Genomic DNA, 91,394 nt, shown 5'->3' with positions numbered 1-91,394 from the left:
GACCATTTTGAGCGATAAGCTCCTACTTGCTTAGTAGCTAAGTAGTAACGTTTTTTCATAATATTAATTTATAAAAATTCGGGGTGGGTTGTCTTTCGCCTCGATTTTATTTTTGGTAAGTGAAGAGTATGGGGACAAACATTCCGAAACGTATCTTCTTTGATGAACATAAACATGGGGATCGCTTTGTAGACAAGCACAATGAGAAGCTGCGGGACGAAAATGGTAAGACAATTCCGTTATTAAGCGATGTGGCCTCGGTTGGAGGTAGGAAAGTTAGCGAATGCTTGGCTGTAAGCGATGTGGCCTCGGTTGGAGGCAGGAAAGTCAGGGTAAATATTGCGAACCTCTTGCCATTGCATGGCACATACACCTCGCTAAAGGTATTTCTTATTAACTCAACTTTCGCAGCTTGAAATCGACAAATACGCCTTGATGTAGTTAGGCAAACCGGCAATCCATTGCTGGAGTTGACGCTGAATCAAACTGGAGACTTTCTTTCCTACCTTTGTGGCGATTTCATTGATCAAATCGACAAGTTGCACGATGCGGAAGCACCGGCTTGAATGGCGCGAATTTTGCAAGTTCTATTTGTAATCCATGGTTTCACAAGTCACATCAAGTTTTTAAGCCGAATTTCGTTCTGCGAAAGTTGAGTTACTAAGTTTTCTACTGCTTTCTCACGAAGGGTTATGTCACACTATAGTAGTGAGATTGTATTTCAACTTTTTCCCGCGAAAGGAGATGTTTTAAGTGACTGCTTATATGGTATTGGTGGATTTAACTTAACCAATTACCGGGCATAGTAAATACCAATCTTAGAGTACAGCTTGGAATGATAGCGACCGGGAATATTACCAATGTTTTATGCTATGCCATAAACAGTAACCTTTCGTGAATACTGCTGTCAGCGGGATACGATGAAGGTCGCATCCCTTTTTATTAGCCGACTTTTGGCTTTTCGCCGTGAACAGCAGCTTCTTAGGAGGCTGCTTGTTCGCGGTATTTTTATACCTAAAAACAACTTAATTCTGTTGGAGAGGATGGGTTCATTGATTGATTTGAAACAATACGGCTATATTGAGACCGAAATGCCGCCGATAGGCATAATACCGGAAGAATTGCACCTCAATACCTTGCAAAAAATCTATGAGATGAGAAATTAGGGTCAGAATCTTCTCAAAGTCAAATTGCACGAATGAAACACCCGTGATATGATTAGAATAAGAATAAGGAGCCGGACGGCCATCCGACTCCCTGCACAACATTTTGGGTGGGAAACCTCCAAATGTCAGAGAAAATAATCCGCACCTTGGCGCTAACCTGGGCGGATTATTTTCGTTTATGCAGATAAGTGAGTAAAGCCAGTAAGAACATACCGAGCATGATCACTTCTGTCAACGAAAATTTCATAAGCATCACCCCCACTCTGGAGGCGATACTTTCCTGCCCAAGTCTGTTGTACACTAGTATTATATCAAAATATGTAATTTCTTGCACAGAAGGTTTGCGAATGCGATGTGCCATTGCTGTACAAGCTAGAGAGTAGTTTCTAAATCTAAATCCGCTCATAATGATCCAGTAGACTCTCTACTCGATCCCGAATCAATCGCTTTAACGATTCAGGCTTCACGGACACCACATTCTGACCATATCTCATCATATAGTCGGCTAGAAATTCCTCCTCGCCTGGATTGTAGAACCCCTTAATAAAGGTCCCGTCGCCACTTTCCATTTTCATCGAAGGATAATGTTCTTTATAAAAAATATCCTTTGCTTCTTCTAAAATCTCGACTTCAAATTCAATGCTATGGTTCGAACGGTAAAACTCCAATGAGCGACTAATAAGCTCGTCTATGGAATAGCGTTGTTCGCGCTCTTCTTCTATGAAGGTTATTCTGTCGCATCTGAACACTCTATGTTGGTTCGTATGCAACTCTATTCCAGCAGCATACCATTGACCAAACCTGGCGGAAATTTTGAAAAACTGCACATGGTAGCTCGTTTCCTGATTACTTTTTGCGTAACGAATGCAACAGCTGCTCTCATTAACAATGCTTTTAAGAATGCTGTCTAAAAAACGACTCACATACTGATGCTGAACCATTTCAAATTGCAGCACTTTTTTCATGCTATGTATTCGCTTGATTTGTTCCGGAGAAAGACAGTTTTCAAACTTCTCGTTCAGCCCATTGACACTTAAATGAAAGGGCGTAGATTGATAAGCGTCTAACGTCAACATGGCGAAATACAAGGCATACACTTCATCGATCGTAAAAATAATGGGCGACAACAATCTGTTTTTTAATATGCCGTATCGTCCATGTCTGCCATGTTCCGCATATATGGGCATGCCCAATTGCTCTAATGAAGCGATATCGCGCAAGGCCGTACTTTTTGAGATAGCGTATTTATCCATTAAGTCGCTTAAATTAAAGAATTCACGGCCGTTCATATATCTAATCATGTCATTTAAACGTTCGGATTTCTTCACGGTTGATCTCCTTATAAGGTGTCATAGTTTGATACCTTTATATTTTAGAATAAACGCAAGGCAGTCATCAAACGACCTGACATCACATTATATCTTGATACAAAAAGGAGATGCATACGATGCATGCAACACTAGAGGTAGCGATTTTCTTATCCATGAACGGAAAAGCCAAGGAAGCTGTAGATTTTTACAAAAAGCACTTTAAAGCGGAGGAACTATTGCTTGTCACCTATGAGGACATGGCAAAACGCGACAGCTCGCTGCAGCTTACGGATGAAAACAAGCATGATGTCTCGCATTCCGTCCTATTGATCGGAAAAACAAAAGTCATGCTGGCTGAAGATCCAATGGACCCCAAACAAAAATATGCAGTGGGAAACAACACTTCATTGTGTGTGCAAAGTGCGGACCTGGATGAGATTGAGGGCTTCTACAACAGCTTGACTACAGATGACAGGGTGAAAGTAATTGTCCCATTGGCCGGCAATGTGTTCAGCAAAGCATACGGCATTGTCGAAGACCCGTTCGGCGTTCAAATCCAACTGATGTATGATGACCGACTAAATTAGGATGGAATTACCGGACAGGACATAGTACCCATACGGATTGTTGAACAGGAAAGAGCCGTTGTAGAGGGAAGGCTGCAACGACTCTTTCCTATGAACATGATCGGAGATGGCCTTGCTGCAGAAAGTTACCTGCTCTAATCTTGTTTCCCGAGCAACGCGGTGGTGATCTGCTGCTGAAGCTTCTTGCCGCTTGGGTCCGACTCTGTCTTGAGCCGAGTGAATTGCTCAGCCCACGGCGACGTTCTCATCCTTACCGGAGGCTCATCCATCTCCATGCAGGACAGAATGACGCGCGCCACCTCCTCCGACGTCTGGTAGATTCCTTCCGATGCGCGGCTCTGAGTTCCCTGAATATATTGGTTCAATAATGGAGCATACTCGTCATCCTTCATCCCGCCGCTGCCCTGGAATTGCTGCAGTACATTGTTGGTGAATTCCGAGACGATCCCGCCGGGCTCGATCGCGGTGAACTTGATCTGAAAATGCGGTTGTACATAGCTTGCAAGCGATTCCGTATATCCTTCCACACCGAATTTGGCCGCGCAGTAAAATTCATTAAACGGCTGGCCCACCAGTCCTCCGACCGACGTAATATTGATGACGCGCCCGCTACGGCGTTGCCTCATGCTCGGCAATACGGCCTTGGTGCATCGCATGACACCCATCAGATTGACGTCGAGCTGCCATTGTATTTCTTCCTCCGTCGCTTGCTCCGTCGTACGAATGAAGCCTACACCGGCATTGTTCACAAGGATGTCGATATGCCCTTGCTCGTCGAGGATCTCCTGCACACAGCGGTTCACGCTCTCGCTGCTTGTAACGTCCAACTGCTTGACTGTGACATCAACTTGCTTTTGGTGCGCCGCTTCGAGCAAACGCTCTTTTTTCGTTACATCTCTCATAGTAGAATAGACCTTATAACCTTTGGATGCCAGCAGTAGCGATGTCTCCAATCCGACTCCGGTAGACGCTCCTGTAATAAGGACGACGTTATACATTGGCAGCAGCTCCCTTCACGATTAACGAGTATAGAGTGTTCACTCTGGATATAATATACAATATGGGGAAATGAAAGTCAAAACTATTCGTTTTCAGCCGAATTTCACAAGATAGATTTGTATCATTCTTTAAAATATAGAGTGTATACTCTTATTATGCCGCATATGACAGAAGGAGATCATGATGAATAAGAAGCAAGCTATCCTCCAGACAGCGTTGGAAGCCTTTGTAGAATACGGATTTCACGGAACGCCCATTACGAAGCTAATTGCCTCAGCCGGTGTGTCCAACGGAACCTTCTTTCATTACTTCAAAACGAAGGAGGAGCTTATTGCCTCCATTTATGTCGCCACGAAAGAAGAGCTTTATGAATTTATTGTACCGGACACGGCGGAAATCGTCTCCGTGAAGAAGGGCATACGTGAGCTGTGGTACAAGTGGATTCAGTGGGGGAGCGAGCACGAGCAGAAGTTTAAATTTCTCGAGCTGTTCGCGAGCTCTCCGTTCATCCATCGGTTGCACAAGGAAGAGATGAAGCGGCAGTTCGCCTTTATCGAGCAGTTGCTGAACCGGGGGATCCAGGAGGAGGTCATTGTCCCTATGAAGCTCACCTTGCTGAGTGAGCACATCTACGGCAGCATCAGAGGAATGATTATGTATCAGCAGAAGTACGGAAAGCTCTCCGAGGACGAGATGCAACACATGTTCCACTTGTTATGGAGAAGTATCGTGCAATTCTGATAAGTGGCAGGAAGGCATTACCAGACAGGATTGCGATAAGACGATCACTCCCGTACTGGGCTCTTACTAAAGTATTCATCGTCATTGTTAAGCGTTTTCAACATGGCGCTAACCTTCCTCTCGCTCTATGCCTCTACTATAAGACTATTGTCCAAGTTGGTCGGCGGGTTATGATGCATTGCTCCTATTCCATACCATTTAGCAGGATAGCAACCTGTCGGAATGGAAAGTCTGTGTGCTAAGATGAGCTTTATTCATAGCGCGATTGGAAGGAGTTACGGCACATGAAAGAGATACAATTGCAAGGCGCAGCCTGGCAGGTGAAAGGATTCTGGCCATGGGTTCCAATCAAATCCGTAAGCATGGAGCTCGGGCAGGAGCTGCTGGGCATATGCGAATGGCTGCCTGCTACCGTACCGGGCGGCGTACACTTCGATCTATATGAGGCAGGTCTCATTCCGAACCCGTATTACGAGCTGAACAGCCTGCAATGCGAATGGGTGGAGAATCGCTGGTGGATGTATCGTACGACAATCGACCCGATAGACGAACTGGGAGAGAAGTTCGAGCTGGTGTTCAAAGGCCTGGATTATGAGGCTATTATCTATGTCAATGGGGTAAGGCTTGGCGAGCATAAAGGGATGTTTACCGAGGCGGTAGTTGATATCACGGATATGATCGCACAGCGGCAGCCAATCGAAATAGCCGTTCTGCTGCTGCATGCTCCGGATGAAATGGGGCAAATCGGCAAAACATCGGAAACCTTCACACAAAAGAGCAGGTTTAATTATAAATGGGATTTCTCCACTCGCTTAGTGAATATCGGCATATGGGATGGCGAACAGCCACTCTATAGGGTCACAATTGAACTTTACTCGCTCTCAGGAAATCTGCTATGCACGCAATCCTTCCAGACGGGCATCCGCAAGCTGGAATATGAGCAGAACGAAGGCAGTCCTAGCGATGCGCTGCCTTATACGATACGAATCAATGGTCAACGCATCTATATTCGCGGAGCGAATCTGGCGCCGCTTGATCACTTGTACGGCAATGTGAAGGACGGTCAGTATGACTGGATGATCTATATGATGAAGCAAGCGAATATGAATCTTGTGCGCATATGGGGCGGCGGACTAATTGAGAAACATCGGTTGTATGAGCAGTGCGATCGGCATGGCATCTTAATCTGGCAGGAATTTATGCAATCCAGCTCAGGGGTGGATAATATTCCTTCGAAGAAGCCGCTATTCCTCGAGCTGCTGCGCCAGTCGGCAATTGCCGCATTGCGAACTCGCCGCAATTATACTTCGCTGACCGTATGGAGCGGCGGCAATGAGCTGATGAGCGAGCCGAATAAGCCATCCGGCTTCGAAGATGCCAATCTGGCGATGCTGCGGCAACTGGTGGAGCAATATGATCCGCAGCGGCTCTGCTTGCCTACTTCCGCTTCGGGACCTGTTCAATATATTACAGATGTGAAGGGCCTGGGACATGATGTGCACGGGCATTGGAAGTATATGGACAACCCGGAGCATTATCGGTTCTATGGCGAGAACGATAATTTGTTCCATAGCGAATTCGGGGTGGATGGCTTGAGCAGCGTCAAGAGCTTGCGCAAGTTTCTAAGCCCGGAGCAGCTAGTACCCGCATCGATGAAGGATAATCGCGTATGGCGGCATCATGGCGAGTGGTGGGACACCTGGGAACGCGATCGGAAGCTGTTCGGCGAGCTGGCGGATATTGAGCAGTTCTCTGCGGCAAGCCAATGGGTGCAGGCGGAAGGAATACGATTTATCCTTGAAGCCAACCGGCGGAGAAAATTCCGAAATAGCGGCAGCATTATTTGGCAGATGAGCGAGCCTTGGCCTAATGTGTCATGTACGAATCTGCTGGATTACTACGGGGAAACGAAAATGAGCTATTACTGGACGAAGCAGCCTTTCTCCCCCGTTCATGTATCGCTGGACTATCGCAGTCTGGGCGTAACGAAGGGCGAAGCTTTCGCACACCGTCTCTACTTGCATAGTCATCAATCCGGCGTTGACGTACACATTACGGTTGAAATTGCAGATACGGCTGGTCGTATCTATGATGTCCTGCACTATGAAGCGATTACGGCGCATGAGCAGGCGCAATATGTTGGCGAGATTCCCACACTTGTTCCCGACATGGAGGAAGGGCTCGTCCTGGTCAACATCACTTATCGCTCGAAGTACGGCACGCAATACTTTTACAGCAAATATGGTGTAGTGGATCAAGCGGATTATTGGTATATCGAGCATGGGGGAGAGCGGCCTATTGATGTCCTCATAGATCGCTCTCTAGGCGGGCAATCGGTCCGCATGTTCAATCAGAGCACGAAGCCTATCGATACAGGTTTTGATGCTGGTTTATTTCAGCATGTCTCCGTGCTCCAAGCGGGTGAGCTAAGCCGCTCATTTTACTTTAATGGCCATGTCTATGTGCTGGAATGCCTGGAGCGTGACTCCGGCGGCTACATGCCCTTCAATGAAGTGAAGGCGGTTCTTCAATTGCAATACGCGAAGGAGCAATACGAAGAGCATGTTCAGCAGCAGTTGGAACGAGCAAGCATTGAGGTGGAGCACGAGCTGGCCGAGCGTATTCACTACGAGTGAGCGTTAAGGAGGTGATTCATAAGGATAGAAATGTAAGCGGCTACTTAATAGTGGGAAATGCTGGATATCGCAACTAACAGGAGGGTAAAGATTAATGAAGTGTCAACATGAACGCAACAAGTAGTTACTTCTTCTCAATTCTCGCTCTTACGGTTGCCATCGAGCTTATTGCGTTTCAAACTCTACTTTTTTTGCTGTAACGGGCGCCACTGAGCTTATTTCGAGCTGAATTCACCATAATCACACTTTTCGTGTCACATTAGCGCCATGGCGACCGTTAGCCTGCAAATTCGCCCTTTTGAGCCAATTAAGCTCTGTGGCAACCGCTACATCCGCTCCGGCACCACACATGCCCTATATCGGTGCTCCAGTGTAGGTTGCTGCACCATTCTAGCTCACATGCCCCTTTTCAGCGCTCCAGTCCAGGTTTCCCTACACTAGTCCGGTTCGCACAGAAGTCGATCCTCGCACAGAAGGGGCGGAGCGGTTTCCGCGCTCTATAGTAAAGGTATTGTCGAGGGGAGAAGCGGAAATATAGCTGCTCCTAACGAAGCGCTGACCAGGGCAGAAGCAGCACAGACGATTGTGAAATTACTTGCCGTAATGAAATAGCGAAATTAATTGAAGAGTGGTAGGATGTATTGGCTAGTCAAGACAATAGGTAAATTGCATGAATGAAACACCCGTGATATGATTAGGATAGAAATAAGGAGCCGGACGGCCATCCGACTCCCTGCACAACACATTGGGTGGGAAACCCCCAGTCAGAAACCAGAAAATAACTCGCAGGCCGTTAACCTGGGCGGGTTATTTTCGTTTTTTTAGATATGTGAGCAGAGCCAGCAAAAACATGCCGAGCATGATCACTTCCGTCAACGAAAATTGCATGAGCATCACCTCCACTCTGAAGGCGATACTTCCCCACCCAAGTCTGTTGTTCACAGGTATTATATCAAAATATGTCATTTTTTGTACAGAAGAATAGTCGGAAATAACGCGAAGATGGGACATGTTCCTAACCGTCTTTCATCATTCTTTCATTGCTCCATGGTAATGTGGAATGTATGGTATTCCACTTTACCATGGAGAGGAACGGAACAATGGTCATTCAGATTCTGTTATGGACGGTATTGAGTGCGGTCTTTCTGATTGTTGCGGGAGGCTTGGGATTATCGTTCTACGTTTCATGGAAACTAACCAGGGGTACGCGGCGGAAACCGCTTGACGAATCACCGGAAGATTACGGGCTTTCATTTGAGAAGGTTGAATTTCCGAGCACGGATGGAATCCTTCTGAGGGGCTGGTTTCTTCCATCGCAGCGGGACGATGCGACCGCAACCGTCATTTTTGCCCACGGATACAGGGGGAACCGTCTGGAGCAAAAGCTGCCGGCGTTGCAACTGGCCAACGATTTGACAGATGCGGGCTTCAACGTCCTTATGTTCGATTTCCGCAATTGCGGTGAATCAGGCGGCAAGGTCACTTCAATTGGGCTATATGAAACAGAGGATCTTCTGGGAGCAATCCAATGGGTTAAAAGTCATCACCCTGCTTCGCCGATTGCGCTTCACGGCTTCTCTATGGGGGCTTCTACGTCGTTGATTGCGGCTTCCCGTTCTCCGGAAGTAGCCGGTATCGTTGCGGATAGCCCGTTCGAGTCGCTGACTCCTTATTTGGCGGATAATTTTTCGGTTTGGACCAAGCTGCCCAACTTTCCGTTTACGCCGCTCATTCTGGGCTTTATTCGCCTCCATGTCGGCAATCCGGATCACGTGAATCCCCGGGCTGAGCTGGATCGAATCTATCCCAGGCCGGTATTGTTTATCCACGGCGATGCGGATCGCGCTATTCCTTATTGGAACAGTAGGAACATGTATGAGACTCATCGCGACGTTTTTAGATTTTGGCGAGTTGCGAACGCAGGCCATGTTGGGTCCTATCGGCGGCACAAGGAAGCTTATGTGAAGCGGATCATTCAATTTTTCGAAGAGTTGGTCGTCCAAGAGAAGGGGCTTGATCAGGTTATATTGCCGAATAGGGAAGCGCAGGGTATATCCAAATGAGAACCGTCTCCGTATAGCCAGGATGTCTAGTGCTGTTCCGCTCTGGAAGGTCTCGGGACAAACAGCCGATTCAATGCGATGCGCGCACACCAAAGCGAGAAAAGAACAAACAGCAGTGACCAGATGAACGCCGGGACTGCGGTCGCTTGACTCAAGCTGGCCGCGTCGCCCGCTTCTGTAGGGGTAACGACAGACAAGTACAGCAGGATGAACGGTGTGACCAGCGCTTCTACCAGACACAAGAATGCGATCAGCAAATAATAACCCTTCTGCACCCAACCGGGCAGCAGCAGCACAATCCCCGTTAGCAGCACGAAGCCTGCACTCCAGAGCATGCCGTAATCATTGCGGATAAACAACGCCAGCGCGGCCGCGGCTGTGACGGCAATGATCGCAAGCCCCGACTTGACGCTACCGCGCGCATACAGCGCGAACAGCCAAACGGCAAACAGAGAAGCCCCCGCATAACCCGCCGCTGCGATTGGAATGACTCTCCATCCCGTTTCGAACACCGTATACGTCACACCGCTCTGATCGGGGTACAGGTGAATCTGCATGACACTTCCTCTCAGAACCAGTGCGGCCACGGCATGGGACAGTTCGTGCACTAGCGTATTGACGTTGCGGAAGAAAGAAGAGAAAGGGATAAATCGGGTCAGAATCAGCACCGCCGCCAGCATTAATCCCGTCCGCAGCCATCCGAACAATATAGACACATCCTTTCCGCATGCTCATTCACCGGTAAGCTCACCGGCTATCAGCATACCTTCCATTTTGCCCAGCATTTTCTGATGAGTCTAACGCTATACTTGAAGCGGTGCGTTGTCAATAAACCGCCGCATGAAAACGGGCGCCGTCAGGATAAATTCCTGAGACGCCCGTTAACTGCCTCCATCTTAATTGATGAATTTCACTGCTCTTAACATGCGTTCCAGCATCACTGCAGCTTCCGCACGAGTGATGGCATCCTGCGGATTCAACGACTGTGTGTCGTCTCCTTTGATGATACCCGATTGAACGGCGGCAGCCATATCATCCGCCGCCCAGTCCGATATCGCCACAGCATCCGTAAATTCTGACAGATCGATTTGATCCCTATCGGCGAATGTCATGCCGGCATAGCGCATCGCGTTGACGAGGAGAACAACGGTTTCCTCTCGGCTGATCTCCACGGCTGGACGGAAGCTTCCATTCTCATACCCGTGGACAAGCCCTTCCCTGGCAGCGGTATTCACAGCTCCTGCATACCAAGCATAGCTTCTGACATCGGTAAATACCTTTGAGCTATCCGACACAGGTTCCAGACCTAACGATCTGACCAGCATAGCCACCAACTCTGCACGGGTAACGAGGTCGTTCGGGGCAAAATGCGTCTCATCGATGCCTTTCACGATCAGCTTCGAGCCCAGTCGATTGACTGCTTCCTCGAACCATGTGTCTCTAACATCTGCAAAGTTCTTGTCATTAGACAACACGGCATAAATGCCGCCGGATCGGCTGCTCCAATGCACAGCATCCGACTGAATCAAAGCGGGCACAGGCGAGAACGCGTTTGCTTCGGGATGATAACGTGCAACCAGTCCGTTATCCGGTTGTACCTCGGTCCCGATCTTCTGCGTAACCGAGATATATTGTTCATAGGTCGCTAACATCTGCTCATGACCGTCAATTATCGTGGCAAGCCCGATCTTTAATGGCTCTCCAAGAAGCTGGCCGCCGATTGCTTCCACCTCTGCTTCCAATTCCTCTAAAGTGCCGCCGGATACAGTGGAAAGCCGCAATATTACCGCATTAAGCGATTCCTCCTGCAGACTTGACAAGACTGCTGAGGGCAGCTCGTAATCCGCAAGGCCAGTGCGCAGGATGAGCCGGCCATCGGGATTCGCCTCCGTCCATGCCAGAAGCGTTTTCACAGGCAGTTTCATTTCCCATTCCTGCGGATTGTCTGAAAGTGCCAGCAGATTGCCATCGATCACAATTTCGTCCGCTTCCAATTGTTCCGGTGTCAGCCGATACGTTCTTGTCATCGCTGCATCGGCTGTCAGGGTGATGAGGAAGCCGGGTTCCCTGTCTTCATCCTGGTCATCGTCATCGCCGTCATTATAGTCGTCGTTGCCGTTATCTCTTGTTACGATGTTGGTTATCGTAATTTCCGTGACAGCTTCATTGCCTGCCGCGTCCTTCGCGTAGACGCTATAGGTTCCATTCACGGTAACGTCGAATTGATTCGCGCCTAATATGTCGCTGCTGTCGGCGCCGCCTTGGAATTCAGCTGCGCTGTGGCTTCCGCGCATCCAGCTAAGCTCTGTCAGCGTATTGCCCGCCGACTGCCCGTACACACTTGCCGTCACTGTGACGCTGACTGCATTTTGTGTAGAGGTGCTGTTATCAGGTGCGCTGCTTAGAGCAAGATCAGGGGCTGCCGAGACGATGTGCACTCCGCCCGTATCCGGCAGTTCATAGGCTAGATCGGCGGCACCGCCGGATGTCCGCATAATGCTTGCACCGTCTGGAAGGCCAATTGGCGACAGAATGGCAATGCCGTCTACATCCACAAGATCTTGCGGAATGTCATACAGAAAGCTCAGCTCGGTTAATTCCGTTCCGCGATCACCTGAATAAGCAGCATAGACGACTTGGGTTACCGTACTGCCTCCGATTTCAAACGAAATCTCCGGTGTCCCGCTTACAGTTACTCCGTATCCATAAGTCACTTTAAAGGCTAAAGTCTGTCCTAAGCCGTATAGACCATCAGATGGCGCTGTTATGGCAATGCCGGTTACAACAGCTTTGAAAGCCGCAATGGCGTCATTCAATGCACTCGTTGCGCTATCCAGCTCGGTCTGCGATTGGTTCAGGCGATCGTCATACACGGCCTGCGCTGCATCAATCGCAGCTTGCAGCGTACTGCGTGCGCTTGCTGGCGCATCGCCGACGCCCGAGCCTTCCGGGTGATCCGTCAGCGCCTGATTCGCGTCCGAGATTGCTGCGGCCAAAGCCATTGCATCGCCTGCGCCGATTACGGCTCCCGCGAACGCCGTCACTGCTGCATTCAGCGTGCTGACCGCTGCATCCAGCTCACTCTGCGTTTGGTTCGCGCGATCATCGTACACGGCCTGCGCCGCGTCAATCGCAGCTTGCAGCGCACTGCGTGCGCTTGCCGGCGCTTCGCCGACGCCCGAACCTTCCGGGTGATCCGTCAGAGCTTGCTCGGCGTTGGAGATTGCTGTGGCCAAAGCCGTTGCGTTCCCCGATCCGATCACCGCAGCTTCAAAAGCCATTATCGCTGTTTCCAGCGTACTTGTCGCTGTGTCCAACTCACTCTGCGTCTGGTTTGCCCGATCGTCGTACACGGCCTGCGCTGCATCAATCGCAGCTTGCAGCGTACTGCGTGCGCTTGCTGGCGCATCGCCGACGCCCGAGCCTTCCGGGTGATCCGTCAACGCTTGCTCCGCGTCGGAGATTTCTCCGGCCAACGCCATTGCATTGCCCGCGCCGATCACGGCTCCCGCGAACGTTGACACCGCTGAGTTCAGCGTACTTGTCGCTGTGTCCAACTCACTCTGCGTTTGGTTTGTCCGGTCGTCGTACACGGCCTGCGCTGCATCAATTGCAGCTTGCAGCGTACTGCGTACGCTTGCTGGCGCTTCACCAACGCCCGAGCCTTCGGGATGATCCGTCAGCGCCTGATTCGCATCCGAGATTGCTGCGGCCAAAGCCATTACATCGCCCGCGCCAATCACGGCTCCCGCGAACGTTGTCACCGCGGCATTCAGCGTGCTGACCGCCGCATCCAGCTCACTCTGCGTTTGGTTTGTCCGGTCGTCGTACACGGCCTGCGCTGCATCAATCGCAGCTTGCAGCGTACTGCGTGCGCTTGCTGGCGCTTCACCAACGCCCGAGCCTTCGGGATGATCCGTCAGCGCCTGATTCGCATTCGAGATTGCTGCGGCCAAAGCCATTGCATCGCCCGCGCCGATTACGGCTCCTGCGAATACCGTCACCGCCGCATTTAGCGTGCTGACCGCCGCATCCAGTTGCGCTTGCGTGCGGTTCGCGCGATCATCGTACACGGCCTGCGCCGCGTCAATCGCAGCTTGCAGCGTACTGCGTGCGCTTGCTGGCGCATCGCCGACGCCCGAGCCTTCCGGGTGATCCGTCAGCGCCTGATTCGCGTCCGAGATTGCTCCGGCCAACGCCGTTGCATTGCCAACGCCGATCACCGCTCCCGTGAACGTTGACACCGCAGCATTCAGCGTGCTGACCGCCGTATCCAGCTCACTCTGCGTCTGGTTTGCCCGATCGTCGTACACGGCCTGCGCTGCATCAATCGCAGCTTGCAGCGTACTGCGTGCGCTTGCTGGCGCTTCACCAACGCCCGAGCCTTCGGGATGATCCGTCAGCGCCTGATTCGCATTGGTGATTGCTGTAGCTAATGCTGTTGCATTGCCCGCGCTGTTTACGGCTCCCGCGAACGCCGTCACTGCTGCATTCAGCGTGCTGACCGCTGCATCCAGCTCACTCTGCGTTTGGTTTGTCCGGTCGTCGTACACAGTTTGTGCCGCGTCAATTGCAGCTTGGAGCGTACTGCGTGCGCCTGCCGGCGCTTCACCAACGCCTGAGCCTTGCGGATGATCCGTCAGCTCCTGCGCCGCATCCGAGATCGCACCGGCCAGCGCCGTTGCATCGCCTGCAACCAATACATTATCGATGACAATCGTTTTGATCGTCACATTTCCAGCTGCGTCTCTGGCATATACCGTATACGTGCCATTATTAGCGGCATCAAACGCTCTAGGCCCTGTAATATCCGTTCCAGCGGCTGCAAAAGCCGCGGCACTATGATTCCCAGCCAGCCATTTCAATCGATCCAGAGAGTTGCCGCTTCCATTGATGTCCACAGCAACGCTCACGGTTACCGGATTGAAGGAATCTACCGTCGAAGAAGGTGTCAAGGTCAAATTCGGGGCACTTGGCATATTGACCTGATGAGACAAGGCCGCCGAAGTCTTCGCCGAATAAAAATCATCACCCGCATATTCCGCCTTCAGTGAATGGCTGCCCACAGATAATGAAGAAGTCGTCCATGTAGCCGTCCCTCCCGAGAGCGAACTGCTCCCGAGCGTCGTACTCCCGTCCTTAAATACAATCGTCCCCGTTGGACTATCCCCGTCTCCGCTCACTGTAGCAGTCAAAGTGACCGATTGGAGATAGGACGACGATGAAGCCGGTGTCACCGTCAAGCTGACGGAGGCAGCGGACTTCTGAAGCTGCGGAACAAGCTTTCCTCCTCCCCATGTCCAAATCCGCCCCTCGGTATCAATGCCACAAGAGAGGCCATCGCCAGCAGCAACTGAAGTGAACCGTACCGGATTACCGCCTGCATCCGTCACCACCACCTGGATAGGCACATTGGAACTTACAGTCGATCCATTGCCGAGCTTGCCGCCGTTATTGTTCCCCCAAGCCCATAGATCTCCATGTTCATCCAGAGCCAGGACGTGGGTATCGCCGGCGGATATGTCTGCGATGGCGACCGGAGCGCCGCCGTCTGTGATGGGCAGGAGCTCCGGCTCATAACGAATCGCATTCGTTGCGCCCCCGTCACCCAGTTGCCCAGCCTCGTAATTGCCCCATATCCATACCTGTCCATCCTCGTCCAGCGCAGTATTCATGAACCAGATACCGGATGAAACGGACTGAAATAATACATCCGTCCCCCCGCTGTCGGTCGGTGTATACTTTCGCGGATCAAGATTACTATTGTTACTAATCCCCCATACATAACCCGAAGTATCAATGCCTAATAAGTGATCAAATTTCCCGTCAATCCGCTGGAAAGACTCCGCGTCGATTCCATATCGGGTAGCCGGAATCGGTACCTCCGACCCTTCTGACAGAACTCTGGTAAAATTCCCAAAGACCCATAACTTCCCGTTCTCGTCCAAAGCATACGATGAAAATCTCAGCGCCGCAATTTGCTCGAACACCACCTCGCTCCCGCCATCCGTCGCCGAGATCTTCGTCCATGAATGAACTGCTCCCACTGCAGAACCGTTGCCCAATTGCAGGTTGTTGTCGTTCCCCGTCGTCCACAATCGGCCGTCCGTATCTAATGCCAACCCATGCTCCGTGCCCGCTTTCACGTCTTGGAATGTTACGGGCGACCCGTTATCCATTACCTCGACTCGTTTCGCGTCATCGACAGTAATGGTCGTTCCGTCACCGTAAGCTCCGAATGAATTATTGCCCCAGGCCCAAATTTGGCCGTTGCTGTCCAGGGCATATCCAAAATTTAAATTCTGCGAAACCGATACGAATGTCTGAGCCGCGGCATGTACCTTTACAGGCATAAGCAGTGGCTGAAGTAAAATGATGAATGTCAACGCCAGCATCCCTAATTTCTTCAAGTAAACTCATATCCTCCTTTAATGTCACTCTTTTATCTGCTCATTCTAGCAACCGCTACTGAAAGAATAATGAAAGAATTGCATCTGAGATGAACGTTTTTGCTATTTTTCTGCTATCATAACAGGGTAGAGGGAAATTTCGCGAAAAATTGACATTTTTCACATAGAGGAGAATACGATGAATTTGACATTGACGAATATTACGATGCTCATATCCGTATTCTTGATGAGCGCGTTTCTGTGCTATTCTTTTTTTCACCGGAACAATCGGGGCGTACGCTATTTCGCCTGGGTAATGGTCTGCCGGGTCGTATACGCCGGTTGCGTCATTCTGGAGAGCAACGCCGAGACGGCAGCCGCCAAGCTGATGCTGCGGAATATCGGGCAAACCTCGCTGTTGCTTCTCATTCCATTCGTGGTCATGTTTGTGCTGGATCTGTTGCATAAGGACGCCTACTTGCGCCGGCTTCCGAGACTTCTGCTGCTGTCCCTGTTCGCAGCCTGGTCGGCGCTCGTCTGGACGGACCCCATTCACCATCTGATCTATACGGATATCTTCATGAGCGACGGGTATTTGCAGACGAATAAATCCGTTTACGCCATATCTTTTAATATTTTCTGCTATATCATTCTTGCGGCCTGCGTCTATTCGTTAATCACCTACATACGGAATATACGGCCGGAGATTCGCAGGCCTGCCATGTGGATGCTGATTTTTGGCTGCTCCACCGCAGCTGTAGAAATTCTCAAGTTGATATTTCCCTACAAGATGGAATGGCTGCTGCCCTTGTCTGTTTATACCGGATTTCTGGGAATGGCGATGCTGTGGATTACCATTCAATTCAGGCTGTTCTCCATCGTGCCGTTGGCAAGGAACATCGTCATGGAGACGATGCAGGAGGGCATTCTCGTCGCCAGTCAAGGGGGCGCCGTCATCGACAGCAACAAATATGCGGATATCTTGTTCGAGGGGGCTGGCATAGGCCCGATCGAAGGCCGGAATATCCAGGACTTGTTGACCCGGTGGCCGGAGTGGCAGCGCATGTGCCAGCGGATGGAGCAGGGCATGCTGGAGATCCAGATCCCTATTCAAGAGGGGACACGGGTATATACAGTCAAGGTGTATCCCATCTATTCCAGAAAACCTGTCAAACACGGTTCCGTGTCGGTATTGATCGATATCACGGAAAAGCAGCAGCGGCTGGAGCAAATCGTCGAGCTGAACAAGCTGAAGGATCAATTGTTCACCGTCGTCTCCCATGATATTCGCGATCCGCTCGCCGTTCAGGTGAATTTGATAGAGGAACTGGAAGAAGCGAAAGCGCAGATGGATACGGATACGCATGAGATTGTCGATGCATTAAGCGAGCAAACCCGGAATACGTATGTCATGATTGAAAATTTGCTGGATTGGTTTCGCAGTCAGAAGGAGGGGTTCGTTCTTCATCCTCAGTGGTGGGGACTGTCCGCCATTGCGGATGAAGCCTTCCGGATGCTGCAGATTAAGAGCGGAACGAAACGGGTGAAGGTCGATTTCGACATACATGCCGACATCAAGATATATGCGGACAGGGAAGCCGTTATGGTGATTCTCCGAAATCTGTTGTCTAATGCGATCAAATTCTCCAGAGAGGGAGGCAGCGTCCTGATGAGTGCAGAAGTTGAAGACGGAATAGTCACGGTATCCATCAAAGACAATGGTGTCGGCATGCCGCCTGAACGGGTCAAGTCGCTGTTCGATCCCATGCAATTCGCCTCCGCGACAGGAACGGCGGGCGAACGGGGGACCGGACTGGGCTTGCATGTCTGCCAGCAATTTGTACGGATGAGCGGCGGTCGCATATGGGCGGAAAGCGCTCCGCAGCAGGGAAGCATCTTCCGTGTCTCGCTGCGGGGTTCCGGCATTGGAGGTGAAGGCGCATGAGAGTTGTCATCATTGATGATGATCAAGCGATGCTGACGGTTATGAAGCGGCGTCTGGCACGCATGGAAGGAATAGAAGTAGCGGCAAGCATGCGACAAGTGCCGGATGCGCTGGACTATTTCCGCAACCATACGGCGGATCTTGCATTTATCGATATCGAGATAGCGGGCGACAACGGCTTGCAGCTGGCGCGGGAATTGAGAGAGCGCCATCAGGAGCTGGATATTGTGTTCGTAACATCCCATAGGGAATACGCTCTTGATGCCTTCGAAGCCTATCCGCTCGATTACATGGTGAAGCCGATTTCCGCTCCGCGGTTGTCGGAGACCGTGGAGCGGGCCAGGAGAAAGCGTCAAGGGCAGCCGGCAGCCGACGGCGATGCGAATGAACTTAAGCAATCGGTCATACAGGGGCTGGGCGGTTTGACGGTAAGCGGCCCGCTGGACAATGAAGTGAAATGGATATCCAGTAAAAGCAAGGAGCTGTTTGCGTTCCTGCTCCTGAATCGAGGGAAAAACGTTTCCCGGAGTCTCATTATTGAACAAGTTTTTCCCGATATGCCGTTGAACAATTCAAAAACCTATCTTCATACGGCGGTTTACCAGCTTCGCAAAGCACTCTCTTCACAAGGACTTCGTGAGATGGTCGTATCGAATCATGATCAGTACCGTCTGGAATTAGCTTCTGTGGAAGTTGATTTTATTGATTTCGAGCATAAAGTAGCGGCTCTTGGAGATATTCATGAATCCAGCTTGGAGGACGCATTAACCTTGGAGCAGCAGTATGCGGGCGAGCTGTTCGGGGAGCTGTCGTACTTATGGGCCATGCCGGAGCAAGAGCGATTGGGATATCTGTATGACAATTTCGCCAAGCGGTTAATCCGCACGCTCATGGACGGGCAGCAGGTCGGAGCTGCACTGCCCGTAGCAAGGAAGCTGGTCCGGCGTCAAGAGCTGGATGAAGAGGCTAATCTCCTGCTCATGCAGACGTTAGGCGGAATGAAGGATTGGAAGGCGTTGCAAGACCATTATGAACGCTTCCGGGAGCTGCTGAAGCGCGAGCTTGGCATCAAGCCTTCCTTCGAGCTTGCCGGACTGTTCAAATCATAGCTAACGATTTCCTTTCCATAATTTCAGCAGTCTGCGGAAAAGTGTTTTTTCCACGACGTCAAAAGGTCTCATCATCTCATAATCTTCATGCTCTAATATATGACAGTGCCACACGAACCTACCGCTGTAGGGAGCGAATTTGGCGATAACACGAGCATATTTGCCGTGATAGACATTGACGATATCTTTCCAGCCTCTCTCATTTGGAGGAGGGGGATAGCGATGCCCAATTAATCGGACCTCCTTCGTTTCTTCATAATGCTTAACGTCAAAGTCTTGATAGTCCAAAATTTGAAATTTAACCAGATGAATATGAATCGGATGACCGCCTGATGTAGGGTTGAAGAGATCCCAAATTTCGATATCTCCCAAAGCTGGTTTTTCACTGACGGGATCATTCCACAATTTGTAGTCCAGCAGTCTCATCTTTCGGCCGTAACGGTCGTCTCGCACAATGAGAGCCAGCATTCTGTTCCTTGCAGCCTGTTCTGCTTTATAAAACGCGATATGATTTAATCTGTTCGGGATTGTACTCGTATCAACGCCTCGCAATGGAGAGTGGACTCTGAACTGCATCACGTACCGTGATTGCTTCTTATTGACTTCCGGATCATCCGGAAATTCATGATAATTATCTTTGGCATCGTTGTACAGCACGATTTTTTGATTACGATATACAGAAAAATCAATGATGATCTCAGCGCGTTCAGCCGGAGCGAGCACAATGGTCCGCATCGGTACGGGATGATTAAGCAGTCCTGCGTCAGTTGCAATTTGATTCATCCGTTCATAGGAGCCAAGCCGCAATTTATAATATCTGGCGTTGGAACCATTAATGAACCGCAGCCTGTACTTCCGAGGCTCTACTTCCAAGTACGGCCACACCTTGCCGTTGACGAGAATGGTGTCTCCCATGAATTTTGAAATGATTGACGGATTCATATGTTCAGGATTATCAATGGGGTCAGCGGGAGCAGAGGGATAATAAAGGGAGCCGTCTTGTTGAAAACAGCGGTCCTGAATCATTAAAGGAATATCGTATCGTTCCTTGGGCAAGTTGAGGGAGCGTTCGTTGCGGTCATGGATCATGTAGTATCCGGCTAGTCCTGCATATATATTCAATCTGGTAATGCCGATCGCGTGATCATGATACCAGAGCGTGCATGCTTCATGCGGGTTATCGTATTCGTACACCTGCTGTGTAAAAGCCGGGCCGACTTCTTTGAATCCGTTCGTAAACCAAGCATCCGGATAGCCGTCGCTATCCGCTTTTGTCACGCCTCCATGCAAATGAACGACCGTACGAACTTCAGGTGTGTCTCCTACTGCGCCATGAACGGTTTTATCGATAGGCAAAAAGTGTTTGTCGGGCAGCTCATTTCTCCATTTGACTCTTATTCGCTCCCCTTTCGAAACCTCGATTACAGGTCCAGGGTATATGCCTTCGTACCCCCATACCTTTGTGTCCGGCATCGAACTGTGCAGAGATTGGTAAAATTGCGACATCGTTGCTTCATAATAGCGGACTCCGCCTTTGGAAGAAACGGGTTTCAAAACGGGTGGAACGGGCAGTTTATCAATAAACCTGGGCAGCTCCATAAGATCCCACACTTTCTTGAGTAATGGATGAGGGCTTGCGAAACATCTCTGTTAGAAGTATACGAGCGGGATTGACGTAAACATGCGAATTAAATGGCAAGCGAGAGAATTAGTAAAGAGGCAGACAGTAGAAAGTGGTTCACTAGGCCGAACGCAACTTCCGAAGAATAGGAGGCTGCGCCTGGTACCAGTGTGATGCCGGAGCGGATGTAACGGGTGCCACAGAGCTTAATCGGTTCAAAATGGACGAATATGCAGGCTAACGGTTGCGATGGCGCTTATGGAGCTCGGAATGTGCGATATCGGGTGTCACTGGCTGAAATAGGCTTCGTGGCAACCGTTACAGCAAAAATGTGGGATTTGGAACGCAATAAGCTCGATGGCAACCGTTAAGAGCTAGGCCGATCGCAACGTCCGAAGAACGAACGGCGCCTCCTGTCACCCTCAGGGAGATGTGTTCTTTTGAACTTGCCCATTGTGCATTATTGCTCATTGTGCAATAATATCGAGGGGCAGTTACGGAAGAAAATACTGCATTATCTGTTGCATAGGAGGGACACGCGGCCGGGATATGATGAATAAACACAGCTTGCGCCATATGAAAAAGGAAGCGACCGCCAGTGCGCTTGCCGAAGCGGCATTTGCACTTGCTCAGGAGAAGGGGATGGAGGGCTTCGTCGTCGAAGAGGTTGTACAGCGAGCCGGTTTCTCCCGGAGAACGTTCGCCAATTATTACTCCTGCAAAGAGGAAGCAGTGGCGGCAGCGGCGATAAACTTTAAAGGGGCGGATGAAGTTAGCGCATGGATTGATGCGTTAGATGAAGAGATGTCCCTGCTGGATAGTCTGTACCAATTGATGAAATTGCAGCTCACGACGGAGCATTTTCGCAAGCTGCAGCAGCTCGTATCGTTGTCGAAGCAATACAAGTCCCTTGAGCCGTATGTCCTTAGCGCGTTCCATGGCCTGCAGAAGACTGCCGTGGAAATGCTGGACAGGTTGTCTCGCGGACGGTATCCCGAAGGATACACGCATCTGCTGACAGGTGCCGTATACGGAGCCATTATGCCCTTGCTTGATGGCTGCCTGAACGTGCGTTTTCCGGATCAATCGCCTGATGATAACGGGGAAGCTGTTGCGTTCGATGACTACTTGGATACGATGTTCAACTGTCTGCGCAGCGGACTCTAGCCTCGTGCGTCTTATCACTATAATTTGCAAAGGAGCATCATGATTCTATGTCCACTTTCCTGTACAAATTAGGCAAATTATCTTATTCCAAGCCTTGGACTTTCATTATCAGTTGGGTTGCCATTCTGGGAATTGTACTCGCCCTTATCGGAGTCAATGGCCTGCATGTTACTTCCGATATGAAAATCGAGGGCACGGAGTCGCAAAAGGTGCTGGACAAGCTGGCAGAAGAGCTGCCGGAAGCGTCCGGCGGACAAGTCAGCATCTTGTTCAAGGCGCCTCAAGGAGAGCGCTTGGACACGGAGGAGCGCATAGGCTCCATTATCGAGGCAGTGAATAAAGTATACGGCCTTGAATATGTGATCAATCCGTTCGAGTTGGCTGCCAGCGCCGGTATGTCGGCGGACGGCGCAGCTCAAGGGAACAACACTGGTCAAGGAAGCGAAGCGGCTCAAGCAGTTCCTGGCGAATTGCCGCCCTTCGGACCGCTAATGGTGAATGGCATGCCGGTTCCAGGCGTGATGTTGGCAACTGACGGCAGCGTCGCCCTGTTCCAATTCCAGTTCACCGTTCAGCAGATGTCGCTTCCGGAATCCGTTCCCGATTCAGTCATTGAAGCTGCAACAGCTGTAGAGAAGACTGGAATAATGGCCTTGCCAAGCGATTCGCTGATGAGCAAGCCCGCCATTGGCTCTACTGAAGCTATTGGCATTGCCGTCGCTGCCATCGTACTCTTCATGACGCTCGGTTCAGTTGTGGCGGCAGGGCTGCCGCTATTGACCGCGCTTATGGGAGTTGGCATAAGTGTAGGAGGAGCCTTCGCTTTCTCGAACATGTTCCATATGACCGACCTTACGCCTGTCCTTGCGCTTATGGTAGGCCTGGCGGTCGGCATTGATTATTCGCTGTTTATCGTCAACCGCCAGCGTAGGATGATTCTGGAGCAAGGGCTTAGCGCGAAGGAGGCCGCCAGCCGAGCAGTTGCCACCGCTGGAAGCGCAGTGTTTTTTGCCGGCTTGACCGTCATTATTGCTCTGTGCGGCATGCTGGTCATCGGGATAGGCTTCTTGTCTGCGATGGCGCTTGTTGCTGCTTTGGCCGTTCTCGTCAATGTATTGGTTGCTCTGACTCTCTTGCCGGCTCTGCTCGCCCTGGTAGGCGAGCGGATCTGTTCGGAGAAAGCTCGGATGAAGAGCAGCAACGCTGCGAATCGGTCTCGCAGTGGGACTGCACACCGCTGGGTGACCTCCGTCGTAAGGGGGCGCTGGCTTATCGTCCTTGGCGTCATTGTACTCCTGGGAGCAGCGGCGCTTCCGACAGCCAAGATGGAGATGGGGATTCCTTCCGGGGCAACGGCGAACCTGGACACCCCGGCAAGGCAAAGCTACGATGCGATTTCGGATGGGTTCGGAGAGGGATTCAATGGCCCGCTGCTGCTGGTTGTCGAACCGCAACAATCTTCGAACCCTCTGATGCCCGAGACGCTGGGCTTACTGGTGCAGGAGCTTCAGCAGCATGACAACGTATCGATCGCAACCCCGATGGGCTTTAACGAAACCGGCGATATGGCGATTATTAGTCTGATTCCGAACACAGGCCCGACTGACGTTGAGACGAAGAACCTGGTGCAGGAGCTTCGCGCCGTTGACTCCGGTATGGCGCAGAGACATTATGTCACTATTGGCGTTACCGGATTTACAGCGATCAACATCGATATGTCGTCGAGGCTGGCGGAGGTGTTCCCGCTCTATGTGGGCATTATCGTCGTTCTTTCGCTTATTATATTGCTGCTCGTCTTCCGCTCGATTATCGTTCCGATCAAAGCGACAGCAGGTTTCCTGCTCAGCGTTCTGGCTACATTCGGCGTTACGACAGCCGTATTTCAATGGGGATGGCTGCACACTCTCTTCGGATTTGACACCGGTGGTCCCCTGCTGAGCTTTATGCCGATTATGGTAACTGGCATTCTCTATGGGCTGGCCATGGATTATCAGGTTTTCCTTGTCAGCTCCATGCGCGAGTCCTACGTGCATGGGCACCACGGTACGGATAGCGTCATTCACGGGTACGATCAGTCGAGTCGTGTCGTTGTAGCAGCGGCGGTCATTATGGTATCCGTGTTTGCCGGCTTTATCTTCGCACATGACATTATGATCAAGCAGATCGGCTTTGCGCTGGCTGTGGGCATTCTTATCGACGCCTTCATCATTCGTATGGCGCTCGTTCCTGCCGTCATGTCTGTCTTCGGCGATAAAGCCTGGTGGCTGCCGAAGTGGCTGAACCGCCTGCTGCCGAATCTGGATGTCGAAGGCGACAAGCTGATCGCTGAATTGAAAGCCCGAGAGAAGCGAAGTTAGTTTTTACCAATCTCGATCCAGGAATTACAGACGCGAATTGGCGTTATTCTTGGGAACTTGGAGTTTAAGAGTCGTGCGGCGATTTTAGCTGCATGGCTCTTTTTGTTAGAACTTTTTTACTATTTTGTATTGTCACATAATGTATCTGCATGTATAATCTTGGGGGTAACTAGATTTATAGAACCATGCGAGATAGTTTCTAAGAACTAACCAGGTAACTTTAATAAAAGGCAAACCCGAACGAAAGTCGGGGACGCAAAGCCACGGGTCTTCCGTCATGACTAGTCATGGCCTGACAGCCGGGTTGCTTAATGCTAACGTGGTTTTTTTGTGTTCTCAAAAATAAAAAATACTAGTTTTTGGAAGGGGTAAACGGGTTATGGGAGTATGGAACAAGGCATTAAAAGGTATTGTGATCACAAGCATGCTGGGAGGATTGATGTTTTCAAACGGACAGGGGGCTTCTGCAGAGAACGCCTATACATACAAGGACGAGGTATCCTCGTTCAGCATTAACGGCAGCCCGGTGCGAATGAGTGGTGAGCACGTCGTCTGGCGGGGAAAAGGAGCAGACGGTTCCGGTCCGGCCGGGCAAATTCATTATGGCAATGTGAAAAGCGGCCTCATGGTAGCTGTTACCGATCACGGCAGGCCGGCCGACACGCCCGCAATCGGGATGAACGCACAGGGGGAAGCGATCGTCGTATGGGTGGACCGGAGGAACTACCAAGAAGGTGCAGCCGATATGAACTGGGATATTTACAGCTACAACGTAACGACGAATACCGAGTCGAAAATAAACGATACGGTCGGTCAGCACAAGACGCCGTCAATCGACGGGAACTATATCGTCTGGCAGACGAACCCGAGTTACGAAATGCATCTTTACGATATGGAGAGCGGGTTATTAACCGAACTGGGGAATGGCAGAAATCCGGTCATTGGAAACGGGCGCATCGTCTATAAAGGGGCGGAGGACGGAGATCTGTATGAATATGAGATCGCGGGCGGAAGCCATCAGAAAATTTTGGAACTCCCCTTTTCCCAATATGTAGAGCGCTTTGTTTTTAACGGCGAACAGATTCTGTGGAAGCAGAAAGATCTGGACGGCAATAGCAAGTATACGTTCATGGATCTGGGTGAAAGCAACTCGCAGCCTGTCGATCTGACCGAGCCGGCCAAGCCGGAGACTGAATATAAACATATGAGCATTTCGAACGGGACGGCCGTCTGGCTGGAGAAATCCGGCGGTGAAGTGATCATGAAAGGCGCTGATCTGAATAGCGGGGATGTCTTCAGCCTTGGCGCGACAAGACCTCGGGATTTTGTAGGATTCAACGGTAATGAGTTGACGCTTGTTCAGGACGGGAATCTAAATATCCGAACGATTATTCAGACGGAAGGCGGCTCAAGCCAACCAGCGGGCAATTCATCGAATGCGGATTCCGATCGGCAATCGGAAAGCGTCGTGATCGGACCGGACGGCGGCAAGGCAGCGGTCGGAGAATCGGCATGGCTGTCATTCGAACAAGGAACCTTCGAGGCGAAAACACGTGTAGTGCTGGAGAGCCACTCGGATAACGATCTTCGAACGAAAGGCAAGCAGGCGAAAGGGATGACCTGGGCCGGAATCGCTTGGAAGTGGTCGGCGGAAGCGGAGCTCATGAAGCCTGCGATGTTCACAATCGCACTGGCACCCCCTTTAGAGACCGCCGATCTGGCTAACCGAACTGGTGTGTATAGGTATGATGAAGCTGAGGACAGATGGATCTATGCAGGCGGAACTGTTGATGCGGCATGGCGAACCGTCGGCGTTCCGGTGAAGCATCCTGGGATGTATGCTCTCTTCACCTATGAGCCATCGTTCACGGATATGAACGGCCATTGGGCGAGGCAGGAAGTGGAAGTATTAGCTGCCAGATGGATTGTGAACGGCATGGCAACCGGCAACTTCGAGCCGAAGCAGTCCGTGACGCGCGCCCAGTTCGCCAAGATGCTGGTCGAGGCGGCGGGGCTTACAGAAGAGGTAAGAGATGCTGGAACATTCAAGGATGTGCCGGCAGGACACTGGGCTGCTCCATGGGTCGAACAAGCGGCTGCGGCGGGGTGGATCAAAGGCTACGAAGGCGGCTTGTTCAAGCCGAATGCGGAAGTCACGCGAGAAGAAATGATGGTCATGCTGGCGAATGCCGCAGGGCTGAAGAGGAATGAATCCGGCAACGTGATTGCCGATTATGCCGATTCCGGCCAAGTGAGCTCTTGGGCCAGGCCTTCGGTCGAGGCGGTGATCCTAAGCGGGATCGTACAAGGAGGCGGCGGCCGGATTCATCCAGGAGATACAAGTACGCGTGCGGAAGCCGCCGCGGTCATCTATAGATGGTTGGCGATGAAGGGAGAGGTATTCAATGGATAAAGCTGTTAACCGCAGCCGCATATCAAGATGGGGACAAATCGGGAAGTTGCTGCTTGCATGTCTCGTGCTCTTTACGGGGCTTCCGCTGCTGCCGGACACCTTTCTTCCGAAGGCGCATGCGGAAACAACGCTGCACATCGATCCGGTCAAGTTCAGTTCGGTGTACGGCGGACAGACAACGATTAACTTCAGCTTCGACGATCCAGACCCCGATTCCGATACGCAAGATTACCATGATACGGAGATTACGCTGGAGAGAAGCGGTTCGACTGTTGACATGCTGAGCAGTGGATCGTACAAGACGGAAGAGGCGCATTCCATTGTCTGGGACGGCAAGGTGAATGGCGTGCCGACTGAGGAGGGCAGTTATACGATCCGGGTTACACCTACGCGCTTTGCGGAATACGGGGAATCAGGCGACGTTAACGTCGTGAATCCGGCTCCGCCGGCGCCAATCATTGAGATTGCTCCGGATAAGGAGCCTCATATGAGCCGGGAACATACGATCAGGGGGATTGCGGAGATCGGTACGACGGTGGAGCTGCAGATGAAGAACATCCGCAGAGTCGGCGGCAATACGACCTACGATGACGGCATAGTCAAAACGCTGAATGAAGACCCTATTGAAGTGAAAGCAAGGGAATCGAAATGGGCGCTCGCGATACCTGTAGATGCTTCGTATTTCACAGATTTTGAAGATTTGACCGACCAATCGCCTGAACAGTATGTTGGAGAGTGGGGATTTACGGTATCTCTTCCTGCCCATGAAATCTCCGAAATCCAGGCGTTCGCCACACGGGAATTTGACGAGAAGCAATCAGTTGGCTCCAAAAAATTGAGTGTTCTGCGTTATGAAGCGCCCGACTGGAATGTCAACTGGGCGGTTGTGGCGAGCTATTATTACAAAGTCATTGAGAAGCAAGCGATCGCAGATAGCATTGCTAAAATTGCCGAGTTTAACAATATCCCTGTCGAGGATTGCAATGATCAAGTGTGCTATGGCCCAATTGAAGCAGGGGTCAATCTGCTCATTCCGGAGCCTCAGCAAGCCGGGGAGATTACTGTAGGCGACAGCAAACTTATTCACGAAGAATTCGCAAATATAAATAATTATCCACTTGCAGAAGCGTTCGACCCGGTCAATCTGGCAACGGGCGACTTCGTATTCCGGCATACGAACTTGAGCGCACAGGCGGTTATACCGCTTGATCTGACACTGACCTATCATAGCCGAAGCCGCAATGACGGTGATTTCGGCGCCGGCTGGTCCCATTCGTATGAGCGGAAGCTTGAATTCCGTGAAGACGGCGTCATCTATGCGGCATCACCGGAAGGAGCGAGCCACCGCTTCGAACCGGCCTTGGGCGGTCAATATACCGGACAAGACGGGATATACGATACGCTCACGAGAAATGCCGACGGCACCTATACGCAGCAAACGCCACAACGGTGGTCCTATGTCTACCGGAGAGACGGCAAGCTATACCGAATCGTTGATCCGAACGGCAACACCGTTCAGCTGTCATATCTGGGCAGCTTGCTGACCGAGGTAAGCACGAACGGGGCCAGCCTGACGTTACACTACGGGGACGGAGGCAAAGTCTCGCGCGTCACCGACCATACCGGACGGTATGCAGCCTACGAATATGACGCCGTCAATCATGATTTGACAGCGATGATTTTGCCTGACGGGGCAAGAATCGGATATGCATACGACGACAAACATCGGTTGACGGAAATCTTCAATCCGAACGAAACGATGTCGCTGATGAATGAATACGACGATCTGGGTCGCGTAGTGAGTCAGCGGGATTTTGCCGGCGTATGGGGCAGCATCGCCTATTACCCCGAAGAGATGCGAACCGTTACGACCGATGCGCTAGGCAGGGAGACTGTCTACGGCTATGACGAGCGTTACCGGAAGACAGCGATGGCATATCCGGATGGCACAACGGAACGTTTCCTCTACGACAAGCACGACAACCTGATCGAGATGACCGACCGCCGGGGCAACATATGGCATTATATGTACGACGGCAGCGGCAACCTGATCCGCGCCAAGGACCCGGAAGGACATCAGACGGAAATCCGGTACAACGCCTTGAACTTGCCGGAGGAGATCGTCGATCCGCTTGGCAACACCACGACGCTTGCTTATGACAATCGGGGCAATCTGACCTCGGTGACCGATGCGCTCGGTGGTATATCCCATATCGAGGTAGACGACCGAGGCATCCCGAGTGCCGTTACCAACGCCAGCGGGGAAACGGCACAGATCGAAAATGACGAATACGGCTTTGCAAAGATCATGACGGATCCGCTGGGAGGCCGTCAGGAGCTGATCCGCGATCCGCTTCATCGGGTGAAATGGATCGTGGATGCGCTGGATGGCCGGACGGGGCTGGAATATGATCCGCGTGACCGCGTAACCGCGCGTATCGACGAGCTTGGCCATACCGAGCGATACGAGTATGACAAAGACAGCAACCTGACCGCATACATTGATGCGGAAGGGGGGCGTACCCTCTATACGTATGACAGCTTTGCCAGAGTGACGGCCGTTACCGATGCCATGGGGAATAAGACCCGATTCCAGTACGATGATGTCGGCAATCTGACGAAGCGGATCGACCCGAATGGAGCCGAGACGGTGTATGCCTACAATACGGGGGACCGTCTGGAGACCGTGATCGATCCGGAAGGGAACGTAAGCCGGTATGCCTACGACGGGAACGGCAATCTGATCCGGTATACCGACCCGAATGGCGGCGAAACCAAGGTGGAGTACGATAAGCGGAATCTGCCGGTCAAGGTGACCGACGCGGCGGGCGGCGAGACGCGGCTAAGCTATGATGCGGCCGGCCGGCTGACGCAGGAGACCGATCCGCTCGGCCGATCTGTCAGGTATGCTTACGACGCGCTCGGCAGATTAATGGAACAGACAGATGCATTGGAGCAGAAGACTACTTATGCGTATGATGCCGCAGGACGTCTGATCCGGACGACGAACCCGGGCGGTGCGGAGTGGCAGCTGGAATACGACCCGCGCGGCTTGCTCGTCAAGGTGACGGACCCGCTCGGACAAGTGTCCGAGATGATGCGGGATGAGCTTGGACGAGTGATTGAATCGATGGATGAAGCCGGGAAGGCAACGACGTACCGCTACGATGCGGCGGGTCGGGTAACCGCTCTGATCAATCCGCTTGGCGCGATGACGGAAATGGATTATGACGCGCGCGGCTTGCTGACCGTCCTGACAGACGCGAAGGGACAGGCGACCGAATACGGCTACGATTCGCTCGGACGGCTGCGGCGCGTGACCAATGCGCTTGAGGCCGTAACCGAATACGGTTATGACACGATGGGCAATATTTCGTCGAAGACCGATGCGCTCGGACGGCAGACATCCTATCAATACAACTTGCGAGGTGAACTCATTCGCACGACAGGTCCGGAGCAGCGTATAACGGAACTGCTCCATGACCGTCTCGGCAATGTGACGGGCGTGACGCTTCCGGATGGCGGAACGACCAGCTACAGTTACGATGTATTGAGCCGGTTAACGGACATCTTGTACCCGGACGGCAAGCAGGTCGGATACGAATACGACACGGTGGGCCGTCGAACGAAGATGACCGATGAGCTTGGCACAACGACGTATGCCTACGATGCGTTGAACCGGCTGACGGAAGTAACCGATCCTAACCAGCAGACGATTCGTTATGAATGGACGCCAACCGGGCAGCGGAGCAAGGTGATTTATCCGGATGCAACCACTGTCAGCTACCAGTACGACCTGCTGGACCGGATGACGGCGGTAACGGATGCCGAGGGAAGAGTGACCACCTATTCCTATGATCCGAGAGGTCTGCTTACCTCGAAAAACTTGCCGACAATGGGGCAAAGCGGCTATACGTATGATGATGCGGGACAGCTGCTTGAGCTGACGCATCGGAATCAATTCGGGAAAATTATGGAGCAAATGATTTACGCGTACGATCCGGTCGGCAACCGCATCCGCAGCGAACGTCTGTCAGACGGGAACGACGAAGATGATCAAGACGGAAGCGAGAGCGAGGAACGAATCGTAACGGATTATGCGTATGATGCGCTGAACCAACTGGTTCATGTTCAGACGCAGAACGCGGAGTCCGCAGAGCTTCCGGTATCGACGCAATATCTGTATGATGCGGTAGGGAACCGCATGTCGAAGACGAGCGTGTGGGGCGAAGTAAGCGATACCGAGACATACACCTACGATGCGGCGGACCGTCTGCTGCAATGGACGAACGGCAGCGAGAGCAAGGATTACTTATACGATCCGCGCGGCAATCTGCTGCAGGTCATGGAGAAGATGCTTCAGCTCCCGGAGACGGACTCCACGGTTGCTTCATCCGTATATGGCGCTACGGTGACTGGCAACGTCTATGAGTCGGGCGCTCCGAACGGAGGAGATTCTCTCTATGATCCGCTCGCAGTTCTAAGCGAGCCAGAGTGGTCGGAGCCGGAAGTCATTGAGCAATATACATGGAACGGGGCGAACCGGCTGATCGAGCAGATCAACCGCAAAGGGGACATGACGCGTTACGCATACGACGGCGACGGCAATCGGATGAAGATGACGATCGATTACGCCGCGGGTCCGAAAGGGAACAACGGTAATGGTAATGGTAACGGTAATGGAAACGGAAATGGTAATGGTAATGGTAATGGTAATGGCAACGGTAATGGTAATGGCAACGGTAACGGTAACGGTAACGGTAACGGCAACGGCAACGGCAATGGCAATGGGAACGGCAACGGTAATGGTAATGGGAACGGCAACGGTAATGGTAATGGCAATGGCAACGGTAACGGTAATGGCCCAGCCAACTGCCATGTGGTGCCGCCGGGCTTCATACCTCCGGGTCTGGCGAAGAAATGCGGTCAAGTGGATGAGGAATATCCGGACATGCATCCGGGCGGACCGCGCGACGGCTGGGAGAAGCAGCACAAGAAGAAGCATTGGGAGCTGAACTTCACTAATGACGTAAGCCTGGCGCTGCCGGAGCCTATTCAAGTAACGGAAGCAGATCCGACGAAGTGGAAAGAAACGTATGTGTACGGTGCAGGCGGCGAACGACTGAGCATGACCTACCTGCCAGCGTATGATAGCAATAACGGCTGGGAGCCGACACCTGGCGCGGGCGGCGCAGAAGCGGGCGTGCAGCCGAAGACGCTTTGGTATATGCAGGATGCCCTTGGCAGCGTCATCGGCCTTGCGGAGAAGGACGGACGCGTCTCGGCCCGTTATCATTACGATGAATTCGGTGTGATGATGGACAGCAAGAAGACGGATCTGAACTGGCCGGGCCCAGACAATCTGTTCGGCTATACCGGATTAGGGTATGATTATTCCAGTGGCCTTACGTATGCAAGAGCTCGGTATTACCAGCCGGAAATCGGGCGGTTTATTAGTGAGGATACGTATAAGGGAGATATTTGGAATCCGCAGAGTCAGAATCTTTATGGGTATGTGCATAATAATCCCATTAGATATATTGATCCAAGTGGATTCAGCTATGAAGAATTGACTCAGGATTTAAGGGATGCGATAGAGAAAGCACGATTATTAGGCAATGGTACTAATGAGTATTGGAATTATAGAAGCCATATAGGAACTATGTTTAAGAATGGTGAGATTATAGAAGGGGATAAAAATAATAATCAATTTAAATATTTGTTCGATATGGCGACTTATAATAGCCAGTACAGTAATGATAGTGGTGATGCAATTTGGGCACAGGAACAACTTGTAGGGCACTACGAAGAATTTCTTAACAGGCCGATTGAATTTTTTGGTATGTTTGGTATTAAGAGAGGGAGCTTTGCCAAAGGAAATAAGAAAAAAAAGGACTACTTCTCTGATGAGGGGACGAGTAAACTTGCAAACAGCGGCTCGATAAATGCAAAAGAAGTAAGGTTTTCTCAGGATAGCATTTCTAGTAAGTTTAGCGATGGGAAAACTGTGGACGATACTATTAATGGGTTAAAGAATGGTAGTATAAAACCCGGTGACCTTCCCGAAATAAGAATTTTCGAGAAAGATGGAAAACTGTATGCTTTGGATAATCGTCGTTTGTATGCTGCACAAGAAGCAGGGGTTGAGGTTAGGTATAGAATGGCTACCCCTGAGGAAATTTCTAAAGAGTCATGGAAATTCACTACTAAGAATGATGGCACATCAATTAGAGTTAGGTAAGGAGAAATGAACATGTTGGAAATAGTTTTTGGTGATGTGGAGATTAATGTAACTCCATTGGAAGATATAAAAATGAATACAACAGATATCTCAATCGAATTTGATGATTCAGATGAAGTGAGGTGGAGGGCTAGCTTTTGTCCATATCAAGCATTCAAGGTTACAACAATTGACTGTATTGAGACAGAGTCGTTTATGACTAATGGTAAAAGACCATTTCATATACTTAAAGTGACTCATTCAGACTGGCTTAACGAATTGAAATTAACATTAGCGAATAAAGACGCATCAGCGAATTTCCTTGATAAGGCGCACCATTATGTATTTCCTTTTCAAGACATTATCATTGAAGTTGTAGGTTGGGAATTGAATTTAGAAAAGCTATAACTTTCGATAACCTTGATTGGCTTCATGCCTTTCAAGGTTTCTTTTTTTTAGCAGGGGCTACCCAGTGTCGAAAGAACCCATCATTCAACCAATAACACATCTAACGCATGTGGAAGTAGATTCGACGAAGTGGAAAGAAACGTATGTGTACGGTGCAGGCGGCGAACGACTGAGCATGACCTACCTGCCGGCGTACGATAGCAACAACGGTTGGGAGCCGACCCCTGGCGCGGGCGGCGCGGAAGTGGGCGTACAGCCGAAGACGCTTTGGTACATGCAGGATGCCCTCGGCAGCGTCATCGGCCTCGTGGAGAAGGACGGACGCGTCTCGGCCCGTTATCATTACTATGAATTCGGTGTGATGCAAGGCAGCAAGAAGATGGATTTGAACTGGCCGGGCCCGGATAACCCGTTCGGCTACACCGGATTAGGGTATGATTATTCCAGCGGCCTCACGTATGCAAGAGCTCGGTATTACCAGCCGGAAATCGGGCGGTTTATTAGTGAGGATACGTATAAGGGGGATATGTGGAATCCTCAGACGTTGAATTTGTATTCGTATGTCTTAAATAATCCATTGATATATGTTGACCCAACAGGACACTGGAATGAGAAACTGGGATTTAACTATGTTATAAACGAGTACAAAAACATGTGGGCTATAGCACCGACTAGAGCGGAAAGAGATTACTGGGCAAAGCAGGCGGAGGATTTAAGGGATCAGATTAGAGAATCACAATATTTCAAAAGTGGGTATTACACAGAAGCAGACATAATGCAATCCACTGATGCTATGATACCAATGGATGAAATCATGAAACGAGCACATGAGATGTTTCCTGCTCTTAGTGCGATTCAAGGATTTACAGAAAGTGCTGCTCTATACATTGAGAATCATCCCGGAGAAGGAATCGCAGTTTCAGCAGGTATGGGTATATTTAAGTATGGAAAACTAAGCAAACTTGAAGATGGTTTGAATTTTACAGCGACGACGGCGGCTAGAATGGAGAATGTAGGAAGATTTGTACCTGTTCAAACATTAATCTCCGCAATAAAATATGGAGATGGGATGGCTGACCCTCAGGGAACTAAAGCAATAATGTACTACACAGTCATGTATAAAAATAATCAAGCGTATAACCTAGAGGTTCTGTATGATAAGGCTTCAAATACCGTATTGCACTTTATGTATACTTGAGACCCTCTTGGCAACCTTCCGGCGATACCAAAGAAATGAGGTGAGAAGAATGTCCGAACGAAGCCCGAAGGAGCGGCTTTATTGGCTTATGGAACTGATGATTGGACAAGAAATAGAAACATCAAATTTTTGTGATGAGTTCCATCAAACTTATGAGCATGACCTTAACGAGGGGTTAAGTGATATTGAGAAGACTCTATTTAAGGGAATATCTCATAAAGGTTCTAGATTCTCAGAATTCCATGAAGACCATTTGCATTATCCCGGCGTTTATGTTACCGATTTGGAAATTCGCTCATTGGTACTTGATTCTTGGACTAAGTTGAAAGGACGATAGGTTCGATTAGCCATGTGGAGCAAAATATCCTCCATATGGCTTTTCTTATGGTAATGGTAATGGTAATGGTAATGGTAATGGCCCAGCCAACTGTCATGTGGTGCCGCCGGGCTTCATACCGCCGGGTCTGGCGAAGAAATGCGGTCAAGTGGATGAGGAATATCCGGACATGCATCCGGGCGGACCGCGCGACGGCTGGGAGAAGCAGCACAAGAAGAAGCATTGGGAGCTGAACTTCACCAATGACGTAAGCCTGGCGCTGCCGGAGCCTATTCAAGTAACGGAAGCAGATCCGACGAAGTGGAAAGAAACGTATGTGTACGGTGCAGGCGGCGAACGACTGAGCATGACCTACCTGCCAGCGTATGATAGCAATAACGGCTGGGAGCCGACACCTGGCGCGGGCGGCGCGGAACCGGGCGTACAGCCGAAGACGCTTTGGTATATGCAGGATGCCCTTGGCAGCGTCATCGGCCTTGCGGAGAAGGACGGACGCGTCTCGGCCCGTTATCACTACGATGAATTCGGTGTGATGCAAGGCAGCAAGAAGACGGATCTGAACTGGCCGGGCCCGGACAACCTGTTCGGCTACACCGGATTAGGGTATGATTATTCCAGCGGACTCACGTATGCGCTCGGTATTACCAGCCGGAAATCGGGCGGTTTATGACATTCACTTATTATACGTGTACTGGATATGCATACAAAACAGTTGAAGTTAATACTGGATTAATGATGTTTGGTATAAGTGATACAGCTCAAACAATCACAAATATGTACTTTACATCCCAAAACACAATAACAGCTGATTAGATTAAGGTTGTGATGGAAATTAAAAAAAGATTAAAATACTATCTTCCATTTTATATTGTTGGGTATATCATTTCAATTTATAGTACTGGCTTTGCTGAATGGTATTATTTAATCCCAGTAAAGTTGTTGTCTTTTTGTATAATGATAATATGTGGAAATGGGGTGTACTACATGGCTGAGGAAAGGGTACCAATGCTAAGAGCGTTTTTCAGATCACTAAAATACATTTTCATTTCTTTTATTTTAGTATTCGTATTCGCACTTATACAGGCAATTATAAAACAATATGGAGTAGACTTATCCCCTTTTATTGGAATGTAACAATAAAAACCGCATGTGAGTATTGAACAACTCCATGTGGTTTTCCTTTCCCTAGCCCCGCCCAGTAGGAAGGGGATGGGATATTCCTGGACAAGTGGAACAAGAATCTCAAGGAGATATGGTTGGGAGACTAAAATAATCAAAAAAACAGGAAAGTTTCTTCATGAATTTCAAAGTCGAAGAAAATAACCTAAGTTAATATATCCGCTATATAAGTTGAACTAAAGTATTAGAAAACTATGGTAAGGAAATAACGACCTACATGTCGAATAAGTAAGGAAACTTATTCGGACAGGTTGGGATACAGATGGAACAGCACAATTCGTTAGAAGAAGTTACACGCGCCATGAAGCATGAAAAAGAACGCCGCATGTATGAACGTTATCAAACCGTGTACTTACATCTCAAAGGAAAGCCTGTCACGGAGATCGCCGAGACTCTGAATCGCAGCAAGGAAACGGTAAATAGTTACATTCGGTCCTATCAAACCGGTGGCCTCGAGGCGTTACAAATGAAGTATTCCTCCGGAGCTCCCACTCGGTTAACGAAAGAACAACAGGAGCAATTGAAGCAGACCATCGTTCTTTCCGTTCCGGATGATGTAGGCTTCACAGCTCGATTCAACTGGACACTCGAGATCATTGCTGCGTATATTGAACGAGAATTCGGTCATCGCTACTCCTTGCGAGGCGTTTCGAAAATGATGCACCGTCAAGGACTGAGCTATACCAAACCAACGTATACCCTAGAGGCAGCCGATCCTGAAAAGCAACGTCAGTTTACAGAGACGACTTTTCCCGAATTAAAAAAAGATTGCTGAACGACGAAATCGCGCATTTGCTTTTCGAAGATGAATCCATGATACGAGACTACCAGGCAATTCAGAAGACTTGGTTTCTTCGTGGCAAGCAACACATCATTCAAACGACGGGCAAACATCGCGGCGTGAAGTTACTCGCCACAGTCGACTATGCGACCGGTCAGATCGTATGGCAGGAAGACGAGCAATATACAGCCGAGACCTTTTTGAATTTTCTTCAAAAGGTGATACTCGCGTATCCAGCTGGCAAAATCGTCATCGTGCTGGATAATGCCCGGATTCATCATGCCAAGCTGCTCCAACCGTTCCTGGACGAACTGAACGGTCGACTCGAGTTGGTGTTTCTGCCCCCTTACAGCCCGCAGATGAATATTGTTGAAGGGCTCTGGAAATGGCTAAAATCCAATGTAATCAATAATGTGTTCTATCACACCGTTGCCGACATCCGAAAAAACGTCGGGTTGTTCATCCTGGATTCCCGTCAAAACATAACGAGATGAACAACAATAATGCGTAAAATCCGCAATATTACTGGGTTTTACGCCATTTTTTTCTTCCCTCTTATATCGTTATGTGTTATAATTTACATAACGAGGTGAGGCGTAAATGGCGACGATTGTGTACCAAAAGGACAACCGCTCCGGAATTACCTATGCATATGAATCCGTATCATACTGGGACAAAGAAAAGAAGCAGTCTCGTGCTAAACGGACGCTCATCGGCCGGGTGGACAAGGAGACTGGCGCGATTCTTCCAACAGACGGCAGAGGTCGTAAAAAACAAGAAGTTCCAACTGCCCCGAAAAGTGGTCCGGTGCCGTCTATTCAAACTTCCAGGAGCTTCTATGGCGCTACTTATCTCTTGGATGCCATCGGTGAGAAGCTCGGAATTGCCGAAGACTTGAAACAGTGCTTTCCCGGCATGGACCGACAGATTCGATCCATCGTGTATTATCTTATCCTAGAGGACAGCAATCCGCTTTACCGGTTTGAGAAATGGAGCAGCCTACATAAGCATCCTTACGGCCAAAACATCACGTCCCAACGCAGTAGTGAAATCTTTGCTTCCATTACGGAAGAAGCCAAGAGCCAGTTCTTCCGTCTGCAAGGAAAACGGCGGGCGGACAAGGAGTTCTGGGCCTACGACATCACCTCCATTCCTAGTTACTCTGAATGCTTACGCCAAGTGCAATACGGCAGAAATAAAGAAGGCGATCCGATAGCGCAATTAAACTTGGCGATGGTATTCGGCCAATCCACCAACCTTCCGTTCTATTACCGCAAACTGGATGGCAACATCCCAGACTCTAAGACCATTAAGAACCTGTTGGCGGAGTTGAACGTGTTGGGCTTTTCGAAAGTGAAGCTGGTCATGGACCGAGGGTTTTACAGTGAAGACAACATCAATGCCCTCTTTAAAGATCATTTGAAATTTCTGATCTCAGCGAAGATGTCCTTGTCTTTGATCCGCAAAGAATTGGATGTCCTCTACGACCGATTTCGAAGCTTCGAACACTTTAACGAGAAATACGAGCTATACTGTCATACTGTCCAAACGGAGTGGCAGTATACCGAGCATCGTCCTTATAAAGGAGACACCAAATCCGAATCTAGGCGCATCTACCTGCACTATTATTACAACATTGACAAAGCCGCCGAAGACGAAAAAGCCTTCGATCGTAAATTAATGGCCATGCGTCGCGAATTAGAGTCAGGCCGCAGGGTGCCGGAACACGAATCCTTCTACAAAAAATACTTCCAGATCAAGACCACGCCCAAACGAGGAACGCGTGTCATTGTCAATGAAGAAGCGGTTTCAAAAGCCAAACGCTATTATGGCTACTTTGTCTTGATGACCAATGAGACAATGGATGCCATCACCGCACTGGAACTCTATCGGAATCAGGATGTGGTTGAAAAGGCATTCGGCAACTTAAAAGAACGATTAAATATGCGTCGCACCTTGGTTTCTTCGGAGCAAAGCCTGAACGGCAAATTGTTTATTGAATTTGTCGCACTCATTTATCTTTCTTACATCAAAAAACAGATGCAGGAGAAGGATTTATTCAAAACTTATACCATGCAAAGTGCTCTTGATAAACTCGATGTCATCGAATGTTTTGAAACCTCTGATCAACAATTGCGTGTTGGCGAGCTTCTTGAGAAACAAAAGGAAATCTATATCAGCCTAAGAGTGGACCCGCCTTCCTCGTTATGAGTCACCGGGAATACAGGGTTCATGGACAAAATTATGAAAAGTCCAAGTTCCATTATCGATCGGCTTTGTGTCAGGATGTAATCATCGATTTCTTTAGTTCAAATTATATAGATGGGAGGAAATAATATTAAATTTAATTATTTAAACCTTTCTACTGTTATTTCAATTATCGCTTACTTTGCTTTTTGCTCCGCTTTCCCTATACTAGTTCTTTTTTTTGTGGAGATAACATTGGTCTCTAGGATAATATTGATAATAATATTATTAATTCTTTTTTTGTTTCCTTTATTTATAATATTCAATAAACGCATCCTAATAAATGAGGAGGGTGTAATATTTCATTCTTTTTTTGAAAAAAGGGCAATGGAGTGGAGAGAAATAGAGGCTATATACATCGTAGATTATACTCCCTTTGCGGTTACTTCTAAACCTGCAACCTTTATTTGTTTCTCTACAACAAAACATTCGAATGGCACAAGGATATCTGCTTTATCAAAAGATTGTATATATATCAGGTACCGTAAAAAAGTGGAAAATTACTTACGACTATATTGGGATAAAGAAATTACGATATAAAATGTTACTTGCTCAAGTGAAAGCTTTGGGATATTCATCGGGTCCAACAGATGAATATCAGGTAAAACAAGCAAATTGAAAATCGTCATGCCTTTCGCTACAATTAATTCCAAACATCGTATGATTCCAACCGAAGGGGTGATTACTTGCGTAAAGATACCAAAACCATCGGCGAAGTGGCCAAGCTGCTAGGTACAACCGTTAAAACTGTCCGTTATTATGACGTCATCGCTCTATTGAAACCATCAAGCCACAGCGAAGGCGGACACCGGTTATATACGCCTGAAGATATTTCCCGTCTGCGGCTGATCACAACGCTGCGCTATCTGGACTTCGGCATTGACGAGATCCGCCAAGTAATGGACGGAGAGATTCCCTTCACTACAGCACTCAACTGGCAGATTGAAGCACTGGAGACCCAGGTCGGTACTCTGACCAATATGATTTCAATTTTGCGCCAAGCCAAAGAGCATGATTCAACAGGTACTTCTCTGCATTACTTGAATGAGCTGGTCGACTCTTTGTCCATGAATGCCGATAAGCGAAATCGGTTTATATTTGGCAAAATTGAAGAAATACAGGCGCTCAGTCAATTGCCGACGGAATGGCAGGATACCTTTTTATATTTGTTCAATAAATATATTATCAATGAAGTCAAAGTGACAGCTGGGCAATCCGTAGCTTGGAACGAACTGCAAGCGCTTATGAACGATCCGCAGTACCTGGAGGATCTTGTCCATTACGAACTGCCCTTTTTCAATATGGTCATGCATCCCCGCATTCCCGCTGCGTCTTGGATCAGAACGCTGGAGAAAATTCGCTTCCGGGTGGAAGCGGCCCTGCAACAAAAGTTATCAGCAGACAGCGCTGTTGTACAGACTATCGTTGAAGATTTTGTGATGATGTATGCGAGTCCGGAGCAATTCCGTGATAAAGCCGCCTTTTTCCGCGAATATGATCAATTTATGCTTCATGCTCCTACCGAACGAATGGAACGCTTCAATAAACTATGCTTGCTACTCAATCCCAAATGGGACGTCGTTGTAAGAGGCAACGCCTTGCTGATGCAAGGATTGCAGTGGAGGCTCAGGCAAGAGGATTCTCACTCCGCTCCTTGTTGAAGCGTATACTCCGGATGGTCTCCAAGGTTGCGGTCCAAATACTGCAAGGGCTCCCCTTTCAGATAATGATCGAAAAAATCAAGCGTGTACTCGTTAATCAGCTCATGCGTTCTGCGCACGTCCGCCCCTTCCATCCATTCAAACAAGGGGGTGAGCAGATACAGGTCCGAGAAACTCATATGTTTGCTGTTCTTAAATGTCATCCAATAATTCGCGCCGGCGGTTACCGGATCATACCGGGCAAACAGCTCATCATAGTAAGCTGCAATCTCTTCCCTGTCCGTCCCAAGTTCGGCAATCTCCGCATCGCCGGTGTGGTCAACCCCCTTTAATGTATCATCAGCACTCATGAGCAGAAAAGGCTTCTTCAAACCGTCCGCAGGAATCCGCTTTTCACCGTAAAGCACACCATCCATATTCAATCCCGCTTGTATTCTGGAATCGTCCAGCAGCATTTGCACCGTCGTGGCTCCCCCAAAAGAATGACCGAACATGCCCACATGTTCAAGATCGATCCGGCCGGTAAACAGACCGCCAGGGTCATTAGCAGACAAGGTCTCGATTTGGTCAAGCACAAACTTCGCATCTTCTACCCAGACTCGATTGCGCCCGTCCATAAAAGAATACTTCATTTGGTCATAACCCGTCTTACCTTCCGAATCAAACTTCACGACATGCTGGTCCGGAAAGACGGAAGCCACGCTGCTATAGGCATGTTCAATTCCGACGACAATATAGCCATGGCTTGCCAATTGCTCGATTTGAAACGTGTTCTGATTTTTGTAGCCCATAAATCCATGCGAGAACAAAAGCACAGGATATTTAGCTTCTGTATCCGCTAGCCCGGCATTCGCAATAGCATGAGTGTTGACCAGTTTCAACCCTGAGAATAAAAACTCCGGCAGCTGCAATAACTCATGCAGTCCTTCTATATACGGAGCAGGGTCAGACAAGTATGGGGCCGCTTTCCCCGTAGCTTCCGAACTTGCCGGATACCAGATTTGAACCATTAATTCGCGGGAATCACCGGACGCTTCTGTAAACTTTTCTTCCCGTGCAGCATCGGTCCAATGGTAGGTTACTGTTCCTATTGTGTAGGGGCCAGTGGGTTCCGCAAAAGAAAATACAGGGAACAGGAGCGGCAGAACAATGGCCACGGAAGCATAAACCGCCGCAACTCCCCTAAGAAGTACTGTCTTCCAACGCCGCCGCGGCGGCTTGCTTGATGGCTTTGCTGCGGATCGGAAGAAACTTTTTGCTCCTCCCGCAATTGCCCATAGTGTGATCAGATATACCGGAATCATTGGCCACCGTAGTCCTTCCACGAAAGCATGAACGACCAGCAATACAGCACCAATGCCACCGCCTATTAGCCACCCGCGCTGTGATTTGGGACGCACAAGAGTTAACCACCCTATCAACCATACATGAAATAAGACAAGCCCGATTTCAATCCATCTCATAATCTGTCATCCTCCTTGGTTTTCTCTTCCGGCTGCTGCCTGATTCCAAGCATATAACCTCCTTTTAGGGGAGATTCAACACCTGTCGTCCTTATCATAAGTCTGATAATACTCCAATTAATGTAAAATATATGAATAAGATATAGGACTAACCTATCTAGACTAGACGTACTATACGGATTACAATATATGTAATGGGCTTGTCAATCCATACTACGATTGGAGTACACGACCCGGGAAGGTGTGCATATTCATGGGCATCGAGAAGCGTCTGCAAGACTATGCAGCCCATTCATTTCTATCACTAGATCCATTTTTTGGATTATCTATTCTATTGGCTGAAATGGTTGATCATGAGCATCAACAGAATGTAGTAATTGGCTTCCTGAGCCCTGCCAATATTTATATTAGTAGAAACGGTCAAAGCGCACGATTAACCAGCAGTCCGGAACATAATGAGGCATACCGCTCTCCCGAGCAGTCGGGCAAAATTAATCGCGTGCCAGACGAACGAAGTGACTTGTATGCGTTAGGCGTCATCTTGTATGAGCTGCTGGCCAGGCAATTGCCGCTGCAACCGGAAGACGGAGAGGCATGGGATACTGTGCACATTTATCGGTCTCCCGCTTCGTTGGCGGATATTCACCCGGAAGCGGCGGGGATGCCGGAAGCTATTATCATGAAGCTGCTGGCCAAAGCTCCCGAAGATCGCTACCAAAGCGCCTATGGCTTGCTGGAAGATTTGCGAGAATGCGAGCGGATAGGACAGGAAGGCTGGCAGCAGCCTTTGTCGCTTGGACGACGGGATCGGCTTCGTTCATTGCAATTAGCGGATTCATGGCATGGACATCGCGCTGCTATGGAACAACTGACAAGCGGGCTGGAGCAGGCGATACAAGGCGGGCAAGCGAATCGGTGGGTGATCGGAGCCGCTGGCATGGGGAAGACAACGCTCGTACATCGGCTGCAATGGAAGGTTGTGCGATGCGGAGGCTGGTTTATAGAAGGAAGCGGCACGATGCGTCCCGCCCAACAACATGGAACGGCGCAGTCAATGGTCATGCGCCAGCCGGCTATGCAGGCAGCGTCCATATACGAGCCGGTGCTGCAAGCTTTACGGCAAGGAATTGAGCAATTATGGAGCGAGCCGGCGGAGGTTGTCGCCCTGCTGCAGACCAGATTGCAAGCCGCGTATAATCGAGATGAAGCCTATGCCATGGCATCGTTATTGCCTGAAGCTGCTCCATTGTTGGGTGTACGTTCAACAGGGGCCGAAACGGACCTTGTTACGGAGGCGAGCCATAGCGCAACGGATGCGCAGTCTACGGGGCCGTCGGCATATGACGAATTAGCTGGCAATGGAGTTGCAACAGCTGGCAATGATGGCGCAGCGGCAGATGACTCTCATGTCGCGCCGTTGCTGGCGGAACTGATCCGCTGTCTGGCGGCAAGCAAGCCGCCGCTAGTTCTGTTCGTTGACGCTCTAGAACAGAGTGACACAGGTACGCATGAGGTGCTCAGGCTGCTGACAACGGGGGTGGAAATCCCCGGCTTGCTGCTGATTGGAGCCTGTCGGGCAGAGATCGGGCACGACAATGAGCCGTTATTCGATGAGGGATTCCCATGCAGCTGGTTATCGGATAGATGGGATACGCAACCGCTGGAATGGGTGGCGTTGCCGCCGCTAGGCTATGAGGAGTTTAGGCAAGCGATGGCTGACGCCATGTCTGAAGCGCCAGCCCGCTTAAGCCTGCTTGCTCAAGCGATACATGAACGTACTGCCGGCAATCCGCAAGCTGTTCATTCCTTGCTGGAGATGTGGCTACAGGACGAACGGATTACTTTTGACGAGCAGCGTCACCGCTGGGTATGGGATCAGGAATTGATCGGGCATATGAACGATTCGGAGCTTCAGCGGCAGCTTATAGAGGAGAGTTTTGCGGAGCTTTCCAGGGAGACGAAGAGCTTGCTCGCTATTGCGGCTGTTATCGGCCTGACCTTTCAGCCTTCGTTCCTGGTGCAAGTGTGCGGATGGAGGCTGGAACAAGTCATATCCATGCTGCACGAAGCGGAAGCGCAGGGAATTGTGTTTGCGGAAGGCGAGATTCAGTCTGGCCATGCTGAAGACAGCCGTTACTCGTTCCAGAGCAATGTTGTCCATCAAGCAATGTATTCCGCCGGCGGGCAGCACAATGCACATTGGCATCGGCAGATCGGACTGATGCTGCAGCGGCGGCAAGGGACGGAAGTGCTTGGGATCGAAGCAAGAGCCGCTATTCCCTGGGATGCGATTGATCATTTGAATTTGGCGACAGAAGCGATGAGCGCACATGAAGTGCTCCCGTTGGCCGAAAGCAACCTGAATGCGGGAAGACAGGCGACTATGGACGGCCGGTTTGCCAAGGCCAAGCAATATGTGGAAGCCGGACTGAAGCTGATGAAGCGGCAAGAAATCTCTGGAACGCAAGCCCGTTCACTTTATGTGCAATTCATGCTTGTTTTGGCATGGGCGGAATATATGATGGGCAACATGGAGCAGGCGCTGAAGTTGTTGCATGACCTGAAAGAACAGGGGCGCGAGCTGGATAAAGCGGATCGCACACAAATCTGGGCGGCGCTGATTCGGTTTCATACGACAAAAGATAATAAAGCGGCGATTCAATATGGCAAAGAAGCTTTGACGGAATATGATTGGAAGCTGAATGAGCAGCCAGCGAAGTTATCTCTTCTTAAAGAAGTGGCGCATACTCGGCTAATGCTGTACCAGTATCGCAACAAAATCGAGCATATGCCGATTAACCGCGATGGAGAGTATGCGGCGTTGTGCGGGCTGATGGAGCAGCTTTTTTTCTCATTGTTGATCAGCAATGCGGAGGCATTCATTGAGCTATATGCCCGATTCATTCGTTATGGCCTGCGTAAAGGCATGAATGAAGTGCTGGCTTGCATAATTGGCAGCTATGAGCAAATATTGTGCAGGGTCATACCCCATTACACGCCGGCGATTCCATTCACCGCGTTGGCATCGCTTCAGCACCTGGATGGGATTAGACCGTCGTTCGTACATCAGATCGAGTTTATCGGCGCATTGTCGAAGCAAATGAACGATCCGCGGGAAGCAAGCGTTCATATCGTCAAATCGATGCGGCGCGGATTGGAACTAAACGACAATGATTTCGCCAATTTGGCCATGCTTACGTTCCTCGTCACTTACAGCGGGGATGTACAGGCGTTATGGCATGTATTGGATTTTTATGACTCGCATATGAGAAGAGTAACAAGCGATACGCTGCTGCAACTGGTCGAAGCCACGAGAAGGTATGCACAGGCATTGCAGGATGAATCCGATCTGCGCCGGTTCATTGCCATCCCTGAGCCGGATCGTAGAGATTCAGCGTTGAACGATGAGGACAACTATAGCTGCGGCTGCAAGCTGGAGACCGCATTCTTGTCCGGATACTACCGGGAAGCGTTATATTGGGCGGAACGAGGCAGGGAAACCGAACTGAAGGCGGATTGGATCAGAACTCGCAAGCAGCGTTTCTATGAAATGTTGACGCTGGCAGCCTTGTATCCGGAGAGGAGCGCAGCGGAACAGAAACGAATTGGCAAAGAGCTGCGCGGGCAATTGGACAAGATGAAGGGATGGAAAGGGTATCTGGGATACAACTCCGCTGCGTATTTGTTGCTGATGGCGGAATGGAAACGAATAACAGCTCCTCCGATGGACGCTCTAACCGAGTATATGGCGGCAATCAAGCAAGCGCGGCATGAACAGTATGGATTAATGGAGGGCATCGCGTGCGAACGATTGGCGCTATGTTATCGGCACGATCTGGTTAGCCGCTCCGGGGCGATGATTGCGATGATGGATGCATGCACCGCGTATTCCTTATGGGGGATTTCGTTGAAAGCAACCCAGATCCGAGAGCAGCATCCCGACTTGCTGCGCCCCATGTCCAGACTATATGGCGATTACATATTGGAAGGCAAGCCGGCGGATGAGCATGCGCTGTCGCTGTTGCCCGGTCAAGACATTGTGGAGGAAATGCAGACGTCGGCAGGTGCAGGCCAGGAAGGGCGGAACGCCGAGCCGGTATGGCAAATTATCGATGAGATAGGCAAGCTGGAGCAGCACAATTGGAAGGAGAGCTTGTTGGAGGCGACATTGCGGCAATCAGGCGCCGATCGGGCGATTGTATTGCGCAACACCGAAGACGGCTTTAAGCTTGAAGCGCAATTGGACATGACCGCGCAACAGGCATCAGATCGATTATCGGCGCGTCCATACGCGGACAGCGTGCTGCGTCACACGGCGGTGACGAATAAAGCGATCGTGCTTGACGACGTTTTGCAAAGTTATTTTTTGAAGGATGCCTATATTCAGGCGCGGCGTCCCCGATCCATCTTATGCATGCCGATTGCGATCCCGGGAGAGCAGTCAGTCGTGTTGCTTTATATGGAGAATGGCAGTATTCCGGGCGTGTTCACAGAGCAGGATATAAAAATAGTGGAGCTGATTGCAGCCCGAGTTATTTATGGCATGTTGCTTGAAAAAAAGGCACAGGAAACGCCAGATGAAGCGGCTGCGGCAATCGAACAGCAGCCCGAGCAGCAGATATTGATAGAGCCATTGACCGGACGCGAACTGGAGATTCTGGCGGCGCTTGCGGAAGGGCTGTCGAATCGGGATATTGCGGAACGGTTCGGCATTGCGGAAACAACGGTGAAGACACATGCGACCCGGATATTCGGCAAACTGGGGGTAAAGCGGCGAGGGCAAGCGGTAGCCAAAGCCAAGGCGATGCAATTGTTCGACTAAATCTTGTAGAAGAATAGGAAGAAGCGAAGCGATACGCCTCGCTTCTTTTTCTACGACGACTTCATGAACTAACAGGATTTTTCTGCATTTTGTCGAATACATAAGCATTTAACAGGAGTGTCCTCATATGCTGTCGAAATCGTTGGATGGTGTTATTTATGTTAGGGTCACTCCGGATATGATAGCGCTTACAGGTGGTGTAAGCAAATGCTGCAGCCGGATGGCTTGATCGTTTCATTGCATGATTCCGAGACTTCGGGGAATGCAAGATGACGGTCAGAACAATCTACGAACGGAGTGATGAAGTTGAACATCATGATTGTGGAAGATGAGAGCGAAATCAGCGATGTGTTGAAATCTTACTTTGTTAATGAAGGGTGGAGCGTGGTTTCATGCAGGGACGGCAAGGAAGCGGTTCAACTAGCCGTAGAGCAGAAGTTTGATCTTGTGATTCTGGACTTGATGCTCCCGGGGTTGTCCGGAGAGGAAGTATGCCGGGCTCTACGGGAACGGTCGAATGTGCCGATTATTATGTTGACATCCAAAGTGAACGAATCCGATATGGTGGCCGGTTTAAACTTGGGTGCCGATGATTATATAACGAAGCCATTCCGGATGAAGGAGCTTATCGCCCGTATTTATGCCATTCAGCGTCGAATGAATATGCTGACCAATGAAAACGATGCAACGATTACGTTCAACAAAAGGAAAATGATCGTGAATTTTGAAGCGAAAGAAGTATTCGTCGATAAAAGACCGGCGAACTTGACGTTTACGGAATTCAAGCTGTTGAGTTTTCTCATCAAGAGACCGGGCAAAACATTTAAAAGAAGCGATCTTGCCTATGAGGTACTAGGCTATCGGTTTTTAGGGGATGGACGGACATTGGATATGCATATCAAAAATATTCGCAAAAAAATTGAGGAGGATCCCCGAAATCCAACCTATATCGTGACCAAGGTAGGAGAGGGGTACCGTTTCGGCTTTCAGAAAGACGAGGACAATTGATGGCCAATCGCTTTCGGATGAAGACGCAGACGCTTCTGTTCAGTACTCTATTTGGCGTCTTAGCGGTACTGCTGCTTGTTATTTATTGGCTTCTGAATACGGAGTGGGAACGAATAGCACCCGAATACAAAATCAAACTTTTAGAGGATCAAAGCCAGAAAATGGCTTATATGATGCGGACACAAATTACGCAAGGTCCCTTTACATCCGAGGAAGCGATCTGGCTCGATAACGTATCGAAGCTGTATTCGGCTTCGCTGCGGTTTACGGCGGATAATCGAACGGAGGTCTGGTATGACTCGGAGAATAGAGGCGTGTCTTCGGCTGAATATAGCCCAGCCCGCTTCGAAATTCCGTATATTGTGGACGGGAAGCTCATCGGCTATTTACATGTTTCCTATGAGTTGGACGACAATCATTTTTTCCCCGATTTGACCGAGATGGAAAATAAGCTGAAGAAGAGGTGGACAGCAGGGTTGTATGTACTGTTGGCCCTGCTTTTTGTTGTCAGCTACGGCTTGTCCAGGAGACTGGCCCGCCCGCTCCGGGATTGCAGTGAAATGGCCGAGAGAATGGCAAGTGAACAGTGGGAAACGACGCTTCCTGAGAAGGGAACCGCTGAGATGGCGAGGATTTCACATGCTTTTAATACTTTGCTTGCGGAATTTAATCTTCAGGAGCAATGGAGGAGGCAAATGCTGCAGGATGTGTCTCACGAGCTGCGGACACCGCTTACTACTGTGTTGTCCCGACTGGAGGCGATGATCGACGGTATCTATCCGTTGACCGAGCCTCATCTGCAGCGTATTTTTGCCGATATCGACCGCCTTTCGCGTCTTGTCGCGGATGTAGGCAAGCTGAGCGAGGCGGACGGCGCGCGCTTCAAAATGAATGTCGAACGGGTCGATCTCATTGAGGTGATCAAGTCGATTCAGGAAAGCATTGCGGTTCTCGTGAAGGAAAAGGAGATTACTTGCAAGCTGAATTACCCGTTTGTGCCCTGCTTTGCGAATGTCGACCAGGACCGGATCATTCAGGTGCTTTTTAATGTCATTTCAAATGCGATCAAGTATACAGCCCCCGGGGGAGAAATCGAACTCGGCTTATACTCGGAAGAGAACGAAACGATTATTTATTGCACAGACAGCGGCATCGGGATTGCGAAGGAGGATATTCCGTTTGTATTCAACCGCTTTTATCGGACGGACAAGTCTCGATCCCGGGACAATGGTGGACTTGGGGTTGGCTTAAGCATAGCCAAGGCGCTAGTTGAGGCGCATGACGGCGTGATTACTGTAGAAAGCGAGTCAGGAAAAGGCTCGACCTTTACGATTCGTCTACCGGTGAAAACCGAGTTACTGGAAGAGGGGGAACGGCAATCGGGATAAGTCGACGAGGGGAGCCAGCTCGCATGGCCCCTTCTTTGGCGTTTACTTCATATTTACCGCACATTTACACTCTGTTTACAACAGATTCGGTAAGATGGGGCTAGAGTGAATAACGATATTTTGGAAGGGGACCAGGTGAAAGATATGAACGAATTGGAAATGCGTCAGCCTTTGAGAGCGGTTATTGTCGGGGCGGGCAATCGAAGCGTGACGTACGCCTCCTATGCGTTGTCGCATCCCGATCGGCTGCAGATTGTCGCTGTTGTCGATCCGGATGAGCATCGCCGAGCCCGCTTGTCGGAGCTGCATCGCGTGCCGCCTGAACGGTGTTTTGTGGATCTGGACGATTTGTTGGCAGCGGGAGATATAGCCGAAGTGGCGATCAACGGCACGATGGATGAGTTTCATGTGCAAACAAGCATTCCGCTGCTTGCTGCCGGCTACGATGTGCTGTTGGAAAAGCCAATCGGGATATCGAAGGAGGAGGTAATGGAACTATTGTCAGCAGCCCGAGCTCATAGCCGTAAAGTGATGATTTGCCACGTGCTGCGGTATGCGCCATTCTATGCGGAAATTCGCAAACGAATTGCAGAAGGAGAGGTTGGCGATATTCTCAATATTCAGACCGGGGAGCATGTGAGCTATCATCATATGTCTGCTGCTTTCGTTCGCGGAAAGTGGAGCAACAAGGAAGCATGCGGCTCCTCGATGCTGATGGCGAAATGCTGTCATGACATGGATTTGATTACATGGCTGAAAAGCGGCGTGCCTCCGGTACGGGTCACGAGTAGCGGAGGCATTGGTTTTTTTCGCAGCGACAAAGCGCCGATCGGCTCCGGAACGCGCTGTGTGACGGATTGCCGCATCGAGGCGGATTGCGTCTATTCAGCGAAAAAGCATTATGTGGAGCAAAACATGTGGGGCGTCTATGTATGGAGATCGATTGAGCATCTCGGCCCATCGCTTACGGTGGAGCAGAAGCTGGAATCGCTTCGTACGGACAATCCGTATGGACGTTGTGTGTGGAAATGCGATAACGATGCGGTCGATCATCAGTCGGTGGTGATCGAATTTGCCGACGGTTCGACGGCGACGCATAATCTGATTGGCAATACGGCAAGGCCATGCCGGACGATTCATATTATCGGCACAAAAGGTGAAATTAGCGGCGTCATGGAAGATGGCTTCTTTACAGTGCGCCGACCCGATCCGCGGCCCGGACATGAATATTCGGAAGAGCAGGTGCAGTTGAACGTATCCATGGACATGCATGGCGGCGGCGATTTACGGCTTATAGAAGATTTCATCAGCTATCACAGGGGCGAAGCGCCCTCCTTGTCGACCACATCGCTGGAAGACTCGATCCATGGGCATCTGGTCGGATTCGGCGCGGATCTGGCAATGGAGCAAGGAAGATGGATTGCAATCGAAAGCCTGTTAGCCTGAACAAGGTGTCTGTAGAATTCGGAGCCAATGAGATGGCCAAGCTGATCGTCCAGGGAATCCGCGAAGCGAAGCTGCCGTTGATGGATACCTTGAAGAACATGGACTGAGCTCCGAATGGGTCAGGTTCAACATCGAGTGGGCGATGTGCGCTTACATCATATTTACGACCTGTTTACACTATCTTTACAGCATTTCTAGTACGATGAAAGTAGTTTGGTAGCGCTTACTAAATGTATAGAACGATTCAAGAAAAGGGAGGACTTTGAAATGTGGGTCAAAAGAAATCGGTTTGTCATGTTGTTGGCGTTGATTTTGTCCATCTTGGCCTTAGCGGCTTGTTCATCCAATGAACCAACGAACGAGCCAGCTGACGAGAAGCCGGCTGTGAATACGGGCACTGCGACTCCGAGCACACCGGAGCCGATTACTCCGCAGGAGCCGGTCACGATTACAATCGCCTGGCCGTGGGGCGAACCGGAATATGAAGCGCGTTTCGGCGGAATTGCCGAGAAGCTGAAGGACAGCATTACGATTAACATGATCCAGGCGCAAGGGACGAAAGAAAACTTGCAGGAGCTGTTTGCGGCCAAGACGGTGCCGGATATCATCTTTGCCAATCACGGGCTGCAGCCGCTGGAGGAACTGGATACGCTCATGCCGATTGATGACCTGATGGCGAAGCACGGCTTCGATTTAGCCCGCATTAATCCGTTCCAGTTGGCTTACGTCCGTTCCATCGATACGAAAAATAGACTGGTCGGTCTTCCGGATGGCGGAGGATTTGCGACATTCTTCTATAACAAAGACATTTTCGACCTGTTCGGCGTGCCGTATCCGGATCCGAAAAAGCCGATGACATGGGATGAGATGCTGGATATAGCTCAGCGAATGACGGCGACTCGCGGCGGAAAGACGTATGTCGGCTTCGAGTTCACCTCAGGGCCCTATGCTCCTCTGGATGAGTTCCCGGCCAACGCGACGGATCCCGACACCGGGGAGCTGCGCTTGACGAAGGACCCGGCGTTCACGAAGTATTTTGAACTGCTGAAACGATATTACAGCATTCCCGGCATCAAGGAAGCGTACGGAACGGATATGTTCATGGCCGGGAGCGGGGCGATGACGATTCGCTGGAACGCATTCATGAAAAGCGACTGGAAGGAAAACGAATCGTTCAAAAACAGCATCGATATTTTGCCGATGCCCGTATGGCCGGAGCAGCCCAACTTAAGCCCGGTCGCCTCTACGACGGCGATAACAATCAACAAGTACAGCGAGCAGCACGATGCGGCCTTCCAAGTGCTGGCCGAATATTATTCGGAGGAAAACCAGATCCGGATGATTCGTCCGGCGCACGCGTATCCTTCCGTATCCGACATGGAGATCGTCAAGCAATGGGCAGCCGATGTTCCGGGCTATCAGGGGAAAAACATGGAGGCGATCTTCGAAGTGGAGCGTCCGTCGTATCAGCCGCGCAAAAGCCCGTGGGATGCGTATATCGGAATGCCGCAAGCGCTTGAGAAGTTTATGATGTCCGATATGGATGTCGTAAAGTTTCTGCGGGAGTGGGAGGAAGAAGCTGCCGGCAAGGTGAAGGACGCGATGGACAAATATAAGCAATAGTGACACCGCCTAGGGAGGGAACCTGTTGGCCAGAATATTGTTCAATCATGTTTATAAACGATACGGAAAATACAAGGAGACAGCCGTTAACGATTTTTGTTTATCCGTAGAGGACAGCGAGTTTCTCGTCTTCGTAGGTCCCTCCGGCTGCGGGAAATCAACGACGCTGCGCATGCTGGCCGGTCTGGAGGATATATCCCAGGGGGAAATCTACATAGGCGACACGATCGTCAACGATTATCCGCCGAAAGACCGGGATATTTCGATGGTTTTTCAAAACTATGCGCTGTATCCGAATATGACTGTCTTTGAAAATATCGCGTTTGGATTGCGGCTGCGCAAGCTACCCAAGCATGAGATTGAGCTGGCCGTGAAGCATGCGGCCCGCGTGCTGGAAATCGAAGCTCTCCTCCATCGCAAGCCGCAGGAAATATCCGGCGGACAGCGGCAGCGCGTTGCCCTCGGCCGGGCAATTGTCCGAACGCCTCAAGCGTTTTTGATGGATGAGCCGTTGTCCAATCTCGATGCGAGACTTCGTCTGCAAATGCGAACGGAAATTATTGCCTTGCATAAAAAAATCGGGGTGACGACGATTTATGTCACCCACGATCAGGTTGAAGCGATGACGATGGGAGATCGGGTTGTGGTCATGAACCGGGGTGTCATTCAGCAGGTTGATACCCCGGAGGTCGTCTATAACCGGCCGGTCAACATGTTCGTAGCCAACTTTATCGGCAATCCGCCGATGAACTTTATTACCGGCAAGCTGCATGAGAATGGTGGGGTGCTGGAATTTCATAGCTCTCGCTTCGCGCTGCAGTTGACTGACAAGCAAGCTTCTCAATTAAAAGAAAGCAAGCTGGTCGACCGTTCTGTCGTGCTTGGCATTCGTCCCGAGCATATCAGCTTCGAGGAGATCGTGCTCCAGGCATACCCGCATTCGGTTATTTCCGGCCAGCTTGCCTTTAACGAGTTCATCGGGTCGGATCGCTACTACCATATGGGGATTGGCATGGAGCAGCATCTTGTGGCGCGCGCGCACCCGCGATACCAGTTCGAGGATGGCATGAAGGTAACGGTTGCTCTGGATATGCCGAAAGCGTTGTTTTTCCACAAAGATACGGAGATGTTGTTAACAGACTGATTGAGAACGAGCATGATGGGAAACAGGGCGCTTGTATGCATGCTCAGGAGGGGGAACGATGACAGGAAGAAGACGACGAGGGCTTGTAGGAGCGATTGCTGTGGCGATGTTCGCCGCCGTTCTGGTTGGTGCTTCGGGCTCCTCGCAGCTTGCGGCAAGCGGTGAGGCGACGAACGCGGATGCAACTTCTTCGACCGACGATCGCATCTCGCAGCGACAACAGTCGGCAGGCAGTCGGCAGGAGCCGTATTATTTGGAAAGGGTAGCGCAATGGCAGGAGGCGGGTGTGGCGCCGGGCGGCAAGGAATTGCGGCTCGATGCCATCTCGTTCGCGCGCCAATCGGCCGATGCCGAAGCGACACCCGGCGATTACGAGGGAGAAAGCGACGTTCTGTTGTGGCCCGCAGAGAGGGGCTGGGTGGAGTATGATCTCCATGTGGAGGAAGCGGGATTATACGAAATTTCGGTGGAGTACGCTCCGTTCCGTCAGCAGGATGGCGGCAGCCATCAGCCGGTCATCTGGGGCGTAAGCCTGAATGGCGAGTACCCGTATCGTGAGGCTGCCTCTATTGCATTGGAGCGGGCTTTTCGCGACGGGCCGGTTCGATTCGACGAGAACGGCAACCAGATTCGCTCGTTGATTGAAGAAGCGGCGGGCTGGCGAAGCAAGACGTTGACAGATTCGCGAGGCGCTTATGCGCGTCCGCTGCTTTGGCATTTGACTAAGGGAGATAATACGGTTCGCATCGAAGCTTTGCAGCAGCCTGTTGCCATTCGTGCGATAGTGGCCGCGCCGCCTGCGATGCTGCCTTCCTATAGCGAAGTGAGAGCCGGATACGGTGGTGCGGTTCCGGCGCGGGTCGACGAGAGTGTTGTCATGGAGGCAGAAGCGTTCAGCGTCAAAAATACGACAAGCATTCAGACCGGTTACAATAGGGATCCGTTAACAACGCCGCGGTCGCTGACATCGAGAGTATTTAATACTGTAGGCGGTGTGACCTGGGCCAAGGGAGGGCAAGCCGTTACATGGGAATTCGATATTCCCGAGGAAGGGCTGTACCAGATCGGCTTTCGTGCCTATCAGGGACTTCGCAAAAACTTGACCAGCTTCCGGACGATTTCAATCGATGGTCAAATTCCTTTCAAAGAGCTCTCTGTCTATCCGTTTGCCTACAGCTCGGGATGGAAGGGAGAGATTTTGAGCGATTCGGAGCATGGCTCATATCAGTTTTTATTGGGGAAGGGAAAACATTCCATTACCCTGGAGACGACCTACGAGCCCTATATGCCGATCCTTATAGACATCGACCGCATGTCGGAAGAACTGAGGCAGATCGCTTGGGAAATTCGTGTGGCGACGGGAAACCGCGAAGACAAGCTGCGTGTATGGAATATCGAGCAGGATATGCCCGGAATGACGGAGCGCCTGGCCCGACTGCAGGTTGAGTTCGAAGGGCTGTCGGAGCGAATGGTCTCGATTAATAACGCGACGGACAACGTATCGCAGTCATTCAAGTCGAGTGCCAAAGATCTTGAGGAGCTGCTGCGGCACCCGAATGAAATCCCATATGGTCAGCTGATGATCGGCATGATTCAGGAAAAGCTGGAGGCGCAGCGTGTGGAGCTAATGACGAGTCCGCTTGAGCTGGATAAGCTGTTCATCGTGCCGGCAGGAACGCACTTGCCAAGAACGAAAGCAACGTTCTTCCAGAAGCTGAAGGGATCGCTGCAGTCGTTGATGTATTCGTTCTCGGATCAAAATCAGTACAGCAAGCAGCGGGAGGATCAACTGAACGTATGGATGCTGTGGGGCCGGGATTATGTGGACGAACTGCAGCAGCTGGCTGACGAGAAGTTTACGCCGCAATACGGCATCAAGGTTCATGTCAATCTCATTCAGTCCAGCGATCTTCTTGTTCTTGGCAAATCAGCGGGTATTTTGCCGGATATCGCCTTGGGCATTCCGGAAAGCATGCCTTTCGACATGGCATTGCGCAATGCGGCCTTCGACTTGTCCACGATGCCGGGCGCCCAGGAGCTGCTGAACCGTTATCACCCCGGTGCGCTGCGACCCTATTATTACGCCGGAGGTTATTATGGACTGCCGGAGACGACCAATTTCAAAGTGTTGTTTTACCGCAAAGATATTTTGGACGATCTTGGACTGAACGTGCCGGATACTTGGGATGACGTGTATGCGATGATGCCGGTGCTTCATCAGAATGAATACAACTTTTACGTCGATCCAGTGGACTTTACGTACATGTTTTTCCAGAATGGAGTTGAGCTATATACGCCGGACGGATTGTCCACCGATCTGAACAAGCCGGAGGCGTTCGACGCTTTCAAGAAGTGGACGGATTTGTTCAATGTGTATGGCATGGAGCGTCAAGTACAGAGCTTCTACAACCAATTCAGGAGAGGAATGATGCCTGTGGGCATCGCCGACTTTAACATGTATATGCAGCTGCTCGTTGCGGCTCCGGAAATATTGAATGCTTGGGGAATTGCCCCGGTTCCGGGAACGGTACAGCAGGACGGCGCGCTGGAGCGCTGGACCGGAACGACGAGCAATAGCATGATGCTCTTCAACGATACACCGGAAGAAAAGCGAATGCTCGCTTGGCAATTTTTGCAATGGTATGCGTCCGAGGAGATCCAGACGGAATACGGGATGAACATGGAGCAGTACCGGGGAGAAGCGTTTCGCTGGAATTCGGCCAATGTGCGGGCTTTCGCCAGCATGCCGTGGAAGAAGGAGGATCTGCAGGTCATTCTCGACCAGTGGAGGTGGATTAAAGAAATTCCGAGCGTTCCCGGCGGTTATATGAGTGCGCGAGAATTGGTGTTCGCCTGGAACCGTTCCACGATTACCGATGAGTTGTCCGGCGGCGCCGGTTTGGAGAGTCCGCGCATTTCGCTGGAGAAGGGCATTCGGGAAATCGATCGGGAGCTTGCTCGAAAGCTGCGTGAATTCGGCTTTATTGATGAACATGGCAACACGTTAAAGACGCTCGATCTACCGCAAATTACAGAGCCGTGGAAAGGGGCGGACATCGATGTCGAGTAGTGTAACTAACCGTTCGCCGGCGGCTGCGGTGCGGCGCATTCGGGATGGAAGCCGGAATGTCCGGGTGAAGCTGGGCGCCAGATTCAGGCTCATATTGGCAAGCATGTGGAAATATCGGCTGTCTTATTTGTTTGTCATGCCCTTTTTGCTGCTTTTTTTCATCTTTATTTTAATCCCGGTTTTATTCGGCATCTTGCTCAGCTTCACCGACTTCAACGCAATGGAGTTTCCAAGATGGGTCGGCTGGGACAATTATCAAAATTTATTGTCGCAGGACACGGTCTTCTTGCAGCACGTGCTGCCGAACACGTTCACCTTCGCCTTGTTCGTCGGCCCGCTCGGCTACGTGTGCGCTTTTCTGTTGGCCGCCGCGATCGCCCAGATGCCGCGTCTTCCCCGGACCGGATTTGCATTGGCGATGTATGCGCCATCTCTGACGACTGGTATTGCCATGGTTGTCGTGTGGCAAGTGATGTTTACGGGAGATAGGACCGGTTACATCAACAGCTTTTTGTTAAAGTGGGGCTTCATTCAGCAGCCGATTTTTTTCGTGCTTGACCCGAACTGGCTGCTTCCGGTCATGATTGTCGTCTCGATCTGGGCGAGCATGGGGATCGGCTTTCTCGCTATACTGGCAGGCATTCTGAACGTCGACAGGCAACTTATCGAAGCGGGCCGAATTGACGGTATCGCCAACAAGCTGCAGGAGCTTTGGTATATTACGATTCCGTCGATGAAACCGCAGCTGCTGTTTGCCGCGGTCATGTCGATCGTTCATACGCTGAAAACTGGCGGGATCGGCACGCAGCTGTCGGGAACCAATCCGACGCCCAATTATGCGGGTCAGCTTATGATCAATCATATCGAGGATTATGCGTTCATCCGCTTTGAGATGGGATACGCCAGCGCCATCTCCGTCGTCTTGCTTTTGCTGATGTATATGTTGAGCAGGCTGTTCACCAGCCTGTTCGGTTCCAAGGAGGGGTAGCATGCAAGCCTGGGTGAAACCGTCGGTCCGGCGGTTGTATTGGAAACAAAAAACGTGGAGAAACGGCCTGAGAAGCTTAAGCCCGGCCGGCTGGCTGCTAGTCGTCCTGCTGCTGCTTCTGACGGTGTTTATGCTGCTTCCGCTTGTGTATATATTTAACCATGCCTTCAAGCCGCTGCATGAATTGCTGCTGTTCCCTCCGACTTTCATCGTCAGGGATCCGACCTTTGGCAATTTCATCGAGCTGCTTTCCATGACGAAAAGCACGTTCGTTCCGGTTTCCAGATATGTGTTCAACAGTGTAGTAGTCACCGGCTTGACGACGATCGGCATGGTCGCAACGGGGGCGTTGTGCGCCTATCCGTTATCGAAGCACCCCTTTCCTGGAGCCAAGCTTATATTCGGCACGATCGTCATTTCTCTGCTCTTTGTGAGCGAGATTTTGGCGATTCCGCGCTATGTCATCGTGCAAAGCCTCGGCATTATGAATACGTTCTGGGGACATATTTTGCCCCTGCTGGCGCTTCCGGTCGGCGTGTTTTTGTTAAAGCAGTTCATGGATCAAATCCCGAACGAGCTGCTGGAAGCGGCGAAGATCGACGGGGCCAACGAAGCGCGTATATTTGTGCAAATCGTCTTGCCCGTTGTGAGCCCGGCCATGGCGACGGTGACCATACTGGCGTTTCAGACGGCCTGGTCCAATGTGGAAACCTCAAATCTGTTCATGCAGGACGATTCGATGAAAACACTGCCGTTTTATTTAAGCACGTTGAATTCCAATCTGGCGAATCTTGTCGCGAGGCAGGGAGCGGTTGCCGTCGGCTCCTTGATTATGTTTTTGCCATCTTTGCTCATTTTCCTCATCTACCAGCGGAAAGTGATAGCCACCATGGTGCATTCCGGAATCAAATAAGGCACAGTTGTCAGGAGGTTCGCATGTGAGGAAGCTGCATTTCAAATGGCTGGCCGTCACGATTACCATCGCATGCCTATTATTGTCAGGGAGAGCGACCGTCTGGGCCGAGGAGCCTTATCGCACGTATACGCAGGATAGCTACAACCGGCTCGTTCCGACTCAGCCGGCATATCGATCGGCCGGTCTTATGGCTCAGAACATCTATGTAAACGATGATGAGGGCGCAAGCGTGTATTCACCGCTGAAACGGCCACAGGATCTGTTCATCGACAAGCTGGACGAAATTTATATTGCCGATACGGAAAACAACCGGATTGTGCATCTGGATGCGAAAGGCGATTTGCTGCGCGCCCTGACAGTCCCGGACAGTCCGCTGAACCGCCCGCAGGGGGTATTTGTAACCGATAACGGCGATCTCTATATCGCGGATACAGGAAATCGAAGAGTCGTTCGGCTGGACAAGGAAGGACGGCTCCTTCACGAATATACAAAACCGGAATCTCGACTTGTTCCCGATACATTCGTTTACGAACCGTCCAAGGTGTCGGTGGACAAAAGAGGCTTTATATACGTCGTTCCCCGAGGCAGCTATCAAGGCATTGTACAATTCGATCCGGAAGGGAAGTTTTACGGTTTCTTCGGCACAAACTGGACGGAAGCGACGCTGATGGATCGATTGAAACGAATGATCTTTACCCAGGAGCAGTTAAGCAGACAGGTCCGGCTGCTGCCGGCGGCCATCGGCAACCTGTTTATCGATGAGCAAAGCTACCTCTATACCGTGTCCGTATCCGAAACGGAGCAGATCAAGAAGCTGAATATTCGCGGTGATAACTTATGGAGGGCGCTTAGCTTCGGCGGCGGTTTTATCCATACGGATACCCCAGACGCTACGATGACAGATACGCTTCAATTTGCGGATATTACGGTTGATCGGAGCGGCGCTATGACGGCGATCGAAAAAACGGAAAATGTCATTTACCAGTATGATGCGAGCGGAAAGCTGCTGTTCTTCTGGTCGGGACCGGCGACGGCCGGCATGCCTCGCGTCGGACTGCAGCAAAGTCCGGTATCGATCGCAACGAATTCAAAGAACGAGCTGTTTGTTCTGGACGACAGTCTGAACGGCATTCAAAAGTTTACCCCCACCCCTTTTGGCGAGCGAGTGTATCGGGCCTTCGGGTTGATGCACGAAGGGAAGTACAGCGACAGTGTGCCGGAATGGCAGGAAATCATTCGGCTTAACGCTCACTTTACTCCCGCCTACCACGGCTTGGCGGATGCCGCCTACTATGCCGGGGATTATCGGGAGGCGCTGCGGCTGTATCGTGTGGCGGGCAGCGGCGAGGGTTATTCGGATGCATTTTGGCAGCTGCGGCTGCAATGGTTTCAGAACCATTTTTCATTTGTGGCCACATGGGTTCTTGTGCTGGCCGTTGCCTGGATGCTGGCAACAAGACTGCAGTTGTCCTGGTGGCGGGGACGCGCTGCGCATCGGGGGATTGACTGGAGCCGGTATCGCCTGATCGGACAGCTGCGACACGGCTTCACGATATTGCGCTCTCCCATCGACGGTTTCGGCGATCTTCGTTACTTGAACAAGGGCGGGTACCAGAGCGCTGCCCTATTGCTTCTGCTGTCGGTATTGAGCACGCTTGGAAGCATTTATGTGACAAGCTTCTCGTTCGATCCGGTGTCGCCGGGAAGCCGGAATGGCGGGACGGTCGTGCTTGTCGGTGCGGGAACTTGGCTTTCCTGGATCGTATGCAATTACTTGATCGGATCGATCCGGCACGGGGAGGCGCGGTTTAAGGATGTATTCGTCGGCGGAGCCTATGCGTTGTTTCCACTGCTCCTGTTCAGCCTGCCGCTCGCCCTCGCTTCCAATGGGATGACACTCAGCGAGGCGCCGATTTACGGCTTCTTGCAATCGGCGATCTACGTATGGTGCGGCTTGCTCTATTTCTGGAACATTCAGGCGCTGCAAAATTATACGGTAGGCGAAGCGGTCGTCAACGTGCTGTTGACCGCATTTGCGACCGTCATACTGTGGGTGCTTCTGTTCATACTCGCTGGCTTGTTCTCGGAATTCGCAGGCTTCATCCAAACGATTTATTTGGAGGTATCGATGTGAAACGATTTATTCGCGCCAAATGGCTCTCTGTCATCTTGTTCCCTTCGATTATCGGCCTGCTCGTTTATACCGGATTTCATTTTTCGGCGTCGATTCCCGGCTCGCCTTCCACAGAGCCGGGAACCGGGATGCCGATTCAGGCAACGGAAGCGTCGGCGGCTGCTGCGGCAAGCAGCGCAGAGGCGGGCTTGGCCAACGGATTCCCCGACGAAAGCTTGTTTGTATTGGTGGCGGAGAACGAAAAGCTGGAGTTGAGGTTCAGTCCGGAAACCGGTCATTTCATAGTAAAGGACAAGAGCGCGGGGCGAGTGTGGAGATCGTTTCCCAATCCGGAGCAATGGAATGAAGAAGAGAATTCAAATGCCTGGAACGTCCATTTGCGCTCCCCCATCATGTTCAGGTATGTCGAATTCAATGTGCGCCAAGATTTGCTGAAGGAATCCAATTTTATCGAGCAGCGCGGGACGGTGGCAAGCTTCGAACGGCTGGAGGACGGTGTCCGATTCAAGCTCGAGATGCCGGACATCGGATTCGTTGTTCCGATCGAAGTAAGGCTGCGTGACGACTTCGTGGAAGCGACCGTCCGGGACGAGGGGCTGATCGACGGGAAGGAGCCGTTGCAGCCGGGTGAAGCAGCGGGGAGGGAGCCCGGCGCCAGACTGGCTTCGATTCGTCCATATCCGTTCTTCGGAGCGGCCACCTCGATCGATCCGGAAGGATATGTGTTTATTCCGGACGGCTCCGGGGCGCTTATTCGGTTTCGGAGCGATCGGGAGCCGAACTCCGGACTTTACGAGGGGATCGTATACGGCGACGATTGGGCCTACAGCAGCAACAGCTCCTTACCGGTTCGCTTGCCTGTGACGATGCCGGTGTTTGGTATCAAATCGGACAATCAAGCGATGATCGGCATTATTCGGGAAGGCGCCGAATATGCGACTATTTTGGCTGCGCCTTCGAAATCGTTTAATCAGTACAACTGGGTGACGCCGGAGTTCCAGATCAGACAGAAATACAGGCAGCCGACCAACACAAGCAAAACGGAAGGCATTCTCGTATACAGCGATGAGCGAATCCGTTCCGATCTGTCGACACGTTATTACTTGATCGATTCGCCGGAGCCCGAATATGCCGATATGGCTTCCCGCTTTCGCACGTACTTAGTCGAAGAGACGGGCGTTAGAACCGGCCGACTGTCAGGATCAATACCGCTTCATCTAAGCTTGCTGGGGGCGGATACGGAGAGCGGATTTCTGCTTGATTCGTACTTGCCGCTGACGACGACGGATGAAGCGAAGCGGATGATCGGCGATTTGAACAGTCTCGGCATCGACGCGATGTCGATCGTGTACGAGGGCTGGCAAAGGAACGGGTACAGCAGCTATGGAGGACCGTTCCCGGTCGATTCCCGCATTGGCGGCCGGGACGGGATGAAAGCGTTCATCGACTACGCCCACTCCAAGCAAATTCCCGTGTACCTGAATGCGGAGCATTACTCGTTCAACAATACGGGGCGCGGTGGGTTCCGCAAAAGCCGGGACGGGCTGCGGGATCGGGGTCAATCGTTGATCGAATATCGCATATGGAACAGCGACGACCGGCTGACGTTTGCCAGTCCGCTGTTTGTGGAAGCAAGCGTCTCGGACGATTTGGCCAAGGCCCAGGCGATAAACGCTGACGGCTATTTATTCGGCGCTGCAATCGGTTCGTTTGTAAACAGCGACTTTAATGAACGCTATCCGGTAACCCGTGTGGAGTCGCGGAGCAGTCAGGAGCGGATATTGCAACAGACGAAGAATAGGCTGGGCAACGTGCAGATCACCCGCGGCAATATGTATACCTGGGCATATGCCGGGCATGTGCAACTGAACGGTGCGGAGTATTCCCGCGATATTTTCGTAGACGAAACGGTGCCATTTATACAAATGGCACTGCATGGACTGTTGTCCTATTCGCTGGACTATGCCAACCAGAGCGACGATTATCGAACCCACTTCCTCAAAGGGATCGAATACGGAGCGGAACCGTCATTTATCGTATCGTACGCCCCGACCCGGGAATTGGTCGATACCTATTCTTTAAATCGGTTTTACAGTACGGATTACCGGGATTGGGCCACCTCGATGGTCATCCAGTATCAGCAATTTAACGAGGCTTTGGGCGATGTGCGCGATCAGTATATTTCCGGACACCGCAAGCTGGCCGAGGGCGTGTATGAAACGACTTATGCGAACGGGAAGCAGATTATCGTCAATTACAATGATACGATGTATTCGACAAGCCGGGTTACGGTAAACGCCAAAGATTTTGTGGTGCTGAAAGGGGGAAATCGAGCATGAAGAAACGGAAATTCATGAAAGCTGCCACGATGCGCAAGCTGGAAGGACTGCTTTTTATCTCGCCGTGGTTGGTTGGATTTGCCGTTTTTCTAGGATTTCCGCTTTTGTTTTCCCTGTATATGAGCTTTCACAATTTAAGAGTGCTTCCCAACCGGATGGTTTACGAGTTTGTCGGACTGCAGCATTACAATTCGATCATTTTTGAAAGCTCGGCACTTTATGACGAACTTCTTCCGTTCTTCCGCGAAGAACTTATCGTCATTCCGATCATTCTTGTGTTTTCGCTGCTCATTGCCATCTTGTTGAATCAAAACTTGCCGGGACGTTTTGTTTTCCGCGCGATCTTCTTCCTTCCGGTCATTTTTTCATCGGGCTATGTATTGACCGAGTTAGTCAACCAGGGGGAAGGCGGCCTCGGCTTTCTGGAAAGGGTCGAGCTTGGACAATATTTGGATACCATGCTCGGCGACAGCGCGTGGGCGGCTCCGGTCAAAGGCGTGTTGGATCGTTTCGTGCTGGTGCTCTGGTATTCCGGCGTACAGATTCTCATTTTCCTTGCCGGACGACAAACGGTGTCCAAATCGGCGTATGAATCGGCTCGGATTGACGGGGCTTCGCCGTGGGATGTTTTTTGGAAAATTACGCTGCCCGCGATGTCGCCGTTTATTTTGCTTAACCTGATCTATACGGTTGTAGACATGTTCACATACCCGTTCAACCCGATTATCCATATGATCGGACTGAATCAAGGCGAATACGGGTTTAACAGCGCGCTGGCCTGGATCTATTTCCTGTTGATCATTACGAGCCTCGGTCTCGTTGTGTTCCTGTACGGCAAGACGAGCAAGATCCGTGACTTAAGAAGAAGGTAAGGGGAAGATACGATGAAAATCGGAGTTCCGGTAAAGTTGAAGTCCCGCGGAAGCAGTCTCTGGAATGGCCGCCGATGGAAGCGCGGATTGAGGAAAACCCGCAATTTGCTGATCGGCAGCGAGATCAATAACGGTCTTGTCTTTAAATTGTTCCTGTATGCGATCTTCATTGTCACCTCTTATATTTACATGAATCCGATAATGCGGATGGTCGTCAAGATGGTGATGGACGTGAAGGATTTGCTCGATCCGACCGTAACTTGGATTCCGTCCTCCATCTATCTGGGACATATCGAGACGGCCTGGCATTTGTTGAAGTACAACAAGACGGTTCTGATCAGTCTGGTCGTGTCGACGACAGTGGCCGTCTTTCACTGCTTCTCATGCGGCCTGGCCGGCTATGCGCTGGCCCGTCTCGAAGTGCCGATGAAGCGGCTCGTTACGTTTTTGCTTATTATCGCTTTCGTTATTCCGCCGCAGGTCATCGTATTGCCTACCATTGTCGCGTATAGCGAATTGAATTTGAGCAATTCGCTGATTACGCTGGTTATTCCCGCTTTGTTCGGCTTCGGGATGAAGGGGGCAATGTTCGTCATTATTTATCGGCAATTTTTCATGACGCAGCCGAAAGAACTGGAGGAAGCCGCGAAGATCGATGGAGCGAGCGTATTCCGGTTTTATCGAAAAGTGATGATTCCGCTTTCGAAGCCTGCGATGCTGGTCGTCTTCCTGTTTTCCTTCGTTTGGACGTGGAACGATACGTACTTGCCGCGCATGTACTTGACCGCCGCTGAGAATGTGCCGCTGGCTGTGGAAATGTCCCGGCTTGGAGGAAGTGTAGGCGAATTTATTATCAAGTACGATCTGCCTTTGTATATGGCGGAGCCGATCCGAATGGCCGCCAGCTTCCTGACCATCTTGCCGCCGCTGCTTCTCTATATGTTCGCCCAGCGATATTTCACGGAAAGTGTGGAGAGAACGGGTCTGGTGGAGTAACAAAGAAAACAAGTAAAGGTGGTGTCGCCGTGAGTCTGTTCGAAGTGAATGTGGGTCCGAAGGAGGCCGACTGGATCGGAACGACGAACGAGGTCATTCAGGGGGCCGTCGATCAGGTTGCCGCAGCGGGTGGAGGGGTCGTCCGCATATTGCCGGGTACTTATGCGATGTACGACTCCCTCCACTTGCGCTCTAATGTGACCGTGCGAGGAAGCGGGAGTGAAACGGTTCTGTGGAAGCCCCCTTCCGTTCGTTCGAAGGTGCTCTATTCCAATGGCTACGGATTGTATTCGGTTTCCGTAGCGGAGCCGGATAAGTTCCCGATAGGCTGCGGCGTTCATATTACCGATGACCGGGCCGTCGGCTTTTATGACACGGTCGCAACCGTAACGTGGATGGATGGGAATGAATTGGGCCTTTCGCAAGCGCTCAATCATGATATTGGCGGACTGGCGAACGGCACGGTTACGTCGGTATACCCGATCATAAGCGGCCGCGCCGTGGAGAATGTCATCGTGGAAAGCCTGGTCGTCGATGGCAATGCCGCGTCCAACGCCTATTTGCACGGCTGCCGGGGCGGCGGGATTTTTTTGCTGCGGACGGATCGGCTGCAGATCAAGGATGTCCGGGTGCAGCATTACAACGGTGATGGCATCAGCTTTCAGCAATGTGTAGATACGCTGATCGAACGTTGCTGCTGTACAGGCAATACAGGCAGTGGACTTCATCCTGGCAGCGGCTCAGTCGGCTTCGCATTTCGCGGCACCAGCTGCCTCGATAATGGAAAGGACGGAATCTATTATTACTGCCTGCGCGTTTCGTATTCGCTATGCGAAGATTGCGTCATCGAGGGCAACGGCCAGGACGGATTGTCGATCGGCCATCGGGATACGGACGTGGTCATTCGCCGAAATCATATCGCTTCGAATAGCCGTCACGGCATTTATATACGTGAGGATCAGGATGGGCTATCCGGGCAGCGAACCTGGGTAGAAGCCAATGTATTCCGTGACAATTGCCGCTTGGCGGGCGACGGCGACATCTGCTTCGCATCGGAGGTGGACGATTTCCATATCGTTCGCAACGAATTTCACCCGGTTGGACGAGGCGGCTCGAACAAGACGGCAATTCATTTGCAGCAAGCGCCGAGGGGCATGGTCATTCACGACAACTTGATCGAGAATGGCGAGCTGTTGAACGCCGTTGACCCGTCGGTGCGCGAACGCATTTTGCGGCACGATTGCAATTCGTCCAACGCGAGCGGGTTGCATCGGATACCGCTTGAAGCGGTGAGGCATCTGAACAAGGTGACCGACAGGAGCTTGCCGTAGCGGCTCCTGTTTGTTATAGGCGGCTTTCGGGTCGCCATCATTCCAGAACATGAATAGGAGGAATAAATTATGACGGAAAAACGAACCTCGAGCTCGGAACCACCGCACACGACAGAGCCTAATAAGGGTATGATCAGCAGAAGGAAGATGCTCGCATCACTGGGCGTTGTCGGTGCTTCCTTCGCGGCGGCCGGCTTGACCGGAGGGACGTTGCAGGCGTGCGCTTCGTCGGACAAGGACAAAGACAAGGACAAGGGGAACGTGGTGAAGGTGAGAAGCGTGGACGATTTAAGAGCCGAGATCGACTCTGATGAAAGCTACGTCTATTATGTTCAGGATCGTGGATTGGAAGGCCACTTCTACTACGATGAGTCTGATACGACATCGCCGGATGACGGCGTTGAAGTGATCGTCTCTACGTCGGGGAACCGCTTCAAGCGGATTTTCGCCTACCAATCGACGGGCGACGAAACGGGTTTGTACGAATATGCAAGAGTGAAGCCGATTCCCCCGTCCGGACAGATTGCCAATGAAGCGGAGACGATCATTCCGTACAAAGGAGCGCTGTATTGCTTGTTCAAAGGAAGCTATTCCTTGGAAGATCAGTCCTACATTGTTGTTATACGACCGTCCGGCGACGGCGTTCTGAGCGTCGCATCCCGAACCGATCTCGGCGTCGGCGCCAATGCCAGAGCAATGGCGATTTACAATGACAATCTGTTCGTCTTTACGAATGCTGCGCTCAAGGTGTATCGGATATTGGATGGCGGCCTCCAGTTCAAGCTCGATTATGTTCGCAAGTTCGGCGGCTGGATGCAGACGTGCACGATCATTAACGGCAGACTGTATGCGCCGAATTGGGAGAGCGGCACGATCGATCGATTCGATCTGATCAACGGAGTGCCTTCAAGAGAGACACGTTTTACAATCGGGGGCAGCGGGAATGCGTCGATCGTGACCAGCGGTTCATTTCACTACTTAATCCGGGCTTCGGCAACCGATCATGTCGTCCGTCTCGATATTGATCAGAACGGAGATGTCATAAATAGAGGGAGTCATACGATTCCGAACGTCGCGCTCCCTCGATATGCAACCGCTTACAATGGGGTAATGACGATTGGCGGATACGGTGCCTCAAGGACGGTGGCCGTCGATATTTCAACCGGCACGCCTGTCGCCCTAGACGATTACATCAATATGCCCACTCATGTGAGAGCTGGCAATTATTTGATCGGGCGGGCGTATGGCGGTGCGTCAGGAATGTTTCAGGATAAGACGGTGAAGGTTCGGATGTCGGACGGGGCGGTCGAGGTCGTATCGGACCAAGGAATCCTGTATCCGATTATGTACAAATCAACGGTGTTCGCCTTCTTGTCCGGCCTGGACGGCAAACACCCGAATGCCCGCCCGAATGACTCGGCTTTGGGACAGGAAGTTGCCTGCTACTCGACCGATGCGCTGAAGAAAGGGATTGAATTTCCGGAGTGTCCCGGAGACTATGCGTATATCGATTCCTTGAAATATTCCAATGTCAAGAATTTTGCCCCTAATGAGGTCATCGCCGCGTTCAAGAGCTTCAGTCCGGTCAAGTTGGGGTGGCTCCGGGTGAAGCTTTCCTACACGATTATAAACAATCAGAACGTACCCGGGGATTCGGTAACGAGGGAATCGGTGTATACCTACTTCAAGACGAACAGCGGTTCCTGGTCGTTGTCGATTCCGGATGTTGATCTTGCGGAAAGCGGCGCTTTGACGGCCCGGCTTGATTTCCACGCATCCGGGGCAGACGCTTATGTATCGGTAAGCGAAGCCTTGACCAATGCTTTCATCGATATGAAAATTGATTATTATTTGCTGAACCGCGATACAGGTTCGTTTTATCTAGTGTAAACGAGGTTTAAATTGAATCAGCGAGACCGTTCGGGGCCGGACCCGGGCGGTTTTTTTATAGTTGATTGTGCCGTCGCAGTTTTTTTGCAGCGTACTACTTTAGTAGGACTACTAACTTGGAGCGCTCCTTGTATAATGCAGAATGATGTCGAAATACGGTTTTGCATTCAATACTGGAACAGGAGTGAACAAAGCATTGAACATGCGCATATGGAAGCCGATATTAGCATGCAGTATGAAAGTCATGTACAGGAAGTTGCTAGTAGCGGTAATGATGATAACGCTAATTGGAAGTACGCTTGCAGGAGCTGCGGGAGCCGAGAGGGCTACGGGTAATCTGGAAGCTGTCGGGGATATAGAAGTTGCCGAGGAGTTAATGACAAGTGTAGCTGTATTCGCCGGAAATGGTGATTTCGAGGATTGGGATGGCGCTGCATCGGAGGCTTCCTTCCGCATGCCTCAAGGCATGGCTGTTATGAAGGATGGTTCTGTACTCGTGGCGGACAGCAAAAACCACCTCATACGAAAAGTGTTGGATGGAAAGGTCTCGACCTATGCTGGCTTCATGTTGGAAGCGGAAGCTAGTGGCGCTCCTAGCGGAGGCTGGAACAACGGAGCAAAGCAAAACGCTGTGTTCAACGCTCCCTCGGGCATGGATTCGGATGCGGTAGGAAATGTATATATCGCAGATACAGAAAACCATCTCATTCGAAAAATATCCAAAGATGGAGTGGTATCCACCATTGCGGGGGACGGCATCCTTGGTCTCGAAGACGGAATCGGCGAAGGAGCGAGGTTCTACCATCCACAGGATGTGGCTGTTGCTGCGGATGGGACCTTGTATGTCGCGGACACGTTGAACCATTTGATCCGGCGAATTGCACCGGATGGAGGGGTCACTACATTGAATGCTCCTTCGGAGCGTGTAGTTGAAGTTATTGCCGGCAATGCGGTCCCAGCGGGCGACTATGCAGACGGCGAATTGTCAGCGTCCAAGTTTAATGAGCCTGCCAGCATTGCCATCGACAATAAAGGCAATTTATTCGTAAGTGATACAGGCAATCATCTGATTCGATATATAGATTTGGCCGAAGGTACAGTGACTACGGTAGCGGGCTTGTCTCAAGGGGAGGTGCCCCTATATGAGAAGAGTGCATTGTATGCAGAAGGTGGATACGCGGATGGAGCCAGCGAAGAAGCTCGGTTTCAATCTCCGAGAGGCATTGCCCTCACGAAGGAACAAGGGCTGATTATTGCGGACAGCTTGAATCACACGATTCGCTACCTTATTAACGGTCATGTCAGTACAATTGCCGGGGTGCCTTCGCTATATGGTGATGTAGATGGCATCAACGGCCATAACCTGCTTCACAACCCAACAGATGTTGCTGTTCTGCCAGGCGGCAACTTGCTTATTGCGGACAGCTATAACAACAAGATACGCGAACTCGAATTTTATGAGCTTCCTGACAAGCTGCCGTCTAACGATCAAGTGAAGGTTGTGCTGGAAGATGCCCTTATTAGCTTTGATGCACAGCCTGAGATTGCGAAGGGACGTACAATGGTTCCAGTTAGAGCGTTAAGCGAAACGATGGGCTATAAGGTTAGTTTTGACGATAATGAACGTACGATTAAACTAACCAAGGGAGATAGGACAATCGTCCTTCAAGTTGGAAGTCGTACGATCATTACTGGAAATGCAGCAACCAATTTAAAAGTACATCAAGAGATGGACATATCACCTTATACAAAAGACGGTAGAACCTATGTCCCGGTCAGATTTTTTAGTGAGGCGTTCGGGACAGACGTCAGATGGGAGAAGCATACAAGAACAGTTATTTTGCGAGAAATAAATGAAGAAATAGATAAGCAGCCTGCAGCTGATCACAATTCCAGACTAGCGAGGCTTGAGCAACTTAAAGGAACGGTATGGATTAGTCAAGCCGGAGGGGCGCTGGCTTACAGAGCGTTTAACGGCACCACTCTCCATCAGGGTGATCGTATCCTTACCGAATTTAACTCAAGTGCGATATTAAAAACGATTGATCGCAAAGATGAAATCACAATTGGCGAAAATACAGAGCTATACGTAGCTAATTTAAGCAGTGTGTCAAAAGCAAAGCATACAAGCTTTGTTCTGTGGAGCGGGTCAGTTGGCGCAAGTGTGTCTTCATTAGTTAGCAGTGAGGATACATTCAAAATAGCGACGCAGAAAGCTGAAGCTCATGTTCGGGGGACACATTTTGTCGTGGGGATCAATCCCGTAACAGGAACATCCACGGTTTTTGTAGGAAGCGGTCTAGTACAGACCAACGGAAACGGACCGAGTCAACAGTCTGGCTTCGTGTACCCGTCGCAGCAACTAACATTTATGCCAGGATCAAGTGCTGAAAGGGCTAGTAGACCCATTTTGATTGACCCAGGCATCCTTGTTCATTCAGCTTCGCCGGAAATCATTGAGGCGTTGTTAAAGCAGAAGCAACAGATTGATAAAGAGAATAAATCATTATTGGAGAGTTTGACAAACGGGACTGGTGACAATCCATTCGACCCGACTCAAGGAAACTTGGATCAATTCAAGAATAATCTGGATAATCTGATCGCTAATATCGTGAAGCAAGCGCTCGATCAAGGGAAAATCGACAGGGACCAATTACAGAAAATGATCGATGCCCATAAGGGGGCTGACCCAAAAATCGATTTGGAAAAGGTTCAGCCGCTTCAATTAACAGAGCAACAAAAGCAGGAGCTGGAAAGACAACAGCGGCTTAATGAAGCGCTAATGAAGAAGATAGAGGAACAAAACAGGCTGCGAGAACAGGAACGGAACGAAGCGGCGAAAAGTCATTCTTCCTTGCTGAAAAGAATAAAAGAAGAAAGAGAACGGTTAGAGCTTGAGAACAAGAAGCGACAAGAAGAAGCTGCAAGGCAGGCGGAGGCGTTATTGAAGCAAAAGCTTTCGGAGGAGGAAAAACGAGAATTCGAACAGCGAAGGAGAGCGATGGAGTTGCAAAAACTGCAACAAATTGCAGCACAGCGCCCAACGGTTCCGACACCGACGCCGTATATCCCGGCACCAGAGCCAACACCAGAGCCAACGCCGACGCCGGAACCGACGCCGACACCAGAGCCAACACCAAATCCAACGCCGACTCCGGAACCGACGCCGACACCAGAGCCGACACCAGAGCCGACACCAGAGCCAACGCCCACTAATCATGCGCCTGCGGTCATCAATCCGATAGCCGACAAAATGGTGCATTCGGAAGTGCCTTTTGAATTAAATGCGAATGAGGTTTTCCACGATGCAGATAACGACATGCTGACATTCACGGCTAGTTCGAGCAATACTGCTATTGCAAATGTTGAAGTAGTAGGCTCTTCCATAATCGTCAGACCGAACGGTATGGGCTCTGCAAGGATTACAATTTCTGCGGATGACAGTAAGGGCGGAACGGCGGAGACCTCCTTCCAATTCGGACTTTATTCCGTCATTGCAGATTTGAGAGCTGAAGTATCAGTGGATTTTGCCGAGTTGTATTGGGAGCAGGTTTGGCATGATGGAGAAGAAAGTTTGAACTATCACGTTTACGTGGATGATAAGCTGCTCGATTCCACCAATAGCACGACTATGCGGCTTACAGAATTGAAGCCAGGCACAGATTATATGGTGCGAGTGATAGCGGTTGATCAAGAGGGAGATATCGTGGCCTTCGCAGAGCTCTCAATGACGACGGCAGATGAAGCATATAGCGGTGGACTATAACAAACAAATATTAAAAGGAGAGAAACGCAGGCATGAGACTAGCATTTCAATTTAAAAAAATAGTGATCAGCATGCTGGTACTCGTACTTGTTACGACAAGTATTACGACATCAGCATTCGCAATGACACCTGATGGGGAGGAGGGGCGTACAGCTTCGAACAATACGGAGTTGTTACGCCTCTTGGAGGAGGAGTATGGCGCCGAGCAAGCGCCCGCTATGCTGGATACGATTGAAAAGCTTGGTTTGATAGATTCCAACGGCCAGCTATTAAGCTATTCTATTTCTTTGAATGGCAAGAGCTATACGTTAGAAGAAATGAAAGGGCTGCTAGCCGACAGCAGTACCGACTTAACGCAAATCGCTGAAGTTGATGGCGAGCCGATTACGCTTGCCGCGATCAAGCAGATGATTGCAATCGAGGAGCAATTATCGGCGTTAACGGGCGATGGAACGGATACTGGACCTAACTTGACCAATGAACACCTTGACAGTCTGGATTCGCTGTTGTCGCAGGTTGATGGCGAAGGTGGATTGCGGTTTGTCGATGAGCTTGGCAATCCGGTCGCAAGTGTGGGCGGACTAATGGCAACAGGCTCGGATTATGGGGATGAGACCGTTGTCTCGGTTACGAAGATAGAGGAACCCACCGATGTGGCATTCACAGAAAATATTCGTTTCACATTTCAATTGAACAAAGCGCAAACGAAGATCGTGTCCTTTTCCTACGAATTGATGCCAAGTACGCTTAATATCCAGCCACGGAACAATCAGATCGTGAAAGGAAAGGTCGAATTCCAACCTGGTGAAACGACCAAGACGATCGCGATTGGAGGTTTATATGTACAAAGAAATATTATAAATAGTTATTGCGTAGGCGGAAGGGCTGACTTCTCCGGGACTATTGAAGGTTATCGCGACAACGTCTGGAATGACGAAGCCAGAGCAGATTTACTGCATGTCTATGATTTCAATAACTTGGATCGCATAGATTTTGAGCAGCTCGAAGTCAGTCGGGAGTATGCGTCTTTTACCCATTCCTATGAGGGCGGCGGATATGTTTCCTTCACATTGGGTCGCGGAGGCGGACGCTTTCAATCAGATTCTTTGAATGGTGTTGGCTTCACAGACTGCTACTACCGCGGGGACCGGGCTGCATCAATGGCAGATCCCGTCATGAATGAAGTCCACGCCAAGGAAGGGACGTATACGACAGGTCAGATCGTACCTATTAGGGTGAACTATAGTAATTCGATCGCACATGATGAGCAGGGCGATCCCATGCATATGCCTCGATTGCAGCTTGCAGGGGGAGGAATTGCTTATCCAGATGTGATGCCATATGCCGAGGGTAAACCTACCTATATATGGGAAACGGGTCTGTCACTAATTAGCGGATATATGGCCGTTGTATCGAAAGGAATGACACTGGCAGATTTGCAAGTGGCTGCAGCTCTGGATGAAACCGCGCGGGTTCAATTGGGACCTGTCGCATCAGAACATCGCACCATTGCGAACATACCATGGGGTCAAAGTTTTACGAACACTCCGAATATTGTTCTCGACTATGCGCGTGGCGATGCCTTTCAATCGCTAACGCTGGACAAAGCCAACTATACAGGGGGACAGACGCTGAAGGCAACGCTTCAGCTGAGCACTGCGGGCGGAGAGGCAGACTGGCTGATCGATGGGGTAACGACTCCCGAAGATATCGCCAAGCGAGTAGCCATCTCGATTGGGGATCGGTCTCAAGGGTTGCTGGACTTGCAATGGAAGCTTGGGGAAGATGGGCTTCCGCTGTCTCCGCCTATATTGGAAGGCGAGATTAAGCTGACACAAAGCGTGTACGACGCGCTTCAAGATAGTGATGCAACGATAGACGGCAAGCAGCTTCGGGCCAAAATCTACTATAACCGCAATACGAAACCGGGAGAGGTAGAAGCAGGCAAGCCAGAGGACTTCGGAATGCTTGGCAACCAGACGGTTAACTTTCAAATCACTGAACCGAAATATGTAACGACAGGTGATTTGTCGATTACGTATCCGGCATCATGGCCGTCGGGCACCCCAAACATCGTAAATCTAATCGATGCTACAGCAACGAAGCTTGGCTTTACGTTCCCGCAAGATGCGACGTATGCTACACCTGATCAATTCGAATGGCGCAGCAGTGATTCTGCCGTAGCCGGAATTACAGCGGATGGCACGATCATTCCCAAGAAGGTCGGCACAGTCGTCTTTACGATCATAGCCAAAAACAACGGCGAAGCTCCAGAAGCTGCATTGGATTCACAGCCTGTTACGATCAGCGCTGACGGATCCGCGGCAGTCGTTGTACCGGACTTTGCCAATCGTGTATTTGTTCATAAGAACAAGGATGCCAATGTCATTTGGTCCACGAATGTAATGGATCGTTACAAGGAGCTTGCAGGTGCAGGCGGTACTGCTCAGGATGCCAACTTCAAGCTTGAGCTCTACAATGGTAACTTCGACGAGAGTCAGCTCGCGGGCCAGCAGCCCATCCAAACTTGGGAAGCTCCTGCCAACTCGGAGTTAATCAACGCGACAAGCTTTATTGTTCCTGGATCGTTTATGAAGGATATTTCGAGTAACCAAGTACCGAGCTACACCGTTCGGATCAGTACGGCAAATCCAGAGAATCCTCTATCCACGCTTGCTGCTATATCTTACATCGTCGTAAAATCGGAAGCTGCAATCGTAACATTGGATAAGTCGGTGGGACAGTTTGTGCTTGATCAAGTGGGTACGCTGCCGATTTCCTGGGAGCTTGACCATTTCGATCCCATTAATAAGGGAGAATTCGAATTCCAGGTAACGAAGAATGGAGTGCTTATCCCGGAAACGCGTATCGTATTTGACAAGACGACAGGCGGGTTTAGCGACTCGCAAGCTTCGGCAACCGGAGGAAGCTATAGCTTGAGAATTGATCCTGTAGCGAGTGGCAAGCAAATGAAGGATGTGTACGCCATTACGTTAGCCGTGAAGAATAGTATGGATTCAACGTGGTCCTACGATTCGTTATTTTTGCAAGTGTACAAGAGCGATGCCTTGACTATGCAAGTCGATGGACAACCTGTTTCTTCGTTTACAATGAGTAATATCGACAGCATCAAGGGGATGACTAGCGATCAGATTCTGGCCTTGAAGCGGAATATTACGCTTAACAATGAGCTTGGCATCAATCATAAGGATTACGAGGATATGGGCGAGATCACAGACCAGATTGCATGGAAATCCAGCGACAATGGGGTCGGGGCGATCTATCATCGCAGCAACGGCTATGTAGAGGATATTGAGAAGTTCAATAACACATCCTACCAGCCGAAGCAAAAGTTTTTGTTGGCTGGTCTGAATGACGGCAAGACGACGATTACAGCGACGCACGCCCGTACAGGGATGAGTACGGAGCTGGATCTGACTGTAGAGACATTGAAGGACAAATTATATCTGTTCCAGGTGTATCCCAAGACAGAAACGACTGTTACGTATACGAATGGCGATCATGTAGAGAAAACGGTAAAAACGGATGCGAACGGTGAACTTGCGTTGTACGAGGAGAATGGTATTGCAAGTGACGTGTATGTGACATCCGTATTTGACGGCACGACCTATACAGGTGTGTACAGTCAGGATCGTCTGCTGACACAGGAAGGCAATCCGGCTCAGCTTGAACTTTATCCAATCAATATATTGCAGCTTCGTCAGTTGTCGAAGGTAGAAGTATTCTTCAAAACACCGGATGGCCAACCTTACACAGGCAAAGTGACTTACCGTGGCGGCGTATATAAGAATGGCTATTTTGCCGAAGCGACAGAGATCGGCGGCGCAGGTGTTACGAAAGACCTTGATGATGATGGCAAGCTTGAGATTATTTTTGATACGACAGATTATTATTCTATAGAAGCTGGCGAGAAGAACGCAGCGGATTTGTCTGCCAAGGACAAGCTTGAATTTATAATTGAAACCCAATTCGACAATAACTTATATCAACCTAGCTTATTGTCATTCGACGGGGATGCAAGTCCGATTGATCGCATTACGATTGGAGACAAGATTGCTCGCTTGCTTACTGTGGCGAATCAGCAGCCTACTCCTGTTATTGTCAATCAATATGTGACAGACGGGGGAGACAGGTTCAAGACAGACATTCGGGATTATAGAGGGAAATTCGGACCCAATAATGCTTACTCCACCATCAATATGACTACTGAGCTGCTGTGGTGGGGCGAGACGGTCGATAGCGGAGCATACGCAGTTTTGCAGGATGCCAAAGATTTTGTACCGCAAGGTCAGTCCTACGAGACGATCAAGTATCCATTCTCGGATATGTGGGTGACCCGGCATGTTCAGGTCATGAACGAGGATACGATGTGGCTTGAGAAAGCAAGGTCGGGCGCGATGTATTTCAAATTATACGACCAATCGGGCAGCTTCCGGAAAAGCTTCGCTCCTTCGCCAACGCCAGTCAACATGATCGGAGTAACCGAAGTGAGTACTACACAATTGCGCACCAGTCTGCGCAAGCTGAAGGACGAGATCGACAACACGAAAGCAAGCACGGCGGGACCGAGCAACAACGATAAGATGGTATTAGAGACGCTCGGACTGCTTGGGAATATTAAGATGGATGCCGGCCCGATTTCCATGCGAGTGTACCCGACAGATGATCCGATGGTGTACAAGATGATTATGTCGGCATCGCTTAACAAGATGGCATCCACGCAAGGCAGCAGTGACGTTCAGTTCTTCCAATCCAAGAACAACTTCGCACCTGGTGCCGGCGATTTGTACCAGATTGCAATGGGCAGCTTTGTGGAAGAGCAGAAACGGCAATTTTCGATGATCAATAAAAAAGGCAATTCCGGGACTGATATTCCATTCAGCGTAGGCGGCTATTATATCGGAGAAATTAAGTACAACGTGAATACCGATTCGTGGGAAGCAATCGCCCACGGCGGCGCCTTCAATGCGGGAGGCGGCTTCGAATATTCCCAGGTGTGGAACGTTCAAGCAGGCATCGTGCCCGTTACCTTCTCTCTAACTATCGGCGGAGGACTCGAGGTCGGATTCAAAGCTTCTGTACTATTCGATGAGCTGCCGGGCCTGCCTTGGGACAATCCTGACTTGGACAGTGTCAACGATTATCTGACTTCCATGCGCATCATTGCCTATATCGAAGCGTTCGGCGGAATTGGTTTTGACTATTCCATCATTGCCGCCAAGATTGGTGTGTTCGGCAGAATTACTTTGGAGAATACGAGCACATGGTTGAATCGTGATTACTTGAAGAATAGTAACGACAGAGTAACGTACGGCAATAAGCTGACACTGGAAAGTGTCGTTGGTGTTCGCGTTGTTCTTAAATTTTTGTTTATTTCGATTAAGCACGATTTTGCATCGCTTCGTTACAGTCATTCGTGGTTGTCGAAGAACTGGAACAGTATTCAAGACTATTGGAAAGAGAACGCAACTGTACCGCTGTCTGCTGCCAATGTAGAAGTAGCCATATTGGCTTATATGCGCTCAATCGGTGAAGACCCGATGCAGATGATTAGCTCTCAGACATTAGAGGATCGAAGCTACCTGACTGAATATGAACGGAAGTGGCAAGTGTCGGCAAGCTCGAAGCAAAGGCTGCTTGCGGGCGGATCGACCGGACCGACCGGACCGGAACTGTTGCAGACCAATGCGTATCCGTATTCCGATCCGCAACTATCCGCAGATGGTACGATACTCGTCCACCTCTCCGACAATAACAGTGCCAATGTGGAAGACACGGTTGCCGCCTGGGCGGTTCGCAATAATCAGGGAGGTTATGATCCGCGCGGCGAGATCGTTACAGATGCTTCGCTCAAAGGCTATGGCGATACCGGGCTTCAAGTAGCAGGTGAGGACAAGCTGATTGCCGCTGTCTGGGTGAGGCAGAAGGATAAAATTACGAAAGACGCAGGAGAAGAGTTAACGAATTCCGACATCTTGCTCATGAATAACAGCGCAGAAATTATGGCTTCTATCTATGACGGAACGAAGTGGACGACACACAGGCTAACGAACAATCAAACACCGGACGTTGCGCCAATTGTCTCCGTTGGCAATGGCAAGGTAGTCGTTGCCTACCGCAGCGTATATTCATCGAACATGGATAATCCGCTCGATTTCTCTGAATCGGACAGCATTGCCTATACGGTATATGATACGGCCAGTGGATTGTGGAGCGACGCTGAGACATTATACAACGGTACGAATGGTACTGTAATGGGGATGTCGGCAAATACGTTAACAAGCGGAGAAACTGCGGTGGTCTATACGGTTAACAAAGGGAACGTTCATCAAGTTCCTGCAGACGAATATGTAGCCGGGACGGATAATGAGATCGTATATGCAGTTATCGACACTGAGATGGATGACAATGCACAAGCCGTTTCTTGGAAGACGGAAGGCATCATGAAAAATCTTCAGATCACCAATGACCGCAACGCCAATGAGAATCCGCAGCTTACAAGCGCATTTTTCGGTGATGGGGTGGAGCGCTTCGTTATCGCTTGGCATACAACAAGTGGTGTCGGGGAAGATGTGACAGAAGATATTCGAATGATGGCTGTCAACCGGGACGGCGAAGTGTACACGGAATTCATAGATAGTCTGAGCGCTGTGAAGTCATACAACGACGTCAAGATCAATCCGAACTTTACATTTGTATCCATGCCGCAGGCTTACAAGCATATTGATCGACTGTCGCTCATATGGAAGGAAGCTCAGGTCGATACGACTGCCGCGGAGATGATTAGCCGCGATGTATTGAAAGCTGTGAAGTTCGGCATGGATAGCGGGGAATTGTATTTGTCAGGCGCAATGGAGCTTGGCGCAATGCCCGACTATACAACGATCGATACGATAGCTGCTTATACTGGCAATAGCACAGGCACAGAAATTAGAGCAGTCATGCTGGGTACGACATATACGACCGATACACATGTTGTAGGCACGATTACGCCGAAGGAAGAAGGCGAAGCAGGCGGGGAAGAAATTCCTGTTACAGTGTCCAAGACAGTAAGCGCAATGTACACGGCAACAGAAACTTTCCAGAATCGATTCAATGCCGATTATGTTGTATTCAACCCAGGCGAGGTGGTAGCGGGCTTCGACTTGCCAGTCCAGTTCAATGTCGTCAACCAGGGCATGACCGCCATACAGAGCGTGGATATTACAATTAACGGAGGGCTGACAAGTTACGATAACATGTCGCTAGTTCCCAATAGCGGAGAGAGCCTGATCGCTTATCATACCGTACCTTCACCCATTGCGGATGCCGCTTATCAAGTTGTGGTTACCTTTGCGGATGGGGAACAACAATCGACAACAGGCACATTGAAGCTAGATACGCCGGATACGGGAATATCGAAGGTTAAGGTGATGCAGGAGGCAGATGGGAAGCGTACTTTGTCCATTCCAATCTATAATAAAAACGGCACTACGCTTAGCGGCAAGGGCAGGGTCGTTAAGGTTGCGCTATCCGAGAGTAACAAGTACGTGGATGAATCATTAATTGGCAAAGTCATAGAAATATCGGATTCCGATGATTTAAGCTTAATCGATCAAGGAGCTTATGTAGAAACGGTGGAGTTCGACGTAGGTGCGTATCTGACCAAGCATGGTCTGCAGGAAATTCCGGATAACGGGATTGCAGTGTATATGCGAAGCTGGGTAGAGGACGCTCAAGGTCATGTGCTTAAGGAATTCGATGAGTCGGATAACGAAGCAAAGATTATGATCGATAATCTGGCGGTTAAGCATAACGAAAATCATGTACTGCTGACGCTGGAACAGACGAACAGCGCATCGAATACGAACGTGAATTTGACGATGCAAAATATGAATATGGCGCCTGTTGCTTCAGGCAACGTGCTTATTCATTTGCTCGACGCAGAAGGCGATATTTTGGAAACCCAATATGTTGCGCGCGATGCTGCCAGTCTACTTTCCTTCTCAGCAGAAGAAAAGAAAGCAGCAACGGTTCAGTTCAGCCAGGCCGGTGAATCGGTTCGAGGAGTGTTTTTTCACGAAAGCACAGATCAACTGGATGCGACATTAAGCTCGGTTAAGCTGAGCGGCATTGCGTTGGATTTTGATCCGAACAATACGGGCTATGCCTTGCATACTACGGATATGACGGGAACGCATCTCGTTGCCGTGGCATCCAATAGTGAGGCGACAGTGTCCTTATTGGATCGCAATGGCGAGGTGATTGACTCCAATAAAGGCTTCATCGCTATAGATCAGCCGTTAAACATGTCTGCTGCAGGAAGCTTGAATGAATGGCAGGTTGAAGTTCAGCCAGTCAGCTCTTCAGCGCAGAGTATGACGTATCAGCTTGCGGTTACGAATACAGAGTCCTCGAGGCCGCAGTTGCAATTGGTCATGAAGGGGACGAAGGGCGCCGACGGGCGATATAGCGGCAATGTGGAGGCAGTGCTGTCACCATACACAGTTGATGGCTTCGATATTGTTAAAGCATTGTATAAAGTGAATGACGGCAATTGGGTTGAGGTTGCCTATGATGGAAAAGCGGAGAAAAGCTTGGAGACCATTTCAGCTGAGGGCGTTCATAAAGTTGCTGCCAGAGTGGTATTGGCAACGGGATTGACGTATGATCTGGCAACGGCTGCTTTCGAGATCAAGAAGGACGTTGTTCCGACGCCGACACCGACGCCGACGCCGACACCGACACCGACGCCAACAGCGACACCGACGCCGACACCGACGCCGACGCCAACAGTGACACCGACGCCGACACCGACGCCGACACCGACGCCGACGCCAACAGCGACACCGACGCCGACACCGACGCCGACAGCGACGCCGACACCGACGCCGACACCGACGCCGACGCCAACAGCGACACCGACGCCGACACCGACGCCGACAGCGTCACCGCAACCAACGCCGAATCCAACATCAAACCCAACTCCAGGGCCAACTGGATCGCCGGAGCCTACCCCGGAGCCGACCGTAACTCCGAAACCTACTCCGGGGTCTACAGCTACACCGAAGCCGGAGGAGCAAGAGACGTCCGTGTTCAACAGCGATCTTATTGATGGGAAGGCATTCCTTCAATCGCTGAAGGACCGACTTCTTGCAGCAGGTAGCGAAGGGAAGACATTCTCAGATACCAATAACCATTGGGCCAAAGAGATGATTCAATGGTTTGCTAGGCTGGGGGCCATTAATGGGTACCCGGATGGCAGATTCAAGCCTAATCATTTCATCACTAGAGCTGAATTCGTGACGATGATTACCAGATTATTCGCGTTCGAATCGAATGATAAGAATGCCGTTCGGTTCACAGACGTACGTGAGCATTGGGCGAAGCATAGTATTGCAGCGCTTGCGAAGCATGGAATCGTGAAGGGCTATCAAGATGGAAGCTTCCATCCGGATGCCACGATTACACGCGAGGAGATGATTGCAATCATCATGCGACTCGTTAACGAATCCGCATTAGCGCAGGAAGAGAATGCAAAGTTCGATGATTGGTCACGTGTATCGACCTATGCACAACATTCGATTACGGCAGCAGCAAAAGCGGGCATTATTCAAGGCTATAAGGGGGAACTTCGTCCTAAGGGAGAGGCAACCCGCGCCGAGACTATAGCTACGTTGTGGAAGCTATTCATGCTCCAATCAGATATGAAGGAATTGATGGATGGTTCGCCAGACAATTAGAACGGAAAACCAATTATAAACAGCAGCACAGACCAAAACGATGGTTTGTGCTGCTGTTTTTTTGCAATAGCGTATTAAAATTCGAGTTGAATTCCTGGAGCGCCGAAATGGCGTATGCGAGCCGGAATAGTGTAGGAATCCTACACTGGAACGCCGAAATGGCGTATGCGAGCCGGAATAGTGTAGGAATCCTACACTGGAACGCCGAAATGGCGTATGCGAGCCGAAATAGTGTAGGAATCCTACACTGGAACGCCGAAATGGCGTATGCGAGCCGGAATAGTGTAGGAATCCTAGACTGGAACGCCGAAATGGCGTATGCGAGCCGGAATAGTGTAGGAATTCTACACTGGAGCGCCGAAATGGTGTATGCGAGCCGAAATAGTGTAGGAATCCTACACTGGAACGCCGAAATGGCGTATGCGAGCCGAAATAGTGTAGGAATCCTACACTGGAACGCCGAAATGGCGTATGCGAGCCGAAATAGTGTAGGAATCCTACACTGGAACGCCGAGAAGGGGCGTGCTAAAAGAGAGTAAATTAAGATCTTCAAAGGACGCCGCTTGGCGTTTTTTTGTTTTGGACTGCTCATAATCTCATTTATGGATATTTATGACCAATCCAATGGTTGGTATATTAGCATAATAGTTTGGTTTGACAAATTATGATCTGAAAGAAGGTAGCAGCCATGGAGCAGCTAGTGGAGGAAAACCTCCAAACCGTTAGGCGGCAGATGGAGTTGGCTTGCCGCGATTCTGACCGTCGTATAGAAGATGTGAAATTGTTGCTGGCCACCAAAACCGTTCCGCTTGAAAAATTGCACAGGGCTATGCAAGCGGGCGAGACTTTATTCGGCGAAAATAAAGCGCAAGAGCTGCGGTACAAATTCCCGCTCATGCAACAGCACAAACAGGCAGAATGGCATTTTATCGGACATTTGCAAACGAACAAGGTGAAGGATGTTGTGAAATATGTGACACTTATTCATTCCGTGGATCGTCTGAAGCTGGGACAGGCATTGCATCATCAACTCACGAAAGAGAATAAGACCATGGATATTCTGGTGCAAATCAATACGTCCTATGAGGAAAGCAAGTTTGGAGCCTCGCCAGAAACGGCGACAGAGCTGGTAAAACAATTGTCCCAATTCGATACATTGAACATTAAAGGCTTGATGACAATTGGCAAACTCAATGCCACAAACGAAGAAACGCGACATTGTTTTCGATTGTTGAAGGATATGCAAGCGCAAATAATAAATGAAAATATTCCGCATGTGGAAATGGACGTTCTCTCCATGGGGATGTCCAGTGATTTCAAAGTAGCTATTGAAGAAGGAGCCACGATCATCCGGGTAGGGACGAGCGTTTTCGGGCAGCGGTATTTTCCGGATAGCTACTACTGGAATGAAAACATGCGCGGGAACGATTAGGAGAGAGGCAGGAGAGCAACGATGAAGGATGTATCGCATTCACTGCGTGGCCGTGATTTCATATCACCCGTCATAGCCGCCTTAATATCTGTTATTGTCAACTACGGCGGTACGTTTATTCTCGTTTTTCAGGCGGCCAAAGCAGCCGGTTTAAGCCCCGCCATGACAGCATCATGGATCTGGTCCATTTCTATAGGAGTGGGTGTAACCGGGATTTGGCTGAGTTATCGGTATCGAGAGCCCATTATCACGGCGTGGTCAACGCCAGGTGTTGCTTTTCTTGTGTCGGCGTTGGCGGTCACACCTTATCCAGAAGCTATCGGCGCTTACATAGTTTCTGCAGCAGGATTTATCATTTTAGGGCTATCGGGTATGTTTGAGCGTTTCGTCCGGCTTATTCCATCAGGCATCGCTTCAGGCTTGCTGGCGGGTATTTTATTGCAGTTTGGCATATCAGCCTTTGAAGGAGCGAAAGCAGACCCCCTACTTGTCATTTTATTGTTTGCCGCTTATATCTTATTCAGACGTTTTTCGTCCCGGTATGCGATTGTGGGCATCCTGATCGTGGGATTAATTTACTTGATTAGCATGGGAAAAGCGGATTTCAGCACGATCAGCCTAGCAATTGCATCGCCGATTTTTGTCGTTCCGGAGTTTTCAATTCATGCGCTATTGGGTGTAGCGCTGCCGTTGTTTATTATTACGCTGACGGGGCAGTACATGCCCGGTATGCTTGTTTTGCGGAATGATGGCTTCCAAACGAGTGCGAATCCGATTTTAACCACAACAGGCTTGGGTTCCCTCATTGCCGCGCCATTTGGTTCGCATGCTTTCAATGTAGCGGCTATTACTGCCGCAATTTGTACAGGGAAAGATGCACATGAGGATTCGTCAAAGCGCTATATTGCAGGCATTGCCTGTGGCATTTTTTACATGATTGTTGGCATATTCGGGGTGACACTGGCTGCATTGTTTCTAATTCTCCCCGCGACCTTTATTGCAACGCTGGCGGGTCTGGCCCTACTCGGCACCATAGGCGGCAGCCTTGCCAATGCCTTGACAGAACCCAAGGGTCGTGAAACCGCACTGATCACTTTTTTGGCGACAGCGGCCAATGTAACCTTGCTTGGCGTTGGCGGCGCATTCTGGGGACTGGTTGCAGGATTGGCCGCTCATCTGCTGATTCATGGGAGATTGAACAAGAAGAAGTACTTTCCAACTTTAACGCAACAAGCCAATCAAGATCGGTGATAAGTCAAGGCTGCTTATTTCACCAGTAGCCTTGACAAGCATTCAATGCCTTGCTCAATGGCGGCTTCATCTACTTTGGCGAATCCAAGCACCCATCCCTTGCGATCACTTTCCAAACAATATTTGCTGAGCGGATAGATGCGAATTCCTTGTTCAAAGGCTATCTTAGTCACTGCTTTATCATCGTACGATCGAACAGCCTCAAGAAGCATATGCAATCCGGTCTCGACACCGCTTAATGTAAAGCGTTCACTCAGACCGGTTGCGGCAAGCGCCTTCGTCATGGCTTCGTGCCTGCGCCGATAGACATTGCGCACTCGCCTCATATGGCGCATAAAATGGCCTTGTTCAATAAAATGTGCCAGCGTTAATTGTTCCATAATGGGAAGATGACGATAGGTCAATTCTTGAACCCGAGCAAGCCGATGAATAGCTTCATGCGGGCCGATGATGGCCGATAACCGAATGCCGGGTGCAATCATTTTGGAGAAACTCATCATATACAACGTATTCTGAGACCGCTGGCTGAACAAGGTAGGAAGAGGAGCTCCGCGGTACCGGAATTCGCTGTCGTAATCATCCTCTACAATCCAAAACGGTGATTGTGCACCCAGGTGCAACAATTGTTGCCTGCGTGGTTCCGACATGATCACACCCGCTGCACACTGATGCGATGGTGTGACATACACAAGTCTGGATTGCGGGTGTATGCGGTCAACGCAAAGGCCGAATTCATCGACTGGAGCCGATGCAACTTGCATCTTCCGATAGCTCATCGCCATCCACGCGGCAGGGAATCCGGGATCTTCAACTGTGACGGTATCGCCTTCCTGCAAGAGGGCTTGGGCAATCAGATCAATGCTGTGCTGTGCGCCGGAAGTCAACAGAATTTGATCGACGTGCACATGAACGCCTCGTTCAAGTGACAAGTATCGCTGAATTTGTTCCCGAAGCGGCAGAAAACCCATGGCATCGCCATATGCCCAATTAGTCAAATCGGCGTCTGTTGAAGCCTTTAAAAAGGAATGTCTCCATTTTTGCTGAAATTGTTCATCCAAATAAGGCTCATGAGGAGTGAAATCTATTTCGGGCATCCCCTTTTCCTTATTGCCGAACCAACTGTGCAAATGGCCAACGGAAGCATTCAGCAAGGGGAGATCAGGCAGAGCAGGCCCTTTCAATTCCTCAATCTCGGATGGAGGTGCCGCACAGATCACTTTATTAACCCTTGTCCCGCCCCGACGTGAAGTGACCGTATATCCGCGGCTGAATAACTCCTCGTAAACAATCTGTATCGTAGAACGCGAAACGCCTATAAGTAAAGCGAGCTCACGGGATGGGAGCAGCAATTCGCCCGGCGGCCAATTTCCGGTTGTAATATGATGGATCGCTTGATCCAGAAGTTGCTGCCAGATGGGACGATCGTCATTACGGTCTACTTTGAGCATTTTTTCACCGCCTATGCTATCTTCCGAATTTATGGATGGGTAGAATGCTTGGAAATAGTAGATATGAGTCAATCCATTGGTTGCAATACTAGCATAGCAGTCATTCGTTTGGCAACTCTTTACGGGAACGGTCAGGAACGCCCCCTTGCGAGATGGCTTGCAGCTTTCTGCCGGAATCCCTTTCGCTTATAATAGACCCATAAGCTCGGGGGAAAGCAGGGATTGCGATATGCTAGGATTTATCATTTTTATACTATTTCATTTGGCGGGCATCGCGCTGGAGAAATGGCTGCACATCCCGTTGCCGGCCAACGTCATCGGTATGGCGCTGCTTGCAACGGCGTTGTTCACGAAGATCATTAAGCTGGAATGGGTGGAAGGCAGCTCGCAGTTTCTGCTGAAGCATATGGGGTTCTTTTTCATCCCGGCCATTGTCGGCACGGCTGCGTTCGCGGATCGGCTTCAATCTTACTGGTTATCTATTGCCGCAAGCATTGTCGTCAGCACTCTTATGACGATGCTGGCTACGGGATTGGTCGTGAAGTGGCGGCACGGGAAGGGGACGGACAGGGATGTATCTGAATCACATTCTGCATAGTCCCTCATTCGGCCTCCTGCTGACTTTGCTCTGCTATATAGCGTTTGTTTGGCTGAAGGGGAAATGGAAATGGCGCTTTATTCATCCGCTTATTTATGCCTCCGGCGCCATCATGCTGATCATATGGCTTAGCGGCTTAGACGGCGAAGCCTACAAGATAGGGGGAGACTGGATCAGTTGGGGGCTGGGCCCCGCTACGGTGGCGTTGGCCGTTCCGTTATACAAGCACGCTCCCGTTATCCGCAGCAAGCTGGGGGCCGTTCTGGCCGGCATTACGGTCGGTTCTGTTCTGTCGGCGGCGGCTACCGCCTATCTGCTTGCGGCTGCTGGAGCATCGGCGGACATCGTGTATTCCGCGATTGCCAAGTCTTCATCGGCGCCGTTCTCGATCGAGATTGCAAGCAGGCTTGGCGGCATTCCGGAGCTGGCGGCAGCCTTCTCGGTGCTGACAGGGCTGTTCGGCAGCCTGGCCGGCCCCGCCTTCCTGCGCTTATGCGGCATCAAGAGCGATATTCCCATTGGTGCCGCCGTCGGGACGGGCTCCCATGGCATCGGTACAGCACGCCTTATGGCCGATTCGGAGCTGCAAGGAAGCGTAAGCGGCTTTTCCATGGCGTTCGCCGGAATTGTCACTTCCATTATGATGATTCCGATTTATTTGTTTCAATGAATGCTCCCGTTTCGGTTGAAGTAGGGGGTCTGAGAGAAGTTTTTAAGTTTAGAAAGAGATGGCGCTTTCAACCTCTGGTAGCGCCATCTCTTTTATTGCATCGCGCTTGATAGGCTGCCCTTGCACATGTTCGCTCCTTTGGTAATGGCCAAAGAGCCAGTGCTATGCTGTTAATGAGGAGCCATACGCATCGGCAGATGGTGATATTGACAGGAGTGAAAAGTAAAAAATAACCCCCTATATGTATAAACATGACTCCTAGGTAAGCAACGAGGTTTCCAATACAATATGATTGTAAGCGCAAACAAATTGAAGAGGGGGAAAAATTTTGAAAACGGTATATCGTATATTTATCCCAATTATAGTAGTTTTGCTCATTGTATCGGGGTGCAGTTCCGAGGGGCGTAACGGTAACGGTACAAAAAACGACAGTGGGAATGGGCAAAAGTTGGAGGGAAGTAATGATTCGGATGTTGAAAAAAAGAAGGAAGTAGTAATAACAGTTGCGGGTTTTGATGATTTTTGGAAGGGCGAGGACAGCCCGGGAATGGTAATTACGAATCAATTTAATGAAAAGTATAAAGGTGAAATTAAAGTTGAAGTTAGATACATGCCGCCTTCTGAGTACAACACTGCTATTCAAGCTGCAATCGCAAGCAATGATTTACCGGATATATTTCTAACACCTCAGGGGATGGATATTCGGCAGATCGTAACAAACGGCTGGGCAGCACCGCTGGATGACGTCGTTTCTGACGAATGGAAGTTGCAGTTTATGGCAGGCTCATTCCAAGAAGGCATCAATATGTTTGACAGTAAAATATATACTTGGCCGCTTCGCGGTTTAAACCACCGTTCAATTCTTTACTACAATAAAAAAGTAATGAGAGACGCCGGCTTGGATCCGGAACAGCCGCCAAAAACATGGGATGAGCTTCGCGAAATGGCGAAGATCATTACAGAAAAGGGCGACGGTAAGACATTCGGCCTTGTATTTGCCGGAGGACGGCCGATTGAGTTGGATCAGATGATTTTGGGATTGACGGCTTCACAGGTTCCTACCCACGGTAATTTGCCAGGATTTGATTTGACAACAGGCAGCTATCTTTATGATTCTCCTGCTTGGATGGGCGCTATCGAACTGCTCCGTAATATGAAAAAAGATGGAAGCATTATACCGGCATCTTACAGCATGAACCCGGCGGAGACGAATGTGTTTTTCGGTGAAAATCTAGCAGGCTTCTTGATCGATCCGCGCCACCGTATGTGGCAAATTAAACGGGATGCGCCGGATGCCGAATTCGGGCTTGCACCGGTTCCGCAGCAAGATGGAGAAATGCCCTACTATGGTCAGAACATAGCCAATGTTGCCGGCTATGTATTGTCTGCAACCTCCAAGAATAAAGAAGAAGCAGGCAAATATATTGAAGAGGCTTTTGGCTCCAAAGAGTTTTTCAAGAGCACGATTCAAAGCGGCGCATCTTTATCGCCAATCGATGAACTGAATGCCGATAAATCTTTATATCCATATCCGGAATATACGGTTTTCTATGATATTCACGTCAATACGATGCGCGAAGCACCCAACTATGTGAATGTTAATCCGGATACGGCTCTTGTAATTGGCGAGCTGGGTCATATTCGTCAACCGAAAATCAAGCCGTCATTCGGTGAGTTGTTGATGAATTTGCTTGTTGACGATAAGATGGACGTCGCAGCGGCTATGAAGGATTATAACAGTAAAATGAATGCAGGCATGAAGGCTGCAATTGAGAAAGTGAACGCTTCAGGAAAAAAGGTAAGCCTGGATGACTTTATATTCCCCAATTGGGATCCTTCGAAGGACTATACTGAAAGCGATTATGAGGCGCTGAACAAATAATAATCGCGCAATCGTGCAAATGCCCAACAATGCTTCCTGCAGCATGGTCGTCGTACTGCAGGAAGCGAAGGTTTAGAGGAGGCTTATGATGGGAAACCTTGCTTCATCAGCTGCAAACCCGCAGATTCAGCACATGAAAAAAACAGCAAAAATAAGTCGGATGAGGCGTAAAAAGCTGTTTTACTGTTACTTGTTTATATTTCCGCAACTGGTTCTATTTTTAGCTTTTACTCTTTATCCCATTGTAATGAGCTATGTGTACAGTTTTTTTAACTGGAGCGGCTTTGGACCGCTGACCGATTTTGTCGGGTTCGATAATTATTGGGAAACGATTCATGATCCGCTATTTTGGAATGCATTTAAAAACAGCTTTATATTTATGTTTTTCTTAGTTATTATTCAAGTTCCACTAGCTCTTTTAGTCGCAATTACGCTTAATTCGGATTGGATGAAGGGCGCAACCATTTTCCGGACGATTTATTTCTTGCCGGTTGTTACAACGACCGCAGTAATCGGTATCGTAATGCGCTTCATATTTGGTGCATATAACGGGTTAGTTAACGAGGTTTTAATAAAGATTGGCATCATAAGATCGCCGATTGACTGGCTGGGATCGATGGATACGGCATTAATTATCGTTATTTTAGTCGGAATCTGGAAGTCATTCGGGATGAAGATGGTATACTGGCTTGCTGCCTTGCAGTCTTTGCCAAAGGAAATATATGAAGCGGCCAAGGTGGATGGTGCTAATAACATGCAGTCGTTCCGGTATATTACGATCCCGCTGTTGCTGCCAGTAGGAAGTGTTATTTTGCTTCTGTCCACCGTTAACGCACTTCATGTATTTGATCTTGTGAAGTCGATGACGAACGGCGGTCCTGCATTCAGTACCGACATGGTTGATTTATATATTTACCGCTATGCATTTGAAGGAATGGGCTTGCCTAGATCAGGTTTTGCATCAGCGGCTGGTATATTTTACGGCATTGCAGTTTTGTTTATTTCGTTAATTCTGGGTATTTTAGTGAGGCGCTCAGGTGGTAAGAAAGCGGCACATTAAACGGAGCAGTGCAAGCGAGGAGGGGCAGCCCATGCTGATTACCAAAAATAAGAGAATTGGAAAAGCGATTATATATATTATACTAAGTATGGTTGGGGTTATATGGATTTATCCGTTTGTGTGGATGGTTGCTGCTTCATTAAAAACCAATACAGAATATATAACCAAAGGCTTTAGCTTGCTGCCGGATAAGTTTCAATTCGAAAACTATGCAAGAGCTTGGCATACAGCGAATTTCTCGACTTACTTTATCAATACGGCCATTATTACAATATCTGTAGTCGTTATCGTTATAGCAGTGTGTGCAATGACAGGTTATGTATTGGGCCGCTATAAGTTCCCGGGCAGAATTTTATTTATGTCTGCTATTACGGCCACGATGTTCATGCCTAAGGGATATACTATTATTCCGATTTACGTGTTCATTAATGCACTAGGTTTGAACAATACGTTGGCCGGCATTATACTTGCCGAGGTTGGCGGCGCACATGTATTGTTTATTCTGTTGTTTACAGCGCATTTTAACGGTTTACCAAAAGAATTGGAGGAAGCGGCCGAAATTGATGGTGCAGGATTTATCCGTACATTCGTTCAGGTTATGCTTCCGCTGTCCAAGCCGATTTTTGCAACGACAGCGATCTTGCAGTTTATGTGGGCGTGGAATTCGTTTCTGTTGCCGCTCGTTTTTACGCTCAACAAGCCGGAGTTGCGAACTTTGGGTGTCGGAATGTACCAGTTTGTAGGCGAGCACAGCATAGACTGGACGGGCATGGCAGCGGCAGCAACAATATCGTTGCTTCCTATCATTATAATCTTTGTTGCCTTTCAGCGTTATTTTGTAGAAGGCGTTGCAGGTGCAGTAAAAGGCTAAGCTTCTAAGTTTGAACGGGAAAGGAATTGAATATGAAGCTGCTCATCAAGAAAAACTTCCTGTTTCGAAATATGAATATGCGCAATAAGCTGCTAATCATTTTTATTATGATCGGACTTGTGCCTGTTCTATTCTTTTCCGCCTTCTTTTTTCAACAGTCGAAGTCGGCGTTTGAGGATGAGCTGGGGAAGTATACGATGGAAATTTCTAAGCAGGTAGGAGGCAGGCTTGATGCCTTCGTGCAGGAAATGGAACGGGTGAGCAATATTATTCGGTTCAATCCCGATGTTCAAACCGTGCTTTACGAATGGACGGAGGAAAGAACATCTCCATCGATTTATGCAGAACGCAATGTACGCAGTCTGTTTGAGAATATCGGCAACTTCCGCGATGATTTCAAAGGGATATTTCTTGTGACGGATCGCGGACTGCTTGTATACAACGGGACGGACGAGGTTGCCAAGCTGAATTATAATTTCAGCGAAAGCGCATGGTATCAGGCAGTAAAGGAACAAACAAGCTTCAGGCTGAATACTGCTCATCCGCAAACCTATGTGAAGGGGGAGGAGGTTGTTACCTTCTCCGTGCGTTTAACCGATAATCGCGAGTTCAAATCAAAAGGGACATTGCTCATTGATTTTACCCCGCATACGATTTTGAGAATGAGTGAAAATATTCAGCTGGGCAAGTCGGGTCATGTATGGATGAT

51 protein-coding genes, 2 pseudogenes and 1 riboswitch (1 of these 54 cut by a window edge) are annotated in these 91,394 nt (G+C 50.1%); of the genes and pseudogenes, 45 read left to right on the top strand and 8 right to left on the bottom strand.

Annotation, left to right across the window (positions count from 1 at the left end; all coding sequences use genetic code 11):
* Positions 1-398 precede the first annotated feature (398 nt).
* Positions 399-542, bottom strand: a pseudogene (locus M6D81_RS31785) (IS4 family transposase); the annotation flags it as partial.
* Positions 543-920: 378 nt separating this feature from the next.
* Here M6D81_RS31785 and M6D81_RS09045 point away from each other — a divergent pair.
* On the top strand, positions 921-1,166 hold the full coding sequence (locus M6D81_RS09045) for a hypothetical protein (protein WP_262676543.1): 246 nt from the start codon (positions 921-923) through the stop codon (positions 1,164-1,166).
* A gap of 392 nt (positions 1,167-1,558) precedes the next feature.
* Here M6D81_RS09045 and M6D81_RS09040 read toward each other — a convergent pair whose 3' ends face one another.
* Positions 1,559-2,494, bottom strand: a complete 936-nt coding sequence (locus M6D81_RS09040; protein ID WP_262676542.1) for a helix-turn-helix transcriptional regulator — start codon at positions 2,492-2,494, stop codon at positions 1,559-1,561.
* A gap of 119 nt (positions 2,495-2,613) precedes the next feature.
* On the opposite strand from M6D81_RS09040, the gene M6D81_RS09035 reads away from it, so the two are divergent.
* Positions 2,614-3,063 (top strand): VOC family protein, encoded by a 450-nt coding sequence (locus tag M6D81_RS09035; protein WP_262676541.1) that lies wholly within the window; start codon positions 2,614-2,616, stop codon positions 3,061-3,063.
* A gap of 134 nt (positions 3,064-3,197) precedes the next feature.
* Here M6D81_RS09035 and M6D81_RS09030 read toward each other — a convergent pair whose 3' ends face one another.
* Positions 3,198-4,061: an SDR family oxidoreductase gene (locus M6D81_RS09030; protein ID WP_262676540.1), complete on the bottom strand. Its 864-nt coding sequence runs from the start codon at positions 4,059-4,061 to the stop codon at positions 3,198-3,200.
* Positions 4,062-4,242: 181 nt separating this feature from the next.
* On the opposite strand from M6D81_RS09030, the gene M6D81_RS09025 reads away from it, so the two are divergent.
* The 4 genes and pseudogenes from M6D81_RS09025 to M6D81_RS09015 all read left to right on the top strand — a co-directional run bounded on the left by M6D81_RS09025 (position 4,243) and on the right by M6D81_RS09015 (position 9,502).
* Positions 4,243-4,803 (top strand): TetR/AcrR family transcriptional regulator, encoded by a 561-nt coding sequence (locus tag M6D81_RS09025; protein WP_262676538.1) that lies wholly within the window; start codon positions 4,243-4,245, stop codon positions 4,801-4,803.
* Between the two features lie 284 nt (positions 4,804-5,087).
* A complete protein-coding gene (locus tag M6D81_RS09020; protein WP_262676537.1) occupies positions 5,088-7,439 on the top strand; it encodes a glycosyl hydrolase 2 galactose-binding domain-containing protein in 2,352 nt (783 codons plus the stop codon).
* 492 nt (positions 7,440-7,931) lie between these two features.
* Positions 7,932-8,051 (top strand): annotated as a pseudogene (locus tag M6D81_RS31780) (S-layer homology domain-containing protein); the annotation flags it as partial.
* A gap of 488 nt (positions 8,052-8,539) precedes the next feature.
* Positions 8,540-9,502 carry an alpha/beta hydrolase gene (locus M6D81_RS09015; protein ID WP_262676536.1) on the top strand — a complete coding sequence of 321 codons (963 nt, stop codon included), beginning with the start codon at positions 8,540-8,542 and terminating at the stop codon, positions 9,500-9,502.
* 26 nt (positions 9,503-9,528) lie between these two features.
* On the opposite strand, the gene M6D81_RS09010 is transcribed toward M6D81_RS09015, so the two are convergent.
* A complete protein-coding gene (locus tag M6D81_RS09010; RefSeq protein WP_410795708.1) occupies positions 9,529-10,209 on the bottom strand; it encodes a M50 family metallopeptidase in 681 nt (226 codons plus the stop codon).
* 189 nt (positions 10,210-10,398) lie between these two features.
* Positions 10,399-15,912, bottom strand: coding sequence for an S-layer homology domain-containing protein (locus M6D81_RS09005; RefSeq protein ID WP_262676534.1), 5,514 nt, complete (start codon positions 15,910-15,912; stop codon positions 10,399-10,401).
* Positions 15,913-16,090: 178 nt separating this feature from the next.
* Between M6D81_RS09005 and M6D81_RS09000 the strand changes: the two genes are divergently transcribed.
* Together M6D81_RS09000 and M6D81_RS08995 are read left to right on the top strand one after the other, a co-directional pair.
* On the top strand, positions 16,091-17,836 hold the full coding sequence (locus M6D81_RS09000; RefSeq protein ID WP_262676533.1) for a sensor histidine kinase: 1,746 nt from the start codon (positions 16,091-16,093) through the stop codon (positions 17,834-17,836).
* On the top strand, positions 17,833-18,945 hold the full coding sequence (locus M6D81_RS08995; RefSeq protein WP_262676532.1) for a response regulator: 1,113 nt from the start codon (positions 17,833-17,835) through the stop codon (positions 18,943-18,945). The genes M6D81_RS09000 and M6D81_RS08995 overlap by 4 nt, the downstream gene beginning before the upstream one ends.
* Here M6D81_RS08995 and M6D81_RS08990 read toward each other — a convergent pair whose 3' ends face one another.
* Positions 18,946-20,544, bottom strand: coding sequence for a multicopper oxidase family protein (locus M6D81_RS08990; RefSeq protein ID WP_262676531.1), 1,599 nt, complete (start codon positions 20,542-20,544; stop codon positions 18,946-18,948).
* Between the two features lie 571 nt (positions 20,545-21,115).
* Between M6D81_RS08990 and M6D81_RS08985 the strand changes: the two genes are divergently transcribed.
* The 11 genes from M6D81_RS08985 (at position 21,116) to M6D81_RS08935 (ending at position 40,534) form a co-directional block, all read left to right on the top strand.
* Positions 21,116-21,733 (top strand): TetR/AcrR family transcriptional regulator, encoded by a 618-nt coding sequence (locus M6D81_RS08985; protein ID WP_262676530.1) that lies wholly within the window; start codon positions 21,116-21,118, stop codon positions 21,731-21,733.
* A 47-nt stretch (positions 21,734-21,780) separates the two neighbouring features.
* Positions 21,781-24,090: an MMPL family transporter gene (locus tag M6D81_RS08980; RefSeq protein ID WP_262676529.1), complete on the top strand. Its 2,310-nt coding sequence runs from the start codon at positions 21,781-21,783 to the stop codon at positions 24,088-24,090.
* Positions 24,091-24,309: 219 nt separating this feature from the next.
* Positions 24,310-24,402: riboswitch (cyclic di-GMP riboswitch) on the top strand.
* Positions 24,403-24,469: 67 nt separating this feature from the next.
* Positions 24,470-26,503, top strand: a complete 2,034-nt coding sequence (locus tag M6D81_RS08975) for an S-layer homology domain-containing protein (protein ID WP_262676528.1) — start codon at positions 24,470-24,472, stop codon at positions 26,501-26,503.
* Entirely contained in the window at positions 26,496-32,744 is a 6,249-nt protein-coding gene (locus M6D81_RS08970; RefSeq protein ID WP_262676527.1) for an RHS repeat-associated core domain-containing protein, read from the top strand. Before M6D81_RS08975 ends, M6D81_RS08970 begins: the two co-directional genes overlap by 8 nt.
* Positions 32,745-32,756: 12 nt before the next feature.
* On the top strand, positions 32,757-33,131 hold the full coding sequence (locus tag M6D81_RS08965; RefSeq protein WP_262676526.1) for a hypothetical protein: 375 nt from the start codon (positions 32,757-32,759) through the stop codon (positions 33,129-33,131).
* Positions 33,132-33,195: 64 nt separating this feature from the next.
* Positions 33,196-34,329, top strand: a complete 1,134-nt coding sequence (locus M6D81_RS08960) for an RHS repeat domain-containing protein (protein ID WP_262676525.1) — start codon at positions 33,196-33,198, stop codon at positions 34,327-34,329.
* An 88-nt stretch (positions 34,330-34,417) separates the two neighbouring features.
* The gene (locus M6D81_RS08955) at positions 34,418-34,666 is read left to right on the top strand and encodes a magnesium and cobalt transport protein CorA (RefSeq protein ID WP_262676524.1); all 249 of its coding nucleotides are present in this window, start codon (positions 34,418-34,420) and stop codon (positions 34,664-34,666) included.
* A gap of 148 nt (positions 34,667-34,814) precedes the next feature.
* Positions 34,815-35,336: a hypothetical protein gene (locus M6D81_RS08950; RefSeq protein ID WP_262676523.1), complete on the top strand. Its 522-nt coding sequence runs from the start codon at positions 34,815-34,817 to the stop codon at positions 35,334-35,336.
* Positions 35,337-36,107: 771 nt separating this feature from the next.
* Positions 36,108-37,120, top strand: a protein-coding gene (locus M6D81_RS08945) for an IS630 family transposase (protein WP_262676522.1) whose coding sequence is annotated in 2 segments (ribosomal slippage) — positions 36,108-36,611 and positions 36,614-37,120 — 1,011 coding nt in all. Because the reading frame shifts where the segments join, the coding sequence is not laid out codon by codon here.
* Between the two features lie 106 nt (positions 37,121-37,226).
* Complete coding sequence (locus M6D81_RS08940) at positions 37,227-38,837, top strand: IS1634 family transposase (protein ID WP_262676521.1); 1,611 nt, start codon at positions 37,227-37,229, stop codon at positions 38,835-38,837.
* A 722-nt stretch (positions 38,838-39,559) separates the two neighbouring features.
* Complete coding sequence (locus tag M6D81_RS08935; RefSeq protein WP_262676520.1) at positions 39,560-40,534, top strand: MerR family transcriptional regulator; 975 nt, start codon at positions 39,560-39,562, stop codon at positions 40,532-40,534.
* Here M6D81_RS08935 and M6D81_RS08930 read toward each other — a convergent pair.
* Positions 40,516-41,997 carry an alpha/beta hydrolase gene (locus tag M6D81_RS08930; RefSeq protein ID WP_262676519.1) on the bottom strand — a complete coding sequence of 494 codons (1,482 nt, stop codon included), beginning with the start codon at positions 41,995-41,997 and terminating at the stop codon, positions 40,516-40,518. The genes M6D81_RS08935 and M6D81_RS08930 overlap by 19 nt on opposite strands.
* Before the next feature lie 253 nt (positions 41,998-42,250).
* Between M6D81_RS08930 and M6D81_RS08925 the strand changes: the two genes are divergently transcribed.
* The 20 genes from M6D81_RS08925 to M6D81_RS08830 all read left to right on the top strand — a co-directional run bounded on the left by M6D81_RS08925 (position 42,251) and on the right by M6D81_RS08830 (position 84,156).
* Complete coding sequence (locus M6D81_RS08925) at positions 42,251-46,819, top strand: LuxR C-terminal-related transcriptional regulator (protein ID WP_262676518.1); 4,569 nt, start codon at positions 42,251-42,253, stop codon at positions 46,817-46,819.
* Between the two features lie 315 nt (positions 46,820-47,134).
* Positions 47,135-47,827 (top strand): response regulator transcription factor, encoded by a 693-nt coding sequence (locus M6D81_RS08920; protein WP_262676549.1) that lies wholly within the window; start codon positions 47,135-47,137, stop codon positions 47,825-47,827.
* A complete protein-coding gene (locus tag M6D81_RS08915; protein WP_262676517.1) occupies positions 47,827-49,215 on the top strand; it encodes a sensor histidine kinase in 1,389 nt (462 codons plus the stop codon). Before M6D81_RS08920 ends, M6D81_RS08915 begins: the two co-directional genes overlap by 1 nt.
* Positions 49,216-49,320: 105 nt before the next feature.
* Positions 49,321-50,661 (top strand): Gfo/Idh/MocA family protein, encoded by a 1,341-nt coding sequence (locus tag M6D81_RS08910; protein ID WP_262676516.1) that lies wholly within the window; start codon positions 49,321-49,323, stop codon positions 50,659-50,661.
* Positions 50,631-50,768, top strand: a complete 138-nt coding sequence (locus M6D81_RS08905; protein ID WP_262676515.1) for a hypothetical protein — start codon at positions 50,631-50,633, stop codon at positions 50,766-50,768. Before M6D81_RS08910 ends, M6D81_RS08905 begins: the two co-directional genes overlap by 31 nt.
* Positions 50,769-50,928: 160 nt before the next feature.
* Positions 50,929-52,284, top strand: a complete 1,356-nt coding sequence (locus M6D81_RS08900) for an ABC transporter substrate-binding protein (RefSeq protein ID WP_262676514.1) — start codon at positions 50,929-50,931, stop codon at positions 52,282-52,284.
* 25 nt (positions 52,285-52,309) lie between these two features.
* Entirely contained in the window at positions 52,310-53,428 is a 1,119-nt protein-coding gene (locus M6D81_RS08895; protein WP_262676513.1) for an ABC transporter ATP-binding protein, read from the top strand.
* Positions 53,429-53,486: 58 nt separating this feature from the next.
* Positions 53,487-56,498 (top strand): extracellular solute-binding protein, encoded by a 3,012-nt coding sequence (locus tag M6D81_RS08890; RefSeq protein WP_262676512.1) that lies wholly within the window; start codon positions 53,487-53,489, stop codon positions 56,496-56,498.
* The gene (locus tag M6D81_RS08885) at positions 56,488-57,486 is read left to right on the top strand and encodes a carbohydrate ABC transporter permease (RefSeq protein WP_410795707.1); all 999 of its coding nucleotides are present in this window, start codon (positions 56,488-56,490) and stop codon (positions 57,484-57,486) included. Before M6D81_RS08890 ends, M6D81_RS08885 begins: the two co-directional genes overlap by 11 nt.
* A gap of 1 nt (position 57,487) precedes the next feature.
* Positions 57,488-58,399 carry a carbohydrate ABC transporter permease gene (locus tag M6D81_RS08880; RefSeq protein ID WP_262676511.1) on the top strand — a complete coding sequence of 304 codons (912 nt, stop codon included), beginning with the start codon at positions 57,488-57,490 and terminating at the stop codon, positions 58,397-58,399.
* A 25-nt stretch (positions 58,400-58,424) separates the two neighbouring features.
* On the top strand, positions 58,425-60,536 hold the full coding sequence (locus M6D81_RS08875; RefSeq protein ID WP_262676510.1) for an NHL repeat-containing protein: 2,112 nt from the start codon (positions 58,425-58,427) through the stop codon (positions 60,534-60,536).
* On the top strand, positions 60,533-62,875 hold the full coding sequence (locus tag M6D81_RS08870) for a DUF5696 domain-containing protein (RefSeq protein WP_262676509.1): 2,343 nt from the start codon (positions 60,533-60,535) through the stop codon (positions 62,873-62,875). The genes M6D81_RS08875 and M6D81_RS08870 overlap by 4 nt, the downstream gene beginning before the upstream one ends.
* The gene (locus M6D81_RS08865; RefSeq protein WP_262676508.1) at positions 62,872-63,747 is read left to right on the top strand and encodes a carbohydrate ABC transporter permease; all 876 of its coding nucleotides are present in this window, start codon (positions 62,872-62,874) and stop codon (positions 63,745-63,747) included. The genes M6D81_RS08870 and M6D81_RS08865 overlap by 4 nt, the downstream gene beginning before the upstream one ends.
* Positions 63,748-63,759: 12 nt before the next feature.
* Complete coding sequence (locus tag M6D81_RS08860) at positions 63,760-64,743, top strand: carbohydrate ABC transporter permease (RefSeq protein ID WP_262676507.1); 984 nt, start codon at positions 63,760-63,762, stop codon at positions 64,741-64,743.
* A 29-nt stretch (positions 64,744-64,772) separates the two neighbouring features.
* Complete coding sequence (locus M6D81_RS08855; protein WP_262676506.1) at positions 64,773-66,074, top strand: right-handed parallel beta-helix repeat-containing protein; 1,302 nt, start codon at positions 64,773-64,775, stop codon at positions 66,072-66,074.
* Positions 66,075-66,143: 69 nt separating this feature from the next.
* On the top strand, positions 66,144-67,964 hold the full coding sequence (locus M6D81_RS08850; protein WP_262676505.1) for a hypothetical protein: 1,821 nt from the start codon (positions 66,144-66,146) through the stop codon (positions 67,962-67,964).
* A gap of 202 nt (positions 67,965-68,166) precedes the next feature.
* Complete coding sequence (locus M6D81_RS08845) at positions 68,167-71,730, top strand: stalk domain-containing protein (protein ID WP_262676547.1); 3,564 nt, start codon at positions 68,167-68,169, stop codon at positions 71,728-71,730.
* Positions 71,731-71,762: 32 nt separating this feature from the next.
* Positions 71,763-81,473, top strand: a complete 9,711-nt coding sequence (locus M6D81_RS08840) for an S-layer homology domain-containing protein (protein WP_262676504.1) — start codon at positions 71,763-71,765, stop codon at positions 81,471-81,473.
* Positions 81,474-82,161: 688 nt separating this feature from the next.
* Complete coding sequence (locus M6D81_RS08835) at positions 82,162-82,905, top strand: YggS family pyridoxal phosphate-dependent enzyme (protein WP_262676503.1); 744 nt, start codon at positions 82,162-82,164, stop codon at positions 82,903-82,905.
* A 21-nt stretch (positions 82,906-82,926) separates the two neighbouring features.
* Positions 82,927-84,156, top strand: coding sequence for a benzoate/H(+) symporter BenE family transporter (locus tag M6D81_RS08830; RefSeq protein WP_262676501.1), 1,230 nt, complete (start codon positions 82,927-82,929; stop codon positions 84,154-84,156).
* A 14-nt stretch (positions 84,157-84,170) separates the two neighbouring features.
* On the opposite strand, the gene pdxR is transcribed toward M6D81_RS08830, so the two are convergent.
* Complete coding sequence (pdxR, locus tag M6D81_RS08825) at positions 84,171-85,604, bottom strand: MocR-like pyridoxine biosynthesis transcription factor PdxR (protein WP_262676500.1); 1,434 nt, start codon at positions 85,602-85,604, stop codon at positions 84,171-84,173.
* Between the two features lie 229 nt (positions 85,605-85,833).
* Here pdxR and M6D81_RS08820 point away from each other — a divergent pair, with 229 nt between their 5' ends.
* From M6D81_RS08820 to M6D81_RS08795, 6 genes are all read left to right on the top strand, one after another.
* Positions 85,834-86,202: a CidA/LrgA family protein gene (locus tag M6D81_RS08820; protein ID WP_262676499.1), complete on the top strand. Its 369-nt coding sequence runs from the start codon at positions 85,834-85,836 to the stop codon at positions 86,200-86,202.
* Entirely contained in the window at positions 86,177-86,872 is a 696-nt protein-coding gene (locus M6D81_RS08815) for an LrgB family protein (RefSeq protein WP_262676498.1), read from the top strand. The genes M6D81_RS08820 and M6D81_RS08815 overlap by 26 nt, the downstream gene beginning before the upstream one ends.
* Positions 86,873-87,200: 328 nt before the next feature.
* Positions 87,201-88,754, top strand: coding sequence for an ABC transporter substrate-binding protein (locus M6D81_RS08810; protein ID WP_262676497.1), 1,554 nt, complete (start codon positions 87,201-87,203; stop codon positions 88,752-88,754).
* 85 nt (positions 88,755-88,839) lie between these two features.
* Positions 88,840-89,814, top strand: a complete 975-nt coding sequence (locus M6D81_RS08805; protein ID WP_262676496.1) for a carbohydrate ABC transporter permease — start codon at positions 88,840-88,842, stop codon at positions 89,812-89,814.
* 31 nt (positions 89,815-89,845) lie between these two features.
* Positions 89,846-90,685, top strand: a complete 840-nt coding sequence (locus tag M6D81_RS08800; RefSeq protein WP_262676495.1) for a carbohydrate ABC transporter permease — start codon at positions 89,846-89,848, stop codon at positions 90,683-90,685.
* A gap of 32 nt (positions 90,686-90,717) precedes the next feature.
* Positions 90,718-91,394, top strand: partial view of a sensor histidine kinase gene (locus tag M6D81_RS08795; protein ID WP_262676494.1) — the beginning only. 1,156 nt of this gene lie beyond the right edge of the window; 677 of the gene's 1,833 nt are visible here — the first part of the coding sequence; the start codon lies at positions 90,718-90,720; its stop codon lies off the right edge, out of view.

The sequence above is a fragment of the Paenibacillus sp. J5C2022 genome (assembly GCF_025567625.1).
Classification (GTDB): domain Bacteria; phylum Bacillota; class Bacilli; order Paenibacillales; family Paenibacillaceae; genus Pristimantibacillus.
This window is presented reverse-complemented; position numbering and strand designations above follow the sequence as displayed.

Bases quoted from the DNA above. Each gene is read 5' to 3' on its own strand.
- M6D81_RS09045 (WP_262676543.1), top strand. From the start codon at position 921: ATGAAGGTCGCATCCCTTTTTATTAGCCGACTTTTGGCTTTTCGCCGT.
- M6D81_RS09035 (WP_262676541.1), top strand. From the start codon at position 2,614: ATGCATGCAACACTAGAGGTAGCGATTTTCTTATCCATGAACGGAAAA.
- M6D81_RS09030 (WP_262676540.1), bottom strand. From the start codon at position 4,061: ATGTATAACGTCGTCCTTATTACAGGAGCGTCTACCGGAGTCGGATTG.
- M6D81_RS09025 (WP_262676538.1), top strand. From the start codon at position 4,243: ATGATGAATAAGAAGCAAGCTATCCTCCAGACAGCGTTGGAAGCCTTT.
- M6D81_RS09020 (WP_262676537.1), top strand. From the start codon at position 5,088: ATGAAAGAGATACAATTGCAAGGCGCAGCCTGGCAGGTGAAAGGATTC.
- M6D81_RS09015 (WP_262676536.1), top strand. From the start codon at position 8,540: ATGGTCATTCAGATTCTGTTATGGACGGTATTGAGTGCGGTCTTTCTG.
- M6D81_RS09000 (WP_262676533.1), top strand. From the start codon at position 16,091: ATGAATTTGACATTGACGAATATTACGATGCTCATATCCGTATTCTTG.
- M6D81_RS08995 (WP_262676532.1), top strand. From the start codon at position 17,833: ATGAGAGTTGTCATCATTGATGATGATCAAGCGATGCTGACGGTTATG.
- M6D81_RS08990 (WP_262676531.1), bottom strand. From the start codon at position 20,544: ATGGAGCTGCCCAGGTTTATTGATAAACTGCCCGTTCCACCCGTTTTG.
- M6D81_RS08985 (WP_262676530.1), top strand. From the start codon at position 21,116: ATGATGAATAAACACAGCTTGCGCCATATGAAAAAGGAAGCGACCGCC.
- M6D81_RS08980 (WP_262676529.1), top strand. From the start codon at position 21,781: ATGTCCACTTTCCTGTACAAATTAGGCAAATTATCTTATTCCAAGCCT.
- M6D81_RS08975 (WP_262676528.1), top strand. From the start codon at position 24,470: ATGGGAGTATGGAACAAGGCATTAAAAGGTATTGTGATCACAAGCATG.
- M6D81_RS08970 (WP_262676527.1), top strand. From the start codon at position 26,496: ATGGATAAAGCTGTTAACCGCAGCCGCATATCAAGATGGGGACAAATC.
- M6D81_RS08965 (WP_262676526.1), top strand. From the start codon at position 32,757: ATGTTGGAAATAGTTTTTGGTGATGTGGAGATTAATGTAACTCCATTG.
- M6D81_RS08955 (WP_262676524.1), top strand. From the start codon at position 34,418: ATGGAACTGATGATTGGACAAGAAATAGAAACATCAAATTTTTGTGAT.
- M6D81_RS08940 (WP_262676521.1), top strand. From the start codon at position 37,227: ATGGCGACGATTGTGTACCAAAAGGACAACCGCTCCGGAATTACCTAT.
- M6D81_RS08930 (WP_262676519.1), bottom strand. From the start codon at position 41,997: ATGAGATGGATTGAAATCGGGCTTGTCTTATTTCATGTATGGTTGATA.
- M6D81_RS08925 (WP_262676518.1), top strand. From the start codon at position 42,251: ATGGGCATCGAGAAGCGTCTGCAAGACTATGCAGCCCATTCATTTCTA.
- M6D81_RS08920 (WP_262676549.1), top strand. From the start codon at position 47,135: ATGATTGTGGAAGATGAGAGCGAAATCAGCGATGTGTTGAAATCTTAC.
- M6D81_RS08915 (WP_262676517.1), top strand. From the start codon at position 47,827: ATGGCCAATCGCTTTCGGATGAAGACGCAGACGCTTCTGTTCAGTACT.
- M6D81_RS08905 (WP_262676515.1), top strand. From the start codon at position 50,631: ATGGATTGCAATCGAAAGCCTGTTAGCCTGAACAAGGTGTCTGTAGAA.
- M6D81_RS08900 (WP_262676514.1), top strand. From the start codon at position 50,929: ATGTGGGTCAAAAGAAATCGGTTTGTCATGTTGTTGGCGTTGATTTTG.
- M6D81_RS08890 (WP_262676512.1), top strand. From the start codon at position 53,487: ATGACAGGAAGAAGACGACGAGGGCTTGTAGGAGCGATTGCTGTGGCG.
- M6D81_RS08885 (WP_410795707.1), top strand. From the start codon at position 56,488: ATGTCGAGTAGTGTAACTAACCGTTCGCCGGCGGCTGCGGTGCGGCGC.
- M6D81_RS08880 (WP_262676511.1), top strand. From the start codon at position 57,488: ATGCAAGCCTGGGTGAAACCGTCGGTCCGGCGGTTGTATTGGAAACAA.
- M6D81_RS08865 (WP_262676508.1), top strand. From the start codon at position 62,872: ATGAAGAAACGGAAATTCATGAAAGCTGCCACGATGCGCAAGCTGGAA.
- M6D81_RS08860 (WP_262676507.1), top strand. From the start codon at position 63,760: ATGAAAATCGGAGTTCCGGTAAAGTTGAAGTCCCGCGGAAGCAGTCTC.
- M6D81_RS08850 (WP_262676505.1), top strand. From the start codon at position 66,144: ATGACGGAAAAACGAACCTCGAGCTCGGAACCACCGCACACGACAGAG.
- M6D81_RS08845 (WP_262676547.1), top strand. From the start codon at position 68,167: ATGCGCATATGGAAGCCGATATTAGCATGCAGTATGAAAGTCATGTAC.
- M6D81_RS08840 (WP_262676504.1), top strand. From the start codon at position 71,763: ATGAGACTAGCATTTCAATTTAAAAAAATAGTGATCAGCATGCTGGTA.
- M6D81_RS08835 (WP_262676503.1), top strand. From the start codon at position 82,162: ATGGAGCAGCTAGTGGAGGAAAACCTCCAAACCGTTAGGCGGCAGATG.
- M6D81_RS08830 (WP_262676501.1), top strand. From the start codon at position 82,927: ATGAAGGATGTATCGCATTCACTGCGTGGCCGTGATTTCATATCACCC.
- pdxR (WP_262676500.1), bottom strand. From the start codon at position 85,604: ATGCTCAAAGTAGACCGTAATGACGATCGTCCCATCTGGCAGCAACTT.
- M6D81_RS08820 (WP_262676499.1), top strand. From the start codon at position 85,834: ATGCTAGGATTTATCATTTTTATACTATTTCATTTGGCGGGCATCGCG.
- M6D81_RS08815 (WP_262676498.1), top strand. From the start codon at position 86,177: ATGTATCTGAATCACATTCTGCATAGTCCCTCATTCGGCCTCCTGCTG.
- M6D81_RS08805 (WP_262676496.1), top strand. From the start codon at position 88,840: ATGATGGGAAACCTTGCTTCATCAGCTGCAAACCCGCAGATTCAGCAC.
- M6D81_RS08800 (WP_262676495.1), top strand. From the start codon at position 89,846: ATGCTGATTACCAAAAATAAGAGAATTGGAAAAGCGATTATATATATT.